Here is a 111,826-nt window from a genome sequence, read left to right as displayed (position 1 = left end):
GTGCATCTGGGAGCTCATGGCGATGATCGCCTGAGTCGCACTTCGCGCGATGGCATTCCAGGAGAGAACTACGGGGTACTCGATGACTACGGCGGCGTTGCCGAAGGATTCCTTGCATTGTTCCAGGTCAGCGGAGATGACACTTGGCTGACCTTGGCCGGGATGTTGCTCGATGTGGCGATTCAGCATTTCCGTGATGACGATGGTGGATTCTTTGACACTGCCGATGATGCGGCGGCGCTGGTCAACCGGCCGCGGGATCCGGCCGATGGTGCGGAGCCATCCGGCTGGTTCTCGGTGGCAAATGCGTGCGTGACATATGCGGCGATTACTGGTGTTGCCGAATACCGCGATGTGGCAGAAGCAGCACTGGCAATTGTCAGCGATCTGGCGCCACGTGCCCCCAGGGCGTGCGGATGGGGAATGGCCGCTGTTTCGGCATTGCTGGATGGTCCAATTGAGATCGCCATCATTGGCGACCCGTCAGACCTGCGCACCCGTCAGATGCGCAAGGTGGCTTTGGCAGCAACAGCGCCGGGCGCAGTGCTGGCCTTGGGTGAGGAGGGAAGCCAAACTCCACTGCTTCGCGATCGCACACTGATCGATGGAAAGCCCGCGGCCTACGTCTGTCGAGGATTCACCTGCGAATTGCCGACCACTGAACTAGGGGTCCTGACAAGGCAGGTGGGCGCCCGTTTCGAGGAGTAGCCTGCCCTTGTGGGGTTGGCCGACATCGTCTATGGCGTATATGAACGACACCTCAGGTCGCAGATCGACGTAGATCAGATGCCGCGGCATGTCGGTGTGATCTTGGACGGCAACCGCCGATGGGCCGAGGCCCAAGGATCTTCCTCTTCAGTTGGCCATCGTGCTGGCGCGAAGAAGATTGAAGAGTTCCTCGGATGGTGTGAGGACGCCGGCGTCGAACTTGTGACCCTGTGGTTGCTCTCAACGGACAACCTCAACCGACCAGCTGATGAGCTCAAAGCATTGATGGGCATCATCGAAGAGACCGTGACCGATTTGATGGAGCACTCCAAGTGGCGCCTGCATCCGGTTGGCGCGCTTGATTTGCTGCCCGATAGCACTGCCCGCCTGCTGAAGGAGGCTGAGGAGGCCACCTCTGATGCCCCCGGCCTAATGGTGAACATCGCCGTTGGCTACGGCGGTCGGCGTGAAGTGGTCGATGCAGTTCGATCGCTCTTGCAGGAACACGCAGGGAAAGGAACATCCCTTGATGAGCTTGCCCAATTCATCGATGTCGAGCACATCGCGAAGCATCTGTACACCAAGGGCCAGCCCGATCCCGATCTCGTGATCCGCACATCGGGGGAGCAGCGGCTATCTGGATTCCTTCTGTGGCAGAGCGCCCATTCGGAGTTCTACTTCTGCGAGGCCTACTGGCCTGACTTCCGCCACGTGGACTTTCTGCGCGCTCTGCGGGCCTACGGCGATCGTCATCGACGATTCGGCACCTGACATTAACCTCGCCGATATCTAATTGACGGCGTGGCATCCGCTTAACCGGTCAGATCAGTCCTAGCGTCGAGGACACGCGCTCGCACCCGCGGACGTGTTACCGCGCCGGGCCACGGTGTTGGCCCGTTATGGAGGCCTTGTGCCCGTGTCTTCTCGCACCGATGAGAACGCCGATTCCCGTACTTACGTTCTGGACACTTCTGTCCTGCTCTCAGATCCAGCCGCATTGCGATCCTTTGCAGAGCATGCAGTCGTTCTCCCACTCGTAGTGATCAAGGAACTCGAAGACAAACGGCACGACCCAGTACTTGGTTATAACGCGCGAACTGTCCTGCGTGCCCTTGAGGCATTGCGCAAAGAGCCCGGCGCCGATCTACGCAAAGGCATCGTGGTGAACTCGCATGGCGGAACTGTTCGCATCGAGATCAATCACGTGGACACCTCTCACCTGCCTGACGCCATTCGTGCTGAGCGCAGCAATGACACCCGGATCCTGTCGGTGGCCGAAGGCCTTCGGCGTGATGGTCACGACGTAGTAGTCGTTTCCAAGGACCTCCCGATGCGCTTGCTGGCGCACGGAGCCCTCGGTATTCCGGCTGAGGAGTACCGCAACGAGCAGGTCCAGGATTCTGGATACACCGGGCTCGTCGAAATAGAGGCTTCACGTGAGGATGTCGACGATCTTTACCAGCACGGGAGCATCGAGCTTTTCGATCATGATCTGCCCGTCAATACCGGCGTTGTTCTGGTTTCGCCGACTTCATCTGGCCTTGCCCGGGTAAGCGTCGACAAGCGTTTGGAGCAGGTCCGCGGCGATCTCGAGGCCTTTGGAATTCACGGCCGCTCGGCGGAGCAGCGCATCGCACTCTCGCATCTACTGGATCCTGAAATCGGTGTCGTGTCCCTTGGCGGAGCCGCCGGTACTGGCAAGTCAGTCATGGCTTTGGCGGCTGCGCTGGAATTGGTGATGGAGCGACGCGAGGCCAAGCGGATTGTGGTGTTCCGCCCGGTGTTCGTAGTTGGTGGTCAGGAGATCGGATTCCTGCCAGGAACTGAAGCCGAGAAGATGTCGCCCTTCTCAGCTGCAACCAAGGATGCGCTGGATGCAATTGCCAGCGAGAACATCATCGACGAGATCACCGATCGCGGGATTCTTGAAGTGCTGCCGCTGACATACGTGCGTGGTCGCACATTGACGGACACGATCGTGATCCTTGATGAAGCGCAGAATCTTGAACGCTCCACGATCCTCACGGCGATTTCTCGGCTGGGCAAGAACAGCCGGGTGTTCCTGACTCACGATGTCGCTCAACGCGACAATCTGCGCGTGGGTCGCCACGACGGCATCGCCGCTGTTGTCGAGCGACTCAAGGGCGAGTCGCTGTTCGCCCACGTCACGCTGACCAAGTCCGAGCGCAGTCCTATTGCGGCCTTGGCGACTCGTTTGATTGACGACGGAATTCTCTAGAGTTGTACTTGAGGGTGGTGGACCCGCTTGTGGATAAGAGTGTGATGCCCGCCACCTGAGGCTCCAGCGCCGATCCGACGCGCCGGGCCTTCTATGAGGCATTGAGTTATCCACAGCTTGGACGTGAGAAGAGCCACGTCGGGTCTGGGTGACAGATCGGGCAACACAAGGCACCGTATTCCGAGGTATCCAGACTTCGGAGGGGGTGATGCGTGTGCGCAAGGTCAACCTTGTGGTGCTCGCTGTTGCCCTGTCCGTCGCGCTGACAAGCCCGGCTTTCGCTGCCGGAGACCCGGCACCTGTGCTGCACGGCGAGGTCGCCAAGTCAACGGTGACCACGCCAGCACCAGTGACTGCTCCCGTTCCAGTGCCATCAGTTGTGGCAACGCCAACACCAAGCACGCCGGCCCCGGTGCCTGCTCCTGTCATCGATGAAGTCGCTCAGCGAGCCCTCGAGACGGGTTATGCCAAGGGTGAGTCCAAGGCCACCGATATGCACGGAGTGCTCGACAGCCTCTACAAGGGCAAGTGGTTCAACGCCAAGGACGAAGACGCCCGACGCTGCATCGTCAAGCATGAGACGGGCGGCAACTATGAGTCAGTCAGCTCGGGCGGAACGTACCGTGGGGCATACCAAATGAATCGTGGGCTCGCAGTTGGCGTGACCTGGACAATGCAAAACGAGGTTCGCAAGGATTTGGGTGATGAAGCAGCAGCGCTGGTACCTGCCCTACGCAACGCCCCCACGCAGACCTGGAATCGCTACTGGCAAGACCGCGCCTTTTGGACCATCTGGCATAACGGTGAAGGCAGCGGCAATTGGCGTGGCGCCGGCTGCTGATGCGCTTGCCGACCAACTGGTCGGCCGAACTACGCATGGTCCGCTGACGAAGAGATCCGGTTACTTGGGAGCACCCACCGGGATCCGGTTGATCAAGGGCTTCATTGTCTCGGCGAAGAAGTCATTGCCCTTGTCATCGACCACCACGAAGGCCGGGAAATCGACAATCTCGATCTTCCAGACGGCTTCCATCCCGAGTTCAGGGAAGTCCAGAACCTCGACTTTGGTGATGTTGTCTTGAGCCAGTCGCGCTGCTGGTCCGCCGATGGATCCGAGGTAGAACCCACCATTGGCCTGGCAGGCGTTGGTCACTGCCTGACTGCGGTTGCCCTTGGCGAGCATCACCAGCGATCCTCCGGACTTTTGGAACTGATCGACATAGCTGTCCATCCGGCCAGCTGTCGTTGGCCCAAATGAGCCAGAGGCGTAGCCCTTGGGCGTCTTGGCTGGGCCGGCGTAGTAAATGGCGTGATCGCGGAAGTACTCCGGCATTGGTTCGCCACGGTCCAACATCGCCTTGATGCGCGCATGCGCGAGATCTCGAGCAACGACGAGTGAACCGGTCAGCGAGACGCGCGTTTTCACCGGCAGCTTCGACAACTGCTCGCGAATCTGATCCATTGGGGCGCTGAGATCGATCGAGACCACATCAGTGTCCAGATGCTCATCCCTGATCTCTGGAAGGTACTTCGCAGGTTCGCGTTCGAGTTGTTCGAGGAAGACGCCCTCTGCGGTGATTTTTGCCAGGGCTTGGCGGTCTGCCGAACAGGACACCGCAATTGCCACCGGCAGTGAAGCACCGTGGCGAGGCAGGCGAATGACGCGAACGTCATGGCAGAAGTACTTACCACCGAACTGGGCGCCGATGCCAAATTCCTGGGTCTGCTTCCAGATCTCCTGCTCCATCTCCAGATCTCGGAAGCCGTGACCATCTGGGGAACCATGAACGGGCAGTCCGTCGAGGTATCGGGCGCTGGCGTATTTGGCGGTCTTCAACGCGTACTCAGCGCTCGTCCCTCCAACGACTACAGCAAGGTGGTAGGGCGGGCACGCTGAGGTGCCCAGGCTGCGCAGGCTCTCGTCGAGGAAGGCTCGGAACGAAGTGGGGTTCAGCAACGCGGCCGTCTGCTGGTAGAGGTAGCTCTTGTTGGCGCTGCCGCCGCCCTTTGCCATGAAGAGGAACTCGTACTGCGCCTCGTGGCCTTCATGGGTGTTGGCATAGAGCTCGATCTGGGCGGGCAGGTTGGTGCCGGTGTTGTGCTCTTCCCACATCGTGAGAGGTGCCATTTGCGAGTAGCGCAAGTTGAGTTTCTCGTAGGCATCGAAGATGCCGTGCGCGAGATGCTCTTCGTCCGAACCAGTAGTCCAGACGTGCTGACCCTTCTTGGCACTGACGATCGCGGTGCCGGTGTCTTGGCACATGGGCAGCACTCCGCCGGCCGAGATGTTCGCGTTCTTCAGTAGGTCCAGCGCAACGAAGCGGTCATTGGGGCTTGCCTCTGGATCATCCAGAATGCGCGCCAATTGAGCCAGATGCCCAGGGCGCAGCAAATGCGAAATATCGCGGAGGGCCTCGTAGGCAAGCAGACGCAGGGCTGATGGCTCCACTTGCAGGATCGTGCGACCGGCGACGCTCGTCGTGCTGACACCTTCAGTCGTGACAAGTCGGTACGGGGTCTGGTCGGCGCCCAGTGGAAGCAGTTCCTGATAGTGAAATTCAGCCATCTTCGCAGCGTAGACGCGCGACTGCCTTGGGTCATTAGGAATCCTTAGTGACCCATGACACCGTCAATCAGGGTCTGGCTGGCCAGCTCCGGGACTGTGGAAGTCAACGGCCGAGTACTGCCCAAGCTTGGCCAGACTGTGCTCGCTCTTGACCTCACGGATTGTGCCGCTCTTGCCACGCATGACGATGGAGTGGGTCGAAGGTCCGGCAGGTAGGTAGCGGACTCCGCGAAGCAGTTCACCATCGGTAATGCCAGTTGCGCAGAAGAAGATGTTCTCGCCCGTGACGAGATCATCGGTACGCAGCACCCGGTTGAGGTCATGTCCGTGATCCAGAGCCTTGCGTCGCTCGTCGTCGTCGCGGGGCCAGAGCTTGGCCTGAATTTCGCCGCCCATGCAGACCATCGCGCAGGCCGTGATGATGCCTTCCGGAGTACCACCGATGCCGGCAAGCAAATCGACCCCCGTACCTTCGCGGGCGGCCATGATTGCTCCGGCGACATCGCCGTCAACGATGAACTTGATGCGTGCTCCCGCGTCGCGAACATCAGCGACGAGTTGCTTGTGACGGGGGCGATCAAGAATGCAGACGGTGAGATCGGCGACCTGCTCGTCCTTTGCGCGTGCAAGCTGTTCCAGGTTCCAGGCAATGGGTGCATTGATGTCGATGACGCCGACTCCCTGCGGGCCGACCACCATCTTGTCCATGTAGAACACTGCGCTTGGGTCATACATCGCCCCACGCTCGGCAACTGCGATCACAGAGATTGCGTTCGGCATGCCCTTTGCGGCCAAAGTGGTTCCGTCAATGGGGTCAACGGCGACATCGGCCTCGGCACCTTCACCGTCGCCAACTCGTTCGCCGTTGAAGAGCATGGGAGCGTCGTCCTTCTCTCCCTCGCCAATGACGACGACACCGTTCATGGAAACGCCGCCAATCAAGGCGCGCATGGCATTGACTGCAGCGCGGTCAGCGCCGTTCTTGTCGCCACGTCCAACCCACCGGGCAGCGGCCATGGCGGCTGCCTCGGTCACCCGAACGAGCTCGAGCGCGAGATTGCGGTCTGGTACTTCTTGCCTGCTGGCCGTAGTCATGGCGTCGCCTCCTGCACGGAGCCTAATGAGGGCGCGGGGCCGTTGATCAACGCACACATGAATAGGTCATCATGAGCGGGTGACTACCACCACGCCAACGCCGACTGGGCGTCCGAATGCTCGGATGCTGCAGACCGTTGGCGACATGGTCCGGTCGATTGTGGTCGTGCTCGCAGTAGTGGCCGTGATTTTGATCATCAGTCACCGGGCGTCGCCAGATCCGGTTCGCGAGGTGACCATCGGCGATCCCTTGATCGTGGCCAAGATAAGTGCCGGCTTCCCCGTGCTGGTCCCGCAGGGACTCGAGGGATACCGCCTCACAAGTGCTCGCTGGGAGAACACCAAGCCAGGAGTGTGGCATTTGGGATACGTGACACCCCAGACCGCGTATGTGCAAGTGGAGCAATCGGCGACCAAAGAGCTCGGCTTCATCAACGACCAATTGGGTGGCACTGCCAAGACCGGCACCAAACTCATTGATGGTACGGAGTGGACGGCGTACACAGGTTCTGGAAAGTCCGCCTTGGTGCACACTGTCAACGGCCTGACCACTGCCGTGACGGGCACGGCGCCGATCGATGAACTCGTCAGTGTGGCCGACTCGCTGGCTACTCCTGCTCAGACTCCGTAGCGCCCTCGAGTTGTTCACGCGCTGTATTCAGCCACTGCTGGCAATGGGCGGCGAGCAGTTCGCCGCGCTCCCATAGGGCAAGTGATGCCTCCAGAGTGTGACCGCCCGATTCGAGAGTCTGCACCACCTCTGCGAGTTCATCTCGGGCTTGTTCAAAGGAGAGCGTTGGAACGTCGGACGGCTTGCTCATGCTTCCTCCGCTGATGTTTGTCGTGCCTCGACTGTGAAACTGCCTTTGGCTACGCGAACGCGAAGCTCCTGCCCGACTGCAACAGCATCGGCATCGCGAATGATTTCGCTACTGAGCGTCGTGACAATGGCGTAGCCGCGATCCATGGTTGCAGCTGGTGAAAGTGCTCGCACGCGCGCTGCAAGATGTTCGACATCGCGTCCGGCGCTCTCAACTTGGTTGGCAACGCGCGTACGAATCCGGCGGAGCATGTCTTCGGTCGTTGAACCCTCGCGGTCCAGGCGCGTGCGCAGAACGGACGCGCCGCGCGCTTGATATGCCTTCACGATCGCGAATTGCTCCTGCCACGAGGGCACGATGCGCTTAGCAGCGTCAGTTGGCGTTGATGCGCGAAAGTCTGCGACAAGATCAAGCAGGGGAGCGTCCTGTTCATGTCCAATTGCTGACACGACAGGTGTGATGCAGGCAGCGACTGCTCGCACGAGCGACTCGTTGCTGAAGGGCAAGAGATCCTCAACGCTGCCGCCACCGCGTGCAATGACAATGACATCGACATCGGCGATGGAGTCGAGCTCTTGTACGGCTTCAGTGACAGCTGCGACGGCCTGTACCCCCTGCACTGCAACCTCGCGTACTTCGAAGGGGATTCCGGGCCACCGATCTTCGACGTTCACGAGCACGTCGTGCATGGCCGCGCTGTTGCGTCCACAAACAAGGCCTATGCGTCGGGGTAGGAATGGCAGTGGCCTCTTGCGTTCGGGTGAGAACACGCCTTCGGCCGCGAGCAATGTGCGAAGTCGCTCAAGCTGTTCCAGAAGAGTGCCCAAGCCGACGGGTCGGATTTCCTTGGCGCGGAACTGCAGGCTCCCGCGGCCGGTCCAATATTCAGGCTTTGCGTGCACCAAGATCCGTTGACCCTGCTCCAAAGGCGGGTGCACGCTGCCGATGAGCGCAGAGTCGGCGACAACCGTCAATGACATGTCGACATCAGGGTCGCGCAGGACGAGGTAGACGTTCCGGGCCCCGGGGCGCGGGCGAAGTTCGGCAATCTGCCCGTCCATCCATACCCCGCCTAAACGGCCGATCCACTCGCCAACCATCCGGGAGACCGTCCGGACCGGTGCTGGCTGTTCAGCAGAGGATTCAAATGCCACAGGCGCAGCGTATGTGCTGCTTAGCGCGCTGGGCACTTACGATTATGGACATGTCGAGCAAAAAGCGGGTCCTGCTGGCTGCGCCGAGAGGTTACTGCGCAGGCGTCGATCGAGCAGTGACCACGGTTGAGAATGCGCTCGAGACGTACGGGCCTCCTGTCTACGTTCGCAAAGAAATTGTGCACAACCAGTACGTCGTGCAGTCACTCCGCGATCGGGGGGCGATCTTCGTCGAAGAGCTCGATGAGGTCCCAACGGGCGGCACCGTTGTCTTCTCCGCTCATGGTGTTTCTCCGACTGTGCACGTGGATGCTGCCGAACGTGGACTCAAAGCAATTGACGCCACCTGCCCGTTGGTCACCAAAGTGCATGCTGAGGCTCGCCGCTTTGCCGCCGAGGGCTACGAGATCCTGCTGATCGGCCACGAAGGCCATGAAGAGGTCGTTGGCACCACAGGTGAGGCTCCTGATGTCATCACCTTGATCCAGGACCCTGTGGCTGCTGCCAGTGTCGAGGTCTCCAAGCCAGACAAGTTGATCTGGTTGTCGCAGACGACTCTCTCGGTGGACGAAACATTGGAAACCGTTGGAGTACTCCAAGCACGTTTCCCTGGCTTGGTGAGTCCGCCAAGTGACGACATTTGCTACGCGACCCAAAATCGCCAGGCGGCGGTGAAGGCCATCTCGCCAGAGTGCGATGTGGTCATCGTCGTTGGCTCGGGCAACTCCTCAAACTCTGTGCGTCTTGTTGAAGTTGCCGTAGAAGCCGGGGCCAATGCCTCGTATCGCGTTGATGGGGCTCATGAACTTCAGCCCGAGTGGTTTGCCGATGCCACCGTCGTTGGGCTGACCAGCGGTGCCTCGGTGCCGGAGATTCTGGTGCGCGATGTGCTCAATTGGCTTGCCGAGCGAGGTTACGCCGATGTTGAAGAGGTGACCACCACGGTTGAGAAGCTCGTGTTCTCACTGCCACCAGAATTGCGGCGCGATATGAAGGTTGCTCAGGCCTGACGGCGGGCGCGAGCTACAGCGATAGCCAGGCACACCAAGGTCGTGCCGATTACCCAGAACCAGTTGTCGGCCAAGGTGAAGAAGCTGTTGTTGACCCACGCGAGAAGTGCGCCACCGGCCCGACTCTGACCAATTTGGCCAACAGTGATTGCAGCAATGCCGAATGCAATCGGCGGAGCAATGACGCTCACGCTGACTTCGCTCAGCCGAACGCGCAATGCGCAGTAGACCGAGCCGAGGAGGAGCGCGATGCCGGTGATCCAGCCAAGGCCGGCGCCGCTGACCTTGGAGTCGATGAGGCCCGCAATCAGGGTGACCCCGATAACCAAGATGTAGACAGCAGAAGGAGCCAAGCCTGGTTCCTGGCGGCGGCGGGTAGCCATGGAAGCTAACTCCTCTGGGATTTGGATCGGTGAAGCGATGACAGCGGATGCAATCACTGGTGCTGGGGGAGCGGCCTGGGCAACCGCAGCGACCGAGGATTCGGGCTGCAGGGTCATTGTGCGCAGGTGGGCTGCTTCGTCGGCACTCAGGGCAACCAGGGAGTCGGGTTCAACTTCAGCTCCGCGGCTACGGAAAAGCCGACCGGTGCCGCTGCTGCTTGCGGGAGCGCGAGGCGGTTCAGGCTCGGGGATAGGCGTTGGCTCTGGAGTGGGTTCGGTTTGCGCCTTGGCAGGGCGAAAGAGGGACCGGTAGGCATCGTCCTGGGCGGGATCATTGAACCCAGGGGTGTCCGTCACAGTTCTTACGGTACTCAACAGAGCGCCATATCCAGCTCAGGTGCGCTCGTTGCCGCGGTGTCGCCGTGGTCGAACCATGGCACGGCGATCTGGGAATGGACTGGTCTGACAGGATGACCCGCCGTGCCCCTCACCATCGGAATCGTCGGACTGCCCAATGTCGGCAAGTCAACTCTCTTTAATGCCCTGACCAAGAACGACGTGCTCGCGGCGAACTACCCGTTCGCCACTATCGAGCCCAACACTGGTGTCGTTGGCGTGCCTGATCCCCGACTGGAAGTGCTCGCTGGCATTTTCGGTTCCGAGAAGATCCTGCCCGCCACTGTCACCTTCGTCGACATCGCTGGCATCGTGAAGGGTGCAAGTGAGGGCGCCGGTCTGGGTAACAAGTTCCTGGCGAACATTCGAGAATCCGATGCGATCTGCCAGGTGCTGCGTGCGTTCATCGATGAGGACGTTGTTCACGTCGAGGGTCGTGTCTCACCGGAAGAAGACATGGCGACCATCAACACTGAGTTGATCCTGGCGGACATGCAGACCCTTGAGAAGGCGATTCCGCGACTGCAGAAGGAAGCGCGAACAGACAAGTCGCGCGGAGCAATCGTGCAAGCCGCTGAGGAAGCGATGACCATCCTGGACGAGGGCAGCACGCTGTTCCAGTCGGAGGTTGATGTTGAGCCGCTGCGCGAGTTGTTCCTGATGACAGCGAAGCCATTCGTCTACGTCATCAATGTGGACGAGGACGAACTGAGCGACGATGAATTCAAGGAGCGCATGCGCCGCCTTGTCGCACCGGCAGAAGCGGTGTTCCTTGATGCAAAGTTGGAGGCAGAGCTTGTCGAACTCGAAGACGACGAGGCGATGGAATTGCTCAACTCGGTTGGGCAAGAAGAATCCGGACTGCACGCTCTTGCGCGTGTTGGCTTTGCTGCGCTTGGTCTGCAGACCTATCTGACTGCTGGGCCAAAGGAATCGCGCGCCTGGACCATCTCGAAGGGGGCAACAGCGCCTGAAGCAGCTGGCGTGATTCACACTGACTTTCAAAAGGGCTTCATCAAGGCCGAGGTCGTGTCATTCAACGACCTCGTCGACACCGGCTCGATAGCTGAGGCCAAGGCCAAGGGCAAGCTTCGGATTGAAGGCAAGGACTACGTCATGGTTGATGGCGATGTCGTGGAGTTCAGGTTTAACGTGTGAGTGGCAGCAGGCTGGACTGACAGTGAGGGCGGCACGATGAGCGGCGAACAAATAGTGCCGGATACCAGAGGTGTCACGTCCGAGCTTCTTGCCACGGTTGATCTCGGCTCCGCGATCGAGGGCATGGCAGGGCTCCAGCTTCGGATGCGCATGGTGACTATCGAGGCCGGGGGCGTATTCGGCCCGCTACACGACCATAAGGGCAGACCGGGAACCGTATATGTACTCCAGGGAACGATCACCGACCATCGAGACGGGATTGCCACGGACTACGGGCCGGGCGTGGGCTGGCCCGAAGACCAGAACACTGTCCACTGGCTGGAGAACCGCGGGACGGTTCCAGCGGTGGAGATCTCGGTCGACGTTGTCACGCAAGAGCAGGGTTGGCATCCTCTCGGATGACGTCTTCCGTGATGTCAGTTGGGAGTTTGCTCGCCTTCTTCGGCCACGCAAGCCACAAAGATCGATCAGGGAACACGGCTTCGCGAAGTTTGGAAGTCTCTTGCTCGAGCAGTGATGCGAAATCCTTTGGTGCGTGAAGGGCTGCCACTATGAAGTCATCCTTGATACCGAGCTTCTTCGCAAGTGGAGTACCTGAATATCCGGCCATGATGCGAAGCAGGCTATCGCCGAGCGGCACGAATCGGCTTGAATATTGCCGTGGCTGAACAAGTGCAGGGCCCGAAGTCCTACTTCCCATCTATCGAGAAGAAGTACGGCAAGCCCATTACCTATTGGATGACGCAGTTGGACAGTGTCAAAGGCCAAAAGCACATGGAACAAGTCAGCTGGTTGAAGACTGAATTCGGCATTGGACATGGGCACGCCAATGCCTTGGTTGCTGTGTATCGACAAGACAACGAGTAGCGATGTCCACTGCCGAAGTCGATCGTTACATCGCCACCTTTGAACAGCCGCAAAGACTCGCGCTTGAGAGGCTGCGGGCAGTGATCCTGCAGAACCTGCCCGATGCAGAGCAAGGGATCTCGTACGCAATCCCGGCCTTCCGCATCAAAGGCAAGGTCATTGCCGGGATGGCGGGATATAGAAATTTCGTCTCCTACTACCCGCACAGTGGGTCTGTTATTGAGCAAGTGGGGGCTGCGGCCCAAGAGTTCGAGGGAACGCGCGGAGCCCTGCACTTTGCGTTGAACAAGCCGATTCCGAAGCGACTCGTGAAGCAGTTGATACAGGTGAAACTCGCGACGACGTTCAAGCAGGCACCGGATATTTGGGTGGAGCACGGGCTCAGCGCTCCTGCTCGGCGGGCGCTGGCTGGCGCCGGGATCGCCGGCTTGAAGGAGCTGCGCAAGGTCGATCTAGCAGCCATCGCAGAGCTTCACGGCATTGGTCCAAATGCAATGAAAGTCCTATCAGAGCTCAAGCAGGCCAAGTAGCTCATCAATGAGGGGCCAACTCGCGGATTCGTCGCTCAGCGCTGCAAACCCGTAAGGTCTCGGGGTGCAGAGCAGAGAAGATCTTCGTAACGTCGCCATCATCGCCCACGTGGACCACGGCAAAACCACCCTCGTGGACGCCATGTTGTGGCAGTCCGGTGCCTTCCGTGAGAACCAGGATGTCAACGACCGAGTCATGGATTCCATGGACCTTGAGCGCGAAAAGGGCATCACGATCCTTGCGAAGAACACCTCGGTGCACTACACCGGCGACGGAGCTCCTGAGGGAGGCGTCACCTTCAACATCATCGATACCCCAGGCCACGCGGATTTCGGTGGCGAGGTCGAACGCGGGCTCGAAATGGTCGACGGGGTTGTGTTGCTCGTTGACGCATCCGAGGGTCCTCTGCCTCAGACCCGATTCGTGCTGCGCAAGGCCCTTGAGAAGCGGCTGCCAGTCGTCCTTGTCATCAACAAGGTCGACCGCCCTGACTCGCGTATTGCTGACGTTGTCGACGAGACATACGAGCTGTTCCTTGATCTGGATGCCACTGAAGAGCAAATTGACTTTCCCATCATCTACACCAGCGCCAAGGCCGGTCGTGCATCACTGACCCGCACAGAAGATGGCGGCATGCCCGTGGAAGAGAACCTGGAGCCTTTGTTCAAGCAATTGCTGGCGACAGTTCCCGCTCCGCAGTACGACCCTGAGAAGCCGCTGCAGGCGCACGTGACCAACCTCGATGCCTCCCCATACCTCGGCCGCTTGGCCTTGTGCCGCGTCCATCAGGGTTACATCAAGAAGGGCCAGCAGGTCGCTTGGATGAAAACCGATGGCACCACTGAGCGCGCCAAGGTCGTTGAACTGCTGATGACCAAGAACCTCACTCGCGTTCCGGTCGACAGCGCTGGACCAGGCGACATCATCGCGGTGGCGGGCATCCCCGAGATCACCATTGGGGAGACCTTGGCCGACCCAGAAAATCCCGTGGCCCTTCCTGTCATCACTGTTGACGAGCCTTCGATCTCAATGACGATCGGCATCAACACTGCTCCGCTTTCAGGCAGGAGCGGCAAGAAGCTCACCGCCAGCATGGTCAGGCAGCGTCTCGAGCAGGAGCTCGTCGGCAACGTCTCAATCCGCATGGAGACAACAGAGCGGCCCGACACCTGGGAGATCCAGGGTCGAGGCGAACTGCAGTTGGCGATCCTCGTGGAAATGATGCGTCGCGAAGATTTCGAACTGACCGTCGGCAAGCCGCAGGTTGTCACCAGGATCATCGACGGCAAGATCAACGAGCCGATGGAGAAACTCAGCATCGACATTCCTGAGGATTACCTCGGTGTTGTCACGCAGCTGATGGCACTTCGCAAGGGTCGGATGGAACAGATGGTCAACCATGGCACCGGCTGGGTGCGGATGGATTACATCGTTCCGGCGCGTGGGCTCATCGGTTTCCGCACCGAGTTCCTCACGGAAACTCGTGGAACCGGCCTGCTGCACCACATCTTTGATCGCTACGAGCCATGGCACGGTGAGTTGCGTACGCGACCGACCGGCTCACTCGTTGCTGACCGCAGCGGTCCCACCACCGGCTTCGCGCTTGCCAACTTGCAGGAGCGTGGCACGCTGTTCGTTGGCCCGGGCACCGAGGTCTACGAAGGCATGGTCGTTGGCGAGAACTCGCGCTCTGAGGACATGGATGTGAATCCGACCAAGGAGAAGAAGCTGACCAATATGCGTCAGTCCTCAAGCGATGTCCTTGTTCCGCTCATTCCGCACAAGGCACTTTCACTCGAGCAGGCGCTGGAGTTCTGCCGTGAAGATGAGTGTGTCGAGATCACGCCTGCAAACGTGCGCATCCGCAAGGTGCTGCTGACTCAGGCTGATCGCTCAAAGGCTGGTCGGAAGACCAAGCTCTAGTAGCGCGAGTAGTCCACGATGCGCCGGACGTCCCAGACGTGGTGACTTCCATCGTGTGCATTGGCTTTGGCCACATCTGCAATTGTCATGCGTCCACGCGTGGCGTGATTAAGGACAACATGACTGGCAAGGCCTGCTCGCACAGACTCAAGCCAAAGCTCGGCTGCGCTAGAGAGTGACCACAGTGCCCCGCTCAGCGCAACTTCGTCATAGTGGCGTGCTTGCGCAAGCAAGTCTTGGTCATATCCCGCCACCTCGAGGACTCCCGACAGGCGGGCTCCTGCGATTCGCTCGGCCCAGATCCTCAGATTGTCCGTGACATGGCAGACGTAGCCCACAGCTGACCAGCCCAATTCAGGATGGCGCTGTATTCCGTCGAATCCTTCGAGAACCTCGCTGAATCGGCTCGGCAACTCTGCGACAAGACTCATTGCCTCTTCAGATGAGATCGACCAGTCGAAGCCACATTCGAGGCACGGGTCGCCGTAGAGCTCCGGGCCCCACAGTTCAGTTGTCGTCATTCGGCACCCCCAGATGCTCGCTGAAGAAATCGATCTCCAAGCGCAACAAATTCTCTGCCACGATCTCCTGCGGCGTCATATGCGTCACTCCGGTCAGCGGCACCACCGCATGGGGCTTTCCTGCCGCCAACAGCGCGCTTGAAAGTTGCAAGGTGTGCGCAACGTGCACGTTGTCATCGGCAAGTCCATGCAACATCAATAGTGGGCGAGTCAATTGATTGGCGCGCAGCAAGAGTGAGGTTCGGTTATAGGCATCCGGGTTCGTATCTGGATGACCGAGGTACCTCTCGGTGTATGCGGTGTCGTAGAGCGTCCAGTCGGTGACCGGTGCGCCAGCTACTGCTGCCTTGAAGATGTCTGGCCGATCAAGGACAGCGAGCGCTGCGAGGTAGCCGCCGAAGGACCAGCCGCGAATGCCTACGCGATCGGTGTCCAAGTCGGCATGGCCGGTTGCGAGTGCTTGTAGGGCTTGGACCTGATCAGCCAGGGGATAGGTGGCTAAATCATTGAGAACATCGCGTTCCCAGCTTGGTCCGCGGCCAGGGCTGCCGTGGCCATCGGCAACGATCACGGCGAATCCCTGGTCGGCTATCCATTGCTCCGTGGTGAATGCAGCGGCATTGCGCATCACTCGTTGGCCGTGGGGGCCGCCGTACGGCGACATGATCACTGGGAGTTTGCGACTGCCTGGCACATGTCCACGGGGCCACAGGATGCAGGCCTGCAGTTGATCTGCTCCTGCTACTGCGTACTCGAGATGCAACTCGATATTCGGCGACTCCGCATGATTGACGACCTCATGTGTTCGGTGACCATGTGTCACGACGAAGCTCGTTTGCGCCTGGAAGGCATGGGCTGCAGAGACGATTGATGTTGTGTCCTCGAAAGATCCGCCGGACCAGCCTGTCTCATCCGTCAATGCTTCTACCGCGCCAGTTGCGTAGGTGATTCGGTACAAGGCAAGGGACGTGGCTGTGCTTGAAGCGCTGAAGATCGCAGCCTCTGCGTTGTGCGAAACAAGTCCGCGCAACTGCAATCCTGCTGGGGTCAGCAGTTTGCCAGCCTTGCAAAGTCGGTAGGTGTCGGTCTCCTCATCAGCGAGGATCTCCAGAAGTTCATTCGCATCAGTGATGCACGGCACGCCTGGCATCACGTCAATCCATGCGTGATCAGTTCTTGATTGAATCTCAACCAATTCATGGGAGAGGAGGTCGACTCGACAGATGCTGACGGTGCGCTGATCGCGGGTGAGTAGTTCGACGATGGTGCCGTTGCTTCCTGGATTCACCGATGCGAGATACGGATAGGCCTCGAAGTCCCATGTCAGTTGCAATGATTCGCCCGAAGGATTGATGCACCACAACTCGATGGTCGCGTTCGTCGTCCCGGCAGCTGGATAACGCATGGCATGTGGAGCGTTCGTGGGATGCGCCGGATCCGAGATCCACCACTCGAGCACTGCGGCGTCGTCAGCGCGCTCCGTTAGCAAAGTGCCCGGCTGCTCGCTCAGCCACCAGTGTCCCTGGTACCGCGAGAGTTCTTCGGCGGCGATGTAGTCGGCAAGGCCCCAACTTTCGCTGGGAGAAGTTGAAGCTGCCACGCACGTGGCGCCGTCTTCTAACTTCGCAAGATCAACGACATACAGGGAACCCTCGTGGACAAAGGCAACGTAGGTGCCCGCACTGTCAATGCGTGGATCCACCACAGGTCCGGGCGAAGGCAAGGTGGTGAGGTCTCCGGTGTTCAGATCAACGAGATACGGCACGCCTGAAACCGGGAAGACTGCATGGGAGCCGGCAGCATTGACGCTGAATGCAGTGATGCCGCCGGTGACTTCACGCATCCGCTCTCGTCGGGCTCGCTCGGCTTCGGGTAGATCGGCTTCGCTGTCAAAGGGCAGATCAGAGCGAACATCGACAATGCATCGTTCGGTCGATTCTGTGCCGAATTCGACACTCCACAAAGAGCCTGCCGAATCCGAGCCGGATGAGCTTCGGATGAACAGCACTCGAGATTGAGTGATGTGGAAATTTCGCGGTCGTCCCAGTTGAAAGCCGCGAGTCCGTGCTCGTTGGCGCGGATAGGACTCGATTTCGCTATGGGCTTGCCGGGCGGCAGCGTTGTTCGTCACAAGCGTCATGCTGCCGCATGTACCGTCTGCATGTGACTCGCAGACTCCTCCTGGTTCATGCGCATCCTGATGATGAGTGCATTGGCACTGGTGGCAGCATGGCCAAATACGCCGCCGAAGGTGCTCAAGTAACGCTGGTCACCTGCACTCTGGGTGAAGAGGGGGAGGTTCTGCTTCCCGACGTCGCACACTTTGCATCTGATCAAGAGGATCGACTTGGCCAACATCGGCAGCAAGAGTTGGCCGATTCGATGGCTGTTCTCGGCGTCACTGATTGGCGTCTGCTCGGAGGCCCGGGGCGTTTTCGCGATTCGGGCATGGTGGGTACACCTCAAAATGACAACCCGGCAAGCTTCTGGCGTGCGGATCTTCTTGAGGCCGCGCTAGTACTGGTGAAGGTTATCCGTGAGGTGCGGCCACAGGTCGTGGTCACTTACGACGACTTTGGTGGCTATGGCCACCCAGACCACCTGCAAGCCCATCGGGTGACGCATTACGCCGTTGCTCTGGCATCGATCGATGGCTTCCACCCCGAATTGGGTGAGTCATGGCAGATTTCGAAGCTCTACTGGACTGCCATGTCACGTAGCAGGGTGCGAGCCGGCATTATCGCGCTTCGAGCAGCTGGTCACACCGATGGCTTTGCTGAGATGGATCCTGACGATCTACCGCCCTTCGTCACAGAAGACGAACTGATCACGACTGAGATTGATGCCAGCCAGTACGTGAGCCGAAAATTTGAAGCTCTGCGCGCGCACGCCACCCAAATAAGCACTGAGGGCGGCTTCCTTGCTCTCGCGGACACCGCTGGCATTGAAATGTTCGGCAGCGAATACTTCCGGCTGGTCTTTGGTCAATCCGGCCCCCTCATTGATGGCCGTGAACGTGATCTGTTCGCCGGAGTCGATGCGTGATCCGCACGCTTCAGCTTGCTGGGATCTTCCTCGTTGGACTCCTCATCGGCTTGATCGGTGCCTTCGTCCAAGCTGACCGATTCATCGTCTCCGCGCCATGGGGGCTGCTGGTTGTTCCGTGGGGGACGGTCCTTGTCATCCTGGTGCTGGTCATCGTCATTAGGGGCGCAACCTGGTACATCGAAAGTCGTTGGGGAGGCGCGGTGCTGTTTGCAGGCTGGATCGCGGCCACCATCGTGATGTCAGCAGAATCAACTTCTGGCGATCTGGCGTTGTCAGGCGGCGGACGCCAGTGGGTCTACCTGCTCGGCGGGGTCATTCTTGGGGGCGCCGCCGCGGTGTTCCCCGTCATTCACGATCGCGTGGAGCCTGGATTCGAGCCAATCAATGCGTGAGCTCGAACTCGATGCCCTTTCCTTGCGCACCGTCGCCGGTCGTTACGCCACTGGCGTGGCCGTGGTGACAGCGGTGGCCGATGGCGTTGATCATGCGATGACCACGAACTCCTTCGCCTCCCTGTCGCTAGATCCGCTGCTGATCTTGTTCTGCGTTGAGCGGTCATCGCGTTTTCACGAGGCTCTCAAGCTGACCGATTGCTTCGCGGTGTCGGTTCTGCCCGAAGAAGATGATCGGATCGCTCGCTGGTTCTCCTTGCGCGGTCGACCACTTGAGGATCAGTTCGCAGAAGTTCCGCACGTGCGTAGTGAGGCCGGCGTGCCGCTGGTCACAGGCGCCTTGGGCTGGATCGAGTGCTCGATAGATTCGATGATCACCGCGGGAGACCACGACATCGTCGTCGGGGCCGTCCAAAAACTCAGTACTTCCGAGGAAGAATCAGCACCACTGTTGTTCTGGAAAGGCCGCTTTCACGGCTTGCCTGGTTCGTGATCAACAGTCGCTTACGATCGGGTCACTATTCAGTTGAGTCCCGGGGGTTACGTTCGTGAGTGAGCAGAGCCACTGGCAGTGGCCAGTAGGGTCTTCTCGCCAATGGATCCTCGTCGGATTGGGCGCGGGATTCGTTCTTGTTGTGGCTTACATCGGGCTCTTGCTGCTTGCCGGATCCGGCATTCCTCGAGGCACCTTGGTGCTGGGTGTCGAGATCGGTGGCATGTCCTCAGTTGAAGCCACGGCAACTTTGGACAAAGGCTTGGCGAGCAAGCAGTCCACGCCCATCACCGTGCACAGCGCCAAGCGAGACTTCCCGGTTCTGCCGAGTGAGGCCGGATTGACATTCGATACTGCGGCCACCGTGGCTCTGGCCTCGGCCCGAACCTGGAATCCATTCACCTTGGTGACGGGGATATTCGCCACCAGACAGATAGAGCCGGTGGTCGACGTCGATCAGGACAGCCTGAGCGCTCAGGTCGATGCCATTGCCACAGTTATTGATCGAGCGCCAGTCGAGCCGATGATCGACATGAAGGGCCTTTCCGCGATCCAGATTCCAAGTGAAGCCGGTCGAGAAATCGATGGCGCTGCTGCGGCTTTGGCGATCGTGAATGCATTTACTACTGGCGCTACCTCGGCGAACGCTCCGCCGGTGCTTGCTGAACCCACGGTGTCTGATGATGCTCTGGCGGCGGCGCAAGCAGTGGCCCAGCAGGCCGTGAGCGCTCCGGTTCAGGTGCAGGTCGATGGCATCACCGCCCGTCTGGGCCCGCGGGCGATCGCGCGGTCCTTGACCTTCAGCGCCGGAGACGGCCAATTGCAACCGATTCTTGATGGTGGCATTTTGCACAAAGCCATCGCCAAGCAGATCGCGACGACGGAAACTCCGGGACGCGATGCGACATTCGTCATTGAGAACGGTGCGCCTGTCATCGTCCCAAGCAAGGTAGGCAAAGGCGTTTCGAACGATGAACTATCGAACGCCGTTGGCCAAGTCATCGGTAAGAATCCGCCAGATCGCGTTGCCACAGTTACGGTCGGTGTGCGCGAACCGCAGCTCACAACCGAGCAAGCCCAGCAGCTTGGAGTCAAAGAACGGTTGTCGACCTTTACGCAGAATTTCCCTTATGCCGCTTACCGAAAGCAGAACATCGGTGAGGCTGCACGACGCATCAACGGAACTGTCGTGCTGCCAGGTGAGACCTATTCAATGAACGGCACGATCAAGGAGCGCACGGCCGCAAATGGCTACACGGTCGGCTTTGTGATCGGAGAAGGTGGAATCTTTGCCGAAGAACTCGGCGGCGGTGTTTCGACTGCAGTAACAGCAATGTGGACCGCTGCGTTCTACGCTGGCATGGAACCCGTGCAGGTCATTGCTCACTCGATATACATCTCGCGCTACAAGCCCGGCTTGGAAGCCACTGTTGCCTGGGGCATCTTTGACATGAAGTTCAAGAATCCGTATCCGAACGCTGTCTACCTGCAAGCCTCCGCGAATTCGACTTCCATGACAGTTTCGATCTGGGGCACTCCCGAATACAGCGGGATCAAAGCTGAGTCCGGTCCGCGGACAAACATCGTGCCGTTCAAGACGATTTACGATCAGTCATCTACCTGCCTGGGTCAAGGTGGCATGGAGGGCTTTGACATTGATGTCGATCGTGTCTTCTACAAGGACGGAGTCGAAGCTAAGCGCCAAACGATTCACACGAAGTACAAGCCTTCGCCCGAGGTGATTTGTGGCAAGGAGAAGAAGCCAAAGCCTGAAAGCAGCTTCAAACCAAGCCCTTCTCCAAGCGCTTCCGGCACCAAGAAGCCCACCAAGAGCCCGTCTCCAACACCGTCCTCAGGAGACGGAGCGCCGCAATTCCGGGAGATACGTCACGTTCTGGCCTGATCAGCCAGTAGTCGGTCAGAACCGCTCTTGCGGTTGTGTAAGTTTGGCTGCGATCACCCCGTTGAAACTGGAGGCTTAGGTGACTTACGTCATTGCATTGCCATGTGTCGATCTCAAAGACCGGGCATGTATTGAGGAATGTCCGGTTGACTGCATTTACGAAGGCGATCGGATGCTCTACATCCAGCCTGATGAGTGCGTTGATTGCGGTGCCTGCGAGCCAGTATGCCCAGTGGAGGCCATCTACTACGAGGATGATGTTCCCGAAGAGTGGACTGCGTACACCGCAGCGAATGCTGATTTCTTTGTTGAACTCGGATCTCCTGGCGGTGCTGCAAAGTTGGGCCCACAGACCTTCGATGTTGCCATCGTCAAGGCCCTGCCTCCACAGGAGCACGACGAATAGACATGGGAAGGGCCCATCAGCTTCCGGATTTCCCTTGGGATCTTCTGGCCCCCTATTCGCAACAGGCTTCAACCCACCCGCTGGGGATCGTTGATCTGTCAGTTGGCACCCCCGTTGATCCAACGCCAGCGATCATTCAGCAGGCGTTGATCGATGCCGCAAATGCTCCCGGTTACCCCACGACTCTGGGCACCATCGAGTTGCGCACCTCATGTGCGAATTGGGTGAAGCGCATTCTGGACTCAAGCGTTGACCCGCAGTCGATCCTGCCGACGATTGGCTCCAAGGAGGCGGTCGCCTGGCTGCCGACTCTGCTTGGCCTTGGTCCTGACGATCACATCGTCATCCCACGAGTCGCCTACCCCACCTATGCCGTCGGGGCTGCGCTGTGCGGGGCTCGCGTCACAGCTACCGATGAGCCTGAGTCAATATCTGATGCCTCGCTCATCTGGCTCAATACGCCGGGCAACCCGACTGGACACGTCCTGACGGCCGATCGCATGCGCTCGATCGTCGAGCACTCCCGCAGCATCGGATCGGTCGTTGCAAGTGATGAGTGCTATTACGAACTGGCCTGGGACGCCGCACCTACTTCAGTGCTGCACCCATCAGTCTCAGGAGCGAGTCACGATGGAGTGCTGGCCCTGCACTCGTTATCGAAACGCTCCAATTTCGCTGGTTATCGCTTTGGATTCATCACCGGGGATCCCGAGTTGGTCAAGCAGTTGCTTGAGGTGCGCAAGCACGGCGGACTCATGGTTCCCACGCCCGTCCAGCACGCGGCGGCAGTCGCTTATGCCGACGATGCCCATGTAGCCGTTCAGCATGAGCGTTATCGAAAGCGACGCGAGTTGCTCAAGTTCGCGCTGCACGAGGCCGGATTCACTGTCGATGACAGTGCTGCTGGCCTCTACCTCTGGGCAACGCGGGCTGAGCCCTGCTGGCAGACCGTTGCTTGGTTTGCCGAGCGCGGAGTGCTCGTCACACCAGGTGATTTCTATGGTGCAGCAGGTGCTCACCATGTGAGAATTGCCTTGACGGCCACCGACGAGGCAATTGCCCAAGTTCCAGAGCGGTTGGCGTTGTGACTCTCCCCCTTCACACCGGGTTAGCGCAGCACGAGCAGCACTCTGTAGTGTCGGTTCGCCGAGAAGGAGAAGACGTGTCTGAATACGCAGTGAAGCACCCAGGTGGCGAGCTTGACCTCCCAGAGGTGCCGTCAACGGTGGGTGAACCTGGTTTGAACATCGCACCCTTCATGAAGACCACAGGACATGTGACTTTCGATATCGGGTTCCTCAACACCGCAGCCTGTTCGTCTGCCATCACCTTCATTGATGGTGACGCCGGCATCCTGCGCTACCGCGGCTATCCGATCGAGCAGCTCGCAGAACAGTCCACATTCCTTGAGGCGGCCTATCTCCTCATCTATGGCGAACTGCCGACCAGCGCAGAGCTTGCCGAATTCGAAGCTGAGATCAACAAGCACCTCGTGGTTCCTGAAGGACTCAAGGCTCTGTACGCCGGCTTCCCGCGTGATGCGCATCCGATGTCGATCCTCTCGGCTGCGGTCTCGGCACTGTCGACTTACTATCAGGATGAACTCGATCCCTTCGAGAAGGATCAGGTCGAAATCTCAACCTTCCGACTGCTTGGCGCATTGCCAACCATTGCGGCCTACGCCTACAAGCACTCCCTCGGCGAGAAGTTCGTTGACCCGGATCCTTCACTTGGCTACGTCGCAAACTTCCTCACGATGACCTTCGGTACCGCCGGTGAGGACTACACGCTCAACCCCGCTGTGGTCAGCGCCGTTGACACCCTGCTGTTATTGCACGCCGATCATGAGCAGAACTGCTCAACCTCCACCGTGCGCATGGTGGGTTCGGCAAACGCCAATGTCTACGCATCTGTTTCCGCTGGGATAAATGCGCTCTTTGGACCTCTGCACGGTGGCGCCAACCAGGCCGTGATGGAAATGCTGCAGGAGATCAAGGATTCCGGCGGCGATGTTGCGGAGTTCGTGCGCAAGGTCAAGAACCGTGAAGATGGCGTCAAGCTCATGGGCTTTGGTCACCGCGTCTACAAGAGTTATGACCCCCGCGCTGCCATCGTCAAGGGCCACGTCGACAGCGTGCTTGCCGCGCTTGGTGTACATGACCCACTGCTCGAGATCGCTCGCCAACTCGAAGAGACCGCACTGGCAGACGACTTCTTTGTATCACGCAAGCTCTATCCAAACGTCGACTTCTACACCGGCATTCTGTACAAGGCGATGGGCTTCCCAACAGACATGTTCACAGTGATGTTCGCACTTGGTCGTCTTCCAGGCTGGGTCGCGCAGTGGCGCGAAATGATCGAGGATTCTGACACCAAGATCGGCCGTCCGCGTCAGGTGTACATCGGTTCCGATGTGCGCGACTACACGCCGATGGCAGCCCGCTGACTTCAGTTATTGCAAGGATTGAATTGCGAGAGGGCCGTCCATTGGACGGTCTTTTCTGCTTATAGATCTTGAATGCTGAGAGTGTCTAGTCGTTGGCGTGCAGTTCCGAGTTGAGACCGCCCCACGAACCTGTGCGCGAAACCACTTCGATCGCGCCGGACTGCGAGTTGCGTCGAAAGAGCAAGTTATCGGCGCCGGAGACCTCGCGAGCCTTGGCTACCGAGCCATCGGGCATGGTGACCTTCGAGCCGGCTGTGACATACAAGCCTGCTTCGACTATCGAGTTGTCGCCCAGGCTCAAGCCCACTCCAGCATTTGCCCCAATCAAACTGCCGGCACCGATGGTGACGACCTCCTTGCCGCCGCCAGAGAGAGTGCCCATGATCGATGCGCCACCGCCGACGTCCGAGCCTTCTCCAACGACAACGCCTGCTGATACGCGGCCCTCGATCATTGAGGTGCCAAGGGTTCCGGCATTGAAGTTGATGAAGCCCTCATGCATCACCGTTGTGCCCGAGCCGACATATGCACCAAGTCGTACGCGATCGGCATCAGCGATACGGACTCCAGTTGGAACGACGTAGTCGACCATACGTGGGAACTTGTCGACTCCATACACAGTGACGTGAAGGCCCTTGGTGCGCGCACGAAGTCGGGTCTCATTGAGTCGATCAACGGGCACCGGCCCAAGCGAGGTCCAGGCCACATTGTTCAGGAGTCCGAAAATGCCATCGAGATTGATGGTGCGCGGACGCACGAGCCGGTGCGAAAGCAGATGCAGGCGCAAGAAGACGTCGGCTGTGTCAACGGGCGGCGATGCGAGATCTGCAATGGTCGTCAAAATCGTCTGCACGTGCACGCCGCGTATCGCATCATCGTTGATTGCACTGGCAAGCCCACTGACATCCGTCGGGCTCAGGGTCAATGCCGGCTCTGGATACCAGACATCAAGGACCTCGTCCCCGATCACCGTGGCAAGGCCAATGGCCGACGCCGGACCAGTCACAGCGGGCAGATCAACAGTTGAGGAGGACATGGCGACTACCGTATCCATGTGTCCGCCTTGGATTTGTCAACAGATGTCGTCGCACTCGCCGCTGCGATTATCGACGTGCCTTCAGAGTCGCATGACGAGGCGAAACTCGCAGATCTTGTTGAAACGGCATTGGCTGAATGCGCGCATCTGACTCTTGTTCGATTGGGCAACACCATCGTCGCGCGCACCGAGTTGGGCCGCGCAGATCGAGTGTTGATAGGCGGTCACCTCGACACGGTGCCCAGCGCTGGCAACATGCAGCACCATTTCGATGGCGATCGTCTCTATGGCCTGGGAGCGTGTGACATGAAGGGCGGTCTGGCCATTGCCCTGTCCCTGGCAGCCAATGTCTGTGAGCCGGTGCGCGATGTCACGTATGTGTTCTACGAATGTGAAGAGGTGGCTTCTGAGTTCAATGGCCTTCAGAAAGTCGTCGATTCCGAACCGGCGCTGCTCGATGCCTCCCTTGTGATCCTGATGGAACCTTCGAATGCGGGCATTGAAGCTGGCTGTCAGGGCACTCTTCGAGCTGAGATTCGCTTGAGTGGGGTGCGTTCGCACAGTGCGCGGTCGTGGATGGGCGTCAATGCCGTGCACGCGGCTGGTGAAGTCCTCGCGCGGCTGCAGGGCTACCAGGCTCGTGAGCCAGTTGTCGATGGCCTGAGCTATCACGAGGGGCTCAATGCCGTTGGCATCAAGGGTGGCATCGCGGGCAACGTCATACCGGACGAGTGTGTGGTGACCGTCAACTATCGCTTTGCGCCGGATCGATCGCTGGCGCAGGCCAAAAGCCACGTTGAGTCAGTGTTCGACGGCTTTGATGTGCAATTTGTCGATGAAGCCGATGCGGCTCGTCCGGGTCTTGACCGGCCTGCCGCCGCAGCATTCGTTGAAGCCATTGGAGTGATTCCGCAACCCAAGTTTGGTTGGACGGATGTGGCGCGTTTCACCGCACTCGGAACCCCGGCCCTGAATTTTGGACCGGGGGATCCGAGCATCGCTCATCAGGTCGATGAGTGGGTGTCGGTTGAGCAGGTGCGCAATTGCCATGCCCGCTTATTGAAGTGGCTTGAACCCACAGCGAGCTAGGTCTTGCTGCCGCATTACTGCTTGACAGCCTCGACATCGAGGGTGAGCTTGACCTTCTCGCCTACCAGGACCCCGCCAGCCTCAAGGGCGACATTCCAGACGAGTCCGAAGTCCTTGCGAGTGATCTCGGTTTCGCCATCGAAGCCGATACGAGTGCCGCCCCATGGGTCTTGGCTGACGCCGATGAGCTGGAATTCAACATCGACGCTCTTGGTGATTGCACCGATCGTGAGATCTCCGGTGACGACGTAGCTGTCGCCGCCCTTGACGTTGACGCCGGTCGACTTGAACGAAAGAGTCGGGTTGACCTCGACGTTGAGGAAGTCGGCACTCTTGAGGTGGGCATCGCGATCAGCGTTCTGAGTCGTCAGGCTTGCGGTCTGCACGAGCAGATCCGCACTGGAGTTCTCTGGTACTTCGCCGTCAAGGGTGAAAGAGCCGGTGAATTCGGTGAAGTTGCCGCGAACCTTGGCCACCATCGCGTGGCGAGCTGAGAATCCGATTGTCGTATGTGCGGGGTCAATGGCCCAAGTTCCGGTGGTCGCGCTGAGATCTGTCATGACTTGCCTTCCATAGTTGAGGGATGATTAGTTGAATGTTCAAGCAGTTAGTTGAATATACAACTAAAATAGGCAAGGTGCAAATTGGTCTACCCCTAGGCTTGGCCGATGCCCGCCGTATGCGTCTATTGCGCCTCCAACCCGCAAATTCCGGGTCGATATGTCGAGTTGGCAGCGCATGTCGGGCAGGAAATCGCGAGCCGTCAGTGGAGTTTGGTGTCTGGCGGCGGCTCCGAATCGATGATGGGCGCGGTAGCGCGGGCGACCCGGCTCGGCGGCGGTCGCACGATCGGCGTCATCCCACAGGCACTTATTGAGTACGAAGTGGCCGATCATGACTCCGATGAGTTGATCGTGACCTCCACTATGCGTGAGCGCAAGGCGATCATGGACGACCGAGCAGATGCCTTTCTGGCCCTCCCAGGCGGGATTGGCACCCTTGAGGAGTTGATGGAGGTCTGGACTTCTCGGCATCTCCGCATGCACACCAAACCTGTTGTCGTGCTCGACCCCTGGGGCGACTTTGATCTACTCCGTGCCCAGGTCGAGCACTGGCAGAAACTTGGCTTCGTGAAGGAGCATGCAGTGGCCGAGTTGCTCTGGACGACGTCGGTTCATGAAGCCTGCGACGCCATTCAGCATTCCTGGACCTCTACTGCCTCGGTCCCGCACTCCGGCTAAGGCGCCGGTTGTGATTCAGGCAAGTCCGCGGCGTGCAATGCGTGGACGTTGAACGCCGGCGATTGTCCGTTCCATATCCAGGGTTTGGCGCGTTGCCGGCACATCGTGAACGCGATACATCCGCGCTCCAAGCAGTGACGAGATCGCCGTAGTTGCAAGGGTGCCGATCAAGCGATCATGTGGATCAGTCAAACCGAGTGCCTCGCCGACAAAGTCCTTGCGGGATAAGGAGACCAGCACTGGCCAACCTGTGTCGACCATCTCTGAGAGCCGGCGTGTTGCCTCCAGCGAATGCGCGGTGTTCTTGCCGAAGTCATGACCCGGATCGATCAGAATGCGATCGGGTCGCACTCCTAAAGCGACTGCGCGTTCGGCAAGTCCGCAGGTGTAATCAACGATCGTGGCCATGACATCGGTGTACTGGACGCGATGTGGTCGGGATCGCGGTTGTTGACCGCCCGCGTGGGTGCACACAAGACCGACGTCGAATTCGGCAGCGACTTCGGCGAGTGCCGGATCAACGCCGCCCCATGCATCGTTCAGCAAGTCGGCACCTTCCTTGCATACGGCACGACCGACTTCGGCTCGCCAGGTGTCGACGCTGATCACGATGTCTGGAAATGCAGCTCGGACTTCTCTAACGAATCTTGCGGTTCTCTGGATCTCTTCGGTCGTGTCGACTTCCTCGCCCGGTCCCGCCTTGACTCCGCCGATGTCGATGACTTCAGCCCCAGCTTCAACCGCAGTTGTGACGGCCGCCATTGCGTCGTCGTCGGAAAAAGTAGAGCCACCCTTGAAGAAGGAATCCTTGGTGCGATTGACGATCGCCATGATTGCGCGATCTTGAATGTCGAAGTGCTGCGAACCCAGAATGAGCGGGCCAGGAGGCGGCATGAGACCAGCCTGACATCCAAGACTCCGGTACGTGCCAAGGGGTGTCCAACTCGTGGTGAGATAGGCAAGTGACCGTCGTGTTCATCGCCATCGCAGTGATCGTCGGGATCGCGCTTGTCCTGGTTGGTCGCCAAGGCGGTCTTCCTGAAGCAGTTGTTGATCTGCGACCAGAGGGCGATCCGGCAGACCCGCGATTTGATGTCGTCTTGCGCGGTTATCGAATGGATGAAGTGGACGCCAAACTCGAAGAGCTCCGAGCTGAGAACGAGCGCTTGCGCAACGACCAGACTCGCTTTGAGTGATGGTGGGCACCACCGTCGACGTCGTTCAAGGCGATGGCGGCTTCGTTCGCGGAACTGGAGTGATGGAAGTCGTCGCGCTTTCAGATGGTCGCTCCCGATTTCTCTGGAGCGAGGATTTGGACCTGCCGATGGGAGTCGTGGGCAAACTTGGATGGCCTGTTGTCCGCCCGGCATTTGTCGCCGGTGTGAACCACTCGCTGAGCGAACTTGGCTCTCTCATTGAGCAGGGAATTCTGCCAAAGGTCCCAAAAACCTGACCGGTGGTGCGCGAGCCCGGGCCAAGCGGAATAATGGGTCCCCAGACGAAAGGGGACGCGATGGCCGCGATGAAGCCACGAACGGGCGATGGCCCGCTCGAGGTCACCAAGGAGGGGCGTGGCTATGTCATGCGCGTACCACTTGAGGGCGGTGGTCGGCTCGTAGTCGAGCTCAACGCCGAAGAAGCCAAGAATCTCGGTAACAGTCTGCTTGCAGTCTTTGCCTGATCTCACATAAGAAAAGGGCTGAGGATTTTCCTCAGCCCTTTTGCTTTGTCCAAAGCCGTTACTCGGCGACTTTGATCGCGATCAGCAGGCCAGAGCCGACAGTCAGCAAAGCTGGAATCCAGTTGTCGTCATCACGCAGCGCATGGGCCACATCACGCAGCGCCACAGCTTCAGGATTGCGGCTGGATGAATCGCCAATGCTTCCTTCAGTGAGCATGCTGTCGAAGGCAACCAAGCCACCTTCGCGTAGGAGTCGCGTGGCGAGGATGAGCGCGGCTGGGTACTCAGTGCGGTCGCCATCGATGAATACGAGGTCGTAGGCACCCTCAGTGAGGCGGGGGAGCACATCCAGCGCTCGACCAGTGATGAGTCGGGCCCGGATGTGGTCGTAGCCGAGGTTGTTCAAGGTTTCGCGCGCCAAGCGCTGAAACTCGGCCTCGTTGTCGATGGATGTGAGTACGCCTTCGGCCGACATGCCAGACAGCAGCGCAGCCCCTGAGACTCCAGCTCCGGTGCCAACCTCGACGACGTTCTCAGCATTGATGGCCTTGGCCAAGACACGCAGGGTATGCGCTGTCGATGGGGCAACTGGGGTGCATCCCAGCTCCCCAGCCTTGTCGCGAGCAGCACGAATCGGCTCGGATTCGTCGAGCCACTCATCGGCGTAGTTCCATGATGCCTTCGAGGGCAGGGGGGACGATGTGATGGCGCACCTCCACAGGTGTGAGAATTGAGCGCAGCCTAACGGGTCTACGCTCCAAGCTGCCTGACCAACCACCTAGCGAGGAGTCTGCATCCATGTCGACCGAGTCTGGCCCCCAACCGGTTGCAGAGTTCGTTCCAGAGCCACCAACCTTCGTGCCGATCGTCGCCAAGCGCGGTCTTGGCGTCGGTGGCACGGTTGCTGTGGCAGCCGTTACGGCGGCAATTGTGGGCTTGGGCGCAGGAGTCGGGGGGTACTTCATCGGAACGCAAGCAGATGACAGTTCCACCGCATCGACTTCAATCGCGCTGCCCCAGGCGCCTGCTGATCTTTCGCCACCGGCGGCCGGCTCAATCGCTGAAGTGGTCGCATCGGTGCTGCCATCAGTCGTCTCGATCGTGGTGGAGGGTGAGACCCAATCAGGCAGCGGCTCTGGATTCGTCCTTCGCTCGGATGGCTACATACTCACGAACAACCACGTTGTCGGACTGCTCGGCAATGGAGGCAAGTTGAGTGTTGTCTTCAATGACGGCACCAAGGCAGCTGGCGAAGTGATCGGCACGAACCCCGCGTATGACCTCGCCGTGGTCAAAGTCAGCCGCAAGGATCTGCCCTCAGTCACTCTCGGAAATTCTGATGCCGTGCACGTAGGCGATTCAGTCATTGCCATTGGAGCTCCGCTTGGGCTTGCCGGTACCGTCACAGCGGGAATCGTCAGCGCCATCAATCGACCCGTGACCACTGGTGGTGATGGCGAAGCCTCCTTCATCAACGCTATCCAGACTGACGCGGCCATCAACCCTGGCAACTCAGGTGGCCCGCTGTTGAACGCCACCGGACAGGTCACCGGCATCAACTCCGCGATCGCGACGATGGCATCGTCCGGTGAGAGCGGAAGCATCGGCCTGGGCTTCGCAATCCCGGTGAACTCAGCCAAGCGCATTGCCGAAGAGATCATCGCCACTGGAGATTCGCGCACCCCAGTCATTGGCGTATCACTTGCGATCAACTTTGACGGAGATGGCGCCAAGCTCAGCAAGGTCACCGATTCCAGTGCTGCGGCTGCATCCGGACTCGAAGTGGGCGATGTCATCACTGAAATCAATGGCCGCGCAATTCATAATGCGACCGAACTCGTTGTGGCCATTCGTGACAACGATCCCGGCGAGAAGATCACCGTGACCTACGAGCGCGACGGAACTCCTAGCACGGCCACGGTCACCTTGGGCTCAGCCTCCGGCAAGGGCTGAGCGGGCGTAGGCTGACAACGTGTTCGACATTGGGCTGGGCGAGATCTTTGCGTTGGGAGTCCTAGGCCTGCTCATCTTCGGCCCTGATCGATTGCCCAAGGCGGCAGCCGACGGAGCCAAGTTCCTGAAGCAGATTCGCACGATGGCCACCAGTGCCAAGCAGGATCTCGCCGATTCAGCGGGGCTGGATCTCAACGAGGCGGTCGATACCGTGAAGGGCCTGGCTGATCTGCATCCGAAGCGATTGGCGAGCAGCCTGATGCGGGACGAACCGGTGGCCAAAGCCCCACCGACACCATCGCCGTCTCGCCCGACTTTTGATCCAGACGCCACCTAGCCGCTGGTTGGTCAAGTACTAACGCTTTGCTGGGGTGATCCCCAGTGACATCCCGGCCAAGCCCCGTGGGCGCATCCCCAGTCGTTCCGCGATCGCACGCAACGCGATGGATGCGGGTGCATCCGGATGGCTGAGCACCAAAGGTCGACCGTCATCGCCGCCTTCACGCAAGGCGACGTCAAACGGAATCTGACCGAGCATTGGAACATCAGTTCCGAGCACCTTTGAAATCTGCTGGGCGACGAGCTCCCCGCCACCCGTGCCAAAGAGATCAATCGGCTCACCGCAATGCGGGCACGGGAAGCTGCTCATGTTCTCGATGACACCAGCCACCTTTTGATGTGTCTGCTCGGCGAGAGTTCCGGCACGCACCGCAACATCGGCAGCTGCCATCTGCGGAGTGGTGACGATGACCAGTTCGGCCCCAGGCAGCAACTGTGCTGTGGAGATCGCAATGTCTCCTGTGCCTGGTGGGAGGTCGAGCAGCAGCACGTCCAGGTCGCCCCACCACACATCGGCAAGGAACTGCTCAAGTGCGCGATGCAGCATTGGTCCTCTGAACGCAACAGGCTGCGTCACACCACCTGGCTTGAAGGCGAGCATCGAAATCACGCGAACGCCATAGCCCGTGGGCGGCATGATCATGCCCTCGACCATCGTTGGCGCATCCAGAGCGTCGAGCATGCGCGGAATCGAGTGGCCGTAGACATCGGCATCAACGAGACCAACGGAAAGTCCCATGTCGACCATCGCCGCAGCGAGGTTCGCAGTGACTGAGGATTTGCCGACTCCGCCCTTACCTGATGCGATCGCATACACGCGAGTGGTGGAACCAGGCCTGTTGAAGATGATCTCGCGAGCATCGGCTCCGCGAAGAAGGGTCTTCAATCCGGCGCGCTGCTCATCGCTCATGACATCGAGTTCGACGGTGACACTTGTGACTCCGGAAACGGCGGAAACCGCAGCAGTCACGCGCTCAGTGATGGTGTCCTTCATTGGGCAACCTGAGACCGTGAGGAAGATCCCGACATTTACTGCGCCATTGGCGTCAGCGTCCACAGATTTGACCATTCCGAGCTCGGTGACGGGACGGTGAATCTCCGGATCCTGCACGGTGGCAAGGGCAGCGTGAATCGCCTCAAGATTTGGTTGCATGGACCTGATGCTAAGCCGGTCGACTAGCGGTCGCGCTTGCGGTCCCGTGGCTTAGGGCGCTCTTCAAGGTCCATGGTGTCGATGTGGTCACGCAAATCGGCCACCATGTCTCGCAGCTCACCTCTGATGTAGTCACGAGTGGCCACCTCGCCCAGCGCCAGGCGCAGAGCGGCAATCTCGCGGGCCAGGTAGTCGCTATCGGCCAGGAGCCGCTCAGTGCGCTGCCGGTCTTCCTGGTATTGCACTCGATCGCGGTCAGATTGGCGATTTTGGGCCAACAGGATCAAGGGGGCGGCGTAGGAGGCCTGCAGGGAGAGCAGCAGGGTCAAGAAGATGAATGGGAACGGATCAACGTGCCAGTCCGGAGGGCCAATGGTGTTGATCAGCACCCACCCGCTGATCGCCAGCGACATCCAGGCGATAAAGCCCCAGGAGCCGATTGCCCGGGCAACCCTTTCTGAGACGCGCCCGAAGCGCTCGGGGTCATAGGTGCCGCGGCGGGAGAGGCCACGTTCCATTGGCTGGTCGATGCCAGGCGCGCGACGCGAGGGGCGGCTAACCATGATCGTCCCCATCGTTCTCGCGCCAATCCTCAGGAAGCATGTGGTCGATGACGTCATCAACGGTGACGGCACCAAGCAGATGGCCGTTCTGATCAACCACTGGCAATGCAACCAGGTTGTACGCGGCGAAGGTTCGGGTGACCTGACTCAATGGAGCTTCCGGAAGTACCGGCACGAGGTCAGAGTCGACTAGCGAAGAGACCAGAGTTGCTGGTGGCTCGCGCAACAAGCGCTGGAAGTGGCAAGTGCCCAGATAGCGCCCGGTTGGCGTCTCAGTTGGACTGCGCGTGACATACACCTGTGAGGCAAGTGCCGGCGAGACATCAGGATTGCGAATCTGTGCAAGAGCGTCAGCCACAGTGGCATCTGGCGAAAGCACAACCGGCTCAGTTGTCATCATTCCGCCTGCGCTGAGCTCGTCGTAGGAAAGCAGGCGGCGAATGTCTTCGGCTTCCTCGGGTTCCATCCGCTCTAGCAGAGCTGCTGCGCGCTCTGGTGGTAGTTCTGAGAGCAGGTCTGCGGCGTCGTCGGGATCCATATCCTCAAGGACGTCTGCTGCGCGCTCGACGTCAAGCAACTGCACTAACTCGACTCGGTCGTCTTCGGGCAGTTCTTCGAGCACATCGGCAAGACGGTCATCGTCGAGATGACGCGCAATCTCAAGGCGACGCTTGGTTGGCAATTCGTGCAGCAATGCTGCAATATCGGCTGCCCGCAGTGAATCGATGCTGGCGACCATTGCGGTCGCATCTTGATCGGCTGACGGTAGCGAGAGCCCGCCTACCTCCTTCCAATCGACCACTTTTCGCTCACCCCGGCGACGAAAGCCGCTGGAACCGCGCTGGATGAACAGTTGGGTGACCAGCCAATCGTGCATGCGATCCAGTTCGACTCCGACGTCGACGATGGAAACACGCTCACCCGTGGAAATGAGATCGACCGTTCGGTCAAGGAGCTCGGCGGTGAGCAGAGTTTCATTTGGCCGCTTGGCGAATCGGCGCAGGTTGACGACCCCAGTCACGATGATCTGGTTGGCATCGATGGATGTCACCTTGGACATCGGCACGAAGATTCGCCGTCTGGCTTGAACTTCGACCACTATTCCGGTGAATCGTGGGGCAGTGCTTCGCAGCACGATGATGCTGTCGCGGACTCTGCCGAGCTGCTCACCATTTGGATCGAAGACGCGCACCCCCGCTAGGCGGGCGAGGAATACCCGCGTTGCGCTTGTCGTCACCCCGACAGGTTACCGTCGAAATTGAGGATGCCTGCTCAGGCGCGAAGTGTCAGGACGCCTGCTTCAGGCGCTCTGGCGAGCAATTCGTGCCCAGACAAGGGTTCGCGGTGCGCTGATGTTCCAGCCCCAAGATTCGGCAAGTGCATCGACCATCAACAGACCTCGGCCAGCAACCTGCAGTTCTGTTCGTCCAGCACGACGAGGCATCGCAAGTTCGACCCTGCCGCGCTGATGAACGCTGAGGCTCGCCCATCCGAGTGAACAACTGGCCTGCAAAGTCACAGGTCCCTCGCCATGTCGGATCGCATTTGAGCAAAGTTCATTGGCAATGATCACGAGCGATTCAGGATCGACGTGCTCTGAGATGCACCAGACTTCCAGCGCCGCGCGAGCCGGCTGCAGCGCTGCTGGCTCGTGGTCGAGTTCGTGCATGAAGCGCATATTCGGCAGGGTAGCGGCGGGGCGACACAATATGGCCATGGCCCGCGTACTCGCATTTGCGAATCAGAAGGGCGGAGTCGGCAAGACCACTTCTGTCGTGACAGTCGCCGCCGCGATGGCCGAAATGGGCTTGCGCGTGCTCGTTGTGGATCTTGATGCGCAAGCCTGTGCGACCTTCAGTCTTGGCATAGACCCTGAGGATCTCGAACTCGATATGCGGGCGGTGTTGGTGAATCGCACTGAAGCCAAGCAAGCAGTCATCCGAACTCAAGAGGGCGTGGATCTACTGCCCGCAACGATTGGCTTGGCCGATGCCGATGCAGCGATGGCTTCGACGAAGGGTCGCGAACTTGCGGTAAGTCGGGCGCTTGAGCCATTGCAGTCGCAATACGACTGGATGCTGCTGGACTGTGCACCATCACTTGGAATTGTGACGATCGGGGCATTGATTGCTGCGCAAGCTGTCGCGATTCCACTTCAGTGCGAAACACTTTCGCATCGCGGCGTCGGCCAATTGCTGCAGACCATCGAAGAGGTGCGGCGCTTCGTCAATCCGAAGTTGGCAATCGCCGGCATCATCCCTACGCAATTTGACGGAAGAACCTTGCATGCGCGGGCCGTTCTCAGCGATCTGCCGGAGCGCTACAAGGTCACGGTGCTTCCAGCCATTCACCGGTCAATCAGATTCGCAGAGGCACCAGCGGTCGGACGTACCGTGCTTTCGACCGCGCCAAACAGTGTCGGGGCACGCGACTATCGAGCACTGGCGCAGGTACTGGTGGATCAACGGGTCTGAGTTACTCAGGCTTGGCTGCTGGCTTTCCGCTTCGGGTGCGTCGACGCTGGCGAGCCTTGCTCTCCGCCTTAAGGACTGGATCTTCAGCCTTGCTTGCAGCAGCTGGCTTGGAATGGCTGCGCTGTTCGTTCTTGCGCGGCTTATCCTGGTGGTGCGAGCGATGAGGCGGGCCTGCCTGCTTTGGCTTCTTGCCAGTCTCGCCAATGTCTTCAACGTTTTCAGCACCAAGTCCCTCGCGGGTACGTCCGGCCTTGGGCAGTGTTCCCGTGGTTCCCGCTGGGATATTCAGCCCGGTGAAGATGTGATCGCTAGTGGAGTAGGTCTCGATCGGATCCTTGAATGGCAGCTTCAGCGCGCGATCGATCATCTGCCAGCGCGCGATGTCCTCCCAATCGACCAAGGTCACTGAAACACCGGAGTTACCGGCGCGGCCGGTGCGACCGATGCGGTGTAGGTAGGTCTTCTCGTCATCTGGACATTCGAAGTTGATGACGTGCGTGACGTTGTCGACGTCGATGCCGCGCGCGGCAACATCGGTAGCAACAAGAATGTCAACCTTGCCATTACGGAAGGCGCGCAGTGCTTGCTCGCGTGCACCCTGTCCGAGATCTCCGTGAACGCTGCCAACAGCGAAGCCACGTTCTGTGAGATCGTCAGCAATCTTCTGAGCCTTGCGCTTGGTGCGGGTGAAGATCATTGCTAGCTGACGGCCCTCGGCCTGCATGATGCGCGCAACAATTTCAATCTTGTCCAACGGGTGGGCTCGCCATACATGCTGTTCGATCGCGTCAACAGTCGCGCTCTCGTCGCCCGGATCGCTCGCACGAATGTGCGTTGGCTGCGTCATATAGCGACGAGCAAGATTGACGATCTGTCCTGGCATGGTTGCCGAGAAGAGCATGGTTTGACGCTTTGCCGGCACAGCGGAAACGATGCGCTCGACATCGGGAAGGAAGCCCATGTCGAGCATTTCGTCTGCCTCATCAAGTACCAGCACGCGAACGGCACTCAGATCAAGATCGCGGCGGTTCGAAAGGTCGATGATGCGGCCCGGAGTACCCACGACAACGTCGATGCCGTTCTTCAATGCCTCAATCTGTGGCTCATAGGCGCGACCTCCGTAGACGGCGAGCACACGTACGCCACGCAGGCGGCCAGCTCGCTCAAGGTCGGTGGCAACCTGAAGTCCAAGTTCGCGAGTGGGACAGATCACCAGGGCCTGGGGGCGATCGCGATCGCCTTCAAGATCAACGCGCTGCAGTAGCGGAATGCCGAAGCCAAGTGTCTTGCCGGTTCCGGTCTTGGCCTGACCGATGATGTCGCGACCCTCAAAGGCCATCGAAAGGCACATTTCCTGGATCGGGAACGCGCGCTCTATTCCATCTTCAAGCAGTGCAGCGACGATGGTTGGATCCGTGCCGAGCTCCGCGAATGTGGGTGCATGGGTCGGATCAACGGTTGATGAAGTGCTCAGGGTGACTCCCAGTGTCTACTCGTGTGACGGAAGAGCAAATGCCTTTATCGACACGATGAATGCCAAGTGTAGCCATGAGGGCCCTAGACGCCTTGGCTGATCGGGAGTGCTGCGATGACTTGGCTTTTCAAGCCAGAGATCTAGCGACCGAAGCCGACCTTGCGTGCTGAGCTCGGGCCGATTTCGACGTAGGCGATCTTCTCAGCTGGAACCAAAACAGTGCGGCCCTTGTCGTCGTTGAGCTTGAGCACTCCACCACTGGCAATTGCTTCGTCGACTGCCTTGGCGACATCTGCTGGCTTGTCTTCGCTATCGAGGGCGATCTCGCGTGATGAGTAGGTGACGCCGATCTTGATCTCCATGTATTGCCCCTCTAGTTCAGTGCTCAGGTGCACATCGTGTCAGTTTGGCCATTCTCGCTAACCTTGCAGGGTGTCAGAATTAACCCCCCAATGGCCTGCAACGGAGGTTTTTCTCCGAGGGCGAACTCTGAGTGTTCGATATGCACCCAGTTTGAAAGTTGACGCACCCCCCGCGGTGTATGTCCATGGCCTGGGAGGGGCTTCCACAAACTGGACCGATCTCATGGCTTTGTTGCAGGGCGAAGTTGAGGGCTGGGCGCCTGATCTCAATGGCTTTGGCCAATCCCCGCCACCGCGTGATGGTGACTATTCCCCGCTAGGTCACGCCAAGGCATTGGCGCAATTCATTGAGGAAGAACTTGGTGGACGCCCGGTCCACCTTTTCGGAAATTCACTTGGGGGAGCGGCGTCACTGCAGTTGGCAGCTAGACGCCCTGAGCTCGTGAAGACCCTGACGCTTATCTCTCCTGCGTTGCCAGACATCCGACCAAACCGAACGAACATCTTCCTGCCGCTCATGGGAATCCCCGGCTTGGGTGAGTCGCTCTCGGCAAGGTCAGCCAAGGTAGATGTCGCTACCAGAGTCCAGACCACGTTCAAGACTTGCTTTGCGGATCCGACTTGCGTTTCTCAGCAACGCATGGACGAAGCAATCGAGGCGGCGACGACGTATGGAGCATTGCCTTACGCGAGCGATGCGTTTCTTCAATCGCTTCGCGGACTATTGAAGACCTACTTGGACCCAGGTAGTCGCCGACCATGGAAACTCGCTGAACTTGTGGAGTGCAAGAGCTTGTTGATCTACGGACGCCAAGATCAATTGGTGAGTTCGCATGGGGCTATGACCAGCACCAAGCATTTCAAGCATGCTCAGGTGATCGTTATTGAGGATTCAGGGCATGTGTCGCAACTCGAGCATCCGAACATCGTCGCTGGAGCATGGATTCAGCGCTTCTGCTAATTCGTAATCCCCAGCCTGTCAGTTATGCACAGTGCGGCGGCTTCGCTATTCCCTAGGCATTCTTCGACCTACCGTTGTTGAACTTGTCCAACGGGGGGTCAGATGCCAACAAGTGCGCGCGTTCGCCAGGACGTCGAAGCGCGGTTGCGCTTGGCGATTCAGGATGCTGGCTTGGACCCGATGACTCGTCCGGCTGAATTTCGAAACTTTCTCGACACCCTCGCATCAGAGATCTGGATTGACCACGGTGGCGAGGCCGGCGAGAAGGAGCAGCTCGACATCGCGCGCGATCTGCATCAGGCAATAGCCGGATTCGGTCCACTCCAACCGTTCTTTGATGATCCGACGATTGAAGAAGTGTGGCTCAACGAGCCCGGACGGATCTTCATCGCGCGCAAGGGCAAGTCTGAATTGACAACAGTGGTGCTCAATGAACGCGAGGTGCGCGATCTCGTCGAGCGGATGCTGCGCGCTTCGGGTCGACGAATCGACATCTCAAGTCCGTTCGTCGATGCAGTGCTTCCTGACGGCAGTCGTCTGCACGTTGTGATCCCTGATATCACGCGTCGTCATTGGGCGGTCAATATCCGACGGTTCGTCCTGCGCCCATTGCATGTGCATGAACTCGTGGGAGAAGGCACGCTGAGCAGTCAGGCTGCCGCGTTCTTACACGCATCAGTCGCGACTGGTTTGAACATCGTCGTGGCAGGCGGCACGCAGGCGGGCAAGACAACGCTCTTGAATGCCCTGCTGGGTTCCCTTAGTGCAGGGGAGCGAGTAGTGAGTTGTGAAGAAGTGTTCGAACTGCACCTCGCGCATGTCGATTGGGTTGCTTTGCAGACTCGAGACATGAGTCTGGATGGCACGGGCGAGGTTCCACTTCGACGATTGATTCGCGAGGCCTTGCGAATGCGACCGACCCGGATTGTCGTAGGAGAAGTGCGCCAAGGCGAAGCTCTCGATCTCCTCATAGCGATGAACAGCGGAATGCCGGCGATGGCCACTCTTCATGCCAACAGCGCACGCGAAGCCGTGATGAAGCTATGCACCTTGCCGCTCTTGGCCGGGCAGAACATTCCTTCCGATTTCGTGCTGCCAACAGTTGCGAGTTCAGTCGATCTCGTCGTCCAAACGCAAAGTCAGCGCGATGGATCCAGATGCGTCTCTGAGATTGTTGGACTCTCCGGACGAGTTGAAAGTGGCGTTGTGGAGTTGGCCGAGATATTCACCACTGGCAGCTCAGGGCTTGAGCGCCGTACTGGCTTTCCACCCCATGCCCGAAGGTTTGCAGACGCGGGTTTTGATCTCGCTGCGCTGCTTGCCTCATCGCCGGAATCCCAAGCTGAACGGGCCGCCTGATGGGGGCTGTCGTCGGTTTGCTCCTCTCGGTTGGCCTCCTGCTTGTGGTCGCTGCTTTCAGCAATCAATCTCAACGCTCGCCCGTCCCAGCGAAGACAGGAATGTTCAGCCGATTGGCTCAGCAATCGGGCATTCCACAACTGAACGGCTCACGACTCATTGCCGTCTGTGCGTCCATCGGGTTCGTCTGCTCAGTGCTGACATTGATGCTCACGGCCCTGCCTGTCGTTGCACTTCTCGCGGGGATTGCGAGCGGGTTCATCCCCATCGCACTCATCAGACGCAGAGTTCGCATCCGGCAGGGTCGATTGCGTCAGGTCTGGCCAGATGCAATCGACGCATTGCTATCGGCGGTGCGCGCCGGGTATTCCTTGGCCGAGTCAGTTTGCGAACTCGGTGAGAAAGGTCCTGCGGCACTGCAGCCGGCCTTTGCCGACTTCGCTGGAAACTATCGAGTATCAGGCTCATTTGAGGATTCGCTGCGGCTCCTCACTGATGCTCTAGCCGATCCGATCGCTGATCGAGTCTCGGCGGCCTTGCTCGTCGCACATCAAGTCGGTGGTCATGATTTTGGCAGCGTGCTCCGCACTCTCAGCTCGCTGCTTCGAGAGGACGCTCGCGTTCGCGGTGAAATCGAAGCCAGACAGAGCTGGACCGTCAATGCTGCGCGATTGGCAGTAGCCGCTCCGTGGATCACGCTGGCCATGCTTTCCAGCCGCCCCGCCGCCTTGCAGGCCTATCGCAGTGCTCAAGGAGCGGCAGTGCTGTTGGCAGCTGCCGTGCTCTCAGTACTTGCCTACCGAGTCATGATCTGGATTGGCCGCTTGCCAGCTGAAAGGCGATTGGTGAATCAATGAATTCGGCTGCGGCAGGCGCAATCCTGGGGCTGCTCTGCGCAAGTGGTTTGGTTCTTGTGTGCTCGCGCGCGCTCGCTCTCCGGCCACCATCCATGCTCGAGCGCATGGCTCCCTTTGTGCCGGCGACCCCGCAACTTCGCTCGCGAACTCGAGTCTCACCTGGGGTGGGAACAGTGCTCCTAGCACTCGTTCGGCCGATGATAGAAATTCGTGGCGAGAAAGAGTCGCTCGAACTCAGGCTCGTACAAGCGGGTAGATCTGGCATCGAGCGCTTCCGCTTTGTGCAAGCCAGCGCAATTGGTATCGGCGCTGCCGGTGGCGCACTCATCGGAGCGATGCTCGCAGGCCGAGGCGCGGCTGCTATCTGCTTGCCGCTACTCGTTGTGGTGGGTGCTCTAGCGGGAGTGCTGTGGGCTGACCGCCAACTCGCTAAGCGCATCACGATGCGTCAGGAGCGGATGGCACGCGAGTTGCCAGCCGTCGCTGAACTCCTTGCCTTCGCGGCAGCAGCCGGTGAATCGCCAGCTGCTGCTGTCGAGCGAGTGTGCCGCACTCTCGGCGGCGAGCTTTCGCATGAATTACAGCGCTGTCTCGGTGATGTTCGCGGTGGCCAAGCGCTTGATCTGGCACTGCGTGCTCTCGCTCCTCGTGTCGGCAGTCCTGAGGTTGAGCGTTTCATTGATGCCTTCGTCATTGCATTGGAACGCGGCTCTCCGCTGGTCGAAGTCCTGCGCGCGCAAGCTGCCGATGTACGCGCTGCCGATCGCAGGGCGTTGATGGAAAAGGCAGGCCGAAAAGAGGTCGCAATGCTCCTCCCGGTTGTCTTTCTCATCCTTCCAACCGTTGTCCTGGTCGCCGTGTTTCCCGGCGTACAAGGTCTCCAACTTTTCGTTCGCTCGTAGCCAAGGAGAAACCATGCTGAACAAACTAGATATTGGATGCTGCTCGCTTCTTGCGGCAACGCAGCGATGGACACAGTCCTTCCATACGCAACGCAATGAGCGGGGCGACGTCCCAGGTTGGGTGCTGGTAGCGGTGATGACCGCCGGATTGGTGACAGCCATCTGGCTCGTCGCCGACGATGCCCTGACCTCTGTATTTGATCGGGCTATGTCAAGCATCTCTGAACATTCGTAATTGCATGCTGAACTATCGAAGACGAATGCCTTGCGATCGAGGTAGCGCAGCCGTCGAGTTCGCACTCGTTGCTCCGTTGCTCATCGCTGTGGCTCTTGTCGTCCTCCAGGTGGCGCTGACATTGCACGTCCGGTCTACCCTGACTGCGGCGGCCGCGGAAGGAGCCCGCGTCGCCGCCCTCGCTGGTTCCCAGCTCTCGACTGGAGAACGCCGTACGCGCGAACTCCTCGCCGGCAATCTTGCGGAAGGGGTCGTGACGAGCGTGCATGCCACACGCGTGGTCGAGCACGGACTTCTCGTCACGCGGATGCAGATAGATGCCCGCTTGCCCCTGATCGGCATGCTTGGTCCTGAGTCAATGCAGATCTCGGGGCATGCGCTTCAAGAGCACGCGTGAAGCGCCGGATCTCCGCCGAGCACGGCTCGGCCATTCTCGAGTTTCTGATCATCGGTGTTCTCGTGCTCGTCCCACTGCTCTACATCACGCTCACCGTGTTGCGTGTCGAATCTGCGGTGTTTGCTTCGACTCAAGCGGTTCGCGAAGCAGCGCGCGCATTCATGATGGCTGACTCACCGACACAGGGACGGTATGCCGCGATCGCAGCGGCTCGGTTGGCGATGTCAGATCAAGGCTTTGACATGCCCGATTCGGCCTTGACCATCTCGTGCAACGAACTTTGCCTTTCTCCTGGATCTGCCACCCATCTTCGGCTCGATTGGCGAGTGGACCTGCCATGGGTTCCACCGCTTGTCGAGGGGGAGCGCTTGGGCTATCCGATCTCAGTGGATTCCGATGTGCGCGTCGACAGCTACCGCTCGGATGTGTCGCCATGATGTCAGTTCGCCAGTCTTGCGAGTCGGAGTCCGGAAGCACGCTGATTCTTGGCATCGGCCTGCTTGGTATCTGCCTGCTTGCGCTTGCGGTGGTAACCGACGCCGGAAATGCCTTCCTGCAACACCGTCAATTGTTCGCGATTGCGGATGCGGCGGCACTAGCCGGGGCACAGGCAATCGATCTTCCGGAGTACTACGCCAATGGCGCGCGTGAGGCGACACAGTTGGATGCAGCTGCGGTAATCGCGCGAGCCCGAGCTCATGTGCAACGAGAACAAGAGCAGTTGAGCATTCCAGGGCTACGCATCGATTCGATTCGCAGCAACGGCAGCGATGTTGTGGTTGAGGTCAGCGCGCCGGTACGGCTGGCTTTCTTGAGCCTGGTGGGTACGGATGTCATCCATGTGTCCTCAACAGCTCGACTGGATTTCCGGGCCACTTAGTCGCGTGACGACTGGAAGAAACGGATACGCAGACGTGAAGGGTTTCATCTCCTTCAGGAGATCGACATCTGTTCGTGCACATCGTCGGTGGGCAGGTCGCCGTCGATGGTTGCGGTTACGGTCGACCAGAGCAGGTCAGCTTGTCCACCATACGTTGAGAGGAAGGCGGTATCGCCCGCGTCGCGTCCAGTACAGATCCGGACAAAACTCGACCGAGGCGCCAACAACGTCGGATCGGCCACCCGCCAGGTATCGCCGATCGCGGCCTCAACCACGGCATGAAAGTCCATTGGGTTCAGGCCCGGCGCGTAGACCGCAGCAAGGCGCGCCGGCACGTCCAGCGCCCGCAACATTGCGATCACAAGGTGCGCGTAGTCGCGGCAGACCCCCTGCCGCTTGAGCATCGTTTCCACCGATCCGTCAGTCGGACCACTGCTGCCCTCGACGTAGTTCAGGTGCGTGCCAACCCACGATGACACCCCTGTGAGCAACTCGCCCGCATCGGTGATGCCGGCGAACTCGGACTGGGCTATCGGTGCCAAGCGATCGGACTCGGCATAGCGGCTGGGCCGGCGATAGACGATCCTCTCGGCGGCGGTAACCGCTGTGGGCGCTGCTCGGCCCGTGACTTTCGCCCGGTAGATGACCTCGACGCGACCAGGCGGCGGATAGCAAACATGGACTCTGCCCAGACTCGGGACCACGATCTCTTCTACCGGGACTGTCCGCCCATCACTCACGATTTCAAGAACTTCGTCAAGGTCGTGCAAGGCGTCGCAAGGCGCCACTTGAAGACTCAGCCGCACAGGCTCAAGCACAGACAACGCCAAATCGCACGACACCCGCCGAACTGGCTCATCCACGAAGCGAAGTATCCAGTACCCGCGAGCACCTGCTGACCGTCGATGTCACGAGGTCATCCACCTCTGCACCTTGGCCAGTGAGTAACAACCCGAAGCGCGATCCCATCGTGTGCCTGACTCTGAGCGCAACGCGTAGTGTTCTCACCCGTGACTTCCATCGAATCTGCCGAGCGCCTCGCTGAACTGGCGAACACCCTCAGCAGCATCGAGACCGTGCTGGATCTGCCGAATCTGCGAAAGAGCATCGCCGAGCTTGAGGCGGAAGCCTCCGTACCGGATTTGTGGGACGACCAAGAAAAGGCGCAGGTGATCACTTCACGCCTCTCCTTCCAGCAAGGTGAGCTCCGGAAAGTCGAGGCGCTTCGTCAACGCCTGGATGACGTTCCGATCTTGCTCGAGCTCGCAGAAGATGAAGGCGACGAAGCTTCGACAGAGGAAGCTTTGAAAGAGCTGGAATCCCTTCAGAAGGCGATCACTGAACTTGAGGTGCGCACTCTGCTCTCTGGCGAGTACGACGCTCGCGATGCCCTCGTCACCATTCGGGCTGAGGCCGGCGGCGTAGATGCCGCGGACTGGGCTGAGATGTTGCTGCGCATGTATACGCGCTACTGCGAGCGCCATAACTGGTCATACGAGATCTATGACACCTCATATGCCGAGGAAGCTGGCATCAAGTCTGCGACATTCGCGGTGAAGGCCCCCTACGCCTATGGCACTCTTTCGGTAGAACAGGGCACACATCGCTTGGTGCGGATCTCGCCTTTTGACAACCAGGGTCGCCGACAGACCTCATTTGCTGGGGTCGAGGTGATTCCGGTTGTGGCGCCAGCCGAAACAGCTGAGATCCCAGATGACGATCTGCGCGTTGACGTCTACCGTTCCAGCGGCCCGGGCGGTCAGGGCGTCAACACCACGGACTCCGCAGTGCGGCTGACACATATCCCGACCGGCATCGTGGTCTCCTGCCAGAACGAGCGCTCCCAGATCCAGAACAAGGCCACAGCAATGGTCGTGCTTCAGGCCAAACTCCTTGAGCGGCAGCGACAGGAAGACCGAGCCAAGATGGACGCCCTCAAGGGCGATAACTCCGGTTCGTGGGGAAATCAGATGCGTTCCTACGTCCTTCACCCTTATCAAATGGTCAAAGATCTGCGTACCGAGACCGAAACCGGCAACACCGCGGCCGTGCTCGACGGTGAGATCGATGAGTTCGTGGAGTCCGGTATTCGGTGGCGCAAGCAGCAAGCGATCGCGGCGTAATCGCCAAAGCCACTTACACTCTCTAGGTGATTCTTTTCGACCACGTGACCAAGCTGTATCCAACCCAGCAGCGTCCGGCCCTTGAGGAAGTTTCGGTAGAGATTGAAAAGGGCGAATTCGTCTTCCTGGTGGGACCTTCCGGCTCGGGCAAGTCGACCTTCCTGCGCCTGATCCTTCGTGAAGAGCGCCCGACTCAAGGCTCGGTGTGGGTTGCTGGCAAAGAGCTTGGCCACCTGTCGAATTGGAAGATTCCGTACTTCCGCCGCCAGATCGGCACCGTGTTCCAGGATTTCCGCTTGCTCCCGAACAAGACGGTCACCGAGAACGTGGCCTTTGCCCTCGAAGTGATTGGCAAGCCAAAGGCTCACATCAACAAGGTTGTTCCTGAGGTGCTTGAGGTGGTGGGCTTGGAGGGCAAGGAAAACCGTCGCCCCGATGAGCTTTCTGGTGGAGAGCAGCAGCGCGTGGCCATCGCCCGCGCATTCGTCAATCGCCCAATGTTGCTGATCGCTGATGAGCCGACCGGAAACCTCGACCCGGGAACCTCCGTTGGAATCATGCAGTTGCTTGATCGCTTGAACCGTTTGGGCACAACCGTCGTGATGTCGACGCACGACAGCGCCATCGTTGACCAGATGCGCCGCCGTGTCATTGAACTCGATGGCGGTCATCTTGTGCGCGACCAGTCACGTGGTGTGTACGGATACGCCCAGTAATGCGCGCAACGTTCGTCGCTAGCGAGGTCGGCCATGGGCTTCGCCGCAATCTGACGATGACCCTCGCCGTGGTGATCACCGTCGCGGTATCCCTTGGACTGTTCGGCGGTGCGCTGTTGCTTCGCGCGCAGGTTTCCACGATGAAAGATTTTTGGTACGACAAGGTCGAGGTCTCGATCTTCCTCTGTGGCAAGGGCAGCGACGCGGCTTCATGTTCGGGCGGGGCGGTCACTCAGGCGCAACGTGATCAGATCAAGACTGATCTTGAATCCTTGAAGCCACTCGTCGACACGATCTTCTACGAGTCTCAGGCTGATGCGTACCAACATTTTCAAGAGCAGTTCAAGAACTCGCCTATCGCTGACAACGTGCGCCAGAGCGCCTTGCCTGAGTCATTCCGAGTCAAGCTCTCCGATCCAACGAAGTACGAGGTCGTCGCTTCGGCATTTGCTGGGCGGCCTGGTGTTGAGCAGGTCAATGATCAGCGGCAGATCCTCGATAAGTTCTTCCGGCTGCTTGGTGGATTGCAAGCCATTGCTTTGGCGATTGCGGTGTTGATGCTTGTCGTCACGGTGCTGCTGATCGTCAACACTATGCGGGTTGCTGCATTCAGTAGGCGAAGAGAGACCAGCATCATGCGGTTGGTCGGCGCATCTAACTTCTATATCCAACTGCCCTTCTTGCTCGAAGCGGCTCTTGCGGCAGCAGCCGGAGCTGTTTTGGCCATCCTTGCTCTCATCTTGACCAAAGGAATTCTCGTGGACGAGGTCATCGCCCCGTCCTTCCAATTCACGTCATTCGTTGGCTGGGATGCTGTCCTTTGGATCGCTCCGGTCATGCTGATCACTGGCATCCTTCTCGCCGGTTCCGCAGCATTCTTTACGCTGCGCAAGTACCTCCGAGTCTGACCAGGAACGAGTAGCAGCCATGGCCCGTGAACAAGGGCGAAAGTTAGTCGCGCAAAATAAGAAGGCGCGGCATGACTACGCGATCGAAGATGTCTTTGAGGCGGGCATGGTGCTCACCGGCACGGAGGTGAAGTCCTTGCGAGCCGGCCGTGCCAGCCTGACCGACGGATTTGCCAGTATCGAAGATGGCGAGCTCTGGCTTCGTGGGGTGCACATCCCTGAGTACTCACTTGGCACTTGGACCAACCATGAGCCTCGTCGGGCCCGCAAGCTCTTGATGCGCAAGGAAGAAATTCGCCGCATCGTCAACAAGACCAAGGAGTCTGGCCTGACTTTGATTCCGCTCTCACTGTATTTCAAAGACGGCTACGCCAAGGTCGAGATTGCTCTGGCTCGTGGACGCAAGTCTTATGACAAGCGGCAGGCGATTGCCGAGCGTGAATCCAAGCGTGAGGCGACCAAGGCCATTGGTCGAGTTGCCAAGGGACGACTCGACTAATACTGCGGCTCGCCTACCCGTTCATGCTCACATGAGCCACTACGCTTTCGCGAAAATGGCTCTGGGCTCCTGCCCGGAGTTACCGCGGCGAATCAATACTCAAAGGACAAGAACATGACTACTGAAAACGCCATGCCAGCAGTTCCCGCCCCAGGAGTCAGCCCGAAGTCACGCACCGTGGCATCCGTGCTCTGCTTCTTTCTTGGAGTCATCGGCATCCACCGCTTTTACGTTGGCAAGACCGGCACCGGCATCGCCATGATCGTCACTCTGGGCGGACTTGGCGTGTGGGTGCTGATCGACTTGATCATGCTGCTCATCGGCTCTTTCAGAGACAAGGACGGCCTCCTCGTCCAGACCTGGAGCTAATCGAACTTTCAGAGGGGTCGGGCGAAGGGATTTCCACAATCCCTTCGGCCGACCTACCATTGACGTGAGCTCAGGCTCGTTGCCACTGCATAACTCAATATGGGGGTGACAGGTTTCGACGGACAGATGTTTTGACTGGAGAAGCGTGTCGAGAATCAAGGTGATCTCGTTAAGAATCCTTGAAAAATATAACTGCCAATAAAACGCAGTCTGCAGACGCTTACGCCCTCGCGGCATAAGCACATATCTGCCGTCAGCCCGATGTGTCCCCGAATCGGATGCTGACGTCGCTAGGGGACTCACCAAATGCGCCGGTCACGGGTGCAGGAGGAAAGCCAAACAGTGACTGGACCGCCCGGAGTAGTGCCGCACGAAGCACCGGGGTCAAGACAGCGATAGCGCGGCTACACACGTAGAAGAACAGAAGAGGCCTGCCTGGACCCGGGTTCGATTCCCGGCACCTCCACAAATAGTTGAGCCCGAAGTGAGTGATCGCTTCGGGCTCACGCCTATTTCCGATCGCAATGTCAGGCGCTGTAAGTGAAGTACTGATTCAGCTTCAACCAAGACTGCGGAATGCCAGCAGCTCTAGCCGCGATCGTGCAGCTGCCGTGCCTCTTCACAATGATCACGATGGCGCCAAGCACTGTCGGCTTGATGGCGCAACGTGTCGTGCCTGAAGTCACGACCCATGAGACTGACTGCCCGGTATTGGTCACCAAGCCTGGATCTGCGAGGCGGTACCACCGCTTGAAGGCCAGGCGACTAAAGCTCGGTGCCTTTGCCTGGATGGTTTGAATGCCAGCGGCCATCGCAACGGTATTGCGCTGGATTGACGGGAGGTAGTTGGCGTTGCCGGCTGTCGTTGCGGTAATTGCACATGTCCCGAAACCTGCCTTGGCTGTGATCGTCGTTCCGCTCACGGTGCACGACCCTGCTGCCGCGATGGTGACAGGCAGGCCAGACGTCGTGCGCGGATTCAATGTCACCGATGCGCTATTGCGCAGCACGTAGCCGGCTCCTGGGATCCAGGCAGTGCTAGTCCCGGATGGCACGAGGGTGATGCGATCAGCTTGCGCTGGTTGTCCGATCACGATGCTCTGCGATGCCGTTCCGTCAACCATTGCTCCCGTTCTGGAGTAGTTCACTTTGATGGTGCTCGTCCCGGATGAAGCCGGAGTCCAGTTGGTTGATGCCTTGCCACCGTTAAGTGCGCGCACATCGATGACAGTCGAGCCGATATAGAAGGTGACCGTGCCGGTTGACGTCGTGGGGGATACCTCCACCGAAATCGGGACTGCGGTTCCCGGAAGCCCAGTCGATGGCGCAGTGAGAGTCACGTTCGACCCCGAGGACGACACCGCCGTTGACGTGGTCGCGCTTGCCGATGCCAGCGTGTTGGTGTCGGGCGAGTAACTGGCCTTGATACTGAAGGTCTGCGCAGTGCTCGGCATCAAGATGCTGATCGTGGCCTTGCCCTGGCTCGAGAGCGCCTTGGTTTCTATTGGGGTCCCGTCGCCAGTCTGAAAGGTGAGGGTTCCGGCCGGCACGTAGCTGCCGGAGGTCTTGACCGTTGCAGTGAAATCTTGGATGGACGAGGTCTTGGCCATGCTGGGACCGTCGACAACTGTCGTGGTGGATGCCTTGGCAATGCTCACAGTTACTGCATTCGAGGTGACGGTCTGACTTCCGTCCGTTGCAGTGTAGACGGCATAGACACCGGCGGAGCCTGCTGCTGCCGGAGTCCACGTGACCGGATCCGAGACACCCTTGGTCGTGATGGAACTTGAACCGATCAGGTTGCCTGAGTTGACGAAGTAGGAGAGCAGTCCGGTCGGGATGTCTGATGAGCCGTCAGCCACCGAGGCTTTGAGGGGTATGCCGAATCCAACAGTGCCGCCATTTGGCTGGAAGGTGATGGTCGTTGCGGCAATCGCACCGGGAGCCAGCGTGACGGCGCCGGCGGCGACGGTTGCAATAGCGGCTGCACCGGCGACAGCGCGTACGAATCGCCGCTTCCAGAGCCCCCTTCTCGATGAAGGTTCTTCCCTGAATGATGCTGCATGGGTATGTGCGTTCATCGCTTCACCATAGATGAGCAAATCGGACTAAAAAGTTTTCGTAATCAAGTCTTTATAAAGCGCGTTTTGGAAAGCGCAGTCGATTGGCGGAACTTACAAATACGAAAAGATGTTGGTATGTATAGACTAATTGACATTGACCTGCAGCCACGCATCGTCGATTTGTTCAGGCGATGTCCGCACATTCACAGGAAGTTCTAAGGATTCACCTCGCAGTAAGGTCGCCGGCTATCTATTGCGTGACATCTTCATCTAGGACTGCTAATTTCGCTGGCATGACAATCCGAAAGATTTCGAAGAGGGTGCTCCCGATCAGTGGAGCAATACTGGCGATGTCGATGATGCTTGTGCCGCAGGCTCAAGCGGCTCCTGCTGCTGGCTCTCCTTCAGTCACCCGGGCCTATCAGCAATGGGTGTCCACTCTCGAGAAATCCGATTGTGATGGCGCTGACATGGCGGACCTCTATACGAAGCATGGAATTCTGCTCGCCACGTTCAGCACCTATGTGCAGGGAAGCGCGGAGATTACTAAGTATTTCGATCATCTCTCCTGCCACGACACCCTGACCGTCAGCACTCAGAAGATCACTGGCGCCAGTGTGGGCGCAATGGCCTACGCAACTGGCTTGTACACCTTCAGTTACAAGAATGCCGATGGCTCGACGACTACGGTGCCGGCCCGATTCACATTCGTTTTCGAGAAGAGCAAAGGCAAATGGCTGATTTCCAATCACCATTCGTCTAAAGATCCTGAGACTTCGAAGGACCCAATCGCAGCAACTCCGTAATTTGGAGCGATTCTTGGCCTTCGCATTCACACGTACTGTTCACGCATGACTTCCTCGCCACGGTGGTTTACCGCTACCCCTGAGGGCAATTCGCTGCGGTACGTCGAGCGCTTTCGTCACCTTGTCGCCTCCGGTGCTGATCTTGATGGTGAAGCCCGGCTGATTGATGCGATGGCCACGCGGAACGCCCGGATTCTCGATGCCGGCTGCGGATCAGGCCGCACGGCCGCTGCGCTGTTCGCTCGCGGCCACTTTGTGGTGGGAGTGGATGTTGATGTCACCATGATTGCAGCTGCAATCGAGGACTATCCAGGCCCGAATTGGGTCTGTGCTGATCTGGTGAATCTGGATCTTCCGGCCCACGGCTATGCGGAGGCCTTTGATCTGGTCGTATCTGCGGGGAACGTCATGGCATATGTCGAAGCAGGAACAGAGGTTCAGATCCTTGAACGTATGCGCGCTCATCTGGCATCCCGTGGTCGGGCTGTCATCGGCTTTCACACGGATAGATATGCGGTTGCAGATTTCGACGAGCACCTGACTCTCGCTGGCTTTTGCCTCGACTATCGTTTCGCGACTTGGGAGCTTGCCCCTTGGCACGAGCAGGCTGAATTTGCAGTCTCAGTACTCTCCGTCCCTTGATTTCAGTGCGAGCGGCTGGTCGAGACCGAATGATTGCTACGGTTCAGCGCAGTGTTTGCGCGGCCGAACCCCCGATGATTGGAGCATTCATGGAGGTCAAGGAACTCGGACATCTGGTGCTTTATGTGAGCGACCTTGATGCTTCGGCGCATTTCTATGGTGAGGTGCTCGGCTGGCGAATGATCTTCGGAGGTGAGCGCGAAGGCGTGCGCTTCTCAGCTGCAGCGTTTTCCTCTCCGTCGAATCGAACTCACCATGAGCTCCTCCTCATAGAGGTTGGCAAGGACTCTGCTGCGATACCCGCTGGTCGACGCGTGGGGATGTATCACTTCGGGCTGAAGATCGGAGACACGGACGACGAATTGCGTGCTGCGTTGGCCACGCTGAAGGAGCACAACGTCTCGATCGTCGGTTCTAGTGATCACACTGTTACGCACAGTCTTTATGTGTTGGATCCGGACGGCAACGAGGTTGAGCTCTACATTGATGTCGCTGGAGTTGACTGGAAGAGCGACCCCTCACTGGCGATGGCCGGAATCAAGCCACTGGTCCTGTGACCTTCCCTTAAGCAAGGCCCATACACACTACGTTTCTGCCATGGAGATCAGGGGTCGTCGAATCGTCGTGTTTGACGACAAATCGCGCCAGTTAGATCGCTTCGGAATCCTGTTCCTGCTCATTGCTGCCTCGATCGTCATGCTTTCTTTAGTCGATCTTTACGAACCCGTTGATGACCTGCTGGCGGAGTGCGTCTCGATTGGCGCTTCGGTACTCGTCGGCGCAACCCTGCTGCTTGCTTCAAGAGCTTCGGGTCTTGCCAAGCACTGGCAGTACATCGTCGATGTCGTCGTTGTTCTCAGCGTCTTGGCTCTGGCAGCAGCGACCCTTTTCAGCACAGCCACCGCTCTCGATCCGGATGGCACTATTGCTGCACCGGTGCTGATAACGATCCTGGCCGCAGTCACGCCAGCCGTCATCGTGCATCGCCTGGTGCAGCACCGACATATCGTGCGAGGAACGATGTTCGGCGCAATTTCTGCCTATCTCTTGCTGCCGATTGCGTTCTTCTACATGTTCATTGCGGTGAACGCGTTCCAGACTGAGCCGTTCTTCGGGGTTGAACAGCCGACGCAGATATACATGTACTTCAGTTTGGCTTCGTTGACCACGATTGGTTATGGCGATTACACAGCGCACTCCGATCTTGGACGCCTTCTGTGTACCAGTGAAGCGATGATCGGGCAGATCTATCTGGTGGCCTTCGTAGCGATGCTCGTGGGTCTGTTTGCTGCGCAATGGCGCGAAACAAGGGCTGGCGATCGGCCTTGAGCAAGCCCAAGCGAGCAATTGAGCTAGTACTCTTTCGCGTATTCTCGTCGTCGGCTGATGCCGTGCTGCAACGCCGGCCTACCGATCTACTGCTCTTGGCAGCGGGAGTAGTCGGACTCGGCGCATTGGCTTGGTACGCACCCGGCCCCACGTCGCTTGACGAATCGATCTCGTCTGTTGTCAGCACCGCCCCGGGCACCTTCAACTGGCTGTGGCAATTGCTGTATGCGCTGATGTTGCTGTGGGTCGTGTATCTGGCAATTCGTCTCGCGGTTCTCACCCCGATTGTCGTGACGGCCTCGCCTTATATGACTCGCCCACTTCGTCGCCTTGGGCGTGTGCTGATTGCCTTGGGCGCAATTGCCTGCGTTGCCCTGGGTCTCGCGTACCCGATCGGAATAACGGCAGGTCTGCTGATGGGCATGGTGGCGGCGGCCGTTGTGCACCTGCTGCGCGGTTCGCCGGCGGTCTGCTCACCTTCGATGAGGTTGCGCTCGCGCTCGCAGACATTGGTGTTGAGGTGGGCATCGACAGCGTTGCGATGGCAAAGGTGCAGATTCCCGGTGAGCAGTTGCTGAGTGCCCGCGGTGCAGAAGGTCAACGACTGCTCGTCAATTGCCGCCAATCTGGGGTTCGGTCTCAACTCGTTGGCTGCGCAAGCACGAATACGTCTGATCCACATTGAGCTTTCAGTGCACCCGATCGGGAAGATCCAGGGGCTCGGCTGGTCCATGTCTGGGATACAGCACTTCAGTGAGACCAGCGCCGACGAGTGCTCCGATGATCTGCATGAAAACGAACATTGGGACGCTTGCTGGAGCGATCCCAGAGAACGAATCTGTTGCGCTGCGCCCAATGGTCACAGCCGGATTGGCGAACGAGGTGGAGGATGTGAAGAAATACGCAGCACCGATCCAAGCGGGCACGAGCAATGCGCCAAGATGCCCGCGACCCGTACGTGTCAATGCGCCAATGACGAGGAGCAATCCGGCTGTGGCGACGATCTCACCAATCCATATTGGCCAACCCGTGCGCACGTGACTTGAGGCATTCCAGGCTGGGAGTTCGAACATGATGTTGGCGATTGCGACGCCGATCAATGCACCGGAAACCTGCGCAGCGACGTAACAGCCGGCCTCAATGGCCCTCATCTCACGTCGAAGGAGTTCGATTCCGGTCACCGCTGGATTGAAGTGAGCACCAGAGATTGGCCCGAGCACCCAGATCAACACTCCTAGGACGAGCACTGTCGAGATCGCGTTGATGAGCAGAACAACCGCAAGGTCCTGGGAGAGGTTCGTCCCCATGATTCCTGAGCCAACGACTGTCGCTACGAGAATCGCGGTCCCCAGCAACTCAGCGGCGACTCGACGCCAGATGGCGAACTTCACCGGACCTCCTCTTGATGGTGTGCGACAAGGTAGTTGACAGAGCAATGTATATCAACAAGCATTGACTCAATGAAAGTTGAAGCAATTAAGCCAGAGTCCTCCACAGCCCTTGATTCGACGGTGGAGAGGGCGCGAGTGCTCAATGCCTTGGGCGATCCGATCCGCCTTGCCATCGCTGATTTGCTGCAACTGCAAGATCTCTCGCCAGATCAGTTGGCTGACTGCCTTGGCGTCGCAGGGAATCTGCTGTCGCATCACCTCAAAGTGCTACAGGAGGCCGGGGTTGTTGCACGAGTTCATTCGCAGGCCGATCGTCGTCGCACCTACGTGCAGTTGAAGATCGAATCTTTCGCGGGCCTGCTTCCTGGGGATGGAGGAATTCGCGCACGGCGAGTGGTGTTTGTCTGCACAGAGAACTCGGCTCGTTCGATCCTCGCAGATGCAATCTGGCAAACGGTGAGTGAGATTCCCTCAGCTTCGGCCGGGACGCACCCTGCTGCTCGCATCAACCCCAAGACTCTCTCTGCTGCGCGACGCAAGGGACTGTCTGTGTTCAGTGCCAAGCCTCACTCAATCGACGAAGTCCTGCGTAAAGACGATCTTGTCGTCTCTGTGTGCGATGCAGTGAATGAAGAGCTCGTGCATATGGCGAATCCCCGTATTCACTGGTCAATTCCCGACCCAGCGCGAGTGGGAACCGAAAAGGCCTTCGATTCGGCAGTTGCTGAATTACAGGCGCGGGTTATTTGTCTTGCTCCCCGAATTGTGCAGTCACGAACTCGAACCCGACGAACAAGGAGTTCGTAGTGGACGATTCACAACTCGTGAGTCATCGTCCGACTGTGCTGTTTCTCTGCACTCACAACGCCGGACGATCGCAGATGGCGCTTGGCTACTTCCGTGAGCTCGCGGGGGATCGCGCTGTGGCTTGGTCAGGCGGATCGGAGCCGGGCAAGGAGGTCAACCCCGCTGCGATTGCAGCGATGCGCGAGGTCGGTATTGATATCAGTGGCGAATTTCCCAAGCCTTGGACCGACGAGGTCGTGCGTGCGGCAGACGTAGTCGTCACGATGGGCTGTGGAGATGCCTGCCCGTTCTTTGCGGGCAAGCGCTATGAGGACTGGGTGCTTGAGGACCCAAACGGACTAGGGGTTGATTCAGTGCGCCCGATTCGCGATGAGATTCGAGATCGAGTTCAAGGACTGCTTGAGAGCTTGGGCGTCCCAGTTGCCTGAGCTCGATGCAGAAATCCCGGACGGTGTTTCCACGAGGCCACGCTGAGCGTGGAGGCCGCGGACATAATCGAGAGCACGCTGAAGAACGATCCAACCGAAGCAAATGAGGCGAAGGAACCGATAGAGCCCACTGAGAAGGCCGAATTGATCGAGCCGATGCTCATAAATGAGTTCTTTGAGCCGATACTGAAAGCGGAGTTTGTTGAGGCCAAACTCCAACGCGAATTGCTGCGGATACGGGCTTCAGCCATGCCGCTCCTTCGTTCTTGATGCGCTAACAGTCATCATGCCGCACTGCGCTGCACCAAATGTCCGACGATAAATGGCGTGATGGTCTCTGAGCGTCAGTAGGATTTCGCTATCGGTTCAGGAGGAGGTGACCAGTGAAACTTCCACGTATGCAACTTGAGCGTGTTGAAGTTGGCGTGCGCATCACCTGCTGGACCGCCCTCGGGGCGGCCTTGGGAGCGGTGCTCCTTGGTCACAACGAGATTTCACCTCAGGTGCTTCTGCCGATCACGTCAATCTTCTTCGGCCTCATTGTCATCGAACTCGTCCTGGCCATGATCCTCATGGCCTCGCGCAGAAAGCCGCTCTTCGCTTTGCTGATGGCCCTCATTCTCTGGTCGACCGGATCCTCTCTGGTCAGCGCCAGCGCCGAGCCAGATGCGATGTCCTTCCCCTCGCCGAGTGAGACTTTCTTCCTCGCCTCCTACCTTGCGCTTGCCGCCTTCTTGGTGCTCGATGCCCAGTCCCGCCTCGCGCGCAGCGTGAACTCATGGCTTGACGCAGCCATCGTCTGCGGCGGCATGGCCAGTATTGCCGGCGTCTTCTTGATGTCTCCTCTCGGGCGCAGCGTGCCCGACAACATCCCAGTGATCGTGGCTCTGCTGTTCCCGATCCTGGATGTCGCACTCCTGATGTTGGTGCTGGCGCAAGCGCTGCTGGGCGCTCGCGCTTGGTCTTGGCGCACCGGAGCACTCATCTTGTCCTTTGTCGCGCTGCTCGCGGCCGACTCGACCCTCGTCACCAATGTCGAAGGCAACGCCTATGACTTCCCGGTGATACTGGACGTGCTCTGGGGCCTGTGGGCAATACTGCTCATCGAGGTTGGTGTCCGTCCGACCAAGCACCGGACGCGCACGGATCTCTCGTTGCACTGGTCCTTGGTGGTCTTCAGTTTCGCTGGCGCTGTTACCCTGCTCGCGGTGAGGCCAGATGGCGCCACTGGTCAGGCACTCGCGGTCACCGCCACCATCACCACCTTTGCGGCGGGTGCTCGTCTGGTCACAGCCCTGCGCGATTCGCAAGCCACGACTGAGGCCTTCCGCCTGGCGCTCACCGATGACCTCACTGATTTGCCGAACAGACGTGCGGTCAAGCAGATCATCGATGACTCGATCACCAAGCGCGGCAAGTTGGGACTGATGCTGTTGGACCTCGATGGGTTCAAGGATGTCAACGACACCCTCGGGCATGCCGCAGGTGATCAGTTGCTCATTGAGGCTTCGTGGCGCATGCGCAACGCAGTGAAGTCCACTTGCACCGTCGCCCGGATGGGTGGCGATGAATTCGCAATAATCAGCCCGTCGTCGGATGCGCTTGAGCTATTGGAAACGGCAAATCTGGTGCACGAGGCACTGATGGATGTCGTCCACGTCGACGGCGTTGATCTCACCTTGAGTGCTTCGGTGGGTATCACCTTGCAGGAGGTGACCGACTCCAATGCGATCGACCTTTTCCGTCGCGCAGACATTGCCATGTATCAGGCCAAGCTCGTCCGAAGCACCACCGAGTTCTACGACTCTGAGAAGGATGAGTTCTCCCGCCAGCGACTGCGCATGGGCGAGGAACTGCGCAGAAGCCTGCGCGAGCATCAACTCGAGGTTTGGTATCAGCCCAAGGTCGATGTTACGACTTGGGAGAACAAGGGCGTTGAAGCGCTCGTTCGCTGGCGCCATCCAGAGCATGGGCTGCTTGCACCGCAGGCTTTTCTGGGAGTGGCTCGCCGTACTGGACTCATGGCCGATCTCACGACCTACATCTTTCGTCAATGCCTGGCCGACTACGAGGATTGGCGCAGCCAGGGCATTGACATGGGAATCGCCATCAATATCGCTCCGCAGGAAATGCTGAGCCGCAGGATTTTGCCCGAGATGTACGCAATTCTCGAAGACTCCAGCGTGCCTGCAGAGGCGATCACGCTCGAAGTGACTGAAGAGTCGTTCATGGCTGACCCAGATCGGGCGCATGCAGTCATCACGGAGGCGCATTTCCGGGGTCTGCGCATTTCCATTGACGACTTCGGCACGGGATTCTCGTCACTGTCGTATCTACGAGACCTGCCGATCCACGAGATCAAGCTCGATCGCTCACTTGTGGTGCCATGCCTCACGGATCAGCGCAGCAGGCTCATCGTTGAATCCACCATTGCAATGGCGCATGCGCTTGGCCTGAAAGTGGTGGCCGAAGGCGTTGAAAATGCGCAGAGCGCAGCGCTGATGGTAAGCATGGGTGCGGATCTACTGCAGGGCTTCCACTACTCGCCAGCTCTGCCCCAGGAGCATGTGGCGAGTTGGCTTATGACAACTACCCTGCAACCAGGCTGAGTTCGGCAACCACGTCTTGGCGAGCAGCGGCGCGCTGCTGAGGAGTGCGCACGCGCAGGCTCTCGCGTGACGGCAGGGTCATTCCTTCAAGTCCTTCTCCCAGGGTCAGGGTGCGGTAGGTGATGGGGTTGGCCGTGCGGTTCGCCGACAGCATCTTCACGATGTCCATGTAGACCGGACGAGTGGCAGCAGAGCCCAAGTACTCGCCCGCTTCTACGCCTGGGAAGGTCGAGAAGTGCACGTCCATGAATGACAGGAAGCGGCGTGCGCGCTCGTCGAGCATGGCGGTCACGGCTGGGATGGCATTCGCACGGGTAGTGGCAACCATTGCGTGGAGAAGCGCCATGGTCACCATCGGCGCCTGCGTGCGGTACTCAGCGCGCACGCCCAAGGTCGCGATGTCCCAAGTCTTGTCAGGGGCAATGCCGCAGGCGCGAGCAAGGCGCGCACTCTCGGCAAACCATGGCGAGGCGTTGATATCATTGAGAGTCTTCGTGCCCATCACGCCAGGTGTGATGATGCGGCACACGCCGACGGTGTAGCCGCTCTCATCAGTCACGCTGATGAGGAAGGAAGAGTCGTCGTACGGTCCGTACTCATTATTGAGCTCATCAATGGTGTTGCCGTAGGCCTGCAGGAACACTGCCTGCTCGCAATCCAAGGCAGACTTGTAGAGATCACCCACCGGATCCACATGCAAGGTCCATGACTGGCGGCGCACCTTGGCGCCGTGATCAGCAATATTCGAGATCGTTGCGATGGGACTCATAGCGGGTTCTCCTTAGTATTCGCGAAATGCGATCTGAAGCGGTCGTAATTTCTGCTGGGTGAAGTCAACTGCGGCCTGCGGCGTGAAGTATTTGCAGGTGTAGATGTCCACGCTGAAGAACAGCCGGGGCTGCTCCCATGCGTAGAAGTGCGCGCCGGAAGTTTCCCAATGAATCCAGCCAGCCCATCCGTACATGTCTGAGCGATGAGTGACGGGCTTGATCAGGGCAACCATGTTCAGCACCTCAGACAGTTCAGTGAGGTACTGCTCGATTTCTGGGGCGGTGATGGGCGAAACCACGAGCCCCTCAATCACCATCCGCTGCCGGTGGATCTCAGGTGCGAGATCTGCCATGGCTAGCTCCGGCGACGTTTTGGCATTCATAGGGGCCTAAGGTAACGCCAAATTCCTCATATCGTGAAGCCAACCTCCGTTGCAGGGGCGAGTTCACGATCTGAAGTTTCTTCACCCTATCCCTGTGACGTGAGCGACTTCCAGTGGTCTGACTCGATCAAGACTTCTTGCGAGGTCCCCTGATCAGACCTTCTTGTACGACCGATGCAATGAGGGTGCCATCAGGCTCATAGAAGAGCCCACGGGCCAGCCCATGACCGCCGCGGGCAACAGGAGTGTCCTGGGCGAACAGCAGCCATTGGTCTGTCCTGATCGGTGCGTGGAACCACATGGCGTGGTCGATCGAGGCCATCTGCAGTTGCTCTTGGAGATGGATGTTCGGACTCAGAGCAGTGGGCACCATGGTGAGGTCGGACAGGTACGTCAGCGCGCACGCCTGAATCAATGGATCATCAGGGAGTTCTTGCCGGATGCGCACCCAGGCCATCCGCTCGTACCGACCGTCCTTCATCTCCACGGCCTTGTCCTGATCGAACTGCCGCAGGTCGATCCATTTGCGCGAGGACTCCTGATCGTCAGTCCGCGGATCGCGTCCGTTCTTCTGGCCCATGCCCATCATGGTTTCGGGTGACCCCTCCTCAGGCGGGGGAGCCGACGGCATCTCGAATTGGTGCTCTGGGCCAGGATCGATCGTGGAGAACGACGCGGTCATCAGGAAGATGGTTTCGCCGTTCTGCACTGCGCGCACGATTCTCGAAGAGAAGGAGCCACCCTCGCGCACTCTCTCCACGAGATAGGTAATGCGGTCTTCGCTTTTGCCCGGGCGCAGGAAGTAACCATGCAATGAGTGCACCCTGCGCTCAGGATCGTCGACCGTCATGCCGGCGGCCATGACGGACTGCGCTGCAACTTGGCCGCCGTAAGTGCGCAGTGCCCCGCCAACCCGACTATGTCCGGTGAAGATGTCGCGATCGATGCGTCGCAGCATCAGGCGATTGGTGAAGTCAGCGTTCACGACCGGGACCGGTTGGGTCAGATCTCGGGGTGCGGGCGCCACAGTCACAGGTCAATCCTAGTGAGCATTGCAGGCCTTGATGAGCACGCTCAGAAGGCGATCAGACCTCGGAAGCCTTCGTCAGTTCTGCGAGCTCGGCGTCGGAAAGAGTCAGGGTCGCCATGGGGATCAACTCGGCCAACTGCTCCAGATTGCGGGCGCTGGCAATGGGGGCAGCAATGGTCGGCTGTGCGAGCAGCCACGCAAGAGCCACGGCCGACAGCGGCACATTGTGATTGGCCGCTACCGAATCCATGGCCGCCAGCACCGCGAGCCCGCGGTCGTCGAGCATCTTGGAAGCTCCGCGGGCGCGAGGGCTGTCGATGCGTTCGGCACCTGGGCGGTACTTGCCTGTGAGGAAGCCGCTTGCCAGACCGAAGTACGGGGCATGAGCCATACCGGCCTTGGCCACCACCTGACGAACGCCATCCTCATACTCCGAGCGGTTCATGAGGTTGTAGTTGTTCTGCAGCACCCGGTACTTGGCGAAGCCGTTCGCCTCGCTGATGTCCAAGGCCTCCTGCAGGCGGGCCGAGTCGAAGTTCGATGCGCCGAGGACGCGAACCTTGCCAGCCTTCACGAGCGCGTCATAGGCTCCCAAGGTCTCGGCTTGCGGAGTCTCACGGTCATCCTGATGTGAGTAGTAGAGATCAATGTGATCAGTCTGGAGACGTCGAAGCGAATCCTCAGCAGCCAAGGGAATGTTCTCAGCGGAAAGGCCCTTGCGGGCTGCCAGGCTTCCGACCTTGGTGGCAATCACCATCTGGTCGCGATTGCCGCGTTCTTTCATCCAGTTGCCGATGATCGTCTCGGATTCGCCTCCTTCGTAGCCAGGAAGCCAACCGTTGTAGGAATCTGCAGTGTCGATGAAGTTACCGCCAGCGGCTGCGTACGCATCGAGGATGTCAAAGGAAGTTGCCTCATCCGCAGTCCAACTGAAGACATTTCCTCCGAGGCAGAGCGGGTAAACGTCGAGATCGGTATCAGCAAGTTTGGCCATGGACTGCATCGTGCCGCATATCGCTACAGCGTGTCTGCGATATCGGTTCGTCCGTAGCGAAAGTCCGCAATCTGCCGGCCTTGCTCTAGGCCAAGGGATTCGTACTTCGTGATGGGTCGCCACTGGGGACGTTCAACTCGACCTCCGCGCCATTCAGGACAGGCTCCCAAGGTCGCTTCTATGTGCCCGGCGTAGGGGGCCCAGTCCGTTGCGAGATCCCAGGTTCCGCCGACGCGAACTCGATTGGCGATGAGACGAGCTCGACCGACCTGCACGAGTCGACGTTTCTGATGCCTGATCTTTGGCCAAGGATCAGGGAAGAAACTCCGAACGCCGGCGAGGGAGCCGGGTCCAAGATTGTGTTCGAGCACGTGGATGGCATCGCCAGAGATCACTCTGATGTTCGTCAGACCCTCTTCATGTATTCGACTGACGAGATCACCGACCCCAGGCGTGTGCACGTCTACAGCCAGCAGTCCGATCTCGGGTTCTTGGGCTGCCATTTGAGCCGTCGTGATTCCGGTACCAAAGCCAATCTCCAGCACGACTGGGCGCCCATCAAAGAGCGCGTCAAGATCCATCAGTGCGTGTGGTGAGAGCAGATACGGGCTTTGGGTGGTGAGTCCGCGCACCTGCCTGTTGGTGATGCGCCCACGCCGCGGTTTGTACGTGCGGATCGGCGGATACTGGGAATGCGCGGTCACGGAAGTCGTTCCTCACTGTTGTGGGCAAGGTTCGCACATCTCCGACTGTGGCTGCGGCACTCGTGCGAGGGATTCAGTCGCGACCTTTCATATGCAATCCTCAGGGTGTGCCCGAACTGTCCTTCGAAGAGTTGGCTCAACTGCGCTTGCGCCGTAGCGCCAAGTGGCAAGCCTTTGGACCCGACGTCATTCCGGCTTGGGTTGCTGAGATGGATTTCGCGATGGCACCGCCAATCGCTGCCGCTCTGCATGCCGCGATTGATCGATCTGACACCGGATACGCGTGGCCGCAGGCAGTGGGCGAAGCTCTTTCCGTATTTGGGGCTACGCGTTGGGGCTGGCTCGTTGATCCAGCCAACGTCATCCCAGTGGCAGACGTGCTGACCGGAGTCGGACAGACGCTCATCGCTTTGACTCAGCCGGGCGAGGCTGTGGTCATCAACAGTCCCGTCTATCCGCCGTTCTTCACCACGGTCGCTCACGTTGCGCACCGAACCGTCGTTGATGTGCCACTTGTCTGGAACGGTGCCCGCCACGTGCTTGATTTAGCAGGACTCGCTCGTGAATTCTCCCGGCCAGAGGTAACGGCCTACCTCCTGTGCAGCCCGCAGAATCCGACGGGCTTGGTGTTCAGCAGGGCCGATCTTGAGTTCATAGCGCAGCTCGCAGCCGAGCATGGCGTGATGGTCGTGGCAGACGAGATCCATGCACCTATGACTCATCCCGGAGTCGAGTTCTGGCCCTACTTGGCCGTGAGCGGTGATCGCCCGGCCGTCTCAGTGATTTCAGCATCGAAGGCTTGGAATATTGCCGGCTTGAAGTGCGCTCAGATCGTCACGAACGACGCTGAGCTCACTGCCCGCCTTCGTACCCAAATTCCGCTGGAGACTCAGCATGGGGCTGGACATCTCGGCGCCTTGGCGGCAATCGTCGCCTACACCGAGGGACAGCCGTGGTTGGATTCCCTGGTTGAACATTTGAGAAAACAAGCTGAATTGCTCAGCGAACTCCTGGTGATGCATCTGCCCTTGGTCCGTTGCGAGAAGCCCATGGCTTCCTACCTGGCTTGGTTGGACTGTCGCCCGCTGGATTTGGGAAAGGATCCGGCCGCGTACTTTCTCGAGCATGCGCGAGTCGCGCTCAATTCTGGGCCGACCTTCGGTCCCAGTGGCGCTGGATTCGTCAGACTCAACTTTGCGTGCTCCCCGGAATTGCTCATTGAGATCGTCACACGGATGGGAGCTGCCCTGAGATGAAGGCCTCGGCTGGATTTCGTCGCTTCTTGCGTGGCGTAGTCGTGGTCGTGATCACTCTCATGTTGGCGGGGCTCACCACCAGTCCGGCGACCGCCGATAGTGGCCGCACCCTTGCTCTCGGCGATTCAGTGATGCTGGGCGCACGGGCCGCCTTGCAGAATCTTGGAGTTCAGAAGGTCGATGCCAAGGTCAGCAGGCAGGCGACTACGGCGCCAGGCCTGTTGCGCGAACGAGGAGATGGTCTGCAGCGCCGGATCGTGATTCATCTCGGCACCAATGGAATCTTCTCCAAGCAGATCTGCCGCTCCATCATGAAAGCCGTGGGTCCGGATCGGCAAGTGTTCTTGGTGAACTTCAAAGTGCCTCGACGGTGGGAGAAGCCAAACAACCGTGCCGTGGATCAATGCGCCGCTCTGCACGCGGATCAAGTCACTGTCGTGGATTGGCACCTGGCGGCGAGCAAGCATCCCGGGTGGCTGTACTCCGATGGGATGCACTTGCGACCCAGCGGCGCTCGGGGTTTTGCCAAGCTGATCGAAGCAGCACTGCGATCCAACGTGAGCGATCCCACGTTTGTGGCGACTAAGCCGAATTGAGCCTGTGCAGTTAGTCACAAGACACGCTTGGAAACCCTTTTTGGGTGTGTGCACTGCTGAAAAGTGGAGCATCCTTAGGCCAGTTCGGTTACTCAATGAGGAGTGTTCATGTCGGTCCCCGGTCTCGAGAATCCCCCTACGCGAAATAAGCAATTGCTCGAGTGGGTCGAAGATATGGCCGCGCTCACGCAGCCAGATCGCGTTGCATGGTGCGATGGCTCGCAGGAGGAATGGGATCGCCTCACTCAGCAGATGGTCGACGCCGGCACTTTCATCCGCCTGAACCCCGAGATCCGCCCGAACTCCTTCCTTGCTCGCTCGAGCCCAAGCGATGTGGCTCGCGTCGAGGACCGCACCTTCATCTGTTCGCAACGTGAGATCGATGCCGGACCGACGAACAACTGGGCTGACCCCACGAAGATGCGAGAGAAGATGACGGAACTCTTCGCAGGTTCCATGCGTGGTCGCACGATGTACGTCATCCCGTTCTCGATGGGTCCTTTGGGATCACGCATCGCGCAACTCGGCGTTGAGATTTCTGACTCGCCTTATGTCGTTGCGAGCATGCGCATCATGACTCGCATGGGCAAGGCAGCGCTCGACATCATTGGTGAGCATGGCGATTTTGTTCCTGCGATCCACACGGTCGGCTACCCATTGATCGACGCTGATGGAAATGCGCGCGAGGACGTTTCTTGGCCGGCAAATGACACCAAGTACATCGTGCATTACCCAGAGACTCGTGAGATTTGGTCCTACGGATCCGGCTACGGCGGCAACGCACTCCTTGGCAAGAAATGCTTTGCACTGCGCATTGCTTCAGCAATGGCGCGCGACGAAGGCTGGCTGGCAGAGCACATGCTGATCCTCAAGCTCACATCTCCGCAGGGCAGCGTGCGCTACATCTCCGCGGCCTTTCCGTCGGCCTGTGGCAAGACCAACCTCGCGATGCTCGAGCCCACCATTCCGGGCTGGAAGGTCGAGACTGTCGGTGACGACATCGCCTGGATGCGCTTTGGCGATGATGGCCGCCTGCATGCCATCAATCCCGAGGCAGGCTTCTTTGGCGTGGCTCCAGGCACTGGCATGGAAACCAATGCCAACGCCGTTCGTAGCCTGGAAGCGAACTGCATCTTCACCAACGTCGCTCTCACCGATGATGGCGACATCTGGTGGGAAGGCCTGACACCAGAAGCGCCGGCGCATCTCATTGACTGGAAGGGCCAAGACTGGACTCCGGAGTCAGATGAACCGTCCAGCCATCCCAACGCTCGTTTCGCCGCACCGGCGAGCCAGTGCCCATCGATCGCACCGAACTGGGAAGACCCAGCAGGTGTGCCAATCGATGCCATACTCTTCGGCGGGCGACGAGCCACCAACGTTCCTTTGGTGACCGAGTCCTTTGACTGGCAGCACGGAGTCTTCGTCGGGTCGACGGTCTCCAGTGAGATGACGGCTGCAGCCGTGGGCGGCATGGGGCAATTGCGTCGCGATCCCTTCGCCATGCTGCCCTTCTGCGGCTACAACATGGCGGATTACTGGGGCCACTGGCTCAAGGTCGGCGCCTTCACCACTCCTGACAAACTCCCACGTATCTACTCGGTCAACTGGTTCCGCAAGGATTCCGATGGCAAGTTCATGTGGCCCGGCTACGGCGACAACTCGCGCGTACTTGAGTGGATCGTGCGCCGTCTGGATGGCGATGCGGAGGCGGACACCACGCCTATCGGTCTCGTGCCTGCCGCAGGAGATCTCAACGTCGACGGACTCGACATCAGTGCTGAAAAGCTCGCTGATCTGTTCGCCGTTGATCCCAGTACCTGGCTAGCAGAGGCAGACCTGACTGAGGAGTACTACTTGCAGTTTGGTGATCGGGTTCCAGAAGCACTTCATCTGGAACTTGCGGGTTTGCGTGAGCGCCTGAATCAGGCATAAGCCGGGGGCAATAGTTCAGGCCATAGTCGAAACGAGCAAGGCCTTGATTGAGTGCATGCGATTTTCTGCTTGATCAAAGACGATGCTCGCAGGTGATTCGAAGACTTCGTCTGTAACTTCGACTCCGTCGAGCAATCCAAATTGGTCCGCGATTTGGCGACCAACATTGGTGTTCTGATCGTGGTAGGCCGGCAGGCAGTGCATGAACTTTGCGCGGGGGTTGTTGGTGAGTTGCATCAGATTTGAATCAACGCGATACGGCCGCAGAAGATCGACCCGCTGCACCCACACGTCTTTCTCCTCGCCCATCGAGACCCAGACGTCGGTGTGCACGAAATCGACACCGGAAAGGCCTTCGGCAGGACTGTCTGTGACAGTGATGCTGGCACCGCTGATGGCGGCTCTTGTCTGAGCAAGTTCTTGTACGTCAGCATCTGGCCACAGACTGCGTGGTGCCACGATGCGCACGTCGGCACCCATGATCGCTCCCATGACCAAGAGTGAGTTGCCCATGTTGTATCGCGCGTCGCCGACATAGGCATAGCGAAGGGGGCCGCCGTTTGAGTGGTGCTCCTGCATCGTCATGAAGTCAGCGAGCATCTGCGTGGGATGCCAGCGGTCGGTGAGGCCGTTGAACACTGGCACTGATGACGCTTCAGCCAGCGCGAGTACCGTGGAATGGTCCGCACCTCGGTACTCGATTCCGTCAAACCAACGATCAAGTACTCGCGCCGTGTCAGCGATGGACTCCTTATGTCCGATCTGCGAACTGGCTGGATCCAGGATTGACACGTGCCCACCCTGATCCTTCATCGCGATTTCGAACGCGAGTTTGGTGCGCGTGGAAGTCTTCTCAAAGATGAGCGCGAGGTGCTTGCCTGTAAGTCGCGGGCGTTCACTGCCGAAATTGCGCTCGGCTTTGAGTTGGACTGCAAGATCAAGCAATCCCTGCAGTTCTGCTGCAGTGAAGTCTGACTCTTGAAGGAAGTCGCGATCCAGGAGTGTCACCAGCCGAACGCTAGCGGCTGGGAGTCGCATCTCCATAAATCGGGTCAGCCGATGCTGTGGGCAAAGGCCGCTTAGACTTCCGGCCATGAGTACGCCCCTGGACTCCCCGAGCCTGTCTGGCGACACGCTCCTTGAGGAGAACACCCGGCTGAGCAACGACGATGGTGATCACGAGCGATTCGCCCACTACGTGGAGAAGGCCAAGATTGTCGAGAGCGCCGTCACTGGTGAGCCAATCAAAGCCTTGTGCGGAAAAGTCTGGACTCCAGGACGAGATCCTTCACGATTTCCGATTTGCCCAGAATGCAAGAAAATTCATGAGTCCCTACCGCGCGGTGGCGATTAATATTTGCCGCGCTGCCAGTTCGCGTTCCACCGGCATGCGGCTTTCCTTCCTGACGCTCATGCTTGGGCTAGGGCTGGCCGCTTGCGGTTCCACGCAGGTAGCCGAGCTCACGCCGACTGCGATTGCGGCAAGCGGCTTGGCACCGGGCATTGGGTCATGTTCATTTTCGAATCTCACAACTCTTGATGCCGCGCATCTTGCGATCGCACACGCACTGCCCAAGCCGCCGTACTACACACCTCGAGCTTTGCGCGGCCCGGTCGGATTCGATGTCGATGTTGCAGATCAGATCGCGGTGGGCTTGGGCTTTCAAGTCAACCAAATAGCGTGGCGTCAGTTGGGCCGGGTGTTTGATCGCCACGGGCGCCCGAACTTCGACATTGCAGTTGCACAACTCGAAAAGCAACGATCCAGCCAGGCCCTGATCTACTCCGAACCGTATTTCACTGAGACTCAAGTGCTGTTGGCACTCCCTGACACTCCGATCACGAAAGTGAAATCCAGTTCAGAGCTTGCCGGCTCATCCCTTGGTGTGGTCCTGGGATCGTCCAGCCAGGCCTATGTGCCTCGTGAACTCGGAATAGACCCGACTGTGTATCTGACAAATAACGTCTTGAAGACAGCGATACGCGATCACCACATCACCGGCATGGTGGTTCCTGTTGAAGAGGTACCGAGTTTCCTGGCGACTTCGAGTGAGCCCTTGGTTGTCGTAGGTCAGTTTCCTCCAGCGAAGAAGGCCTTGACCTATCGCGTGGCCTTACCCGCCGGCGATCCACTGCTGACCTGCGTCGATGAAGTCCTAGCCAAAATGACAAAGTCTGGACAACTCGATGACTTGCGCGCGCGATGGTTTGCAGACGGGGTGAATCGAACGATTCAGACCGATTAGCAGGCTCCATCGCTTGAATACCAAAGAAATGTGGGCGTGGGACGAGAGTGTCCTCCACTTGCCGCCCCTACGATTTCGGTAGGCGTTCTTGGCGCTATTTCGCAAAGAAATATGGAGGATGTATGACCACGGTGGATACAGGAACCGCTGAAGCCAGCGAGATGATCGCGGTTGTCAGTCGTAACTGGTGGATGCTGCTGTTCGTCGGAATTGTCAGCATCGTCGTTGGAGCCTTTTGTGTGTTCCAGCCAGAGACTGCTATCAAGACCCTTGCACTGCTCTTCGCAATCTGGTTGATCATCACAGGACTCTGGCAGTTCGTTCGAGGATTCAGTTCGGGGCTTGGTGGCGTCACGCGTGCATTGCTGCTCATCACCGGCGCGTTGTCACTGCTCATTGGGCTCGAGGCCCTGCGTTCATACTTCGAGACCAACAGTGCACTGCTTGCGGGCTGGATTCTGGCCATCTTCATCGGCGTGGGTTTCCTGATGCGTGGCTTTGCAGATCTCTTCATGGGTATTGAGCGAAAGGGTCAGGCTGGCCGCGGCTGGCAGATCTTCTCGGGAATTGTCATCATCATTGGTGGCTTTGTTGTGTTGACGGTTCCGATGACCATCGTTGCTCTGGCTTGGGTCGTTGGAATCTGGCTGATTGTGATTGGCCTGTTTGAGGTGCTGGGCGCATTCATGGTGAAAAGGGCCGCTGCTTAGCGCGATTTGTGAATGGCCCGCGGCTCTGCCGCGGGCCATTACATTTGTGCCATGGCTGCTGAAACTTCCCAAACTCTCGGCCGTGGCTTGCGCATCCTCGAAGTTGTGGCAGATGCGCCCGATGGTCTGACCGTTACGGAGATCTCCCAAACCCTGAGCATTGGCCGCACGGTGATCTATCGCCTCGTAGTGACTCTTGAGCAGCACGCCTTTCTGCGCAGATCGGCTGATGGCAAGTGTCGACTTGGCCTTGCTCTGCTATCCATGGGACGCCAAGTACAACCGGTAGTGCGCGATGTGGCATTACCGGCCTTGCGCCTACTCGCCGATGCTGTTGGTGCCACAGCCCATCTCACGATCGTCGATGGGCTCGAAGCTGTTGCGGCGGTTGTCGTTGAGCCCAGCCGTTCTGATGTGCATGTGGCCTACCGCGTTGGCTCGCGTCATCCACTTGAAGCTGGCGCAGCTGGCCGCGCCATCTTGGCTGCTCGCACGGCTGCCGGCCGGCCACTTGACCCACCCTGGATCCTGGCGACAAACGATGGGCCTCAGGGGGCCTATGGCATTGCGGCCCCCATTAGCTCAGTGCCTGGACTCGAGGCAAGTGTGGGTGTTGTGTCCTTGCGTGAACTCCCAGAGCAGGAAGTCGGTCCGCGCGTTGCTCGAGCAGCTGGCGAGATCTCCCGCGCGTTGCGCTGACCTACCAGCAACCAGTGATCGTTGCGGCAAGGCCATCGACTGCCTGCCGCGTTTTCACGGGGGTGAACCGTTGAGGTCGGTCGTTAACGAGGAAAGAAAAGATCTTGGCTCGTCCTTCGACATCGTTCGTGACGCCGGAAAGCGCAATCGTGTCGAACAAGGTTCCCGTCTTGGCCCTGATTGCTCCGCGAGCGCACGCACTGGGTTTCGTGCTGTATCGCTGGTAACGATCATTGAGAGTTCCATCAAGGCCGGAGGTCGGGAGCGATCCAGGATCAAACATCACTGCGAATCGCGCCGGGTCGGTCGTCTTTGCGAGCCGCAACAAGGAGGCGAGAGTCAGGGCGGTGAGTCGATCCTTGCGTGAGACGCCGCTGCCGTCGGCGAGTGAGAGCGCCCTTCGATCCACTCCTAGTGCATCGAGATTTGCAAGAGCTGCTTGCTCGCCACCCTGCCAAGTGCCTGCATGTCCCGTAGCTAGCGCCACATGGCGGTAGAGCAATTCGGCGATGTTGTTCTCTGAATCAAGCAGCATCAGGTGAACAGCATCGGCCAAGGTATGCGGGCTGATTGCGGTAATAGGTATGGCCCCTACCGGAACATCGACTTCGCTGCCAGTTGTCACCGTTAGGCCCTGCGCGCGTAATTCATGGATGAAGCTGTCTCGGGCGTGCAACACGGGGGTTCTGCTGTAGTCACCAAGTTTCGCAAGTGCGCTCACGGGGGTCACAACAGCGGGAACGTATCCATTGGTCCAGCCGGGGGCATTGGTGGCGTTGGGCAGCAGATTCACGTCCGTATCCACGATGACGGCTTGCGCGTGATCGGCCAAGGCCGCAGTTTGATCGGCAAGAGTACGCAGATTGCGAGAGGTCAACAGCGGATCTCCGCCTCCTTGCAAGATGACGTGACCCGGTTGAGCACCACTGAAGACGGAGGTCGTAAAGGCTTGAGTTGGAGCCATCGTTGAAAGGGCATTGATGGCCGTCACAATCTTCATATTTGACGCCGGAAGCATTGGCGTATCAGCTCTACGTGACGAAACGATCCGCTGAGTTTCAGCATCCATGACTACATAGGCAATGTCGCTGCCGAGAGCCTTGTTATGCAATCGTTGTGCAATTCGACTGTTGATGCGTGTCTCGCCTTGAGTTTGCGCTTCTTTGGGCGCTGCACCTGCATTTGAAGGAACGCTTATTCCCGCTCCTGCTATGAGGAGCGCAGTCATGGTCGCAAGACCGAATCGAGATGGCCGAGTGCCAGGAGCGCGATGCATGTGTTCATCATGCGACACGACGAGGGAATCCGGGCTATTCGGCGCTCGAGAAGCCATGACGCACAATGGTGTCTCACCGATTTCGACATTGGAGTTTGCTGTGCAACGAGTGGTAGCAATCGCGCGCGTGGCCGTCATGGCATGCGTGCTCTTGGCTACTGGTTTAGCGATGCCTGCCGCTCAGGCGCAGGGCAGCCCGAAGATCGTGACTGGCTGGTTGCCTTATTGGATGACGAGTCCGTCTGCACCCCAAGGAGTGACGAACGCGGTTGCCAATGCTGATGTATTGACCGATGTCTCGCCCTTCTGGTTCTCCGCTATTGCCGGCGGCCCCGCGGGTGTCAAGGTGGTATTCAATCCGAATTTCGGGCAGGCCGAAGCGAACTCCGCGTGGGCAGTTGCACAACTGCGAGCTGTCGGCCTACCGATATTGCCGAGCATTGCGGATGGCGCGGGCAAGGGGCGGGTAGCTGCGACGCTCGCGGATCCGGCAACACGAGCACAACATGTCGCCGACATTGTGAATCTGGTGACAACTCGCGGCTTAGACGGCATCGACCTTGACTACGAGCAGTTCGCTTTTGCTGATGGACGAACCACATGGGCGGCAACGCAGCCGAATTGGACGGCCTTTGTCAATGAGCTCAGTGCGGCACTGCATGCGCAAGGCAAACAGCTGTCGGTGACGATCCCTGGACCCTGCTCGACGAACAATGCATGTGGTGGCGACAACGGCTACTGGGTCTACAACATTGGCGGCATCTCCGCTGCAGCGGATCGCATTCGCATCATGACTTACGACTTCCACTACAACGCTCCAGGACCGATTGCACCTATTGGCTGGGTGACGACAACCATGCAATACGCAACGACTCAGGCTCCGGCGAACAAGCTTGTTGTTGGTGTTCCGGCATACGGAAGATCGTGGACAAAGAAGACGGGCAATAGCTTTCAGCTCACCGGCGTGTGTCCAAGATCAACGAGCTCAGGCAGCTCGAAGACCGCCTATAACTCGTTGACGTCCATGGCATCCACCACTGCAGAAGCAATCCCTGCTCTGCTGACTTCCTTGGGTAAGACCGATGCCGACGTGCAATGGGATCAAGCGTCAGCGGAGAACTGGATCGAGTACGACAAGCCGGTCACCTGGACTGACGCAAGCGGGATAGCGCAGACCTGCACCGCGAGGCGTGTGATGTGGTGGGTCGGCCCGCAAGCTGCTCTGGTCCGTACGCAATTGGTAGGGCAGTTTGGGCTTGCGGCAGCAGGCTTCTGGACCATTGGCGGCGACAACCCGGCTATGTGGCCGCTCTTACGCAGCTACGCCCAGCAATTGGCGCCTGCGACAACAGCCGTGATCATCGTTGCCCCGCCGCAGGTTGATTTCAACAGTTCAGCGCCGATCACTGCTACGGCCACTTCTCAAGGGGCAGCGGTGACCGGGGTCGACGCGGCATTGCAATTCCAAGCTGGGAGCAAGGGAGCCTGGGTACAGATCGCCACAGCGCCCTTAGCGGCCGATGGCACCGTTGCTTTTACCCCAACCTTCACTGCAGCTGGCCGCTGGCGCGTGTTCGTACCCGGTGCGGCTGGTCGAGGGGAACAGGCGAGCGATGCGGCTCTGGTCCAAGTATCAAGTTGGGTTCGGGCTAACCCGAAGAAGGCTCAGGTAGCGCGCAAATCCAAGATCGTGATTCGCGTGGTTTCGCTTCCAGTCCAAGCCGGCCAACGGATTGTTATTCAGGAGCAGCGTGGTACTTCGTGGTTCCGCGCTGGTAAGGCAACAACCAACGCTGCAGGCGTTGCGAGGGTTTCGTTCATAGCGCCGAAGCAGAAGGGCGAGCACACCTATCGTGCAAGCGCCGAAGCAACCGGTCAATTAGGTGCTGGTGCTTCTCAGCCCTTCTTCGTGAGTGTCAACTAAGACTGGATGTTCTGCGATTTAGGTCGTACGCAAGACTTCATGCATGTCCATCGCACCGGCCGAGGTGGAGCAGTCTGCAGAACAGGTTGAGCCAGACCGCCCGTGGATCACCATTGTGTGGAACGATCCCGTCAATCTGATGTCGTACGTGACGTACGTGTTCATGACCTACTTTCATTACGACCGCGAAAAGGCCGAGAAGCTCATGCTTGACGTGCATGAACGTGGACGCGCAGTCGTATCAAATGGCACTCGCGAATCCATGGAACGAGATGTCACTGCGTTGCATGGCTACGGGCTTTGGGCCACATTGCAGAAGGACGACTAGTGCCAGGCGGTTTTGTACTAGAGCCCAACGGGCGAATTCTTCTGAGGCTTGAGCCAGTTGAACGGATGCTCATGCTCTCCTTATGCGATCAGATCATTGAACTCGTCTCACCGGCGGAAGCCGATCCGGATGCCGATCCGCTTGCAGTGGCCGTTGGCATTGACGAAGCCGCGTTGACGCCAGAGGACCCTGTCCTGCTACGACTCTTTCCCGAGGCATACAAAGAGGATCTGGGAGCCTCCTCGGATTTTCGTCGATTCACCGAGCGTGATCTGCGACAAACGAAAAAGAATCACGCGCAGACCGTCCAGGATTGCCTCGAGCGTGCGGGAGAGAAGGTGCTCCTGCCTCTTTCGCTTGGGCCCAGCTGGCTCGGGTTCATGAACGATGTTCGCCTGGCTCTTGGCGAGCGGATCGGAATCGATGATGACTTTCATGAGGAGGTCGCCGACCTTCCGGAGGATGATCCGCGGCTGGCCATGGTCGGGGTATATGACTGGTTGACCTTCTTGCAAGACTCTCTGGTCCAGATCATGCTCCCGTAAGGTTTGGACCGTGCTTCGAATTCGCCGGGATCTTGTTGATCAGATCCTTGAGCATGCACGCGCGGATCACCCCGACGAAGCCTGTGGTGTCATCGCCGGTCCAGAAGGATCTGAGCGCCCCGAACGCTTCATCCCGATGGTCAACGTTGCGCGATCGCCAACCTTTTACGAGTTTGACTCTGGGGATCTGTTCCAGTTGTACAAGGACATGCAGGCCAATGACGAGGAGCCGATCGTCGTCTACCACTCGCACACCGCAACCGAGGCTTACCCCTCGCGCACAGATATCTCGCTTGCTTCAGAGCCTGGAGCGCACTACGTGCTGGTCTCCACCAGGGAGACTGGGAACGACGCAGGCCCCTATGAGTTGCGCTCCTTTCGCATCGTGAATGGCGAGGTCACCGAGGAAGCGATAGAAATCCACGATCTGCAAAGCCTTGGCAGCTGACAAATCTCAGGTAGTCAGCTGGAATAGCCCGCCTTACTCTGTGGTTGAACGGAAAACTATCGTCTTTTTGCTGAGGAGAACCAGTGGCCACCGAAGTACGGGTACCGACGATCCTTCGTGAATTCACGGGTGGCGAGAAGGCCGTTACGGCTGAAGGTCCGACCCTCCAGGCGATCATCGCCAACCTCGATGCGAACTATCCAGGCATCGGTGGGCGGCTCATTGATTCCAGCGGACTGCGTCGATTTGTGAACGTCTATCTCAATGACGAAGATGTGCGCTTCCTGGACGGGCTCGACACCGCCGTCACTGATCGTGATGCCATCACCATTCTGCCTGCCGTAGCTGGCGGCTGAAACTCACGACCTTGAGATTCGATTCCCTTCTTGACTCGGTAGGCCACACCCCGCTCGTGGGCTTGCCACGGCTTTCTCCCTCGCCTTCAGTGCGGCTGTGGGCCAAGTTGGAGGATCGCAATCCCACTGGTTCGGTCAAGGACCGCGCGGCGCTCAACATGATTCGCCAGGCGGAGGCCGAAGGGCGAATCAAGCCCGGGATGACCCTGCTCGAGCCCACTTCCGGCAACACCGGAATTTCGCTCGCGATGGTTGCCAAGCAGCATGGCTACAAGCTGATCTGTGTGATGCCGGAGAACACGTCAATCGAACGCACGCAATTGCTCACCATGTGGGGCGCCCAGATCATCACCTCGCCAGCTGCGGGTGGTTCCAATGAAGCAGTACGCATGGCCAAAGCACTTGCTTCGGAGCACCCAGACTGGGTGATGCTCTACCAATACGGCAACCCGGCCAATGCGCAAGCGCACTTCGACACGACCGGTCCAGAACTGCTCGAGGATCTGCCAACGATCACTCACTTTGTTGCGGGTCTGGGAACTACTGGCACATTGATGGGCGTTGGCCGCTACTTCCTTGAGAAGAAGCCTGATGTGCAGATCATCGCCGCAGAGCCCCGCTATGGCGAGCTTGTCTACGGCTTGCGCAATCTCGAAGAGGGCTTCATCCCTGAACTCTATGACGCCTCGGTCCTGTCGACTCGATTCTCGGTTGGACCCATGGATGCGCTTCGCCGCACCCGGGAACTACTCGAAGTTGAAGGAATCTTTGCTGGCATCTCGACCGGTGCAATCCTGCACGCCGCCCTCGGCGTGGCTGCAAAGGCGGAACAGGCAGGCCAAGAAGCTGATATCGCTTTCATCGTGTGTGATGGCGGCTGGAAGTACCTCTCCACAGGAGCCTACGAAGGAACTCTGGACGAGGCCGAAGCGGCCATCGACGGCCAGCTCTGGGCTTAGAACACCAATTCTTGCCTCACCATTGCTGAGCGTTGTCGTTAATCGTGGATGAGACGGTAACCCCAACTCGTCACGCCATCGTTGGCATAACCGCGAGCCGCGTAGAACTGGATGGCTTCGTCATTGCCATCACGCACTTGAAGATTCACTTTTGGACATCCTCGGGCCAGCAGAAGCTCTTCAGCAACTGTCATGAGTTGCGATGCGATCCCTTGTCGGCGGTGGCTCGGGGCCGCCGCCAGGTAGTTGATCCAACCGCGATGCCCGTCAAAGCCGACCATCACTGAACCGACAATCGACTTGTCTGCTTCAAGCACGAGAAGGCCCCATGGCGAATCCGACAACTTCCGATCGATGTCTAGGCCAGGATTGTTCCAAGGGCGGGTCAACTCACAGGCTTCCCAAAGTGCGATCAAGGCGTCGCGATCATGGCTTTCAAATTGACGAATTTCCATTGGAAAACACTACCCACGCCTTGCCTGCAACTGTGCGATCACGGATTCTGTTTGAACCATGCGGTAGCTGACTTGGTGTTGACCATGAGCAAGATCAACAGGCTGATGAAGATTGCAAACCAGCCGTAAGGCAGGCGGAAGAAGCCGAAGACGATATTGATTACCATGAAAATGCTGATGATTGTGTGCGCGGTTGCCGATCCGATCAAGGTCATCTTGGTCAGCCAGAAGTAGATCAAGCCCAGGAAGATCGACATCGCGCCGTACATGATCAGCGAAAAGGTCGGGATAGTGTGCGTGACGCCGTAGACGTCGTCCATCGTCGGGTTGTCCCCAATGCTGGAGATGATCGCGATGAAGCCGATGGTCAGATTCCAAAGTGCGGCGATGACTGTCAGAAGGGCAACAATCATCACGCCGATCGGTCGACGAACGGTGGCAGGTGCAGGCATGTGATCCCTTTGTTAAGGCGCTCAAGCTAAGGGGTCTGAGCATGTGACCACGTTCAGCCTAGGGAACACTTCGTGGATCCCTTGGATCTTGGCCGTAGTCTTGTCAGGTTATGGCTGACGCTCCTATTGGCATCGTCGACTCAGGAGTCGGGGGCCTCACGGTCGCTCGCGCGATCCTTGATCAACTGCCCCATGAACCGATCTTGTATGTCGGTGACACGGAGCGAGGGCCATATGGGCCTCGCCCAATCGCAGAGGTTCGGCAGTTCGCCCTCGAGATCATGGATCGCCTTGTTGACGATGGCGTCAAGTTGCTCGTGATTGCGTGCAACTCGGCGAGTGCTGCAACCCTTCGCGATGCGCGCGAACGCTACGAGGTGCCTGTCGTTGAGGTTGTGCACCCCGCAGTGCGCAGGGCCGTTGCGGCAACACGCAATGGGCGCATCGGTGTCATCGGCACTGAGATGACGATTACCTCTCGTGCGTATGAAGATGCCTTCGCAGCAGCCCCTCAGTTGCATATTGTTTCCGCAGCTTGCCCAGCGTTCGTTGAGTTCGTTGAAGCAGGTGTGACGTCAGGTACGCATCTTCTCGAAGTGGCACATGCATATCTGGACCCATTGCATGAAGCAGATGTCGACACTCTCGTTCTTGGTTGCACTCACTACCCACTGCTCACGGGCGCGCTGTCATTTGTGATGGGAGAGTCGGTCACCTTGGTGTCCAGTGCTGAAGAGACAGCCAAGGATGTGTATCGCACTCTCGTGGCTCACGATTTGGTACGCGATCCCGAGCTGGAGGAACCGCTCCACAGTTTCGTGGCGACCGGAGATCCAAGCGACTTCGAGCGACTGGGCCGACGATTCCTCGGCCCTGAGATCGGCTCAGTCGGCCACTTCGGCTAGCGCCAGTGCCTTCGTCAATGGGAGGCATAGAGTTCCGTCCCATGACTTCTGTAACTCCCCGCTCAGATGGCCGCGCCGATGATCAACTTCGACCGATCTCATTTGAGCGTGGCTGGTCGGAGCAGGCCGAGGGCTCGACTCTGATTTCCTTTGGTCGCACCAAAGTGCTGTGTACCGCCTCGTTCTCGCCGGGGGTGCCTCGCTGGCTCAAGGGCAGCGGCAAGGGCTGGGTAACTGCCGAATACGCAATGCTGCCGCGCGCAACAAATGAGCGAAATGATCGAGAATCGGTGAAGGGCAAGCTTGGTGGACGCACCCAGGAGATCTCTCGGCTGATCGGGCGCAGCATTCGCGCAGTCGTCGACATGTCAAAGCTTGGTGAGAACACCATCCTGATCGACTGCGATGTCCTGCAGGCCGATGGTGGCACGCGAACTGCCGCAATCACCGGCGCTTATGTGGCCTTGGTCGACTCGATCAATTGGGCGATCGAGAAGGGTCACCTCAAGGCTGATCCGATGATTGACTCAGTTGCTGCAGTGAGTGTCGGCATCATCGATGGCATGCCCCGCTTGGATCTTCACTATGACGACGATGTGCGAGCAGAGACCGACATGAACATTGTGATGACCGGTGACGGGCGTTTCGTCGAGGTCCAAGGCACCGCCGAGGGTGAGCCCTTCGACCGCGCCCTTCTTGATCAACTGCTGACTCTTGCAAGCAATGGGTGCAAGGACCTCACAGTCTTGCAGCACGCTGCACTGGCAACGAACCTTTAGCCCTCATGTCAGTTCAGTTAGTGCTCGCGAGTAGAAACACGCACAAGATCGTTGAGATGCGCCGCATCCTGATAGAGCTTGGGCTGGATATTGAACTCGTGGGAACAGATGAATATCCCGATCTTCCTGACGTTGACGAGATTGGCTCCAGCTTTGCCGCCAACGCGCTGCTGAAGGCTCGGGAGGTCTGCGAATACACCGGGCTTCCTGCCATTGGTGATGATTCGGGGCTCTGCGTCGATGCATTGAATGGCCTGCCCGGCATCTACTCAGCGCGCTGGGCAGGAACTCACGGTCATGATGCTGAAAACCTCAAGCTGCTCATTGCCCAACTGGATCACGTGCCGGCCAATCGACGCGGTGCTGCCTTCCATTGCGCGGTGGCCATTGCGACACCGCAAGGCGATGAGCGGATTGTCGAGGGCATCGTTGAAGGCAGGCTCATCGGTGCGCCTCGCGGAACCAATGGATTTGGCTATGACCCGATCTTCGTTCCAAACGGCTGGGTGATCACGACTGCAGAGATGAGCGCTGAAGACAAGGACGCGATCAGCCATCGTGGTCGAGCATTGCGCGCGATCGCTCCGGTGCTGGCCGAATTACTGCCAAATGTCGTTCGGTCCTAGATCGATCCGCATGCTCAGCGGGGTATGGAAGGGACTTTGGTCACTGATGCGTGGGGACGACTTTGCTGCATGATGGGCTGATGACCCAATCGCGGAAGGGGTAAGCATGGAAACCGCGAGTCAAGAGGCACCCGAAGCGCAGCCCATTCGCGTCTTCTTGCTTGACGATCACGAGATCGTGCGTCGAGGCGTCCGCGATTTGCTTGAAGCAGAGGCTGATATTGAAGTAGTCGGCGAGGCATCGAGCGCCGAACAGGCGCTCAGGCGCGTGCCCGCACTCAGCCCTGATGTGGCGGTGCTGGACGTGAGACTGCCAGACGGCAATGGAGTGACGGTTTGCCGAGAACTTCGCTCACGGATGCCAACGCTGCAATGTTTGATGCTGACATCCTTTGCCGACGACGAAGCCATGCTGGATGCGATCATGGCGGGCGCCTCAGGCTATGTGCTGAAGCAGATTCGAGGTACCGATCTTGTCTCCGCTGTTCGTACCGTTGCTGGCGGGGAAACACTCCTTGACCCGCGCACTACGACCAGCATCCTGGAGAGCATGCGGCAGAAGACCGAGTCGGCTGGTCCGATGGGGCGACTCACTGAGCGGGAAAAGGAGATCCTTGCGCTTATCGGTGAGGGGCTTACGAACAGACAGATCGGTGAGCGACTCTTTCTTGCCGAGAAGACCGTGAAGAATTATGTCTCGGGGCTGCTAGCAAAACTGGGCATGGAGCGTCGAACTCAAGTTGCAGTGCTCGCGACAGAAATGCGACGCGGCGGCCAGTGACAGGCGCAGCAGTCGTGGATTCGCAGTGGAGCCCAGCCTGAGGTGAAGCCTCGGGACTGGCTGGCTATTGCTCCATTGCTCTCAGGGGCACGCACCAGAGCAGACGCGTGCCGCCCTCGTCTGGATTGACAATCAGGCACGTACCGCCCAGAGCAGCGGCTCGCGCGGAAAGATTTGCCAGCCCACTCCGGCGTGCAGTAGTAGGAATGCCGACGCCGTTGTCGACAATCACCACTTGCAGTTCATCTGTGGTTGCGGCGATTGTGACTTGGACCCGACTGGCGGCGGCATGACGCGCGACATTGGACAAGCCCTCGACTAGAACCGCTTCGACTTGAGCAGTCACATGGGCTGACACAACGGCGTCGACTGGGCCTTCGAACTGCACGGTGGGCATTGCTCCGAGCGATTCAGCAGCTGCCTGAGCGACTTCCAAAGTTCGTGACCGCAGACCTGATGGTCGGTTGCCTTCCTGGGAATAGTTCTGAAGGGAATAGATCGCTGTACGAATCTCTCGAATGGTGGTGTCCAGTTCATCGACCACGCGATGAATGCGTTCAGAGGCGATAGGGCTGTCAACAAGCCGGGTCGAGGACTCAAGAGCCATGCCGGATGCGAACAATCGCTGGATGACCAAGTCATGCAAGTCGCGAGCGATTCTGTCGCGATCCTCCGAAAGCGCGATTCGCTCCGCACTACTCCTGGCTTCAGCAACGCGAAGCGCAAGAGTCGCCTGATCGGCAAATCGATGAAGCAGCGCCGTCATCGTTGCGATGTCCTCTTCGGTGCTTTCAGACGAAAGCACGATTCCTATGACGACATCTGGGGCACCGTCGCGGGAGATCTCGGCTAGGGCTACGGCAGGGCTGCTTCCCACGCGGTTGCCGTCGTTGCTGACCAGCATGTCCTCACCTGTGAGGATGGCGAATGTCTGCGAATTCGGTGCCACAGCTCGAAGATGTGAGCCAATGATCTCTCGGTCGGAACCTTGAGTTTGCGGCGACAGCAACTCGGTCGTCATGTCGGCTGCTGCAGCAAGCCATCGCTCTCGCAAACTTCCGGCCTCGTGCAGGCGAGCATTGGCAATGGCCATGCCAGCCGCTGCGGCAAGTGCTACGACCACTCGCTCGTCATCCTCGTTGAACACCCCGCCGCGCTTTTCGGTCAAGTAGAGATTTCCGAACACTTCATCGCGCACTCGGATCGGGACGCCGAGAAATGTCCGCATGAGTGGATGGTTTGGCGGGAATCCGAATGAGTCATCGCTGGCCGTGAGATCGGATAGACGCAGCGGGAAGGGCTCTTGAATGAGCAAACCCAGCACCCCTTGTCCGCTCGGAAATTGGCCCACGGTGGCAATCTCATCTTCCGTCATGCCCACCGTGATGAACTTAACCAGCCGATGCGAGGTGGGGGAGGATAGGACGCCCAAGGCGCCGTACTCGGCGTTGACGAGTTTGGTTGCGGCATTGACGATCTGCCGCAAGACCGCATCGAGGTTCGACTCGCTGCCCACAGAGATGATGGCGTCGATGAGTTCGCTTGGGAGTTGGTGAGTGGGAGAACTGTCCATCGCGCGCTCCTTCGCCCCTCGGATGTCAAGGATTTGTGCGGGAGGCGGGACTTGAACCCGCACGTCCGAAGACACAGGTTCCTAAGACCTGCGTGTCTGCCATTCCACCACTCCCGCGTGGAAATGCAAGTCTAGATCTGGCTAGCTGAGTTTCAGATCGCGCATCAACTTGGCGACATGACCAGTGGCCTTCACGTTGTACAGCGCGTGTTCGATCTTGCCGGTCGGGCTGATGATGAAAGTCGATCGAATGACGCCAACGACAGTCTTTCCGTAGAGCTTCTTCTCGCCGAACGCTCCATACTTCGTGAGCACTTCCCTGTCGGGATCAGACAGCAGAATGATCTTGAGGTCGTCACGTTCACGGAACTTGGCGAGCTTCTCTGGCTTGTCGGGCGATATGCCGATCACGACGTAGTCACTCTTGTCGAAGACTTTGAGATTCTCGGTGAAGTCGCAGGCCTGCTTTGTGCAGCCAGGCGTCATTGCTGCGGGGTAGAAATACAGCACGACTCGCTTGCCCTTGAATTGAGACAGGCGAACTGTCTCGCCCTGGTCGTCTTTGAGGGCGAACGCGGGTGCTGTGTCCTTGGGTGCCAGAGCCATGGTTGAACTGTATTGCGCTCTTGCTGCGATGGCTGCTCCAAGCGCCATTTAGCGGACGACTGGCGCAAGTGCGCTTGCGCCCGTGTGGGCATCAAGCCCAGCGGAGCGACGAAGACCGCGCGTACCTGTGATTGCGAGCACGACGATGAAGAGTGCTGCGCCAACGAGCACGATCATCGTGCCTGACGGAACTCCTGCGTAGTAGCTGAGGTACATGCCGACTAGTCCGCATACAAGCCCGATCACCGTGCTGTACGTCAGCATGCGGCCAAACGAATCGGTGAGCATGCGCGCGATGACGGCAGGAATGACCAGCATTGCCGCGACAAGGGTGACGCCGATGATGGTCAGGGTCGCCAGGATTGCTAGCGAGAGCACGATCATGAGCATCGCTTCGATCCTGGAGACGTTCACACCGGAGACCGCGGCTACTTCAGGGTCGAAGGTGCTGAACAGCAGCGCGCGATATCGCAGAAAAACGAATGCTCCGGTCAGAATGCAGACGCCGATCAGCCCATATATCTGTTGCGCACTGATACCAAGAATGCTGCCAAAGAGCGCGTTCTCAAACGATGGTCCACTCGTGCCAAATTTAGCGAACAGGGCAACGCCGAGAGCAAAGGATGCTGTGGTGATCACGCCGATTGCCGCATCCGCCCCGAGCCGGCTTCGCTTGGTGACTGCAGTGATCGCCAGAGCCGACGCGATGCCCCACAGACCAGCACCGAGGATGTAGAAGTTCGCGGCAAACAGCTGAGCGGCGGCAAATCCACCGAAGATTGAGTGGGACAGGCCGTGACCGATGTAACTCATTCCGCGCAGCACGATGTAGACGCCGATGAAGCCGAGCAATGCACCTGACAGGCCCGCGACGAGCAGACCCTTTTGAAAGAACGCGTATTGGAGTGGTTCTAAGAGAGTATGCATTTAGACCGAACCTTCGATTGCACCGATGTGCGGACCCTCTTCGACAACGATGCGCATGCCGAGGTGCTCAAGTACTTCCATGCGTGCACCAAAAGTCTGTTCAAGCACGTCGGGAGTCATCACGTCATTGGGTGTCCCCGATGCGACGATTCGCTTGTTCACACAAACTAAGTGGGGCAGATGAGCGGCGATGCCGTTGAGATCGTGAGTGGTCAGCACAATGGCAACGCCCTCCTCGTGCAAGTCCGCGAGCAGATGCAGAACGTCGTGTCTGGTTGAGACGTCGACCCCACTTGTTGGCTCGTCCAGCAACATGATCTGTGGCTGCCGCAAGAGTGCGCGAGCTAGAAACATTCGTTGCTGCTGGCCACCTGAGAGTTCGCGAATGTGCCGATCAGCGAGCTCACCGATGCCCAGCCGTTCAAGCACTGCGCTGACTTGAGCCTTTTCCGGCATACTTGCCCAGGGCAGTTGATTGGCGGATTTACGGGACATCAACACGCATTCACGCACCGTGACGGGAAAGTTCCAGCTCACCGTTTCCAATTGCGGCACATAGGCCATCCGCAATCCCTCGGACTGGCTTATGCGGCCTTTCATCGGCTTCAAGGTCCCTAGGAGTAGTCGCAGGAGCGTTGTCTTGCCTGCTCCCGATGGCCCGACGATTCCGGTGAATTGGTCCTCGTGAACGTGGAAGTTCACATCGCTCAGAACGGGGTGGTGCGTATAGCCGGCGTCGACTCCGTCGAGCTGGATGAGTTCGGGACCCTCACCAATTCCTGTCACTGCGGGTATACGGCTGTGTCTGGAGTTGATGGAACGGTGTTGAGGGCATCAAGATTCGTTGTTGTGCCGCCCAAGCCCTTGATCATGGTCATGTAGTCATACTTCATGAGTCCGATCCAGGAATGGTCAGCCTCGCCGGGAGTGCCAGGAAGATCGTCGTCGCGTAGGGATTCCTCGTAGCGCGCGCCGGTAGCGCGACCGATCTCTTCGAGCACTGACGACGGGAACACTTCTGAGCCAAAGATCGCCGGCACTTTCTGCCTCTTGACCTGTTCGATCAGGTCGGCTACTTCTGCAGGAGTTGGGTCAGAGAAGTTCTTTGGTTGCACTGCTCCAATGATTGTCCAACCGAAATCCTTCGCGAAGTAGGCGTAGGCGTCGTGGTACGTCAGGAGTTTGAGCTTGCCCGCAGGCACGGTCTTTTGATCTGCGCGCAGGGCGTCAGCCAAGGCAGTGGCCTGTGTGTCGAATTCCTTGTAGTTGGCCTCGTAGTAGGCGGCGTTTTTCGGATCGCGCTTGGTGAGCTCATCTCGAATAACGGCCGCGTACTTGTTTGCGAACAGCGGGTCGGTCCACAAATGTGGATTGGGCTTTCCTTCATTCTTGGGAAAGGAGTAGTCGTAGATGTACTCCGATTCGGGCAGAGTCGCAGAACCGATTTCGATGAGATCTGCACCCTGCTTCATATTCTCTCGAGCCAATTCTGCCGTTGGATCTTCAAGTTTGAGTCCATTGACAAAGATGACGTCCGCCTTGCTCAGAAGTTCGGCTACCTGCGGGGCGGGCTCATAGGTATGGCTGTTGGTTCCCTCAGGAACGATTCCCTCGACTGAGACTTTGTCTCCGCCGATGCTTGATGCAATCGACGTGATCGGCGAAACCGTGGTGGCGACCAACAGCTTGTCTGAAGCCGTGGGCGCATCTGTGCTTGAAGAGCAAGCCGAGAGCACGACGGCAACTGAGCCAAGGAGGGCCACCTTGGTGAGGCATCGGCGCATTCTGGCACTCTAATAGCGGTCTTTGCTAATAGCAAAGTATTTGCAGGTACTTCCGCTGTCGAATAACTGACTGTTGAAAGCCTCCTCGCTGGGCAGCGTAGGCTGGGGAATGTGGCCATTGATTCCGTTGAGACCAGTGATCCGGTTCTGCTTGCCTTGATTGCTGACATAGCCGAAGCGCGTCTTGACCTGCTGTCTTCTATCGAGGAACTCAAGAGTGAGCTCACGCCCGCTGCCATGGCCAAGCGCGGGCTCGGTGTGGTCGCCGGGGCCTTCGTCGACGAGGATGGAAGCGTCCGCCCCAAGAGGGTTGCAGCCGTCGCCGGCACTTTGGCCAGTGTCGTGGCACTCAAGGTGCTCGGACGCATTCGGCGCTCCAAGTAAGCGCAATTGTGGGCTCACCCCCATTTGGTGTGACAGGTCCCACCGGCTAAAGTTCTCCCCACAACTAAATACCTCATCCAGAGGGGCAGAGGGATACGGCCCGTTGAAGCCCCGGCAACCTATTTGAAATCTCGCTCGCGAGGCCTTCAAAGTTCGGTGCCAACTCCGACCTGTACACCAGGACAGATGAGCCAGAGAGGCCTCGCAAAGATGACAGCAACATTGGGTACCGACCCAGAACTCGGCTCCGCTCATGCCTTGAAGTGCCGCGAGTGTGGTGCGCTGTACCCACTTGACGCCAGTTACGCCTGCTTTGAGTGTTTTGGTCCCTTGGAAGTGGCTTACCAGCCAAGAAGCATCACCCGCGAGGAGATCGAAGCGGGTCCTCTCTCAATGTGGCGTTATGAAGCACTGCTTCCTGTGGTTCCCGGAGCCGGCCATCGACCAGGCCTGCAACCAGGGTTCACCAAACTTGTGCGTGCTGACAATCTTGCGGCTGCCCTTGGTGCCAAGGCAGTGTGGGTCAAGGATGACTCCGGCAATCCCACTCATTCATTCAAAGACCGCGTGGTTGCTGTTGCCTTGGAAAATGCGCGCCGCCTTGGTTTTGAAACCATTGCTTGCGCCTCGACCGGAAATCTTGCAAACGCAGTTGCTGCAGCTGCTGCACGTGCCGGATTGAAGTCAGTGGTGTTCGTCCCCTCCAATCTTGAGGCGGGCAAGATTGTCACGACCGCCGTGTATGGCGGTGTACTCGTTGCCATCGGAGGCAACTACGACGATGTCAATCGTTTGTGCACCGAGGTGGCCGCAGCGCGCGACTGGGGTTTCGTCAATGTCAACCTTCGGCCCTACTACGCAGAAGGCAGCAAGACCGTTGGCTACGAAATCGCTGAGCAACTCGGATGGCGACTTCCTGACGCGATCGTGTCTCCCATTGCATCGGGCTCCTTGCTGACCAAGGTCGACAAGTCATTTCGTGAGTTCGTTGAACTTGGACTGGTAGCTGATCATCCGACTCAGATCTTTGGTGCCCAGGCAACTGGATGCTCACCGGTTTCGCAGGCCTTCCAGGCAGGTCAAGATTTCGTCAAGCCCGTAAAACCCGACACCATCGCGAAATCACTTGCTATCGGCAATCCAGCAGACGGTCCGTACGCGCTGGATGTCGTACGTAGAACCAAGGGTGCGATTGCTGACGTCACTGATGACGAGATCGTCGAGGGCATCAAGTTGTTCGCCGAAACTGAAGGCATTTTCGCTGAAACCGCCGGTGGAGTCGTCGTTGGCACCTACCGCAAGTTGTTGCGCGAAGGCTTGATCGATCCGGCGGCAGAAGTCGTGCTGCTCAACACGGGCGATGGCCTCAAAACCCTCGACGCCGTCGCACCAACCAGCGGTCCGACTATCACCGTTTCCCCGTCATACGACGAATTTGAAGCTGCTTACACGGAGGTCATCAAATGAGTGCCACAGTCCGCATCCCCACCATCTTGCGCACCTACACCGCGGGGGCAGCCGAGGTGACCGCCGATGGCACGACCTTGCAAGAGGTCATCACCAGCCTTGAAGTCCAGTTTCCCGGCATCGCAACGCGTGTGCTAGATGACAACGGCCAACTTCGTCGCTTTGTGAACGTCTACATCAACGATGACGATGTCCGCTTCATCGATGGCCTGGCATCACCTACCGCTGACGGCGCGCACATCTCGATCATCCCCGCTGTTGCCGGAGGCTGATCAGCCCCTGCGCTTCATCAGCACGTAGATCACGGCAATGGAGATTGCAAGCAAACCAACTCCGGCCACGATCAGTAGCACCGCTGCAGAAGACTCCACGTCAGTGTTGCTGACGAGTGCTGGAGAGGCTGTTGGCACAGGGACTGCGCCTCCATACTCGAATGTGATCGAGTTGTTCACTGGATGGCCGTCTTCTGAGACCACGCGGTAGGCAACCTGGTATTTGCCGGCTGGAAGGCCCACAGGCCACGGAATGCTGAGTTGGTCGCCGGTGGGCGTGACTTTCTGGCTTGAGATATTCAGGCCCTTTTCATCATTGATGGAAACTGTATCCAAATCTGGGATCAGTGCTTCCTCAAAGAAAAATGTGACCGACGCCGGCGCGGCATCGAGAACCGCTCCATTGGCGGGCGTTGATGAGATGAGTTCTGTATGTGCTTGAGCGCTCGCTGCACCAAACCCAAGTATTCCGAGAACTGACAGCGCGATGATGGCAGTGAAACCTGCGAGGCGTGCAAATATTCCGTGCTTCTTCACATTCATGAGATCCGTTCACGAAGGGCTTTTGTTGTCTCGCCTTGGTTACCAGGGCAGTAGAACTCCAGCCGAGCTAGTGGCCGACCGCAATCTGAGCAGGCTCCAGGAACTGGGCGAGCTCAGTGCAGCTGCGGCAAGTGCCATGAATCGACAGGTGTCCCATGTCGACATCGAAGCCATGCTGCGCATGCACCTGGACGCGCAACTCGTTGGCGACGCCTTCACCGATGCACTCTGATTGACTGCAGATATTGCACACAAGGTGGATGTGCTCTGAGCCGTTGACGATGTAGTAACTGGGTGCTCCGTGGCCAAGGTGTGTGTGTGCGACGAGGCCAGCATCCTCAAGAACTTCCAGCGCTCGGTAGATAGTGGAGAGGTTCACGCCCTGGAAGGACTTGTTGACCTCCGACAGAATCTCTTCCGAGGTGGAGTGATGGAGCCGCTCGACCGTCTCAATTACGAGTTGTCGTTGCGGGGTGATGCGGATGTCGTGCTCGCGAAGTTGCTCTCCCCAGTTCATGTGAGGCAGCCTTTCAAACAAGAATATTGCGGTGGATGTATGGCGGTGGGACTAGCCCACGGTGCGCCTTAGCCTTGCGAGGGTGAGCGCGATGATGCTGGCGGTTGCTCGGGCTAGGCCTGAGCGGCGTGACCGGGCGGACAGTCACCGCGAACCGCTGGCAGTCGGAATCCACACATCATGGGGCAATTCTAATTGAGATGGATTCGCAAATGCGAGCAATCCGCTCTGGGCACAATTCGCGCCGCGTTCAGTGCTCGCAGATCCCCACCGCTGGCTAGCTGCTGTGGTCTGCGCCGCCGAGCTGATCGACCGCATGCGCCAGGATCGGCTGGAGCACCTCAAGTGCGTCCCGCACTGCGCCTGGCGAACCGGGCAGGTTGATGACCAGTGTGGCGCCAACCGTGCCCGCTATTCCCCGCGAGAGCATGGCGGTCGGGATACCCCTGCGCAGACCGTCGGCTCGAAGTGCCTCCGGAATCCCCGGTACTTGGCTTTCAATGACTCGAGATGTTGCCTCAGGAGTGGCATCCGTCGGAGTCAACCCAGTTCCGCCGGTGGTGATAATCAGGTCGTAGGTCTTCGCGACACCTGCAAGCAATGCTTCTTCTACTGGTGGACCGTCGCTGACCACCACAGGACCGTCCACTTCGAAGTTCATTGCGCGCAAGCCTGCGACCAGTGCGAGGCCAGAGAGATCCGTACGCACTCCTTGGGCCGCTCGCGTGGAAACGGTGATGGCAAGCGCGCGCGTCACGGGCGTACCCAAGTGCCGGAACGCCCGCCCTCCTTGGATTCCACCTGCAGCGCCTCAACAAACGCAAGGCGATCGACGCCTTTGATCATGTCGATGATCGTGAGCGCTGAAATGCTGGCAGCGGTGAGGGCCTCCATCTCAACTCCGGTTCGGTCGGCAGTGCGAACAGTCGCAGTGATGTCGACGGTGTCGTCACGGATGAAGAGTTCAACTTCGACCCCATGAATGGCAATGGGATGGCAAAGAGGAATGAGTTCAGGTGTGCGCTTGGCAGCCATGATTCCGGCTACCCGTGCCACTGCCAGGGCGTCACCCTTTGGGAGTCGTCCATTGCGCAAGAGTGCAATCGTTGATTCGGCCATTCGGACTCGCGCAGTCGCAGTGGCTTTCCGCACTGCTACTGATTTCTCAGTGATGTCGACCATTCGCGCGTGACCTTCGTCATCAAGGTGCGTGAGTCTTTCCGATGTCAACGAGTCTCCCTTCGCAGATCAATGAATTCAAGTGTGTCACCGGCTTGGACCTGCGTGCATTCGGCGGGCACGATGACGAGGCAGTCGGCTTGCGCGAGTCCGCCGAGAATATGCGAACCTTGCGCGCCCACCTGCCAAGCCGTCATCTTGTCGCCTTGCTCCAAACGTGCGCGCACAAATTGCATCTTGTCCTTTGGTGAAGGAAAAGCTTCGCCGCTGACCACGGTTCCGCTGCTGAACGGCAGTTGCCCGTGACCTTGGAGCAGTCGAATGAGCGGTCGAATGAAGACTTCGAAAGAGACGAGTGCGCTCACCGGATTGCCCGGCAAAGTCACGATCGGTGTTGCCTTCGATCCGATATAGCCGAATCCCTGTGGCATGCCTGGTTGCATCGCAACGCGTTCGAAATTCACAGTGCCAAGGGAGGTGAGCACCTCTTTGACTGTGTCGTATGCGCCCATGCTGACTCCGCCGGTGGTGATGACAAGGTCCGCTTGGCCGGCGGCAGTTGCAAGTGCCTCGGCCAGAGTTGCTGGGTCATCTTCGATGATCGTCGATCGAATGACAGTTGCGCCAAGCTCGCGGAGGCAGAGTTCAAGCATGATGCCGTTGACGTCGCTGATCTGACCAGGCTGCAAGGGCTGGCCGGGTTCTACAAGCTCGCTTCCAGTCGAAAGCAGCGCCACTCTCGGATTGGGGTGCACGAGCACTGTTGCTCGTCCAACTGCTGCAGCTAGGGCGATCGTGCGAGAAGTCATCACTTGTGCCTTGGCCAGCACCACCTGACCCGGCTCGATGTCTTCGCCAATGCTTCGAATATGACTGCCCGCTGGTGAGCGGACCTCGACCACTGGCATCCCGCCGTCAGTGTGTTCCACGCGAACGATGGCATCGGCACCAGTTGGTATTGGAGCGCCGGTCATGATGCGCGCAGCGGTGCCGCTGGTGAGCTCAGACTTAGGCCATGATCCTGCGGGAATGTCCTCGATCACCTGCAACCGAACTGGTTGTTCTTCGCTCGCGGTGAGGACATCCTTCGCCTGAACGGCGTAGCCATCCATTGCGGAGTTTGCGAACGATGGCAACGCCCACCTCGCTGCAATGTCTTCGGCAAGCACGCAGCCATTGGCTGTTGCGAGAGGAATCGCGGATGACGGAAGTGGCTCAATGCCTGCCAAGAGCGAGGCCAGATATTCCTGCGGACTCCGCATTTGGTCAGCGTAGTCGTGCTGCGCACTTGGTCTGCACTTTCGCAATGCCACAGACTGCAGGACTAGCGTGCATCTCGTGAGCGACAAGAGCGGAGTAGTCCACGTGCGGCTGTTCGCCGCCGCGAAAGCAGCAGCAGGCATTGCTGAGATTGATGTCGCGGCCGGCACAATCGGCAGCATCAGTCGTGAGTTGATATCTCAGTTCTCAGCACTCGCATCGATCCTGCCGTCGTGCTCCTTTCTCGTTGACGGTGCGCAACCCCCGCAAGGGGGCGATCTCGCAAGTGTTGGCCGTGGTGCTGTGCTCGACGTGCTGCCACCCTTTGCTGGCGGCTGAGCCTCACCCGCCGATTGCGGACATGGGTCGTGAAGGTTGAAGAAACAGCGGATCGTCAATTCCGTGCCCCGCAAGTTTGGCCGCCACAGATGAGCCAAAGACTCGTGTGATCGCCGAATCGCGCTGAAGTTCATTGAGTTCTGGATTGCGAAGAATGCTGCGCAGATCGGACTCCGAGCGAGCGAACAGGCAATTGCGAACTTGGCCATCGGCAGTGACTCGCAGGCGATCGCAATTGCCGCAGAACGGCTGCGTAACACTGGCGATGATCCCCACGGTTGCCGGACCGCCATCAACAATGAACTCCTCCGCTGGCGCGCTACCTCTGCCCCCGAGGGGTTCAAGTTCAAACGCACCTCGAAGCAGCTCCAGGGTCTCTGCGGCAGTCACCATCGTGGATCGAGACCAGATACCGCCGGCATCCAATGGCATTTGTTCGATGAATCGCAATGACCAATCCTGGGCAATTGCCGTTCGCAGAAGCGCAACAGCTTCAGTTTCGTTCACTCCTCGCATCAGCACGGCGTTGATCTTGAGGGGACGCAATCCAGCTTGCTGAGCCCCTTGGATCCCTGCAAGGACCTCATCCAGACGATCACGCTTGGTGATCTCAGCAAATCGCTTGCGGTCAAGGGTGTCCAGGCTGATGTTCACCCGGGCGAGCCCGGCTTGGGCTAGGGGAGTTGCGAGTGTTGCAAGGAGAAGCCCATTGGTTGTGAGCGCGATTCTTGGGGCGTTCGGAAGCCGGGCGATATCACGCACAATTTCAACGACTTCCGGATGCAGCAGTGGTTCCCCGCCAGTAAGGCGAACTGCGGTCACGCCGTTGTCGACTGCCACGCTGACCACGCGCACGATCTCTGCACGAGTCAGCAGATCGGCTCGTGGAGTCCAGGCGCCAAAATCTTCGGGCATGCAGTAGGTACAGCGCAGATTGCATCGATCGGTGAGTGAGACACGCAGATCGCGATGAACCCGGCCAAAACTGTCCAGGAGAGTCATAGGCAATTCACCCACTCAGTGGTTCCGTCGTCGAAGGTCTGGAGTTTCCAAATAGGCAGAGAGGCCTTGATCTCTTCAATAAGTGCACTGCACGCAGCCAGAGCCGCACCTCGATGCGCAGCAGCGACAACGACGCCCAAGGCCGTCTCGCCGATTGCGAGCTTTCCGGTGCGGTGGACAGCCGCGATGTGCACGCCATCGAAATCCACAGCAATGGTGTTTGCTATCTGTGCCAGGACTTCATCTGCACTGGGATGCGCCTCGTATTCCAGTGAAATCACCTTGCGTCCGTGATCGTGATTGCGCACCCGCCCGACGAAGTTCACCGCAGCGCCGATTTCGTAAGTGAGCACTCGTGATTCGAGTTCGGACATTGAGATAGGGGCGGATGTGACCGCAGTGAAAGGCGCAAGCGTGGCAACTTGACTGTTAATGCGCATCGACGCCATCCCATCCTTCACTTCGTTGATCACCGTGCAGCCCATGGCATGCTCAAGTGGTGGACTCCGTAGGCCAGCCAAAGCAATGGTCTGCAGTCATTCTCGCTGGTGGGCGAGGTTCGCGCATGGGCGGGCAAGACAAGGCGGGCATGACTCTCGGCGGGGTGCCTGCGTTGGAATGGATCCTCAAGGCGCTACCGGATGATGCTGAAGTGATCGTTGTTGCTCCGCAGCGTGAGACTTCCAGGAAGGTGACCTTCTGCCTCGAAGAACCTCGCTTTGGTGGTCCGGTGGCCGCTCTCGCTGAGGCTCTTGAATACGTCACGACCCCGTGGATCGCAGTTTTAGGTGGGGACATGCCGTACGCGGGAGTACTCGCAGTTCGTCTGATTGCCGAGCTCCAGCTCTCCGGAGGATCTGGACTGGTGCCTGTCGATGCCGATGGAAGGCGTCAACCTCTGGGAATGGTTGTTCCAACGCAAAGACTCGCGGATGCCATTGCCAGTTTGCAGCCGGTTTCTGGTCGTGCCATGCATGAACTGACATCGAGGCTCGCTTGTGAAGATCGGCAGATGAACGAGCAAGAGAGTCAATGGCTTCAGGACTTCGACACCGCGACTGACCTCCACGCGCTCCGGACCGCGGGAGGGGTAGCGTCGCTCGGTAGCGCAACATTCGGCAACGCTGCGGCGGACGGAGTTCACATGAGCCTTGAACGATGGGTGCAAGAGCTGCGCGCTGAGCTAGGCGTTGAGGATGAGATCGACATTGATGCGATTCTTGACCTTGCTCGCGTTGCAGCGCACGGAGTGCAAAGGCCGGCCGCGCCATTGACGGCGTACATGCTCGGGATTGCGGTTGCGCGTGGAGTCGATTTCAAGCTAGCCGCCTCAGCGATCGAACTCGCAGCTTCCTCGTGGGAGAAATCCGACGTGGAAGACAGCGACTGAAGTTCCCGCTTCGAAAGTCCTGAACACAGGTCATTGCTCGCCTGCCTGACCAGCGAATTCATGGCCTCAAGCCAAGCAGAACCATCAATCAAACGCATTTCATCAACCTGACATCGCCTGGTTTGCTGTGGTGCGTCCGAATTCTCCCCCGCGTTACACGCCGCAATGCTCCGGGAACATGACGCTCGTAGCGTCCGCGACACCACCTACCGAACGCGGACGAGGAGCGCAGCATGTCAAGTGAGTCGCAGGCACTGATCGATAGTGAAGGAGCAGGAACCCTTGGTCGCTCCGAGGATGAGATCCTCGGGCGCACCTCAGGTCGCTGGGTTCATCATTGGGAACCAGAGGATCAGACCTTCTGGGAATCGATTGGTGCTCGGGTTGCCAAGCGCAATCTCCAATTCTCCATTTATGCGGAGTTCCTCGGATTCTCGGTCTGGCTGCTGTGGAGCGTCATCGCCGTCAAGCTCAACGATGTCGGCTTCGCCTTCAGCGCGGACCAGCTTTTCTGGCTGGTAGCGATTCCAAGCCTGGTCGGCGCCCTGCTTCGACTGCCCTACACCTTCGCGGTACCGAAATTCGGTGGACGCAACTGGACGATCATCTCGGCTCTGCTGCTGGTCATCCCGTGCCTTGGACTTGCCTGGGCTGTCTCGCACCCGTCAACCCCGTTCTGGGCCATGCTGCTCATCGCGGCCACAGCGGGCTTCGGCGGCGGCAACTTCGCCTCGTCCATGGCAAACATCTCCTTCTTCTACCCCGAGAAGGAAAAGGGTTGGGCACTTGGACTCAATGCCGCAGGCGGCAACATCGGCGTTGCCTTCGTGCAGGCGCCGTTCATCATCTCGGCGATCGTGGTGATTGGCGGTGGGCTCACCCTGGCTCGCGCCGGTTGGGTCTGGCTGCCCTTCATCGCGCTGGCCGCGTTCTTGGCCTGGAAGCTCATGGACAACCTCTCAGATGCCAAGGCCGATTTCGCATCCAGCGCCAAGGCAGCCCATCGTTCGAACACCTGGATCATGGCCTTCCTGTACGTCGGAACCTTCGGCTCCTTCATCGGCTTTGCTGCAGCATTCCCGCTGCTCATCAAGACACAGTTTCCTGATATCAATGCTCTGACTTTCGCCTTCATCGGTGCCTTGGTTGGTTCCTTGATTCGTCCTCTGGGCGGTCGTCTCGCTGACCGATTCGGCGGCGCAATCGTGACGATCTTCGCGTTCTTTGTCATGACGCTTGGCGTGCTTGGCGCAATCTGGTCGATCTCGCTGAAGAGCTTCCCGCTCTTCCTCGCAACATTCATCCTGTTGTTTGCGAGCACTGGTATTGCCAATGGCTCGACCTACCGGATGATCCCGGCGATCTTCCAGGCCAAGGCGCTCATCGGTGGCTCGAGCGTGATGCAGGCTCGGCGAGAGTCGGCAGCCGCAATCGGCATCATCTCTGCAGTGGGTGCCTTCGGCGGATTCCTGGTACCTCGCACCTTCGCGTGGTCCACCGGAACCTATGGATCAATGGTTCCTGCGTTCCTGGCCTACACCACTTTGTACTTGGTCATGGCCACCGTGACCTGGTTCTTCTACAAGCGCCCAGGTTCGCTGCTGGCCGAGGCTGGCGTGTGACAACTCTTCAAGAACTGGCAGTCCCTGGGATGCCCGGGACTGCCAGCATGCCCACGCACTGTCCGTACTGCGCTCTGCAGTGCGCGATGAGCCTGACGCCCAAGAGCGATGGCACTTCAGTGACAGTGGAAGGCAGAGATTTCCCTACCAACCGTGGCGCTTTGTGCCAGAAGGGTTGGACCGCAGCAGAACTGCTCAACCACCCCTCTCGGCTGACCGCCCCATTGGTCCGTGAGGTTCGTGGTGATCGCAAATCGCGGTTGATCCCGGTTGACTGGGAGACAGCACTCGACTTGATTGCGGCTGAAGTCGCGGCCATCCAGAAGGCGGATGGTCGCGACGCAATTGCCGTCTTCGGCGGAGGCGGACTCACCAATGAAAAGGCCTATGCGCTTGGAAAGTTCGCTCGCGTCGCTCTGGGGACCTCGCAGATCGACTACAACGGCCGCTTTTGCATGTCCTCTGCTGCTGCTGCCTCGAATGCATCCCTGGGGCTCGATCGAGGAATGCCATTTCCGCTGACAGATGTGCAAGGCGCCGGTGCCGTGCTGCTGATCGGCAGCAATATCGCTGAGACGATGCCGCCGGCCATGCAGCATTTCGAGATCATGCGTGCTTCCGGCGGCCGACTGATCGTCATCGATCCTCGCATTACGCGGACCGCCTTGAATGCCGATCTGCATCTGCAGCCTGCACCCGGTACGGATCTCGCAGTGGCCATGGGCTTACTGCACATCCTGTGCGCGCAAGGTGCGATCGATGAGCAATACATCGCTGAGCGCACGACTGGCTTTGACCAGGTCCGCGCTTCCGTGCAGTCCTATCGACCCGACTACGTCGAAAGAATTACCGGAGTCCCCAGCGCACTGCTGCAGCGAGCAGCTACCTGGCTGGCCGAGCAAGCTCCGTTTCGCCAGGGCCGCGGCAGCATGATCCTGACCGGCCGAGGCGGGGAACAGCACTCCAATGGAACCCAGACCGTGCATGGGTTCATCAATGTTGCCCTCGCTCTTGGACTTCCTGGTGGAAGTAACTCCGGCTATGGCTGTGTCACTGGTCAGGGCAACGGCCAAGGTGGTCGCGAGCATGGGCAGAAAGCCGATCAATTGCCTGGCTACCGGATGATCACCGACCCAGCAGCCCGCGAGCATGTAGCAGGCGTCTGGGGCGTGGAGCCGGACTCGATCCCAGGACCTGGCCGCTCGGCCTTTGAGCTTCTTGATGCGCTTGGACAGCCCGATGGTCCGCGCGCGCTTCTCGTCATGGGATCCAACCCAGTTGTCTCGGCCCCTTCTGCGACCCGCATCACGGAGCGAATCGAAAGTCTTGATCTTCTTGTCGTCGCTGACTTCTTCATGTCCGAGACGGCTGCCCTTGCTGACGTCGTGCTTCCGGTCACCCAATGGGCCGAGGAGACCGGAACGATGACCAATCTCGAAGGCCGGGTCATTCTGCGCCAGCAGGCAGTCACTCCGCCTGTTGGCGTGCGCTCCGATTTGCAGGTCCTGAGCGAACTTGCCCAGCGACTTGGCGCTGGCCAAAGATTCCCGGCAGATGCCTTCCCCACTGAGCCGCAGGTGGTGTTTGCGGAGTTAGGACGCGCCAGTGCAGGGGGTCGTGCCGATTACTCGGAGGTGACCTACGAGCGCATCCTGCAGGAAGGGGGAGTGCTGTGGGGCGGGGATCGAATGTTCGCGCAGGCCTTCCCGACAGCTGATGGTCGGGCTCGCTTTGTCGGCACCAGCTTTACTGGAGTGGCCGAGCCAACGGACAACTCTTATCCGATGACGCTGACTACGGGTCGAGTTCTTGCGCAGTACCAATCAGGAACGCAGACCCGCCGGGTGAGCAGTCTTGTCGAAGCTTCTGGTGAGCCCTTTGTTGAGGTACATCCCGATGTTGCCGCTGACCTGGGCATCGGCGCTGGCGATCACGCACGAGTGACAACCAGACGCGGTTCGGTCTCGGTGTCAGTGCGTATCTCCGCAGCCCTGCGCCCCGACACCATCTTCATGCCCTTCCATTGGGCCGGCGCTGGACGGGCGAACACCTTGACCATCGACACCTTGGACCCGACCTCGAAAATGCCCGAGTTCAAGGCCTGCGCAGCGCGCATCGAACGTGCGGAGCCTCAACTATGAAGCACAAGCGCTTGGTCATCGTTGGCTGCGGGATGGCTGGCACGCGGCTGATGGAAGAGGTTGTGGCTCGCGACCCTGAGGGCATCTGGCAGATCACGATCGTCGGTGATGAGCCTGATGCCCCGTACAACCGGATTCTCTTGTCCGAGGTGCTCGCCGGCAAGCATCAGCAGACGGATCTGGACCTGCTGCCACCAGGCGGAGTCGGTGGCGAACGAGTCATCCAGCTGCTCGACATGCGCGTCATGACCATTCACCGGTCTACGCGCACGGTGCATCTCGCCAATCAGCGCATCCTGAAATATGACGCACTGGTTCTGGCAACTGGCAGCACGCCGATCCTGCCCCCATTGCTGGGATTGCGCGCCGATGACGGCGTGCTCCATGAGCAGTGCTTCCCATTTCGCACCCTTGCCGATTGTCGCGGGATTCTGGAGGCAGCCGAAGGCGCCAAGCGGGCGGTCGTCATCGGTGGTGGCCTGCTTGGCTTGGAGGCTGCTCGGGGCTTGCTTGGCCGAGGCCTCGACGTGGAGATCGTCCACATGGGCGAATGGCTGATGGACACCCAACTTGATAGTGAGGGCGGTGATGTCCTCGGTCGAACTCTGGCGAATATGGGCATCACGACCTATCTCGAGGCACGTGCGCGCGCTATCGAACTCAAACGAGATGGAAGCCTGCTCGGGGTTCGTGTTGCCGATGGGCATGTTCTCGAATGCGATCTCGTCGTTTTCGCTGCTGGGGTTCGCGCCAACACCAGATTGGCCAAGGATTGCCGGCTGGAGGTTGAGCGAGGAATTGTCGTGAACGATCGGATGCAGTCTGAGGATCCGAACATCCTGGCCATCGGTGATTGTGCACAGGCTGATGGAAAGGTCTTGGGGCTCGTTGGTCCAGCCTGGGATCAGGCTGCAGTTGTTGCGCAGAATCTGACTTCGACCTCTGGTGAGGTTTGTTACGAGGGCAGCCGCATCGTCACTCGCCTGAAGGCCAGCGGCATTGAGGTTGCGGCGCTCGGTGAGACCCAGCCGATGCCCAAGGACAGTCAAGGTGAACTTGAGGTTGTCTCGTTCAGTGATTACGCACGGGGGATCTACAAGAAAGTGGTCTTGCGTGATGGTCGGGTGTGCGGCGCGATCCTGTTGGGGGACGTAGCCACAGTCGGCAATCTCATGCTCGCGATGGATCGAGGAACCAAGGTTCCTCGGAACCGACTCCCGCTGCTGTTTGAGGGCTTGACCTCTGCAGGCGAGGTCGATGCGGCTTCTGCTCCAGATGACGCGGTGCTGTGCCACTGCAACAACGTCACGCATGGTCGTGTTCGCGAGGCCATTGCGGATGGTGCTTGCGAGATAGCCGAGGTTGCGCACGCAACCCGGGCCACTACTGGCTGCGGCACCTGCCGTCGTTCCGTCGAAGAACTCATCTCTTGTCATCTCATCGAAAAGGAACCGGCATGAGCATTCACGCGCGCGAAACAGTCGTCGGCCAGCCGATTGAAGGCCTGGCTCCACGAGTTCTTGTCATTGGTCACGGGATGGTTGCGCAACGTTTCCTGGAGTTGATTGACGTGCATGCCGGCCTCCTTTGCGTCGACGTACTGAGTGAGGAGCCGCGCCCCGCATATGACCGGGTCGGGCTTTCGAACTACTTCGTGCATGGCGATGAGCAGAGCATGTCCCTTGCGCCAGAGGGATTCTTTGAATCCCCGCACATTCGCCTGCATCTGGATGAATCCGCAGTCAGCATCGATCGTGAGCAACGGACGGTGTTGACGAGTGAGGGTCGCGAATTCAGTTACGACACCCTCGTGCTCGCCATGGGCTCGGCACCTTTTGTGCCATCGGTGCCTGGCGTCAATGCAGAAGGCGTCTTCGTGTACCGCACTTTGGACGACCTTGAACTCATCCGCGCTCGCGCGCAGGGTGCGCGCACCGGAGTGGTCATTGGCGGAGGATTGCTTGGCCTTGAAGCCGCGAACGCAGTGAGCAGTCTGGGACTCACAGCTCATGTTGTTGAGTTGGCAGAGCGACTCATGCCAGCACAACTCGATCTTGGTGGCGCCACGATGTTGCGTCGGCGGATAGAAGAGATGGGCATTGAGGTCCACCTTTCAACGCAGACACAGCGCATTCTTGAGACCGAAGCCGAAGGTGTCGTCGGGCTTGAAGTGAGCGATGTCGACGGACCACGCGTCATCGTTGCCGAACTTGTTGTCGTCTCGGCGGGGATTCGCCCAAGAGACGCACTCGCGCGAGAGGCTGGACTGGAAATTGGTGAGCGCGGCGGGGTCGTTGTTGATCCGTGGTGTCGCACTTCGGATCCGGCAGTCTTCGCCATCGGTGAAGTGGCATGCGCTGTAGGCAAGACCTGGGGATTAGTTGCTCCCGGATACCAGATGGCCCAAGTTGCGGCTCGACAGATCAAGGCGATGACCGAGGGGCTGGAAGCTGAAACCGGAGATGGATTCCTGGGCGCCGACATGAGCACCAAGTTGAAGTTGCTTGGTGTGGATGTGGCCAGCATCGGCGATGCTCATGCGGCCGAGGTGGGTGCACTTGAGCTGACCTGGAGTGATCCGGTCACGCACATCTACAAGAAAGTCGTCGTCAGTGATGACGGGCTTCGCGTGCTCGGGGCAGTGCTCGTCGGCGATGCAGACGCTTACGACAGCCTGCGTCCGATTGCAGCCTCAGGCGTCGAACTGCCTGGTTCGGTTGAAGCGCTGCTGTTCCCGGCAACTGGCGCAATCGGCATCGGCCCCAACGCTCTACCAGATTCAGCAGCGGTCTGCTCGTGCAACAACATAAGCAAGGGTGAGATCACTGGAGCAGTTGTTGACCTTGGCGCATGCGATGTAGCTGCTATCAAGGCTTGCACCAGAGCAGGTACGAGTTGCGGTTCGTGTGTGCCGATGATCCAGTCGCTTGTTCACTCCACTCTGGAGCGCCAGGGCATCACCGTCGACAAGTCGCTGTGCGAGCACTTCGCCTACACGCGCAGAGAGCTGTTCGACATCATCCGCGTTCGCCAGTTGACGAAGTTCTCGCAAATCATTCGCGAAATCGGGCAGGGTGGCGGCTGCGATATTTGCAAGCCTGTCATCGCTTCAATCCTGAGCACTCAGGCACCGGCACATGTGCTCGAAGGAGAGAACGCAACCCTGCAGGACACCAATGACCACGTCATGGCGAACCTGCAGCGCAATGGCACGTACTCCGTCGTCCCGCGACTTCCTGGCGGTGAGGTCACCCCCGAAGGCCTGATTGCCATTGGCGAGATCGCCCGGGATTTCGGGCTCTACACAAAGGTCACTGGCGGCCAGCGCATTGACATGTTTGGCGCGCGACTGGATCAGTTGCCCGAGATCTGGCGGCGATTGGTAGCCCACGGTTTCGAGAGCGGGCATGCCTACGGCAAGAGTCTGCGCACGGTGAAGAGTTGCGTCGGATCAGACTGGTGTCGCTATGGAGTCCAGGATTCCGTTGGCCTTGCAGTCGAGCTTGAATTGCGTTATCGCGGATTGCGGTCGCCGCATAAGTTGAAGTCGGCAGTCAGCGGATGTGCACGTGAGTGCGCAGAAGCACAGAGCAAGGACTTCGGGGTCATTGCCACGGAAAAGGGTTGGAACCTCTACGTGGGTGGCAACGGTGGCATGCGCCCACGCCACGCCGATCTGCTCGCATCTGATCTGGATACTTCAACGCTGATTCGATACATCGATAGATATCTGATGTATTACGTGCGCACTGCGGAACGCCTGCAGCGGACTTCAGTCTGGCTTGAATCGCTGACCTCTGCGGAGGAATCCGGACTTGCGCATTTGCAGCGTGTCATCATCGAGGACGCCCTTGGACTTGGTGATGAGCTCGAAGCCGATATGGCAAGGCATGTCGGCAGCTACGCAGATGAATGGGCGCAAACCCTTGAGGATCCCGAGAAGTTGGCTCGCTTCCGCACCTTCCTCAACTCCGAGGAGAACGCCGATCCGCTGATTCAGTACGTCCCAAACCGGGCTCAACATCGGCCCGCTGTTGTCAGCGTCGAAATCCCAAGTCGTGATCTGACCGAGGTGGTCGTATGAGTGGTGACTGGAACAGAATCTGCACCTTGATTGAGATGCTCCCAGAGCGTGGAGCGGCCTGCCTGGTTGACGGGTATCAGATCGCGCTTTTTCGCATTGAGGGGGACACTGTCCTCGCAGTTGGAAATTTTGATCCCTTCGCACGCGCTAACGTGATCAGTAGAGGAATAGTCGGGACTCAGGAAGGACGGTGGTTTGTGGCCAGCCCCATGTACAAGCATCGTTTTGATCTGCGCACCGGCACCTGTCACGACTGTGCCGAAGTGTGTCTGCCTGTGTTTCCCGTTCGAGTGGATTCAGGTGTGGTGTACGTGGCAGTCCCTGAGGAGTGACGTTGAGTACTTCAGCTCCACTTCAGGGGTACCGCGTTGGAGTGACTGCTGAACGTCGTCGAGAAGAGATTTCCGCTGTGCTCACTCGGCGCGGGGCAAGTGTCACCGTGGGCTCGGCGCTTCGTCTGATCCCGCTGGTCGATGACGATGTGCTGCGCGAGCGAACCCATGAGTGTGTGGTCGCCCCCTGTGAAGTGCTCGTGGTCACCACTGGAATCGGCTTTCGTGGCTGGATGGATGCAGCCGATGCCTGGGGGATGGGCAATGCTCTCCGCGTCAGCCTGACCGGTAGTCGCATATTGGCGCGCGGCCCCAAGGCCACGGGGGCAATCCGCTCAGCAGGGCTGCGCGAGGAGTGGACCGCACCTTCGGAGAGCACCGATGAGGTTGTGCGTGCGCTTCTTGAAGACGGCGTCGAGGGCGTGCGCATCGGGATTCAGTTGCACGGCCTTCCAATTGTTGAATTGAAAGCAGAGCTTGAGGCCGCGGGCGGAATCGTGATTGAGATTCCGGTCTACCGCTGGGATTTTCCTGACGACATTGTTCCCTTGGATCGGCTCATTCGCGATTGTGCCAGTGGTGCGCTCGATGCCGTCGTGTTTACCAGCGCACTTGCTGTCGCCGCTCTTCTTGAGCGCGCCGCCGATCTTTCGCTCTACGACCAGCTCATGGCCGCTTTTCATGAGACGCGGCCATGGGCCTGCTGTGTTGGCCCGGTAACCGCCGCCGAGTTCGTTCGAGCCGATGTGCCGGTGATGATGCCTGAGCGCGCACGACTGGGAGATCTCCTGCGGATGGTCAGTTTGCAATTGCCGTTACGGATGGATCAAGTGCTCGAGCTCGGGCCCTACCGGATGATTCTCCGCCACGATGGATATCTCCTCGATGACGAATTCATCGCGGTTTCGGATACCCCAATGGCGATTCTGCGCGAGCTGGCTCGCAGCCCAGGCGAACTCGTCACTCGTGCGCGACTCCTTGAGCTCCTTCCGGAAGCCAGCAATGACAATGCCCTCGAAACGGCGATGACACGACTGCGCACAAAACTTCCGTCGCGTCAGATGGTCAAAACGGTGGTCAAGCGCGGGTACCGCCTTGAGCAGCCCTGATCCACGGTGTGAGTCACCTTCGCTGACCTGACATCATCGGTCTCGATGACTCTTTCCGATGCAGGTCGACCTGATCTGGATGCTGAACTTCTCGCCTTTGATGCGGCGCATGTCTGGCATCCGTACTCGAGCATTCCGGGCTCTGCGCCACTTCTGGTTGATTCGGCCGAAGGCGTCCACCTCAATCTGCTCGATGGCCGGCAGTTGATTGACGCGATGTCCTCGTGGTGGGCGGCGATTCACGGCTATCGCAATCCGATTCTTGATGCGGCTGTGACTGCGCAACTCAGCAAGATGAGCCACGTCATGTTTGGTGGTCTCACGCATGCTCCCGCTGTTCACCTGGCGCAACGACTGATTGAGATCACACCTGTGCCGCTGAATCGAGTGTTCTTCAGCGACTCTGGTTCTGTTGCTGTTGAAGTAGCCGCAAAAATGGCATTGCAGTACTGGGTTTCTCGGGGTCTGCCCGCAAAGCATCGACTGATGACTTGGCGTGGTGGTTACCACGGCGACACCTTGCATCCGATGAGTGTGTGTGACCCGGAGTCCGGAATGCATGCGCTGTGGCGGGACACCCTTCCCGAGCAGGTGTTCGTGCCGGCACCGCCGCCGGGAGTTCAGGCAGAACTTGACGCCGCATATCTCTCGTCGTGGGATCAAGCGCTCTCAGCGCACGCGCATGAAGTCGCAGCCATCATTGTTGAGCCAGTTGTGCAGGGCGCCGGGGGGATGACTTTCCATAACCCGGGATATCTGACGGCTTTGCGAGAACTCGCCGATCGCCACAATGTGCTGCTCATCTTCGACGAGATCGCCACAGGATTTGGTCGGACTGGAGCGCTGTTTGCTGCAGATCATGCGAGCGTGAGCCCAGACATCATGTGCCTTGGCAAGGCGATGACTGGTGGCTATCTCTCGATGGCCGCAACTCTGTGCACAAGGGAGATTGCCGACCAGATATCGGCCGGTCAGTTTCCGGTGTTGGCACATGGCCCGACCTTCATGGCCAACCCGCTCGCGGCTGCCGTGTCCTTGGCTTCGATTGACTTGCTCCTGAGTCAGAACTGGAGCGCAGAAGTTGCTCGAATTGAGACTGAGCTCTCAGCAGGCCTAAGCCCGCTTGTGGGACACCAAACTGTCAAGGAAGTGCGTGTCTTGGGCGCCATCGGTGTCGTGCAACTCAAGGCGCCAGTCGACGTGGCCGCTGCTACCGACGCGGCCGTGATGGCCGGGGTTTGGATTAGGCCCTTCAGTGATTTGATCTACACAATGCCTCCGTACATTGCCTCGAACGACGAAGTGGCGCAGATCTGCATGGCAATCGTCGCGGCAGTTGACAGCCAACTCCTAGGAGGCGGGCGGTGAATGTGAATTCCGACGATCCACTGGCCTGGTTGGAGCAGAAAGCCGAGCGCCGGATCCGTGCCGGTCTGCAACGCGCGTTGGCCCCGCGAGCCGAGATGATGCCGTGGGTTGATTTTGCGTCAAACGACTATCTCAAGTTGGCAAAGGACCCCCGCGTCGTCGCCGGCGCCGTGGCAGCCGCCGAGCAATGGGGAACCGGTGCGACAGGCTCTCGGCTGGTAACAGGAACGATCGAACTGCATTCGGAACTTGAACTGGCCCTTGCGGATCTCACTGGAACGCCAAACGCGCTGGTCTTCTCCTCAGGCTATCTGGCAAATCTCGCTGTGCTCACGGCTCTTGGTGGTCGTGACTGCCTGATTATTGCCGATGGAGGCAATCATGCATCGCTGATTGACGGCTGCAAATTGGCCAACGCACGCGTAGTCACAGTTGAACACGGCGACTTGTTGGCAGCAGAAGAAGCATTGGTCGACCGCACTGAGTCGCGGGCCCTTGTTGTAGTTGATGCGATCAACTCGGTGATTGGAGATTTGCTTCCTCTCTCCAGTTGGCATGAGATTGCGCACAGACATGGGGCGATCCTCATCATCGATGATGCGCATGGCATTGGGGTGCGCGGCCAAGGACGAGGTTCGACGTGGGAGGCCGGAATTGCCGCTGAACCTGACGTCGTAGTGACCGTGACACTTTCGAAATCCCTTGGCTCACAGGGTGGCGCTGTGCTGGGCGATGCGCGCGTGATTGATCACGTGCTCAACACCGCCCGTCCCTTCATCTTCGACACCGGACTCAATCCGCCTGCTGCTGGAGCAGCACTCGTTGCCACTCAGATCATTCGTCAAGATCCGGCACTTGCCACTGCACTTCTGGATCGTTCAGCTGGCATCGCTCATGCGCTGAGCGTCGCCCCTACAGACGCGGCGATTGTCTCCTGGACGGTCGGAGGCTCTCAGGAAGCTCTGGATCTTGCGGAAGGCATGAGCGGTCTTGGGGTGCGAGTTGGCTGTTTCCGTCCGCCGTCAGTCGCAATCGGCTCTGCTGGTCTGCGCATCACTGCGAACCGTGGCCACAGTGATGGCGATGTCGAACTCCTTGCACGCAGTCTCAAACAATTGGTCACCCCGTGAGGTTGATCGTTGTTTCGGGATCGGGCACTGAATCTGGCAAGACAATCACGACAGCGGCGATTGCTGCCTGTGCCATGTCCAGCGGTCAGCAGGTCGCAATAGTGAAACCGCTTCAGACTGGAGTCCGGAACGGTGAAGCCGGTGATGCGAGGGTCGTGGCTGAACTGACTGGACTGACCGACGTTCATGAACTCTTCAGCTTTGCCGAGCCGCTGGCTCCGGGCACCGCTGCTCGTCGCCAGGGGCTTCCCGGCCCGAGTCTGGCTGAGCTCTCTGACCTCATTCTTGCCCTTGGCGACCGTGATCTGGTGATTGTCGAGGGCGCCGGTGGAGCCTTGGTCCATCTCAACGCCCAAGGGGAAACCATCTTGGACCTTGCATCGGAACTTCGCTCACGCCTGGCGGGCATCGCAAGTGTGGAAGTGCTGCTCACTGCCTCCAGCGGCTTGGGCACCCTGCATTCAACTGGCGCCACTGCTCTGGCAGTGCGCGCGAGTGGATTGGACGTGGACCACCTCGTGATCGCCGATTGGCCGCTAGCGGAGCCCGATCTGGCTCAGCGCAGCAACCTTCAGGATCTGCCCCGATATGCCTTGGCTCCCATCAGCGGCGTCCTTCCATTGGGCATGGGGGCCTTGAATCAGGCCGAGTTTGAGCGGAAGTCTCAGGCAGGTCTCGCCCCGGCGCTTGGCGGAGTGTTCGATACGGCAGAATTCGTCAGGTTGGCTTCACGCCCATGAAATCAAGGAGAGTCTGGCATTGACCACTATCGAATCCCCTGAGGATTTCCTTGTCCGCGCCCGCGCTCAGGTGCTAGATCAAGGCCTTGGTCTGAACCAGGCAGATGTTCTGCGCGTGCTGCAACTGGGAGATGAGTGGCTTCCTGATGTTCTGGCCCTGGCTCACGACGTGCGCATGCAGTGGTGCGGCCCAACTGTCGAGGTTGAGGGAATCGTCAGCCTGAAAACCGGCGGCTGCCCGGAGGACTGCCACTTCTGTTCGCAGTCGGGTCAATTCACTTCACCAGTTCGTGCGGTCTGGCTCGACATTCCGAGTCTGGTCGCCGCCGCTCAAGAGACTGCCCTTACTGGCGCAACTGAGTTCTGCATCGTGGCTGCCGTGCGTGGTCCAGACAGGAAACTCATGGATCAAATTGGCCAGGCAGTCAAGGCCATCCATGAGGCAGTTGAGATCAACGTCTCCTGCTCGGTGGGCATGCTCACACCTGAGCAAGCTCACGAGTTGTCAGCCATGGGCGTGCATCGGTACAACCACAATCTGGAAACTGCTCGGAGCTACTTCACCAACGTGGTCACCACGCACACCTGGGATGAGCGCTGGGAAACTCTGCGCCTCGTCCATGCCGAGGGCATGGAAGTCTGCAGTGGAGGCATCGTCGGACTGGGCGAAAGCCTTGAGCAACGGGCGGAATTCGCAGTGCAATTGGCAGAGCTCAACCCGGCAGAGGTGCCCTTGAACTTCCTGAACCCGCGGCCGGGAACACCGTTCGGGGATCTTGAAGTGATGGATGGCAAGGACGCGCTGCGCACGATCGCTGCGTTCCGTCTCGCTCTGCCGCACACGATTTTGCGTTTTGCTGGTGGCAGGGAGTTGACCCTGGGTGATCTCGGTGCACAGCAAGGCATGCTCGGCGGGATCAATGCCGTCATCGTTGGCAACTACCTTACGACTCTGGGTCGACCAGCGGCTGCCGACATCGACATGCTGCTCGAGCTGAATATGCCCATCAAATCGCTGACGAAGACCCTCTGAGCAGAAATGTGATGGCAGTGATCGAGCATGAGTTCTGCATGCAGTGCGGCGAAGAGTCCAATGGCTCGCACGCCGAATGTGCGCAGGCGGCAGAACTTTCGCCGCCTCGCTACTGCGGTGAATGCGGTCGACGAATGCAGGTTCAGGTCACGCCTTTGCGTTGGCAAGCGCGATGCAGCGTGCACGGAGAGATCTCCGGATGACCGAAGTCGGTGTTTGCCCGGTTGCGCATGGGCAGGTCGATCTTTTTGATCCGAACTTTGTTAATTCACCAAATGGGCTGCTCGCCGAGCTGCGCGAGACGGCGCCGGTGTACTTCGACGAAATCACGGGCTGCTGGTTGGTCAGCCGGCACGCTGATATTCGCTCTGTTCTGAGGCGACCCAAACTCTTTCGTCCAGAAAACGCACTTACAGCCATCACAGCAATTGATCCCTCCGCGCTTCGGACCTTGGCTCGCGTTGGTTTTGAACTTCCGGCGACTCTGGCGAACAACGGCGGCCCCAGCCACGCGGACTTTCGCGCTTTGGTGCGGCAGTTCTTCGCCCCTTCGGCGATCGCAACAGCGCTGCCACTCATTCGCGAGCTCGCTCTCGAATCCGCCGCCTTGGTCAAGCATGATCTGGACGCGAACAACGAGGCCGACCTTGTCGCGCTCGTTACGCGCTATCTGCCTGCCCGCGTGCTTATCGCCTTGTTACACCTCGACGATATTGACCTGCCGACACTGAAGCGCTGGAGCACTGCCTCACTTGAGTTGTTCTGGGGAAACCCTGACGTGGCGCGGCAACGCGAACTCGCCGTGCAGGCCGCGGAGTTCTATTCATGGCTGCGTGTCCGCATCACTTCAGCGGATCCTTCTGGGGTGAACCTGTTTTCCCAGCTCGCGGCTCACCGCACACCAGATGGCCAACCGTTGCGCATTGAAGAATCCGTCGGCATCTGTTACTTCTTGCTCGTGGCCGGACAGGAGACCACCACGCAATTTCTCTCCGCCGTATTGCGCAAGCTCATTGGCCAACCTGATATTTGGCGTCGACTGGCGAACGCAGACGCATACGCCGATAAATTGATTGCATCGGAGTGCGTCGAAGAGGTGCTTCGACTTGAGACCCCGGTGGTGACTTGGCGGCGCATCACTTCCGAACCAGTAATGCTTGGCGAGCAACTCCTGCCAGCCGATGCCCAAGTTCTGTTGATGCTCGCGGGCAGTGGATCAGACCCAGATGTATTTGAGGAGCCTGATCGCTTCGTGCCAGGACGGGTCGGGGCCCGCAAGCATCTGGCTTTCGGCTTTGGACGCCACTACTGCCTTGGAGCCACGTTGGCTCGGACGGAAGCCCATGAAGTCTTGCGCATTTTAGCTCGCGAACTACCAGACATTGCGCTGATTGAGGCGCAGCCCCCGATGCTCGGATTGCTTTCTTTTAGGGCACCCCTGCGACTTCTCGTGGCTCCGCAGAGACCCTAAGGCTTTGCATTTGCGGTATACCAGCCGCATTTAGAAAGCATCTGCTCACTACAATCACGTGTTATGTCGCATCTGCGTATTTCTGAAGCCGCGGATTTACTCGGTGTTAGTGCCGACACCGTACGGCGTTGGCTAGATTCCGGCCGGCTCCAAGAGGCTGTCGAAGCCGAAGGTCCACGCGCCGTCGATGGGGCAAGCCTTGCGGCCTACATGGTGTCCGAGGCCCCAGAAGCACCTGTCCTGCGACAGTCGGCTCGCAACAGATTTCCGGGCATTGTCATTCGCGTTGAGCGCGATGGCGTGATGGCTCTAGTCGAGATCCAGGCGGGACCGCATCGGGTGACTTCACTCATGAGCCGTGAATCGTCCGATGAACTTGGCCTGGCGCCCGGAGTTCTTGTCGCGGCGATCATCAAATCGACCAATGTGGTCGTTGAGCTGGAGGCTCATAGATGAAGAAGCGATTCGGCCTGTTCTCGGCCGTCTCGATGATGCTGATAACGGTGTTCGGGCCGATTGCCTCGCAAGCTGTACCAACTCCGGCTGCGTCACCGGCTCCCACCGGATCGATCACCGTTTCGGCGGCCGCATCGCTCACTGACGTCTTCCCAGTCATCGCCAATGCCTTCATGAAGAAGTACCCAGGCACCACGGTGAAGTTCAACTTCGCAGGCAGTTCAACGCTTGTGCAGCAGATCATCGCTGGTGCTCCAGTTGATGTTCTCGCGACGGCATCTGAGCCAACAATGTGGACAGCAGTCAGCGCCGGTCGCGTCGGCACTGGCTTGCTCTTTGCCAAGAACACGATGGCGATAGCCATGCCACTCGGCAACCCCGCGAAGATCGCTGGACTCTCCAGTTTGAGCCGTAATGGCGTTTTGGTAGCTGAGTGCGCCGTTACAGTGCCGTGTGGTGCCGCGGCACGTGATCTTCTGGCGAAGAACGGTGTCACCGTAAAGCCAGTGACTCTTGAACTTGATGTTCGTTCGGTTCTTGCCAAGGTGATGGCGGGTGAAGTCGATGCCGGGATCGTCTACGTCACCGATGTGAAGTCTGTTGGATCAAAGCTTGCCTCGATCGCCATTCCAAACGAACTGAACATCACCACGACGTACCCAATCGCTGCCGTGAAGAGCGCGGCCAATCCAACGGCAGCGCGAGCATTCGTGAACTACGTGCGCTTCACGCCATCGGCACAGGGCATCCTGCGCGCCTACGGCTTCGCCAGGCCGTGGTGAACCGATCGGCGCGACGGCGTACCCCGTGGTTCCTATTGATCCCCGGTGTAATCGCCCTGCTGTTCCTGATTGCGCCATTGGCTGCGCTCCTGACTCGCGCTCCTTGGGGCTCCTTCGTGGACATCGTCAGCTCTCCGGTTGCTCAAGATGCTCTACGCCTTTCTTTGATCACTGCGACATTGGCGACACTGCTCGCCACCGTGCTAGGAGTCCCTCTTGCCTGGTTGATCGCACGCAGTGGGCTTCCTGGCACCGGAATCGCTCGCAGCCTTGTCCTGGTGCCGTTGCTGATCCCTCCGGTGGTTTCCGGCGTCGCATTGCTCAATGCTTTTGGCAGGCGAGGCAGTTTCGGGCAATTCCTCTATGACCATTTCGGGATTCAATTGCCTTTCACCACAGCGGGAGTTGTATTGGCAGAAGCCTTTGTCGCGATGCCCTTTCTGATCATTGCCGTCGAAGGTGGATTCCGATCCCTCAACTCGCAATACGAAGAGGCGGCAGCCACCCTCGGAGCTTCTTCCTGGACTACCTTTCGGCGAGTCACCTTGCCTTTGATTGCACCTGCGCTGGGCGCGGGAATGGTGTTGTGCTGGGCCCGAGCCTTAGGCGAGTTCGGAGCGACGATCACCTTCGCCGGCAATTTCCCTGGAGTTACCCAGACAATGCCGCTGGCTGTCTATCAAGCCTTGGAAAGCGATCCGTCTGTTGCCGTCGCACTGAGTCTGTTGTTGATCGCTATTTGCGTTGTGGTGCTGATCGCTTTGCGCGGCAGATTCATTCGGCCCTTGGAGTACTCATGACTGTTCTCGCTGACTTCACTTTGCAACGCGATGCCTTTTCCTTGCGCGTTGATCTCACGCTACGAGCGGGCGAGGTTACGGCAATCGTCGGACCCAACGGCGCCGGGAAGACGAGTTTCTTACGGGCTCTGGCCGGTTTGGAGCGCATATCAACAGGCCAACTGCGTCTGGACGAACGCATCGTCGATGACTCGCAGCACGTTTTCGTGGCGCCCAAGGATCGATCCTCTGGGTATGTCTTCCAGGAATATGTCCTGTTCCCGCATCTGAGCGTTCTGGAAAATGTCGCCTTTGGACTCCGCGCACGTGGCGTCAAGCGTCAGGATGCACGAGCGAGTGCCGAGAACTTGCTGAGGCACATAGGAATCGCGAGCTTGCTTGAACGCAAGCCTTCGAGTCTGTCTGGTGGTCAAGCGCAACGAGTCGCGCTGGCTCGTGCGCTGGCAACTGAACCATCGTTGCTGTTGCTGGACGAGCCACTTTCCGCCGCGGATGCAGAGACAAAGAACGAACTGCGGGCGAGCTTGGTTGAGCGGCTTGCGGAATTTCAAGGCTGTTGCGTATTCGTGACGCACGACCCCATTGATGCACTGCTGTTTGCCGACCGGATCATCGTTCTTGAGAATGGAAACGTGGTTCAGGATGACTCTCCTGTAGGCATTGCTGCGCACCCACGGACGAGTTATGTCGCGGCGCTGCTGAGTTTGAATCTCATTCGAGGCAATGCGAACACCGGTGAGCTTGTCCAGCCAAACGGGATAAGGATTCATATCGCAGATCAGTCACTTCGCGGTTCTGCGGCTGCCGTGATTCGACCTGAGTCAGTAGCGATTCATTTAGAGCAGCCGCAGGGCAGTGCGCGCAATGTCTGGCGTGGTGTTGTTACCTTGATTCAACCTTGGGAAGATCGGATCCGAGTGCACGTTCTGGCCGAGCCACCGATGATCGCAACGATTACGCCGGGCGCACTTGCGGAACTTGCATTGCGGCCGGGATCCGAAGTGTGGTTGAGCGCTAAAGCGGTCGACATCCGCACCTACCCGCTTGCGTGAGAGTTGAGTTGCATTTGGCGGCTGTGCAGGGCTTCCCGTATCGGGGGGGCGGAGCCCCGCCCAGCCATTTCGAGGTAGGCCGATACCTGTACGAACAACAGTTTTCAACAAACGTCGTTGCTGGGCTTCATCGCCGGAGCAACCATTCTGCTCGGACTGCCCGTTGGGCGTCTGAAGGGGATCTCGGCAAATGCCCGAGTCGTGTTGAACTCCATCGCAGTCGGCATCCTGATCTTCTTGTTGTGGGATGTGCTCGCTCAAGCATGGGAGCCCATCGACACGGCTCTTGGCGAACTCCACGAAGACTCCGGATCCTTGGGTCCGGTATGGGGCTATGGCCTGTTGTTCATCGGCGGATTGAGCCTGGGATTGCTCACGCTCGTCTGGTACGAGGCTTGGATGAACCGACATCGCGCGAACGCCGTCGTGAGCGCTTCGACGATGTCGGCAGCGCGTCGGCTCGCGCTGTTCATTGCCGCAGGCATTGGTCTGCATAACTTCGCCGAGGGTCTGGCAATCGGTCAGTCAGCGGCGAGCGGGGACATTGCCCTTGCCACGCTGCTCGTCATCGGCTTCGGTCTTCACAACGCAACTGAGGGCTTCGGCATTGTTGCACCGCTGACGTCTGATACCGATGTGTCGGGCAAACCGAGAGTTCCGAGTTGGGGATTCCTGCTCTTGCTCGGTCTGATCGGTGGTGGTCCAACCTTCATCGGCACCGCACTCGGATACAGCGTTGTGAACACCGCAATGTCGGTTGTCTTCTTGTCGCTCGCTGCAGGCTCAATTCTCTACGTTGTCGTGCAGCTGATCATTGTTGGCGGTCGTTCGACTCGTCGCGATCTGCTTGCGTACGGACTGCTTCTTGGGCTCGTCGCCGGGTTCGTGACTGATGCAATCGTGACTGCCGGTGGGGCCTAGTTCCGACGCACGCCTTGAACGAGTTCAGCCCTGTGCCACGTCGACTTTGAACTGCTCCATTTTCGCGCCGATCTCCAGCAGCCGCTTGCGGCCAAGTTCCTTGCGCACCTCCGGGAACAATTCGGTCTCTTCTTCCTTGTGATGGTGCCGAGCCAGTTCGGTGAGCACTCCTGCTTTGGCCTTGTACTCAATGTCGGCAGGTGTGAGCTCACGAATTTCAGAGACAAGCAGCTTCAGCAGATGATGCTCTTCAAGTACCTCAGCAATATCGTCCGCTTCGACATCGGTTCTCCTGTTGACCTCAGGGTAGAAGACCTGCTCCTCCACAGTGATGTGAAGAGTGAGGGACGAGCAAATGTCGGGGATGACGGAGAGGTCGTCCTTGTCCAATTGCTTGAACAGCTTTTCTAGATCCTTGTGTTCTTCCTTGAGCATCACGATGGCATCCATGGAATCTCCACAAGTAGGGGGACCTAGACGGTATTGCATGATCGCGTGGAAGAAACCCCTGCATACACAAGGGCCTTCTAGAAGTGCGCCTGTGAGGGTTCGGGTGATGCGTGACGGATTGGCTTCGCCTGATCCGTTACACCTTTTTGGTCATTATTGTCTTTAGCTTGCTCTTTGGGCATGCTTCTTGCGGACCTCCTTCTCGCTGGTGCGCAGGACGGTTTTGATG

At 58.8% G+C, this 111,826-nt stretch carries 129 protein-coding genes, 1 tRNA gene, 1 other RNA gene, 1 pseudogene and 1 riboswitch (1 of these 133 cut by a window edge); of the genes and pseudogenes, 88 read left to right on the top strand and 44 right to left on the bottom strand.

The annotated features are described in order from the left end of the window. From Q7L55_07075 to Q7L55_07060, 4 genes are all read left to right on the top strand, one after another. Positions 1-708, top strand: partial view of a thioredoxin domain-containing protein gene (locus Q7L55_07075; GenBank protein ID MDO8732318.1) — the 3' end only. 1,311 nt of this gene lie to the left of the window's left edge; only the last 708 of its 2,019 coding nucleotides appear in the window; the start codon falls outside the window, past its left edge; its stop codon occupies positions 706-708. Positions 709-717: 9 nt separating this feature from the next. Then, a complete protein-coding gene (locus Q7L55_07070) occupies positions 718-1,479 on the top strand; it encodes an isoprenyl transferase (protein ID MDO8732317.1) in 762 nt (253 codons plus the stop codon). A 145-nt stretch (positions 1,480-1,624) separates the two neighbouring features. After that, a complete protein-coding gene (locus Q7L55_07065) occupies positions 1,625-2,947 on the top strand; it encodes a PhoH family protein (GenBank protein ID MDO8732316.1) in 1,323 nt (440 codons plus the stop codon). A 208-nt stretch (positions 2,948-3,155) separates the two neighbouring features. After that, positions 3,156-3,788 (top strand): hypothetical protein, encoded by a 633-nt coding sequence (locus tag Q7L55_07060; GenBank protein MDO8732315.1) that lies wholly within the window; start codon positions 3,156-3,158, stop codon positions 3,786-3,788. 60 nt (positions 3,789-3,848) lie between these two features. Here Q7L55_07060 and Q7L55_07055 read toward each other — a convergent pair whose 3' ends face one another. Together Q7L55_07055 and glpX are read right to left on the bottom strand one after the other, a co-directional pair. Continuing rightward, complete coding sequence (locus Q7L55_07055; GenBank protein ID MDO8732314.1) at positions 3,849-5,513, bottom strand: fumarate hydratase; 1,665 nt, start codon at positions 5,511-5,513, stop codon at positions 3,849-3,851. Positions 5,514-5,576: 63 nt separating this feature from the next. After that, the gene (gene glpX, locus Q7L55_07050; GenBank protein MDO8732313.1) at positions 5,577-6,608 is read right to left on the bottom strand and encodes a class II fructose-bisphosphatase; all 1,032 of its coding nucleotides are present in this window, start codon (positions 6,606-6,608) and stop codon (positions 5,577-5,579) included. A 79-nt stretch (positions 6,609-6,687) separates the two neighbouring features. Here glpX and Q7L55_07045 point away from each other — a divergent pair, with 79 nt between their 5' ends. After that, positions 6,688-7,239: a DUF4245 domain-containing protein gene (locus Q7L55_07045; GenBank protein MDO8732312.1), complete on the top strand. Its 552-nt coding sequence runs from the start codon at positions 6,688-6,690 to the stop codon at positions 7,237-7,239. On the opposite strand, the gene Q7L55_07040 is transcribed toward Q7L55_07045, so the two are convergent. Then, complete coding sequence (locus tag Q7L55_07040; GenBank protein ID MDO8732311.1) at positions 7,217-7,429, bottom strand: exodeoxyribonuclease VII small subunit; 213 nt, start codon at positions 7,427-7,429, stop codon at positions 7,217-7,219. The genes Q7L55_07045 and Q7L55_07040 overlap by 23 nt on opposite strands. Continuing rightward, positions 7,426-8,583: an exodeoxyribonuclease VII large subunit gene (xseA, locus tag Q7L55_07035; GenBank protein MDO8732310.1), complete on the bottom strand. Its 1,158-nt coding sequence runs from the start codon at positions 8,581-8,583 to the stop codon at positions 7,426-7,428. The genes Q7L55_07040 and xseA overlap by 4 nt, the downstream gene beginning before the upstream one ends. Before the next feature lie 50 nt (positions 8,584-8,633). Here xseA and Q7L55_07030 point away from each other — a divergent pair, with 50 nt between their 5' ends. Beyond that, a complete protein-coding gene (locus Q7L55_07030) occupies positions 8,634-9,593 on the top strand; it encodes a 4-hydroxy-3-methylbut-2-enyl diphosphate reductase (protein ID MDO8732309.1) in 960 nt (319 codons plus the stop codon). Here Q7L55_07030 and Q7L55_07025 read toward each other — a convergent pair. Next, positions 9,584-10,333 carry a hypothetical protein gene (locus Q7L55_07025; protein MDO8732308.1) on the bottom strand — a complete coding sequence of 250 codons (750 nt, stop codon included), beginning with the start codon at positions 10,331-10,333 and terminating at the stop codon, positions 9,584-9,586. The two genes, Q7L55_07030 and Q7L55_07025, sit on opposite strands and share 10 nt — an antisense overlap. Before the next feature lie 123 nt (positions 10,334-10,456). Between Q7L55_07025 and ychF the strand changes: the two genes are divergently transcribed. Together ychF and Q7L55_07015 are read left to right on the top strand one after the other, a co-directional pair. Beyond that, positions 10,457-11,530 (top strand): redox-regulated ATPase YchF, encoded by a 1,074-nt coding sequence (gene ychF, locus Q7L55_07020; protein ID MDO8732307.1) that lies wholly within the window; start codon positions 10,457-10,459, stop codon positions 11,528-11,530. Positions 11,531-11,566: 36 nt separating this feature from the next. Beyond that, positions 11,567-11,932: a cupin domain-containing protein gene (locus Q7L55_07015; protein MDO8732306.1), complete on the top strand. Its 366-nt coding sequence runs from the start codon at positions 11,567-11,569 to the stop codon at positions 11,930-11,932. On the opposite strand, the gene Q7L55_07010 is transcribed toward Q7L55_07015, so the two are convergent. Continuing rightward, positions 11,898-12,170 (bottom strand): hypothetical protein, encoded by a 273-nt coding sequence (locus Q7L55_07010; GenBank protein ID MDO8732305.1) that lies wholly within the window; start codon positions 12,168-12,170, stop codon positions 11,898-11,900. The two genes, Q7L55_07015 and Q7L55_07010, sit on opposite strands and share 35 nt — an antisense overlap. Positions 12,171-12,184: 14 nt before the next feature. On the opposite strand from Q7L55_07010, the gene Q7L55_07005 reads away from it, so the two are divergent. From Q7L55_07005 to typA, 3 genes are all read left to right on the top strand, one after another. Beyond that, a complete protein-coding gene (locus Q7L55_07005) occupies positions 12,185-12,397 on the top strand; it encodes a DUF4287 domain-containing protein (GenBank protein ID MDO8732304.1) in 213 nt (70 codons plus the stop codon). A gap of 2 nt (positions 12,398-12,399) precedes the next feature. Beyond that, complete coding sequence (locus tag Q7L55_07000) at positions 12,400-12,927, top strand: DUF1801 domain-containing protein (GenBank protein ID MDO8732303.1); 528 nt, start codon at positions 12,400-12,402, stop codon at positions 12,925-12,927. Positions 12,928-12,991: 64 nt separating this feature from the next. After that, positions 12,992-14,851: a translational GTPase TypA gene (gene typA, locus Q7L55_06995; protein ID MDO8732302.1), complete on the top strand. Its 1,860-nt coding sequence runs from the start codon at positions 12,992-12,994 to the stop codon at positions 14,849-14,851. Here the strand turns inward: typA and Q7L55_06990 are convergent. Then, a complete protein-coding gene (locus tag Q7L55_06990; protein ID MDO8732301.1) occupies positions 14,848-15,372 on the bottom strand; it encodes a hypothetical protein in 525 nt (174 codons plus the stop codon). The two genes, typA and Q7L55_06990, sit on opposite strands and share 4 nt — an antisense overlap. After that, the gene (locus tag Q7L55_06985; protein MDO8732300.1) at positions 15,359-17,512 is read right to left on the bottom strand and encodes a prolyl oligopeptidase family serine peptidase; all 2,154 of its coding nucleotides are present in this window, start codon (positions 17,510-17,512) and stop codon (positions 15,359-15,361) included. Before Q7L55_06985 ends, Q7L55_06990 begins: the two co-directional genes overlap by 14 nt. 17 nt (positions 17,513-17,529) lie before the next feature. Here Q7L55_06985 and mshB point away from each other — a divergent pair, with 17 nt between their 5' ends. The 7 genes from mshB to Q7L55_06950 all read left to right on the top strand — a co-directional run bounded on the left by mshB (position 17,530) and on the right by Q7L55_06950 (position 24,060). Then, complete coding sequence (gene mshB / locus Q7L55_06980; protein ID MDO8732299.1) at positions 17,530-18,417, top strand: N-acetyl-1-D-myo-inositol-2-amino-2-deoxy-alpha-D-glucopyranoside deacetylase; 888 nt, start codon at positions 17,530-17,532, stop codon at positions 18,415-18,417. Continuing rightward, positions 18,414-18,812 (top strand): DUF6113 family protein, encoded by a 399-nt coding sequence (locus Q7L55_06975; protein ID MDO8732298.1) that lies wholly within the window; start codon positions 18,414-18,416, stop codon positions 18,810-18,812. Before mshB ends, Q7L55_06975 begins: the two co-directional genes overlap by 4 nt. Beyond that, positions 18,805-19,305, top strand: coding sequence for a flavin reductase family protein (locus Q7L55_06970; protein MDO8732297.1), 501 nt, complete (start codon positions 18,805-18,807; stop codon positions 19,303-19,305). Before Q7L55_06975 ends, Q7L55_06970 begins: the two co-directional genes overlap by 8 nt. A 55-nt stretch (positions 19,306-19,360) precedes the next feature. Continuing rightward, positions 19,361-21,208 (top strand): VanW family protein, encoded by a 1,848-nt coding sequence (locus Q7L55_06965; protein MDO8732296.1) that lies wholly within the window; start codon positions 19,361-19,363, stop codon positions 21,206-21,208. A 79-nt stretch (positions 21,209-21,287) separates the two neighbouring features. Next, positions 21,288-21,614, top strand: a complete 327-nt coding sequence (locus Q7L55_06960) for a ferredoxin family protein (protein ID MDO8732295.1) — start codon at positions 21,288-21,290, stop codon at positions 21,612-21,614. Positions 21,615-21,616: 2 nt separating this feature from the next. Next, positions 21,617-22,702: a succinyldiaminopimelate transaminase gene (gene dapC, locus Q7L55_06955; GenBank protein MDO8732294.1), complete on the top strand. Its 1,086-nt coding sequence runs from the start codon at positions 21,617-21,619 to the stop codon at positions 22,700-22,702. 74 nt (positions 22,703-22,776) lie between these two features. Next, the gene (locus tag Q7L55_06950; GenBank protein ID MDO8732293.1) at positions 22,777-24,060 is read left to right on the top strand and encodes a citrate synthase; all 1,284 of its coding nucleotides are present in this window, start codon (positions 22,777-22,779) and stop codon (positions 24,058-24,060) included. An 85-nt stretch (positions 24,061-24,145) separates the two neighbouring features. Here Q7L55_06950 and dapD read toward each other — a convergent pair whose 3' ends face one another. Continuing rightward, positions 24,146-25,096 carry a 2,3,4,5-tetrahydropyridine-2,6-dicarboxylate N-succinyltransferase gene (gene dapD / locus Q7L55_06945; GenBank protein ID MDO8732292.1) on the bottom strand — a complete coding sequence of 317 codons (951 nt, stop codon included), beginning with the start codon at positions 25,094-25,096 and terminating at the stop codon, positions 24,146-24,148. A gap of 18 nt (positions 25,097-25,114) precedes the next feature. Here dapD and dapE point away from each other — a divergent pair, with 18 nt between their 5' ends. Next, on the top strand, positions 25,115-26,185 hold the full coding sequence (gene dapE, locus Q7L55_06940; protein MDO8732291.1) for a succinyl-diaminopimelate desuccinylase: 1,071 nt from the start codon (positions 25,115-25,117) through the stop codon (positions 26,183-26,185). A 14-nt stretch (positions 26,186-26,199) separates the two neighbouring features. Here the strand turns inward: dapE and Q7L55_06935 are convergent, their stop codons facing one another. Further along, positions 26,200-26,745, bottom strand: coding sequence for a YceI family protein (locus Q7L55_06935; GenBank protein ID MDO8732290.1), 546 nt, complete (start codon positions 26,743-26,745; stop codon positions 26,200-26,202). Between the two features lie 108 nt (positions 26,746-26,853). Here Q7L55_06935 and Q7L55_06930 point away from each other — a divergent pair, with 108 nt between their 5' ends. Continuing rightward, on the top strand, positions 26,854-27,426 hold the full coding sequence (locus Q7L55_06930) for a TIGR00730 family Rossman fold protein (GenBank protein ID MDO8732289.1): 573 nt from the start codon (positions 26,854-26,856) through the stop codon (positions 27,424-27,426). Positions 27,427-27,441: 15 nt separating this feature from the next. Here Q7L55_06930 and folP read toward each other — a convergent pair whose 3' ends face one another. After that, positions 27,442-28,320, bottom strand: a complete 879-nt coding sequence (gene folP, locus Q7L55_06925; GenBank protein MDO8732288.1) for a dihydropteroate synthase — start codon at positions 28,318-28,320, stop codon at positions 27,442-27,444. Positions 28,321-28,388: 68 nt separating this feature from the next. On the opposite strand from folP, the gene Q7L55_06920 reads away from it, so the two are divergent. Genes Q7L55_06920 through Q7L55_06910 form a run of 3 tightly spaced genes read left to right on the top strand, consistent with a single transcriptional unit; the run spans position 28,389 to position 29,107 of the window. Then, positions 28,389-28,622, top strand: coding sequence for a DivIVA domain-containing protein (locus tag Q7L55_06920; GenBank protein MDO8732287.1), 234 nt, complete (start codon positions 28,389-28,391; stop codon positions 28,620-28,622). Next, complete coding sequence (locus tag Q7L55_06915; protein MDO8732286.1) at positions 28,619-28,879, top strand: hypothetical protein; 261 nt, start codon at positions 28,619-28,621, stop codon at positions 28,877-28,879. Before Q7L55_06920 ends, Q7L55_06915 begins: the two co-directional genes overlap by 4 nt. Positions 28,880-28,939: 60 nt before the next feature. After that, entirely contained in the window at positions 28,940-29,107 is a 168-nt protein-coding gene (locus tag Q7L55_06910) for a DUF3117 domain-containing protein (GenBank protein ID MDO8732285.1), read from the top strand. Between the two features lie 58 nt (positions 29,108-29,165). Here the strand turns inward: Q7L55_06910 and Q7L55_06905 are convergent, their stop codons facing one another. After that, positions 29,166-29,813, bottom strand: coding sequence for an O-methyltransferase (locus tag Q7L55_06905; GenBank protein ID MDO8732284.1), 648 nt, complete (start codon positions 29,811-29,813; stop codon positions 29,166-29,168). A 92-nt stretch (positions 29,814-29,905) separates the two neighbouring features. On the opposite strand from Q7L55_06905, the gene Q7L55_06900 reads away from it, so the two are divergent. Both Q7L55_06900 and Q7L55_06895 read left to right on the top strand, forming a co-directional pair. Next, positions 29,906-31,060 (top strand): trypsin-like peptidase domain-containing protein, encoded by a 1,155-nt coding sequence (locus Q7L55_06900; GenBank protein ID MDO8732283.1) that lies wholly within the window; start codon positions 29,906-29,908, stop codon positions 31,058-31,060. Between the two features lie 19 nt (positions 31,061-31,079). Beyond that, a complete protein-coding gene (locus Q7L55_06895) occupies positions 31,080-31,397 on the top strand; it encodes a twin-arginine translocase TatA/TatE family subunit (GenBank protein ID MDO8732282.1) in 318 nt (105 codons plus the stop codon). Positions 31,398-31,415: 18 nt separating this feature from the next. On the opposite strand, the gene Q7L55_06890 is transcribed toward Q7L55_06895, so the two are convergent. From Q7L55_06890 to Q7L55_06875, 4 genes are all read right to left on the bottom strand, one after another. Beyond that, complete coding sequence (locus Q7L55_06890) at positions 31,416-32,552, bottom strand: P-loop NTPase (protein ID MDO8732281.1); 1,137 nt, start codon at positions 32,550-32,552, stop codon at positions 31,416-31,418. A 23-nt stretch (positions 32,553-32,575) separates the two neighbouring features. Next, a complete protein-coding gene (locus Q7L55_06885; protein MDO8732280.1) occupies positions 32,576-33,070 on the bottom strand; it encodes a DUF1003 domain-containing protein in 495 nt (164 codons plus the stop codon). Between the two features lie 37 nt (positions 33,071-33,107). Continuing rightward, positions 33,108-34,352: a CBS domain-containing protein gene (locus Q7L55_06880; GenBank protein MDO8732279.1), complete on the bottom strand. Its 1,245-nt coding sequence runs from the start codon at positions 34,350-34,352 to the stop codon at positions 33,108-33,110. 63 nt (positions 34,353-34,415) lie between these two features. Then, positions 34,416-34,793 carry an ATP-binding protein gene (locus tag Q7L55_06875; protein MDO8732278.1) on the bottom strand — a complete coding sequence of 126 codons (378 nt, stop codon included), beginning with the start codon at positions 34,791-34,793 and terminating at the stop codon, positions 34,416-34,418. 37 nt (positions 34,794-34,830) lie between these two features. Here Q7L55_06875 and Q7L55_06870 point away from each other — a divergent pair, with 37 nt between their 5' ends. After that, positions 34,831-35,589, top strand: coding sequence for an AAA family ATPase (locus Q7L55_06870; GenBank protein ID MDO8732277.1), 759 nt, complete (start codon positions 34,831-34,833; stop codon positions 35,587-35,589). Between the two features lies 1 nt (position 35,590). Here the strand turns inward: Q7L55_06870 and Q7L55_06865 are convergent, their stop codons facing one another. Together Q7L55_06865 and Q7L55_06860 are read right to left on the bottom strand one after the other, a co-directional pair. Beyond that, positions 35,591-37,063: a DEAD/DEAH box helicase gene (locus Q7L55_06865; protein ID MDO8732276.1), complete on the bottom strand. Its 1,473-nt coding sequence runs from the start codon at positions 37,061-37,063 to the stop codon at positions 35,591-35,593. A gap of 140 nt (positions 37,064-37,203) precedes the next feature. Next, positions 37,204-37,425 (bottom strand): DUF3107 domain-containing protein, encoded by a 222-nt coding sequence (locus Q7L55_06860; GenBank protein ID MDO8732275.1) that lies wholly within the window; start codon positions 37,423-37,425, stop codon positions 37,204-37,206. Between the two features lie 175 nt (positions 37,426-37,600). On the opposite strand from Q7L55_06860, the gene Q7L55_06855 reads away from it, so the two are divergent. From Q7L55_06855 to Q7L55_06820, 8 genes are all read left to right on the top strand, one after another. Continuing rightward, positions 37,601-38,386: an alpha/beta hydrolase gene (locus Q7L55_06855; GenBank protein MDO8732274.1), complete on the top strand. Its 786-nt coding sequence runs from the start codon at positions 37,601-37,603 to the stop codon at positions 38,384-38,386. A gap of 102 nt (positions 38,387-38,488) precedes the next feature. After that, the gene (locus Q7L55_06850; GenBank protein ID MDO8732273.1) at positions 38,489-39,745 is read left to right on the top strand and encodes an ATPase, T2SS/T4P/T4SS family; all 1,257 of its coding nucleotides are present in this window, start codon (positions 38,489-38,491) and stop codon (positions 39,743-39,745) included. Further along, positions 39,745-40,602, top strand: coding sequence for a type II secretion system F family protein (locus tag Q7L55_06845; GenBank protein ID MDO8732272.1), 858 nt, complete (start codon positions 39,745-39,747; stop codon positions 40,600-40,602). Before Q7L55_06850 ends, Q7L55_06845 begins: the two co-directional genes overlap by 1 nt. Then, the gene (locus Q7L55_06840; GenBank protein MDO8732271.1) at positions 40,599-41,504 is read left to right on the top strand and encodes a type II secretion system F family protein; all 906 of its coding nucleotides are present in this window, start codon (positions 40,599-40,601) and stop codon (positions 41,502-41,504) included. Before Q7L55_06845 ends, Q7L55_06840 begins: the two co-directional genes overlap by 4 nt. A 13-nt stretch (positions 41,505-41,517) precedes the next feature. Then, complete coding sequence (locus Q7L55_06835) at positions 41,518-41,739, top strand: hypothetical protein (GenBank protein MDO8732270.1); 222 nt, start codon at positions 41,518-41,520, stop codon at positions 41,737-41,739. A 25-nt stretch (positions 41,740-41,764) separates the two neighbouring features. Further along, complete coding sequence (locus Q7L55_06830; GenBank protein ID MDO8732269.1) at positions 41,765-42,136, top strand: pilus assembly protein; 372 nt, start codon at positions 41,765-41,767, stop codon at positions 42,134-42,136. After that, positions 42,133-42,573, top strand: coding sequence for a pilus assembly protein (locus tag Q7L55_06825; protein ID MDO8732268.1), 441 nt, complete (start codon positions 42,133-42,135; stop codon positions 42,571-42,573). The genes Q7L55_06830 and Q7L55_06825 overlap by 4 nt, the downstream gene beginning before the upstream one ends. Further along, the gene (locus Q7L55_06820; protein MDO8732267.1) at positions 42,570-43,016 is read left to right on the top strand and encodes a pilus assembly protein TadG-related protein; all 447 of its coding nucleotides are present in this window, start codon (positions 42,570-42,572) and stop codon (positions 43,014-43,016) included. Before Q7L55_06825 ends, Q7L55_06820 begins: the two co-directional genes overlap by 4 nt. A gap of 53 nt (positions 43,017-43,069) precedes the next feature. On the opposite strand, the gene Q7L55_06815 is transcribed toward Q7L55_06820, so the two are convergent. Beyond that, complete coding sequence (locus tag Q7L55_06815) at positions 43,070-43,879, bottom strand: transglutaminase-like domain-containing protein (GenBank protein ID MDO8732266.1); 810 nt, start codon at positions 43,877-43,879, stop codon at positions 43,070-43,072. Between the two features lie 147 nt (positions 43,880-44,026). Between Q7L55_06815 and prfB the strand changes: the two genes are divergently transcribed. The 6 genes from prfB to ssrA all read left to right on the top strand — a co-directional run bounded on the left by prfB (position 44,027) and on the right by ssrA (position 48,100). Further along, positions 44,027-45,139 (top strand): peptide chain release factor 2, encoded by a 1,113-nt coding sequence (gene prfB / locus Q7L55_06810; protein MDO8732265.1) that lies wholly within the window; start codon positions 44,027-44,029, stop codon positions 45,137-45,139. A 26-nt stretch (positions 45,140-45,165) separates the two neighbouring features. After that, positions 45,166-45,855: a cell division ATP-binding protein FtsE gene (ftsE, locus tag Q7L55_06805; protein ID MDO8732264.1), complete on the top strand. Its 690-nt coding sequence runs from the start codon at positions 45,166-45,168 to the stop codon at positions 45,853-45,855. Further along, on the top strand, positions 45,855-46,763 hold the full coding sequence (gene ftsX / locus Q7L55_06800; protein ID MDO8732263.1) for a permease-like cell division protein FtsX: 909 nt from the start codon (positions 45,855-45,857) through the stop codon (positions 46,761-46,763). Before ftsE ends, ftsX begins: the two co-directional genes overlap by 1 nt. Before the next feature lie 19 nt (positions 46,764-46,782). Further along, the gene (gene smpB, locus Q7L55_06795) at positions 46,783-47,262 is read left to right on the top strand and encodes an SsrA-binding protein SmpB (GenBank protein MDO8732262.1); all 480 of its coding nucleotides are present in this window, start codon (positions 46,783-46,785) and stop codon (positions 47,260-47,262) included. Between the two features lie 132 nt (positions 47,263-47,394). After that, complete coding sequence (locus Q7L55_06790) at positions 47,395-47,631, top strand: TM2 domain-containing protein (GenBank protein ID MDO8732261.1); 237 nt, start codon at positions 47,395-47,397, stop codon at positions 47,629-47,631. A 101-nt stretch (positions 47,632-47,732) separates the two neighbouring features. Beyond that, positions 47,733-48,100, top strand: a transfer-messenger RNA (tmRNA) gene (gene ssrA / locus Q7L55_06785). Between the two features lie 58 nt (positions 48,101-48,158). On the opposite strand, the gene Q7L55_06780 is transcribed toward ssrA, so the two are convergent. Further along, the gene (locus tag Q7L55_06780) at positions 48,159-49,712 is read right to left on the bottom strand and encodes an Ig-like domain repeat protein (GenBank protein MDO8732260.1); all 1,554 of its coding nucleotides are present in this window, start codon (positions 49,710-49,712) and stop codon (positions 48,159-48,161) included. Positions 49,713-49,987: 275 nt separating this feature from the next. On the opposite strand from Q7L55_06780, the gene Q7L55_06775 reads away from it, so the two are divergent. The 5 genes from Q7L55_06775 to Q7L55_06755 all read left to right on the top strand — a co-directional run bounded on the left by Q7L55_06775 (position 49,988) and on the right by Q7L55_06755 (position 53,049). Then, positions 49,988-50,500: a DUF4440 domain-containing protein gene (locus Q7L55_06775; GenBank protein ID MDO8732259.1), complete on the top strand. Its 513-nt coding sequence runs from the start codon at positions 49,988-49,990 to the stop codon at positions 50,498-50,500. 45 nt (positions 50,501-50,545) lie between these two features. Then, positions 50,546-51,142, top strand: coding sequence for a class I SAM-dependent methyltransferase (locus Q7L55_06770; protein MDO8732258.1), 597 nt, complete (start codon positions 50,546-50,548; stop codon positions 51,140-51,142). 89 nt (positions 51,143-51,231) lie between these two features. Continuing rightward, positions 51,232-51,699, top strand: a complete 468-nt coding sequence (locus tag Q7L55_06765; protein ID MDO8732257.1) for a VOC family protein — start codon at positions 51,232-51,234, stop codon at positions 51,697-51,699. A gap of 40 nt (positions 51,700-51,739) precedes the next feature. Further along, complete coding sequence (locus tag Q7L55_06760) at positions 51,740-52,471, top strand: potassium channel family protein (GenBank protein ID MDO8732256.1); 732 nt, start codon at positions 51,740-51,742, stop codon at positions 52,469-52,471. Further along, on the top strand, positions 52,468-53,049 hold the full coding sequence (locus Q7L55_06755) for a hypothetical protein (GenBank protein ID MDO8732255.1): 582 nt from the start codon (positions 52,468-52,470) through the stop codon (positions 53,047-53,049). The genes Q7L55_06760 and Q7L55_06755 overlap by 4 nt, the downstream gene beginning before the upstream one ends. A 111-nt stretch (positions 53,050-53,160) precedes the next feature. Here Q7L55_06755 and Q7L55_06750 read toward each other — a convergent pair whose 3' ends face one another. After that, complete coding sequence (locus Q7L55_06750; GenBank protein MDO8732254.1) at positions 53,161-53,862, bottom strand: aquaporin; 702 nt, start codon at positions 53,860-53,862, stop codon at positions 53,161-53,163. A 69-nt stretch (positions 53,863-53,931) separates the two neighbouring features. On the opposite strand from Q7L55_06750, the gene Q7L55_06745 reads away from it, so the two are divergent. The 4 genes and pseudogenes from Q7L55_06745 (at position 53,932) to Q7L55_06730 (ending at position 57,706) form a co-directional block, all read left to right on the top strand. After that, positions 53,932-54,669: a helix-turn-helix domain-containing protein gene (locus Q7L55_06745; protein MDO8732253.1), complete on the top strand. Its 738-nt coding sequence runs from the start codon at positions 53,932-53,934 to the stop codon at positions 54,667-54,669. A gap of 26 nt (positions 54,670-54,695) precedes the next feature. Beyond that, positions 54,696-55,097 (top strand): annotated as a pseudogene (locus tag Q7L55_06740) (arsenate reductase ArsC). A gap of 48 nt (positions 55,098-55,145) precedes the next feature. Continuing rightward, positions 55,146-55,367, top strand: coding sequence for a hypothetical protein (locus Q7L55_06735; GenBank protein MDO8732252.1), 222 nt, complete (start codon positions 55,146-55,148; stop codon positions 55,365-55,367). A 113-nt stretch (positions 55,368-55,480) separates the two neighbouring features. Next, positions 55,481-57,706 carry a bifunctional diguanylate cyclase/phosphodiesterase gene (locus Q7L55_06730; GenBank protein ID MDO8732251.1) on the top strand — a complete coding sequence of 742 codons (2,226 nt, stop codon included), beginning with the start codon at positions 55,481-55,483 and terminating at the stop codon, positions 57,704-57,706. On the opposite strand, the gene Q7L55_06725 is transcribed toward Q7L55_06730, so the two are convergent. From Q7L55_06725 to Q7L55_06705, 5 genes are all read right to left on the bottom strand, one after another. Then, positions 57,687-58,475, bottom strand: a complete 789-nt coding sequence (locus Q7L55_06725) for a hypothetical protein (GenBank protein MDO8732250.1) — start codon at positions 58,473-58,475, stop codon at positions 57,687-57,689. The two genes, Q7L55_06730 and Q7L55_06725, sit on opposite strands and share 20 nt — an antisense overlap. A 12-nt stretch (positions 58,476-58,487) precedes the next feature. Continuing rightward, complete coding sequence (locus tag Q7L55_06720; protein ID MDO8732249.1) at positions 58,488-58,829, bottom strand: S-adenosylmethionine decarboxylase; 342 nt, start codon at positions 58,827-58,829, stop codon at positions 58,488-58,490. 157 nt (positions 58,830-58,986) lie between these two features. After that, positions 58,987-59,892, bottom strand: a complete 906-nt coding sequence (locus tag Q7L55_06715) for an acyl-CoA thioesterase II (protein MDO8732248.1) — start codon at positions 59,890-59,892, stop codon at positions 58,987-58,989. A gap of 52 nt (positions 59,893-59,944) precedes the next feature. Beyond that, positions 59,945-60,892 (bottom strand): aldo/keto reductase, encoded by a 948-nt coding sequence (locus Q7L55_06710; protein ID MDO8732247.1) that lies wholly within the window; start codon positions 60,890-60,892, stop codon positions 59,945-59,947. 14 nt (positions 60,893-60,906) lie between these two features. Continuing rightward, a complete protein-coding gene (locus Q7L55_06705) occupies positions 60,907-61,587 on the bottom strand; it encodes a tRNA (guanine(46)-N(7))-methyltransferase TrmB (GenBank protein MDO8732246.1) in 681 nt (226 codons plus the stop codon). 107 nt (positions 61,588-61,694) lie between these two features. Between Q7L55_06705 and Q7L55_06700 the strand changes: the two genes are divergently transcribed. The 3 genes from Q7L55_06700 (at position 61,695) to Q7L55_06690 (ending at position 65,374) form a co-directional block, all read left to right on the top strand. Continuing rightward, entirely contained in the window at positions 61,695-62,843 is a 1,149-nt protein-coding gene (locus Q7L55_06700) for an aminotransferase class I/II-fold pyridoxal phosphate-dependent enzyme (protein ID MDO8732245.1), read from the top strand. Further along, on the top strand, positions 62,840-63,439 hold the full coding sequence (locus Q7L55_06695) for a hypothetical protein (protein ID MDO8732244.1): 600 nt from the start codon (positions 62,840-62,842) through the stop codon (positions 63,437-63,439). Before Q7L55_06700 ends, Q7L55_06695 begins: the two co-directional genes overlap by 4 nt. A gap of 108 nt (positions 63,440-63,547) precedes the next feature. Beyond that, entirely contained in the window at positions 63,548-65,374 is a 1,827-nt protein-coding gene (locus Q7L55_06690) for a phosphoenolpyruvate carboxykinase (GTP) (GenBank protein ID MDO8732243.1), read from the top strand. Between the two features lie 15 nt (positions 65,375-65,389). Here Q7L55_06690 and argF read toward each other — a convergent pair whose 3' ends face one another. Then, entirely contained in the window at positions 65,390-66,412 is a 1,023-nt protein-coding gene (argF, locus tag Q7L55_06685; GenBank protein ID MDO8732242.1) for an ornithine carbamoyltransferase, read from the bottom strand. 55 nt (positions 66,413-66,467) lie between these two features. On the opposite strand from argF, the gene Q7L55_06680 reads away from it, so the two are divergent. From Q7L55_06680 to Q7L55_06665, 4 genes are all read left to right on the top strand, one after another. Beyond that, on the top strand, positions 66,468-66,728 hold the full coding sequence (locus Q7L55_06680) for a DUF3039 domain-containing protein (protein MDO8732241.1): 261 nt from the start codon (positions 66,468-66,470) through the stop codon (positions 66,726-66,728). Continuing rightward, positions 66,700-67,620 carry a transporter substrate-binding domain-containing protein gene (locus Q7L55_06675; GenBank protein MDO8732240.1) on the top strand — a complete coding sequence of 307 codons (921 nt, stop codon included), beginning with the start codon at positions 66,700-66,702 and terminating at the stop codon, positions 67,618-67,620. The genes Q7L55_06680 and Q7L55_06675 overlap by 29 nt, the downstream gene beginning before the upstream one ends. Before the next feature lie 122 nt (positions 67,621-67,742). Next, positions 67,743-68,330 (top strand): DUF308 domain-containing protein, encoded by a 588-nt coding sequence (locus tag Q7L55_06670; protein MDO8732239.1) that lies wholly within the window; start codon positions 67,743-67,745, stop codon positions 68,328-68,330. Between the two features lie 51 nt (positions 68,331-68,381). Continuing rightward, complete coding sequence (locus tag Q7L55_06665; protein ID MDO8732238.1) at positions 68,382-69,029, top strand: helix-turn-helix domain-containing protein; 648 nt, start codon at positions 68,382-68,384, stop codon at positions 69,027-69,029. A 1-nt stretch (position 69,030) separates the two neighbouring features. Here the strand turns inward: Q7L55_06665 and Q7L55_06660 are convergent, their stop codons facing one another. After that, positions 69,031-70,362 (bottom strand): D-alanyl-D-alanine carboxypeptidase, encoded by a 1,332-nt coding sequence (locus Q7L55_06660; protein ID MDO8732237.1) that lies wholly within the window; start codon positions 70,360-70,362, stop codon positions 69,031-69,033. On the opposite strand from Q7L55_06660, the gene Q7L55_06655 reads away from it, so the two are divergent. The 6 genes from Q7L55_06655 (at position 70,361) to Q7L55_06630 (ending at position 74,865) form a co-directional block, all read left to right on the top strand. Next, complete coding sequence (locus tag Q7L55_06655) at positions 70,361-72,229, top strand: glycosyl hydrolase family 18 protein (GenBank protein ID MDO8732236.1); 1,869 nt, start codon at positions 70,361-70,363, stop codon at positions 72,227-72,229. The two genes, Q7L55_06660 and Q7L55_06655, sit on opposite strands and share 2 nt — an antisense overlap. A gap of 43 nt (positions 72,230-72,272) precedes the next feature. Beyond that, positions 72,273-72,557: an ATP-dependent Clp protease adapter ClpS gene (gene clpS, locus Q7L55_06650; GenBank protein ID MDO8732235.1), complete on the top strand. Its 285-nt coding sequence runs from the start codon at positions 72,273-72,275 to the stop codon at positions 72,555-72,557. Beyond that, positions 72,557-73,102: a DUF2017 domain-containing protein gene (locus Q7L55_06645; GenBank protein ID MDO8732234.1), complete on the top strand. Its 546-nt coding sequence runs from the start codon at positions 72,557-72,559 to the stop codon at positions 73,100-73,102. The genes clpS and Q7L55_06645 overlap by 1 nt, the downstream gene beginning before the upstream one ends. A 10-nt stretch (positions 73,103-73,112) precedes the next feature. Further along, positions 73,113-73,550 (top strand): M67 family metallopeptidase, encoded by a 438-nt coding sequence (locus Q7L55_06640; protein ID MDO8732233.1) that lies wholly within the window; start codon positions 73,113-73,115, stop codon positions 73,548-73,550. A gap of 83 nt (positions 73,551-73,633) precedes the next feature. After that, positions 73,634-73,906, top strand: a complete 273-nt coding sequence (locus Q7L55_06635) for a MoaD/ThiS family protein (GenBank protein ID MDO8732232.1) — start codon at positions 73,634-73,636, stop codon at positions 73,904-73,906. 11 nt (positions 73,907-73,917) lie between these two features. Then, the gene (locus Q7L55_06630; GenBank protein MDO8732231.1) at positions 73,918-74,865 is read left to right on the top strand and encodes a cysteine synthase; all 948 of its coding nucleotides are present in this window, start codon (positions 73,918-73,920) and stop codon (positions 74,863-74,865) included. 38 nt (positions 74,866-74,903) lie between these two features. On the opposite strand, the gene Q7L55_06625 is transcribed toward Q7L55_06630, so the two are convergent. Further along, on the bottom strand, positions 74,904-75,320 hold the full coding sequence (locus Q7L55_06625; GenBank protein MDO8732230.1) for a GNAT family acetyltransferase: 417 nt from the start codon (positions 75,318-75,320) through the stop codon (positions 74,904-74,906). A gap of 38 nt (positions 75,321-75,358) precedes the next feature. After that, positions 75,359-75,772, bottom strand: coding sequence for a hypothetical protein (locus Q7L55_06620; GenBank protein MDO8732229.1), 414 nt, complete (start codon positions 75,770-75,772; stop codon positions 75,359-75,361). 110 nt (positions 75,773-75,882) lie between these two features. Between Q7L55_06620 and murI the strand changes: the two genes are divergently transcribed. From murI to Q7L55_06600, 4 genes are all read left to right on the top strand, one after another. Then, positions 75,883-76,677: a glutamate racemase gene (murI, locus tag Q7L55_06615; protein MDO8732228.1), complete on the top strand. Its 795-nt coding sequence runs from the start codon at positions 75,883-75,885 to the stop codon at positions 76,675-76,677. A gap of 41 nt (positions 76,678-76,718) precedes the next feature. After that, positions 76,719-77,456: a ribonuclease PH gene (gene rph, locus Q7L55_06610; GenBank protein MDO8732227.1), complete on the top strand. Its 738-nt coding sequence runs from the start codon at positions 76,719-76,721 to the stop codon at positions 77,454-77,456. A 5-nt stretch (positions 77,457-77,461) separates the two neighbouring features. Beyond that, a complete protein-coding gene (rdgB, locus tag Q7L55_06605; protein MDO8732226.1) occupies positions 77,462-78,082 on the top strand; it encodes an RdgB/HAM1 family non-canonical purine NTP pyrophosphatase in 621 nt (206 codons plus the stop codon). Positions 78,083-78,188: 106 nt separating this feature from the next. Then, on the top strand, positions 78,189-78,863 hold the full coding sequence (locus Q7L55_06600) for a response regulator transcription factor (GenBank protein ID MDO8732225.1): 675 nt from the start codon (positions 78,189-78,191) through the stop codon (positions 78,861-78,863). Between the two features lie 64 nt (positions 78,864-78,927). Here Q7L55_06600 and Q7L55_06595 read toward each other — a convergent pair whose 3' ends face one another. The 6 genes from Q7L55_06595 to Q7L55_06570 form a co-directional block, all read right to left on the bottom strand. Beyond that, a complete protein-coding gene (locus Q7L55_06595) occupies positions 78,928-80,436 on the bottom strand; it encodes a GAF domain-containing protein (GenBank protein MDO8732224.1) in 1,509 nt (502 codons plus the stop codon). A gap of 36 nt (positions 80,437-80,472) precedes the next feature. After that, positions 80,473-80,553 (bottom strand) — tRNA-Leu (locus Q7L55_06590). A gap of 24 nt (positions 80,554-80,577) precedes the next feature. Then, positions 80,578-81,042 carry a thioredoxin-dependent thiol peroxidase gene (gene bcp, locus Q7L55_06585; GenBank protein ID MDO8732223.1) on the bottom strand — a complete coding sequence of 155 codons (465 nt, stop codon included), beginning with the start codon at positions 81,040-81,042 and terminating at the stop codon, positions 80,578-80,580. Between the two features lie 48 nt (positions 81,043-81,090). After that, positions 81,091-81,969, bottom strand: a complete 879-nt coding sequence (locus tag Q7L55_06580) for a metal ABC transporter permease (protein ID MDO8732222.1) — start codon at positions 81,967-81,969, stop codon at positions 81,091-81,093. After that, on the bottom strand, positions 81,970-82,755 hold the full coding sequence (locus tag Q7L55_06575; protein ID MDO8732221.1) for a metal ABC transporter ATP-binding protein: 786 nt from the start codon (positions 82,753-82,755) through the stop codon (positions 81,970-81,972). It abuts the gene before it with no gap. Beyond that, complete coding sequence (locus Q7L55_06570) at positions 82,752-83,753, bottom strand: metal ABC transporter substrate-binding protein (GenBank protein MDO8732220.1); 1,002 nt, start codon at positions 83,751-83,753, stop codon at positions 82,752-82,754. The genes Q7L55_06575 and Q7L55_06570 overlap by 4 nt, the downstream gene beginning before the upstream one ends. Positions 83,754-83,864: 111 nt before the next feature. On the opposite strand from Q7L55_06570, the gene Q7L55_06565 reads away from it, so the two are divergent. The 3 genes from Q7L55_06565 (at position 83,865) to Q7L55_06555 (ending at position 85,876) form a co-directional block, all read left to right on the top strand. Continuing rightward, on the top strand, positions 83,865-84,137 hold the full coding sequence (locus Q7L55_06565; protein MDO8732219.1) for a DUF3618 domain-containing protein: 273 nt from the start codon (positions 83,865-83,867) through the stop codon (positions 84,135-84,137). Between the two features lie 70 nt (positions 84,138-84,207). Beyond that, a riboswitch (SAM riboswitch) is annotated at positions 84,208-84,330 on the top strand. Continuing rightward, positions 84,324-85,604: a threonine synthase gene (gene thrC / locus Q7L55_06560; GenBank protein MDO8732218.1), complete on the top strand. Its 1,281-nt coding sequence runs from the start codon at positions 84,324-84,326 to the stop codon at positions 85,602-85,604. Its footprint overlaps the riboswitch before it by 7 nt. Next, a complete protein-coding gene (locus tag Q7L55_06555) occupies positions 85,601-85,876 on the top strand; it encodes a MoaD/ThiS family protein (protein MDO8732217.1) in 276 nt (91 codons plus the stop codon). Before thrC ends, Q7L55_06555 begins: the two co-directional genes overlap by 4 nt. On the opposite strand, the gene Q7L55_06550 is transcribed toward Q7L55_06555, so the two are convergent. The 5 genes from Q7L55_06550 to Q7L55_06530 all read right to left on the bottom strand — a co-directional run bounded on the left by Q7L55_06550 (position 85,877) and on the right by Q7L55_06530 (position 89,377). Then, positions 85,877-86,413: a copper resistance protein CopC gene (locus tag Q7L55_06550; protein MDO8732216.1), complete on the bottom strand. Its 537-nt coding sequence runs from the start codon at positions 86,411-86,413 to the stop codon at positions 85,877-85,879. 73 nt (positions 86,414-86,486) lie between these two features. Next, entirely contained in the window at positions 86,487-86,936 is a 450-nt protein-coding gene (locus tag Q7L55_06545) for a Fur family transcriptional regulator (GenBank protein ID MDO8732215.1), read from the bottom strand. 277 nt (positions 86,937-87,213) lie between these two features. After that, a complete protein-coding gene (locus Q7L55_06540) occupies positions 87,214-87,705 on the bottom strand; it encodes a MogA/MoaB family molybdenum cofactor biosynthesis protein (GenBank protein MDO8732214.1) in 492 nt (163 codons plus the stop codon). Beyond that, positions 87,690-88,166 carry a cyclic pyranopterin monophosphate synthase MoaC gene (gene moaC, locus Q7L55_06535; protein ID MDO8732213.1) on the bottom strand — a complete coding sequence of 159 codons (477 nt, stop codon included), beginning with the start codon at positions 88,164-88,166 and terminating at the stop codon, positions 87,690-87,692. The genes Q7L55_06540 and moaC overlap by 16 nt, the downstream gene beginning before the upstream one ends. After that, positions 88,163-89,377: a molybdopterin molybdotransferase MoeA gene (locus Q7L55_06530; protein ID MDO8732212.1), complete on the bottom strand. Its 1,215-nt coding sequence runs from the start codon at positions 89,375-89,377 to the stop codon at positions 88,163-88,165. The genes moaC and Q7L55_06530 overlap by 4 nt, the downstream gene beginning before the upstream one ends. A gap of 76 nt (positions 89,378-89,453) precedes the next feature. On the opposite strand from Q7L55_06530, the gene Q7L55_06525 reads away from it, so the two are divergent. Further along, positions 89,454-89,714, top strand: coding sequence for a MoaD/ThiS family protein (locus Q7L55_06525; protein ID MDO8732211.1), 261 nt, complete (start codon positions 89,454-89,456; stop codon positions 89,712-89,714). Between the two features lie 3 nt (positions 89,715-89,717). Here Q7L55_06525 and moaA read toward each other — a convergent pair whose 3' ends face one another. Beyond that, entirely contained in the window at positions 89,718-90,716 is a 999-nt protein-coding gene (gene moaA / locus Q7L55_06520) for a GTP 3',8-cyclase MoaA (GenBank protein ID MDO8732210.1), read from the bottom strand. Further along, a complete protein-coding gene (locus tag Q7L55_06515) occupies positions 90,713-91,156 on the bottom strand; it encodes a molybdenum cofactor biosynthesis protein MoaE (protein MDO8732209.1) in 444 nt (147 codons plus the stop codon). The genes moaA and Q7L55_06515 overlap by 4 nt, the downstream gene beginning before the upstream one ends. Positions 91,157-91,215: 59 nt before the next feature. On the opposite strand from Q7L55_06515, the gene Q7L55_06510 reads away from it, so the two are divergent. From Q7L55_06510 to Q7L55_06425, 18 genes are all read left to right on the top strand, one after another. After that, on the top strand, positions 91,216-92,106 hold the full coding sequence (locus Q7L55_06510) for an NTP transferase domain-containing protein (protein ID MDO8732208.1): 891 nt from the start codon (positions 91,216-91,218) through the stop codon (positions 92,104-92,106). 233 nt (positions 92,107-92,339) lie between these two features. Continuing rightward, positions 92,340-93,728, top strand: coding sequence for a NarK family nitrate/nitrite MFS transporter (locus tag Q7L55_06505; GenBank protein MDO8732207.1), 1,389 nt, complete (start codon positions 92,340-92,342; stop codon positions 93,726-93,728). A 29-nt stretch (positions 93,729-93,757) separates the two neighbouring features. Beyond that, positions 93,758-95,869 (top strand): molybdopterin oxidoreductase family protein, encoded by a 2,112-nt coding sequence (locus Q7L55_06500; GenBank protein MDO8732206.1) that lies wholly within the window; start codon positions 93,758-93,760, stop codon positions 95,867-95,869. Next, entirely contained in the window at positions 95,866-97,329 is a 1,464-nt protein-coding gene (locus Q7L55_06495; protein ID MDO8732205.1) for an FAD-dependent oxidoreductase, read from the top strand. The genes Q7L55_06500 and Q7L55_06495 overlap by 4 nt, the downstream gene beginning before the upstream one ends. After that, positions 97,326-99,953 (top strand): nitrite reductase large subunit NirB, encoded by a 2,628-nt coding sequence (gene nirB / locus Q7L55_06490; GenBank protein MDO8732204.1) that lies wholly within the window; start codon positions 97,326-97,328, stop codon positions 99,951-99,953. The genes Q7L55_06495 and nirB overlap by 4 nt, the downstream gene beginning before the upstream one ends. Continuing rightward, complete coding sequence (nirD, locus tag Q7L55_06485) at positions 99,950-100,285, top strand: nitrite reductase small subunit NirD (GenBank protein MDO8732203.1); 336 nt, start codon at positions 99,950-99,952, stop codon at positions 100,283-100,285. Before nirB ends, nirD begins: the two co-directional genes overlap by 4 nt. 2 nt (positions 100,286-100,287) lie before the next feature. After that, positions 100,288-101,394, top strand: coding sequence for a uroporphyrinogen-III synthase (locus Q7L55_06480; protein ID MDO8732202.1), 1,107 nt, complete (start codon positions 100,288-100,290; stop codon positions 101,392-101,394). Positions 101,395-101,439: 45 nt separating this feature from the next. Further along, a complete protein-coding gene (locus Q7L55_06475) occupies positions 101,440-102,762 on the top strand; it encodes an adenosylmethionine--8-amino-7-oxononanoate transaminase (protein ID MDO8732201.1) in 1,323 nt (440 codons plus the stop codon). Continuing rightward, positions 102,759-103,892, top strand: coding sequence for an 8-amino-7-oxononanoate synthase (locus tag Q7L55_06470; GenBank protein MDO8732200.1), 1,134 nt, complete (start codon positions 102,759-102,761; stop codon positions 103,890-103,892). The genes Q7L55_06475 and Q7L55_06470 overlap by 4 nt, the downstream gene beginning before the upstream one ends. Beyond that, positions 103,889-104,632, top strand: coding sequence for a dethiobiotin synthase (locus Q7L55_06465; protein MDO8732199.1), 744 nt, complete (start codon positions 103,889-103,891; stop codon positions 104,630-104,632). The genes Q7L55_06470 and Q7L55_06465 overlap by 4 nt, the downstream gene beginning before the upstream one ends. Positions 104,633-104,651: 19 nt before the next feature. Continuing rightward, entirely contained in the window at positions 104,652-105,665 is a 1,014-nt protein-coding gene (gene bioB, locus Q7L55_06460; protein ID MDO8732198.1) for a biotin synthase BioB, read from the top strand. An 11-nt stretch (positions 105,666-105,676) separates the two neighbouring features. Continuing rightward, positions 105,677-105,868, top strand: coding sequence for a hypothetical protein (locus Q7L55_06455; protein ID MDO8732197.1), 192 nt, complete (start codon positions 105,677-105,679; stop codon positions 105,866-105,868). Beyond that, positions 105,865-107,136: a cytochrome P450 gene (locus Q7L55_06450; protein ID MDO8732196.1), complete on the top strand. Its 1,272-nt coding sequence runs from the start codon at positions 105,865-105,867 to the stop codon at positions 107,134-107,136. Before Q7L55_06455 ends, Q7L55_06450 begins: the two co-directional genes overlap by 4 nt. Positions 107,137-107,199: 63 nt before the next feature. Continuing rightward, positions 107,200-107,592 (top strand): TOBE domain-containing protein, encoded by a 393-nt coding sequence (locus Q7L55_06445; GenBank protein ID MDO8732195.1) that lies wholly within the window; start codon positions 107,200-107,202, stop codon positions 107,590-107,592. Next, positions 107,589-108,374: a molybdate ABC transporter substrate-binding protein gene (gene modA, locus Q7L55_06440; protein MDO8732194.1), complete on the top strand. Its 786-nt coding sequence runs from the start codon at positions 107,589-107,591 to the stop codon at positions 108,372-108,374. The genes Q7L55_06445 and modA overlap by 4 nt, the downstream gene beginning before the upstream one ends. Beyond that, positions 108,368-109,174 carry an ABC transporter permease gene (locus tag Q7L55_06435; protein MDO8732193.1) on the top strand — a complete coding sequence of 269 codons (807 nt, stop codon included), beginning with the start codon at positions 108,368-108,370 and terminating at the stop codon, positions 109,172-109,174. Before modA ends, Q7L55_06435 begins: the two co-directional genes overlap by 7 nt. Next, positions 109,171-110,226: an ABC transporter ATP-binding protein gene (locus Q7L55_06430; protein ID MDO8732192.1), complete on the top strand. Its 1,056-nt coding sequence runs from the start codon at positions 109,171-109,173 to the stop codon at positions 110,224-110,226. Before Q7L55_06435 ends, Q7L55_06430 begins: the two co-directional genes overlap by 4 nt. Before the next feature lie 117 nt (positions 110,227-110,343). Further along, positions 110,344-111,147, top strand: coding sequence for a ZIP family metal transporter (locus Q7L55_06425; GenBank protein ID MDO8732191.1), 804 nt, complete (start codon positions 110,344-110,346; stop codon positions 111,145-111,147). A gap of 24 nt (positions 111,148-111,171) precedes the next feature. Here Q7L55_06425 and Q7L55_06420 read toward each other — a convergent pair whose 3' ends face one another. Next, the gene (locus tag Q7L55_06420) at positions 111,172-111,597 is read right to left on the bottom strand and encodes a hemerythrin domain-containing protein (GenBank protein ID MDO8732190.1); all 426 of its coding nucleotides are present in this window, start codon (positions 111,595-111,597) and stop codon (positions 111,172-111,174) included. Positions 111,598-111,826: the final 229 nt, after the last annotated feature.

This window comes from Actinomycetota bacterium (genome assembly GCA_030650795.1).
GTDB lineage: Bacteria > Actinomycetota > Actinomycetes > S36-B12 > S36-B12 > UBA11398.
The sequence above is the reverse complement of the archived record's forward strand: the minus strand, read 5'-3'. Positions and strand labels throughout refer to the sequence as shown.

Excerpts from the sequence above, each read along its gene's own strand:
- Q7L55_07060 (MDO8732315.1), top strand. The coding sequence starts at position 3,156 with ATGCGTGTGCGCAAGGTCAACCTTGTGGTGCTCGCTGTTGCCCTGTCC.
- Q7L55_07055 (MDO8732314.1), bottom strand. The coding sequence starts at position 5,513 with ATGGCTGAATTTCACTATCAGGAACTGCTTCCACTGGGCGCCGACCAG.
- glpX (MDO8732313.1), bottom strand. The coding sequence starts at position 6,608 with ATGACTACGGCCAGCAGGCAAGAAGTACCAGACCGCAATCTCGCGCTC.
- Q7L55_07040 (MDO8732311.1), bottom strand. The coding sequence starts at position 7,429 with ATGAGCAAGCCGTCCGACGTTCCAACGCTCTCCTTTGAACAAGCCCGA.
- Q7L55_07030 (MDO8732309.1), top strand. The coding sequence starts at position 8,634 with ATGTCGAGCAAAAAGCGGGTCCTGCTGGCTGCGCCGAGAGGTTACTGC.
- Q7L55_07015 (MDO8732306.1), top strand. The coding sequence starts at position 11,567 with ATGAGCGGCGAACAAATAGTGCCGGATACCAGAGGTGTCACGTCCGAG.
- Q7L55_07000 (MDO8732303.1), top strand. The coding sequence starts at position 12,400 with ATGTCCACTGCCGAAGTCGATCGTTACATCGCCACCTTTGAACAGCCG.
- Q7L55_06990 (MDO8732301.1), bottom strand. The coding sequence starts at position 15,372 with ATGACGACAACTGAACTGTGGGGCCCGGAGCTCTACGGCGACCCGTGC.
- Q7L55_06985 (MDO8732300.1), bottom strand. The coding sequence starts at position 17,512 with ATGACGCTTGTGACGAACAACGCTGCCGCCCGGCAAGCCCATAGCGAA.
- Q7L55_06970 (MDO8732297.1), top strand. The coding sequence starts at position 18,805 with ATGCGTGAGCTCGAACTCGATGCCCTTTCCTTGCGCACCGTCGCCGGT.
- dapC (MDO8732294.1), top strand. The coding sequence starts at position 21,617 with ATGGGAAGGGCCCATCAGCTTCCGGATTTCCCTTGGGATCTTCTGGCC.
- dapD (MDO8732292.1), bottom strand. The coding sequence starts at position 25,096 with ATGTCCTCCTCAACTGTTGATCTGCCCGCTGTGACTGGTCCGGCGTCG.
- Q7L55_06935 (MDO8732290.1), bottom strand. The coding sequence starts at position 26,745 with ATGACAGATCTCAGCGCGACCACCGGAACTTGGGCCATTGACCCCGCA.
- Q7L55_06930 (MDO8732289.1), top strand. The coding sequence starts at position 26,854 with ATGCCCGCCGTATGCGTCTATTGCGCCTCCAACCCGCAAATTCCGGGT.
- folP (MDO8732288.1), bottom strand. The coding sequence starts at position 28,320 with ATGCCGCCTCCTGGCCCGCTCATTCTGGGTTCGCAGCACTTCGACATT.
- Q7L55_06910 (MDO8732285.1), top strand. The coding sequence starts at position 28,940 with ATGGCCGCGATGAAGCCACGAACGGGCGATGGCCCGCTCGAGGTCACC.
- Q7L55_06900 (MDO8732283.1), top strand. The coding sequence starts at position 29,906 with ATGTCGACCGAGTCTGGCCCCCAACCGGTTGCAGAGTTCGTTCCAGAG.
- Q7L55_06890 (MDO8732281.1), bottom strand. The coding sequence starts at position 32,552 with ATGCAACCAAATCTTGAGGCGATTCACGCTGCCCTTGCCACCGTGCAG.
- Q7L55_06885 (MDO8732280.1), bottom strand. The coding sequence starts at position 33,070 with ATGGAACGTGGCCTCTCCCGCCGCGGCACCTATGACCCCGAGCGCTTC.
- Q7L55_06875 (MDO8732278.1), bottom strand. The coding sequence starts at position 34,793 with ATGCGCTTCATGCACGAACTCGACCACGAGCCAGCAGCGCTGCAGCCG.
- Q7L55_06870 (MDO8732277.1), top strand. The coding sequence starts at position 34,831 with ATGGCCCGCGTACTCGCATTTGCGAATCAGAAGGGCGGAGTCGGCAAG.
- Q7L55_06860 (MDO8732275.1), bottom strand. The coding sequence starts at position 37,425 with ATGGAGATCAAGATCGGCGTCACCTACTCATCACGCGAGATCGCCCTC.
- Q7L55_06850 (MDO8732273.1), top strand. The coding sequence starts at position 38,489 with ATGCCAACAAGTGCGCGCGTTCGCCAGGACGTCGAAGCGCGGTTGCGC.
- Q7L55_06845 (MDO8732272.1), top strand. The coding sequence starts at position 39,745 with ATGGGGGCTGTCGTCGGTTTGCTCCTCTCGGTTGGCCTCCTGCTTGTG.
- Q7L55_06840 (MDO8732271.1), top strand. The coding sequence starts at position 40,599 with ATGAATTCGGCTGCGGCAGGCGCAATCCTGGGGCTGCTCTGCGCAAGT.
- Q7L55_06835 (MDO8732270.1), top strand. The coding sequence starts at position 41,518 with ATGCTGAACAAACTAGATATTGGATGCTGCTCGCTTCTTGCGGCAACG.
- Q7L55_06830 (MDO8732269.1), top strand. The coding sequence starts at position 41,765 with ATGCCTTGCGATCGAGGTAGCGCAGCCGTCGAGTTCGCACTCGTTGCT.
- Q7L55_06820 (MDO8732267.1), top strand. The coding sequence starts at position 42,570 with ATGATGTCAGTTCGCCAGTCTTGCGAGTCGGAGTCCGGAAGCACGCTG.
- ftsX (MDO8732263.1), top strand. The coding sequence starts at position 45,855 with ATGCGCGCAACGTTCGTCGCTAGCGAGGTCGGCCATGGGCTTCGCCGC.
- smpB (MDO8732262.1), top strand. The coding sequence starts at position 46,783 with ATGGCCCGTGAACAAGGGCGAAAGTTAGTCGCGCAAAATAAGAAGGCG.
- Q7L55_06790 (MDO8732261.1), top strand. The coding sequence starts at position 47,395 with ATGCCAGCAGTTCCCGCCCCAGGAGTCAGCCCGAAGTCACGCACCGTG.
- Q7L55_06780 (MDO8732260.1), bottom strand. The coding sequence starts at position 49,712 with ATGAACGCACATACCCATGCAGCATCATTCAGGGAAGAACCTTCATCG.
- Q7L55_06775 (MDO8732259.1), top strand. The coding sequence starts at position 49,988 with ATGACAATCCGAAAGATTTCGAAGAGGGTGCTCCCGATCAGTGGAGCA.
- Q7L55_06770 (MDO8732258.1), top strand. The coding sequence starts at position 50,546 with ATGACTTCCTCGCCACGGTGGTTTACCGCTACCCCTGAGGGCAATTCG.
- Q7L55_06765 (MDO8732257.1), top strand. The coding sequence starts at position 51,232 with ATGGAGGTCAAGGAACTCGGACATCTGGTGCTTTATGTGAGCGACCTT.
- Q7L55_06760 (MDO8732256.1), top strand. The coding sequence starts at position 51,740 with ATGGAGATCAGGGGTCGTCGAATCGTCGTGTTTGACGACAAATCGCGC.
- Q7L55_06745 (MDO8732253.1), top strand. The coding sequence starts at position 53,932 with ATGAAAGTTGAAGCAATTAAGCCAGAGTCCTCCACAGCCCTTGATTCG.
- Q7L55_06725 (MDO8732250.1), bottom strand. The coding sequence starts at position 58,475 with ATGAGTCCCATCGCAACGATCTCGAATATTGCTGATCACGGCGCCAAG.
- Q7L55_06720 (MDO8732249.1), bottom strand. The coding sequence starts at position 58,829 with ATGGCAGATCTCGCACCTGAGATCCACCGGCAGCGGATGGTGATTGAG.
- Q7L55_06710 (MDO8732247.1), bottom strand. The coding sequence starts at position 60,892 with ATGCAGTCCATGGCCAAACTTGCTGATACCGATCTCGACGTTTACCCG.
- Q7L55_06695 (MDO8732244.1), top strand. The coding sequence starts at position 62,840 with ATGAAGGCCTCGGCTGGATTTCGTCGCTTCTTGCGTGGCGTAGTCGTG.
- Q7L55_06690 (MDO8732243.1), top strand. The coding sequence starts at position 63,548 with ATGTCGGTCCCCGGTCTCGAGAATCCCCCTACGCGAAATAAGCAATTG.
- argF (MDO8732242.1), bottom strand. The coding sequence starts at position 66,412 with ATGCGACTCCCAGCCGCTAGCGTTCGGCTGGTGACACTCCTGGATCGC.
- Q7L55_06680 (MDO8732241.1), top strand. The coding sequence starts at position 66,468 with ATGAGTACGCCCCTGGACTCCCCGAGCCTGTCTGGCGACACGCTCCTT.
- Q7L55_06675 (MDO8732240.1), top strand. The coding sequence starts at position 66,700 with ATGAGTCCCTACCGCGCGGTGGCGATTAATATTTGCCGCGCTGCCAGT.
- Q7L55_06670 (MDO8732239.1), top strand. The coding sequence starts at position 67,743 with ATGACCACGGTGGATACAGGAACCGCTGAAGCCAGCGAGATGATCGCG.
- Q7L55_06665 (MDO8732238.1), top strand. The coding sequence starts at position 68,382 with ATGGCTGCTGAAACTTCCCAAACTCTCGGCCGTGGCTTGCGCATCCTC.
- Q7L55_06655 (MDO8732236.1), top strand. The coding sequence starts at position 70,361 with ATGACGCACAATGGTGTCTCACCGATTTCGACATTGGAGTTTGCTGTG.
- Q7L55_06660 (MDO8732237.1), bottom strand. The coding sequence starts at position 70,362 with ATGGCTTCTCGAGCGCCGAATAGCCCGGATTCCCTCGTCGTGTCGCAT.
- clpS (MDO8732235.1), top strand. The coding sequence starts at position 72,273 with ATGTCCATCGCACCGGCCGAGGTGGAGCAGTCTGCAGAACAGGTTGAG.
- Q7L55_06625 (MDO8732230.1), bottom strand. The coding sequence starts at position 75,320 with ATGGAAATTCGTCAATTTGAAAGCCATGATCGCGACGCCTTGATCGCA.
- Q7L55_06620 (MDO8732229.1), bottom strand. The coding sequence starts at position 75,772 with ATGCCTGCACCTGCCACCGTTCGTCGACCGATCGGCGTGATGATTGTT.
- murI (MDO8732228.1), top strand. The coding sequence starts at position 75,883 with ATGGCTGACGCTCCTATTGGCATCGTCGACTCAGGAGTCGGGGGCCTC.
- rph (MDO8732227.1), top strand. The coding sequence starts at position 76,719 with ATGACTTCTGTAACTCCCCGCTCAGATGGCCGCGCCGATGATCAACTT.
- rdgB (MDO8732226.1), top strand. The coding sequence starts at position 77,462 with ATGTCAGTTCAGTTAGTGCTCGCGAGTAGAAACACGCACAAGATCGTT.
- Q7L55_06600 (MDO8732225.1), top strand. The coding sequence starts at position 78,189 with ATGGAAACCGCGAGTCAAGAGGCACCCGAAGCGCAGCCCATTCGCGTC.
- Q7L55_06595 (MDO8732224.1), bottom strand. The coding sequence starts at position 80,436 with ATGGACAGTTCTCCCACTCACCAACTCCCAAGCGAACTCATCGACGCC.
- bcp (MDO8732223.1), bottom strand. The coding sequence starts at position 81,042 with ATGGCTCTGGCACCCAAGGACACAGCACCCGCGTTCGCCCTCAAAGAC.
- Q7L55_06580 (MDO8732222.1), bottom strand. The coding sequence starts at position 81,969 with ATGCATACTCTCTTAGAACCACTCCAATACGCGTTCTTTCAAAAGGGT.
- Q7L55_06570 (MDO8732220.1), bottom strand. The coding sequence starts at position 83,753 with ATGCGCCGATGCCTCACCAAGGTGGCCCTCCTTGGCTCAGTTGCCGTC.
- thrC (MDO8732218.1), top strand. The coding sequence starts at position 84,324 with ATGAGCCAGAGAGGCCTCGCAAAGATGACAGCAACATTGGGTACCGAC.
- Q7L55_06555 (MDO8732217.1), top strand. The coding sequence starts at position 85,601 with ATGAGTGCCACAGTCCGCATCCCCACCATCTTGCGCACCTACACCGCG.
- Q7L55_06545 (MDO8732215.1), bottom strand. The coding sequence starts at position 86,936 with ATGAACTGGGGAGAGCAACTTCGCGAGCACGACATCCGCATCACCCCG.
- Q7L55_06530 (MDO8732212.1), bottom strand. The coding sequence starts at position 89,377 with ATGCGGAGTCCGCAGGAATATCTGGCCTCGCTCTTGGCAGGCATTGAG.
- moaA (MDO8732210.1), bottom strand. The coding sequence starts at position 90,716 with ATGACTCTCCTGGACAGTTTTGGCCGGGTTCATCGCGATCTGCGTGTC.
- Q7L55_06515 (MDO8732209.1), bottom strand. The coding sequence starts at position 91,156 with ATGCGCATTAACAGTCAAGTTGCCACGCTTGCGCCTTTCACTGCGGTC.
- Q7L55_06505 (MDO8732207.1), top strand. The coding sequence starts at position 92,340 with ATGTCAAGTGAGTCGCAGGCACTGATCGATAGTGAAGGAGCAGGAACC.
- Q7L55_06500 (MDO8732206.1), top strand. The coding sequence starts at position 93,758 with ATGCCCGGGACTGCCAGCATGCCCACGCACTGTCCGTACTGCGCTCTG.
- Q7L55_06495 (MDO8732205.1), top strand. The coding sequence starts at position 95,866 with ATGAAGCACAAGCGCTTGGTCATCGTTGGCTGCGGGATGGCTGGCACG.
- nirB (MDO8732204.1), top strand. The coding sequence starts at position 97,326 with ATGAGCATTCACGCGCGCGAAACAGTCGTCGGCCAGCCGATTGAAGGC.
- nirD (MDO8732203.1), top strand. The coding sequence starts at position 99,950 with ATGAGTGGTGACTGGAACAGAATCTGCACCTTGATTGAGATGCTCCCA.
- Q7L55_06475 (MDO8732201.1), top strand. The coding sequence starts at position 101,440 with ATGACTCTTTCCGATGCAGGTCGACCTGATCTGGATGCTGAACTTCTC.
- Q7L55_06455 (MDO8732197.1), top strand. The coding sequence starts at position 105,677 with ATGGCAGTGATCGAGCATGAGTTCTGCATGCAGTGCGGCGAAGAGTCC.
- Q7L55_06450 (MDO8732196.1), top strand. The coding sequence starts at position 105,865 with ATGACCGAAGTCGGTGTTTGCCCGGTTGCGCATGGGCAGGTCGATCTT.
- Q7L55_06445 (MDO8732195.1), top strand. The coding sequence starts at position 107,200 with ATGTCGCATCTGCGTATTTCTGAAGCCGCGGATTTACTCGGTGTTAGT.
- modA (MDO8732194.1), top strand. The coding sequence starts at position 107,589 with ATGAAGAAGCGATTCGGCCTGTTCTCGGCCGTCTCGATGATGCTGATA.
- Q7L55_06430 (MDO8732192.1), top strand. The coding sequence starts at position 109,171 with ATGACTGTTCTCGCTGACTTCACTTTGCAACGCGATGCCTTTTCCTTG.
- Q7L55_06420 (MDO8732190.1), bottom strand. The coding sequence starts at position 111,597 with ATGGATGCCATCGTGATGCTCAAGGAAGAACACAAGGATCTAGAAAAG.